Source organism: Mesorhizobium australicum (assembly GCF_900177325.1).
GTDB classification, from domain to species: domain Bacteria; phylum Pseudomonadota; class Alphaproteobacteria; order Rhizobiales; family Rhizobiaceae; genus Mesorhizobium_A; species Mesorhizobium_A australicum_A.
On the sequence record NZ_FXBL01000004.1, the window covers coordinates 2,780,323 to 2,891,456 of the forward strand.

General features: G+C 65.7%; 106 protein-coding genes, 1 tRNA gene and 1 other RNA gene (1 of these 108 running past the window's edge). 59 read left to right on the forward strand and 49 right to left on the reverse strand.

The genetic code is table 11. The features are described from left to right. From B9Z03_RS16210 to B9Z03_RS16225, 4 genes are all read left to right on the forward strand, one after another. Window positions 1-2,099, forward strand: partial view of a xanthine dehydrogenase family protein molybdopterin-binding subunit gene (locus tag B9Z03_RS16210; protein WP_085465155.1) — the 3' portion only. It extends 256 nt beyond the left edge of the window; 2,099 of the gene's 2,355 nt are visible here — the last part of the coding sequence; its start codon lies beyond the left edge, outside the window; its stop codon occupies window positions 2,097-2,099. A 127-nt stretch (window positions 2,100-2,226) separates the two neighbouring features. Beyond that, window positions 2,227-3,027, forward strand: coding sequence for an FAD binding domain-containing protein (locus tag B9Z03_RS16215; protein ID WP_085465156.1), 801 nt, complete (start codon window positions 2,227-2,229; stop codon window positions 3,025-3,027). 284 nt (window positions 3,028-3,311) lie between these two features. Beyond that, the gene (locus B9Z03_RS16220) at window positions 3,312-4,682 is read left to right on the forward strand and encodes an MFS transporter (RefSeq protein WP_244561759.1); all 1,371 of its coding nucleotides are present in this window, start codon (window positions 3,312-3,314) and stop codon (window positions 4,680-4,682) included. Between the two features lie 210 nt (window positions 4,683-4,892). Further along, the gene (locus B9Z03_RS16225; protein WP_085465158.1) at window positions 4,893-5,660 is read left to right on the forward strand and encodes a L,D-transpeptidase; all 768 of its coding nucleotides are present in this window, start codon (window positions 4,893-4,895) and stop codon (window positions 5,658-5,660) included. Between the two features lie 148 nt (window positions 5,661-5,808). On the opposite strand, the gene B9Z03_RS16230 is transcribed toward B9Z03_RS16225, so the two are convergent. Then, on the reverse strand, window positions 5,809-6,657 hold the full coding sequence (locus tag B9Z03_RS16230; protein ID WP_085465159.1) for an SDR family NAD(P)-dependent oxidoreductase: 849 nt from the start codon (window positions 6,655-6,657) through the stop codon (window positions 5,809-5,811). A gap of 172 nt (window positions 6,658-6,829) precedes the next feature. Beyond that, window positions 6,830-7,246 carry an NAD(+)--rifampin ADP-ribosyltransferase gene (gene arr, locus B9Z03_RS16235; protein WP_085465160.1) on the reverse strand — a complete coding sequence of 139 codons (417 nt, stop codon included), beginning with the start codon at window positions 7,244-7,246 and terminating at the stop codon, window positions 6,830-6,832. Between the two features lie 334 nt (window positions 7,247-7,580). On the opposite strand from arr, the gene B9Z03_RS16240 reads away from it, so the two are divergent. After that, on the forward strand, window positions 7,581-7,943 hold the full coding sequence (locus B9Z03_RS16240) for an endonuclease domain-containing protein (protein WP_085465161.1): 363 nt from the start codon (window positions 7,581-7,583) through the stop codon (window positions 7,941-7,943). Window positions 7,944-8,348: 405 nt separating this feature from the next. Continuing rightward, entirely contained in the window at window positions 8,349-9,131 is a 783-nt protein-coding gene (locus B9Z03_RS16245) for a hypothetical protein (RefSeq protein WP_085465162.1), read from the forward strand. Window positions 9,132-9,173: 42 nt separating this feature from the next. On the opposite strand, the gene B9Z03_RS16250 is transcribed toward B9Z03_RS16245, so the two are convergent. Further along, the gene (locus B9Z03_RS16250) at window positions 9,174-11,900 is read right to left on the reverse strand and encodes an ATP-dependent helicase (RefSeq protein WP_085465163.1); all 2,727 of its coding nucleotides are present in this window, start codon (window positions 11,898-11,900) and stop codon (window positions 9,174-9,176) included. Window positions 11,901-12,082: 182 nt separating this feature from the next. Here B9Z03_RS16250 and B9Z03_RS16255 point away from each other — a divergent pair, with 182 nt between their 5' ends. From B9Z03_RS16255 to B9Z03_RS16265, 3 genes are read left to right on the forward strand one after another with little or no spacing between them, the layout of a single operon-like run. Continuing rightward, window positions 12,083-12,634 (forward strand): Spy/CpxP family protein refolding chaperone, encoded by a 552-nt coding sequence (locus B9Z03_RS16255; protein ID WP_085465164.1) that lies wholly within the window; start codon window positions 12,083-12,085, stop codon window positions 12,632-12,634. A 24-nt stretch (window positions 12,635-12,658) separates the two neighbouring features. After that, on the forward strand, window positions 12,659-13,351 hold the full coding sequence (locus tag B9Z03_RS16260) for a response regulator (RefSeq protein ID WP_085465165.1): 693 nt from the start codon (window positions 12,659-12,661) through the stop codon (window positions 13,349-13,351). Between the two features lies 1 nt (window position 13,352). Then, the gene (locus tag B9Z03_RS16265) at window positions 13,353-14,672 is read left to right on the forward strand and encodes a sensor histidine kinase (RefSeq protein WP_085465166.1); all 1,320 of its coding nucleotides are present in this window, start codon (window positions 13,353-13,355) and stop codon (window positions 14,670-14,672) included. Between the two features lie 172 nt (window positions 14,673-14,844). On the opposite strand, the gene B9Z03_RS16270 is transcribed toward B9Z03_RS16265, so the two are convergent. Together B9Z03_RS16270 and B9Z03_RS29455 are read right to left on the reverse strand one after the other, a co-directional pair. Beyond that, window positions 14,845-15,162 carry a hypothetical protein gene (locus B9Z03_RS16270; protein ID WP_085465167.1) on the reverse strand — a complete coding sequence of 106 codons (318 nt, stop codon included), beginning with the start codon at window positions 15,160-15,162 and terminating at the stop codon, window positions 14,845-14,847. Between the two features lie 10 nt (window positions 15,163-15,172). Beyond that, on the reverse strand, window positions 15,173-15,556 hold the full coding sequence (locus B9Z03_RS29455) for a hypothetical protein (RefSeq protein WP_139832291.1): 384 nt from the start codon (window positions 15,554-15,556) through the stop codon (window positions 15,173-15,175). A gap of 189 nt (window positions 15,557-15,745) precedes the next feature. On the opposite strand from B9Z03_RS29455, the gene B9Z03_RS16285 reads away from it, so the two are divergent. Next, entirely contained in the window at window positions 15,746-16,033 is a 288-nt protein-coding gene (locus B9Z03_RS16285; RefSeq protein WP_085465170.1) for a DUF2218 domain-containing protein, read from the forward strand. 77 nt (window positions 16,034-16,110) lie between these two features. On the opposite strand, the gene B9Z03_RS16290 is transcribed toward B9Z03_RS16285, so the two are convergent. From B9Z03_RS16290 to B9Z03_RS16300, 3 genes are all read right to left on the reverse strand, one after another. Continuing rightward, window positions 16,111-16,557 (reverse strand): response regulator, encoded by a 447-nt coding sequence (locus B9Z03_RS16290; protein WP_085465171.1) that lies wholly within the window; start codon window positions 16,555-16,557, stop codon window positions 16,111-16,113. Window positions 16,558-16,562: 5 nt separating this feature from the next. Beyond that, window positions 16,563-17,687, reverse strand: coding sequence for a histidine kinase dimerization/phosphoacceptor domain -containing protein (locus tag B9Z03_RS16295; protein WP_085465172.1), 1,125 nt, complete (start codon window positions 17,685-17,687; stop codon window positions 16,563-16,565). 181 nt (window positions 17,688-17,868) lie between these two features. Further along, complete coding sequence (locus tag B9Z03_RS16300) at window positions 17,869-18,345, reverse strand: thioesterase family protein (RefSeq protein WP_244561760.1); 477 nt, start codon at window positions 18,343-18,345, stop codon at window positions 17,869-17,871. Window positions 18,346-18,461: 116 nt separating this feature from the next. Between B9Z03_RS16300 and B9Z03_RS16305 the strand changes: the two genes are divergently transcribed. Then, window positions 18,462-19,874: an FAD-binding oxidoreductase gene (locus B9Z03_RS16305; RefSeq protein ID WP_085465173.1), complete on the forward strand. Its 1,413-nt coding sequence runs from the start codon at window positions 18,462-18,464 to the stop codon at window positions 19,872-19,874. A gap of 48 nt (window positions 19,875-19,922) precedes the next feature. Then, window positions 19,923-23,963, forward strand: coding sequence for an AsmA family protein (locus B9Z03_RS16310; RefSeq protein WP_244561761.1), 4,041 nt, complete (start codon window positions 19,923-19,925; stop codon window positions 23,961-23,963). Here the strand turns inward: B9Z03_RS16310 and B9Z03_RS16315 are convergent. The 6 genes from B9Z03_RS16315 to ssrA all read right to left on the reverse strand — a co-directional run bounded on the left by B9Z03_RS16315 (window position 23,938) and on the right by ssrA (window position 27,202). After that, window positions 23,938-25,056, reverse strand: a complete 1,119-nt coding sequence (locus tag B9Z03_RS16315) for an AI-2E family transporter (RefSeq protein ID WP_244561762.1) — start codon at window positions 25,054-25,056, stop codon at window positions 23,938-23,940. The genes B9Z03_RS16310 and B9Z03_RS16315 overlap by 26 nt on opposite strands. Before the next feature lie 67 nt (window positions 25,057-25,123). After that, a complete protein-coding gene (locus tag B9Z03_RS16320) occupies window positions 25,124-25,372 on the reverse strand; it encodes a ribbon-helix-helix domain-containing protein (protein ID WP_085465175.1) in 249 nt (82 codons plus the stop codon). After that, a complete protein-coding gene (locus B9Z03_RS16325; RefSeq protein WP_085465176.1) occupies window positions 25,369-25,566 on the reverse strand; it encodes a DUF4169 family protein in 198 nt (65 codons plus the stop codon). The genes B9Z03_RS16320 and B9Z03_RS16325 overlap by 4 nt, the downstream gene beginning before the upstream one ends. Before the next feature lie 8 nt (window positions 25,567-25,574). Continuing rightward, window positions 25,575-26,135 carry an SspB family protein gene (locus B9Z03_RS16330; RefSeq protein WP_085465177.1) on the reverse strand — a complete coding sequence of 187 codons (561 nt, stop codon included), beginning with the start codon at window positions 26,133-26,135 and terminating at the stop codon, window positions 25,575-25,577. A gap of 101 nt (window positions 26,136-26,236) precedes the next feature. After that, window positions 26,237-26,779 (reverse strand): AAA family ATPase, encoded by a 543-nt coding sequence (locus B9Z03_RS16335; protein WP_085465178.1) that lies wholly within the window; start codon window positions 26,777-26,779, stop codon window positions 26,237-26,239. Between the two features lie 68 nt (window positions 26,780-26,847). Continuing rightward, window positions 26,848-27,202, reverse strand: a transfer-messenger RNA (tmRNA) gene (ssrA, locus tag B9Z03_RS16340). Window positions 27,203-27,295: 93 nt separating this feature from the next. Between ssrA and B9Z03_RS16345 the strand changes: the two genes are divergently transcribed. The 10 genes from B9Z03_RS16345 (at window position 27,296) to B9Z03_RS16390 (ending at window position 35,888) form a co-directional block, all read left to right on the forward strand. Then, the gene (locus tag B9Z03_RS16345) at window positions 27,296-28,261 is read left to right on the forward strand and encodes a glycerophosphodiester phosphodiesterase family protein (RefSeq protein WP_085465179.1); all 966 of its coding nucleotides are present in this window, start codon (window positions 27,296-27,298) and stop codon (window positions 28,259-28,261) included. Between the two features lie 84 nt (window positions 28,262-28,345). Then, window positions 28,346-29,140: a thymidylate synthase gene (locus B9Z03_RS16350; protein ID WP_085467700.1), complete on the forward strand. Its 795-nt coding sequence runs from the start codon at window positions 28,346-28,348 to the stop codon at window positions 29,138-29,140. 123 nt (window positions 29,141-29,263) lie between these two features. Beyond that, a complete protein-coding gene (locus B9Z03_RS16355) occupies window positions 29,264-30,268 on the forward strand; it encodes a DUF4424 domain-containing protein (protein WP_085465180.1) in 1,005 nt (334 codons plus the stop codon). A 2-nt stretch (window positions 30,269-30,270) separates the two neighbouring features. After that, window positions 30,271-30,783: a dihydrofolate reductase gene (locus tag B9Z03_RS16360; RefSeq protein ID WP_085465181.1), complete on the forward strand. Its 513-nt coding sequence runs from the start codon at window positions 30,271-30,273 to the stop codon at window positions 30,781-30,783. A 192-nt stretch (window positions 30,784-30,975) separates the two neighbouring features. Further along, complete coding sequence (hflK, locus tag B9Z03_RS16365; protein WP_085465182.1) at window positions 30,976-32,067, forward strand: FtsH protease activity modulator HflK; 1,092 nt, start codon at window positions 30,976-30,978, stop codon at window positions 32,065-32,067. Next, window positions 32,067-33,014, forward strand: coding sequence for a protease modulator HflC (gene hflC, locus B9Z03_RS16370; protein ID WP_085465183.1), 948 nt, complete (start codon window positions 32,067-32,069; stop codon window positions 33,012-33,014). The genes hflK and hflC overlap by 1 nt, the downstream gene beginning before the upstream one ends. A 9-nt stretch (window positions 33,015-33,023) precedes the next feature. After that, window positions 33,024-33,209, forward strand: a complete 186-nt coding sequence (locus B9Z03_RS16375; RefSeq protein ID WP_085465184.1) for a DUF2065 domain-containing protein — start codon at window positions 33,024-33,026, stop codon at window positions 33,207-33,209. Window positions 33,210-33,375: 166 nt separating this feature from the next. Continuing rightward, a complete protein-coding gene (locus B9Z03_RS16380) occupies window positions 33,376-34,899 on the forward strand; it encodes a DegQ family serine endoprotease (protein WP_085465185.1) in 1,524 nt (507 codons plus the stop codon). A 168-nt stretch (window positions 34,900-35,067) separates the two neighbouring features. Beyond that, window positions 35,068-35,397: a nucleotidyltransferase family protein gene (locus tag B9Z03_RS16385; protein WP_176247540.1), complete on the forward strand. Its 330-nt coding sequence runs from the start codon at window positions 35,068-35,070 to the stop codon at window positions 35,395-35,397. Beyond that, a complete protein-coding gene (locus tag B9Z03_RS16390; RefSeq protein WP_085465187.1) occupies window positions 35,394-35,888 on the forward strand; it encodes a ribonuclease toxin HepT-like protein in 495 nt (164 codons plus the stop codon). The genes B9Z03_RS16385 and B9Z03_RS16390 overlap by 4 nt, the downstream gene beginning before the upstream one ends. Before the next feature lie 47 nt (window positions 35,889-35,935). On the opposite strand, the gene serB is transcribed toward B9Z03_RS16390, so the two are convergent. Next, window positions 35,936-36,826 (reverse strand): phosphoserine phosphatase SerB, encoded by an 891-nt coding sequence (gene serB / locus B9Z03_RS16395; protein WP_244561763.1) that lies wholly within the window; start codon window positions 36,824-36,826, stop codon window positions 35,936-35,938. On the opposite strand from serB, the gene miaA reads away from it, so the two are divergent. Then, complete coding sequence (gene miaA / locus B9Z03_RS16400) at window positions 36,825-37,775, forward strand: tRNA (adenosine(37)-N6)-dimethylallyltransferase MiaA (protein ID WP_244561914.1); 951 nt, start codon at window positions 36,825-36,827, stop codon at window positions 37,773-37,775. The genes serB and miaA overlap by 2 nt on opposite strands. Before the next feature lie 100 nt (window positions 37,776-37,875). After that, window positions 37,876-38,667 (forward strand): GGDEF domain-containing protein, encoded by a 792-nt coding sequence (locus B9Z03_RS16405; protein WP_085467702.1) that lies wholly within the window; start codon window positions 37,876-37,878, stop codon window positions 38,665-38,667. Between the two features lie 129 nt (window positions 38,668-38,796). Here the strand turns inward: B9Z03_RS16405 and B9Z03_RS16410 are convergent, their stop codons facing one another. Beyond that, on the reverse strand, window positions 38,797-40,611 hold the full coding sequence (locus tag B9Z03_RS16410; protein ID WP_085465189.1) for an ATP-binding protein: 1,815 nt from the start codon (window positions 40,609-40,611) through the stop codon (window positions 38,797-38,799). 174 nt (window positions 40,612-40,785) lie between these two features. Beyond that, window positions 40,786-42,585, reverse strand: coding sequence for an NAD(P)/FAD-dependent oxidoreductase (locus B9Z03_RS16415; RefSeq protein ID WP_085465190.1), 1,800 nt, complete (start codon window positions 42,583-42,585; stop codon window positions 40,786-40,788). Window positions 42,586-42,966: 381 nt separating this feature from the next. Between B9Z03_RS16415 and B9Z03_RS16420 the strand changes: the two genes are divergently transcribed. The 4 genes from B9Z03_RS16420 to B9Z03_RS16435 all read left to right on the forward strand — a co-directional run bounded on the left by B9Z03_RS16420 (window position 42,967) and on the right by B9Z03_RS16435 (window position 47,258). Then, window positions 42,967-44,754 (forward strand): acetolactate synthase 3 large subunit, encoded by a 1,788-nt coding sequence (locus B9Z03_RS16420; protein ID WP_085465191.1) that lies wholly within the window; start codon window positions 42,967-42,969, stop codon window positions 44,752-44,754. A 55-nt stretch (window positions 44,755-44,809) separates the two neighbouring features. After that, window positions 44,810-45,382: an acetolactate synthase small subunit gene (ilvN, locus tag B9Z03_RS16425; RefSeq protein WP_085465192.1), complete on the forward strand. Its 573-nt coding sequence runs from the start codon at window positions 44,810-44,812 to the stop codon at window positions 45,380-45,382. Between the two features lie 101 nt (window positions 45,383-45,483). Further along, complete coding sequence (locus B9Z03_RS16430) at window positions 45,484-46,077, forward strand: LysE family translocator (protein ID WP_085465193.1); 594 nt, start codon at window positions 45,484-45,486, stop codon at window positions 46,075-46,077. Between the two features lie 53 nt (window positions 46,078-46,130). Then, window positions 46,131-47,258 carry an ATP-dependent DNA helicase gene (locus B9Z03_RS16435; RefSeq protein ID WP_085465194.1) on the forward strand — a complete coding sequence of 376 codons (1,128 nt, stop codon included), beginning with the start codon at window positions 46,131-46,133 and terminating at the stop codon, window positions 47,256-47,258. Here B9Z03_RS16435 and B9Z03_RS16440 read toward each other — a convergent pair whose 3' ends face one another. Next, the gene (locus tag B9Z03_RS16440; protein WP_085465195.1) at window positions 47,259-47,666 is read right to left on the reverse strand and encodes a SpoIIAA family protein; all 408 of its coding nucleotides are present in this window, start codon (window positions 47,664-47,666) and stop codon (window positions 47,259-47,261) included. A 109-nt stretch (window positions 47,667-47,775) separates the two neighbouring features. On the opposite strand from B9Z03_RS16440, the gene B9Z03_RS16445 reads away from it, so the two are divergent. Together B9Z03_RS16445 and B9Z03_RS16450 are read left to right on the forward strand one after the other, a co-directional pair. Continuing rightward, entirely contained in the window at window positions 47,776-48,516 is a 741-nt protein-coding gene (locus B9Z03_RS16445; protein WP_085465196.1) for a pyridoxine 5'-phosphate synthase, read from the forward strand. 191 nt (window positions 48,517-48,707) lie between these two features. Next, entirely contained in the window at window positions 48,708-50,552 is a 1,845-nt protein-coding gene (locus B9Z03_RS16450; protein WP_139832483.1) for a potassium transporter Kup, read from the forward strand. 42 nt (window positions 50,553-50,594) lie between these two features. Here the strand turns inward: B9Z03_RS16450 and B9Z03_RS16455 are convergent, their stop codons facing one another. Then, a complete protein-coding gene (locus B9Z03_RS16455; protein ID WP_085465198.1) occupies window positions 50,595-51,482 on the reverse strand; it encodes an NmrA family NAD(P)-binding protein in 888 nt (295 codons plus the stop codon). Between the two features lie 113 nt (window positions 51,483-51,595). On the opposite strand from B9Z03_RS16455, the gene B9Z03_RS16460 reads away from it, so the two are divergent. From B9Z03_RS16460 to ilvC, 5 genes are all read left to right on the forward strand, one after another. Beyond that, complete coding sequence (locus B9Z03_RS16460; protein WP_085465199.1) at window positions 51,596-52,006, forward strand: winged helix-turn-helix transcriptional regulator; 411 nt, start codon at window positions 51,596-51,598, stop codon at window positions 52,004-52,006. 6 nt (window positions 52,007-52,012) lie between these two features. After that, the gene (locus tag B9Z03_RS16465) at window positions 52,013-53,044 is read left to right on the forward strand and encodes an SDR family oxidoreductase (RefSeq protein WP_085465200.1); all 1,032 of its coding nucleotides are present in this window, start codon (window positions 52,013-52,015) and stop codon (window positions 53,042-53,044) included. Between the two features lie 227 nt (window positions 53,045-53,271). Next, window positions 53,272-54,531 carry an FAD-dependent oxidoreductase gene (locus tag B9Z03_RS16470; protein WP_085465201.1) on the forward strand — a complete coding sequence of 420 codons (1,260 nt, stop codon included), beginning with the start codon at window positions 53,272-53,274 and terminating at the stop codon, window positions 54,529-54,531. A gap of 104 nt (window positions 54,532-54,635) precedes the next feature. Further along, on the forward strand, window positions 54,636-55,292 hold the full coding sequence (locus tag B9Z03_RS16475; protein ID WP_244561764.1) for a TetR/AcrR family transcriptional regulator C-terminal domain-containing protein: 657 nt from the start codon (window positions 54,636-54,638) through the stop codon (window positions 55,290-55,292). A gap of 29 nt (window positions 55,293-55,321) precedes the next feature. Further along, window positions 55,322-56,341: a ketol-acid reductoisomerase gene (gene ilvC, locus B9Z03_RS16480; RefSeq protein WP_085465202.1), complete on the forward strand. Its 1,020-nt coding sequence runs from the start codon at window positions 55,322-55,324 to the stop codon at window positions 56,339-56,341. 95 nt (window positions 56,342-56,436) lie between these two features. Here ilvC and B9Z03_RS16485 read toward each other — a convergent pair whose 3' ends face one another. Beyond that, entirely contained in the window at window positions 56,437-56,922 is a 486-nt protein-coding gene (locus B9Z03_RS16485) for a hypothetical protein (RefSeq protein WP_139832293.1), read from the reverse strand. Window positions 56,923-57,072: 150 nt separating this feature from the next. On the opposite strand from B9Z03_RS16485, the gene B9Z03_RS16490 reads away from it, so the two are divergent. Next, on the forward strand, window positions 57,073-57,357 hold the full coding sequence (locus tag B9Z03_RS16490; RefSeq protein WP_176247541.1) for a PilZ domain-containing protein: 285 nt from the start codon (window positions 57,073-57,075) through the stop codon (window positions 57,355-57,357). Window positions 57,358-57,399: 42 nt separating this feature from the next. On the opposite strand, the gene B9Z03_RS16495 is transcribed toward B9Z03_RS16490, so the two are convergent. Both B9Z03_RS16495 and B9Z03_RS16500 read right to left on the reverse strand, forming a co-directional pair. Continuing rightward, complete coding sequence (locus B9Z03_RS16495; protein ID WP_085465205.1) at window positions 57,400-57,693, reverse strand: PilZ domain-containing protein; 294 nt, start codon at window positions 57,691-57,693, stop codon at window positions 57,400-57,402. Between the two features lie 96 nt (window positions 57,694-57,789). After that, window positions 57,790-58,269: a BA14K family protein gene (locus tag B9Z03_RS16500; RefSeq protein WP_085465206.1), complete on the reverse strand. Its 480-nt coding sequence runs from the start codon at window positions 58,267-58,269 to the stop codon at window positions 57,790-57,792. Window positions 58,270-58,376: 107 nt separating this feature from the next. On the opposite strand from B9Z03_RS16500, the gene B9Z03_RS16505 reads away from it, so the two are divergent. Together B9Z03_RS16505 and B9Z03_RS16510 are read left to right on the forward strand one after the other, a co-directional pair. After that, on the forward strand, window positions 58,377-59,495 hold the full coding sequence (locus B9Z03_RS16505; RefSeq protein ID WP_085465207.1) for an endonuclease/exonuclease/phosphatase family protein: 1,119 nt from the start codon (window positions 58,377-58,379) through the stop codon (window positions 59,493-59,495). Continuing rightward, complete coding sequence (locus B9Z03_RS16510; protein WP_085465208.1) at window positions 59,492-60,202, forward strand: NUDIX hydrolase; 711 nt, start codon at window positions 59,492-59,494, stop codon at window positions 60,200-60,202. The genes B9Z03_RS16505 and B9Z03_RS16510 overlap by 4 nt, the downstream gene beginning before the upstream one ends. Before the next feature lie 65 nt (window positions 60,203-60,267). Here the strand turns inward: B9Z03_RS16510 and B9Z03_RS16515 are convergent, their stop codons facing one another. The 4 genes from B9Z03_RS16515 to B9Z03_RS16530 form a co-directional block, all read right to left on the reverse strand. Next, a complete protein-coding gene (locus tag B9Z03_RS16515; RefSeq protein ID WP_085465209.1) occupies window positions 60,268-61,128 on the reverse strand; it encodes a transglutaminase-like domain-containing protein in 861 nt (286 codons plus the stop codon). 123 nt (window positions 61,129-61,251) lie between these two features. After that, the gene (locus B9Z03_RS16520) at window positions 61,252-62,460 is read right to left on the reverse strand and encodes an ABC transporter permease (protein ID WP_085465210.1); all 1,209 of its coding nucleotides are present in this window, start codon (window positions 62,458-62,460) and stop codon (window positions 61,252-61,254) included. Between the two features lie 2 nt (window positions 62,461-62,462). Next, a complete protein-coding gene (locus B9Z03_RS16525; RefSeq protein WP_432417004.1) occupies window positions 62,463-63,164 on the reverse strand; it encodes an ABC transporter ATP-binding protein in 702 nt (233 codons plus the stop codon). A gap of 2 nt (window positions 63,165-63,166) precedes the next feature. Then, window positions 63,167-64,450 (reverse strand): efflux RND transporter periplasmic adaptor subunit, encoded by a 1,284-nt coding sequence (locus tag B9Z03_RS16530; RefSeq protein ID WP_085465212.1) that lies wholly within the window; start codon window positions 64,448-64,450, stop codon window positions 63,167-63,169. A 215-nt stretch (window positions 64,451-64,665) separates the two neighbouring features. On the opposite strand from B9Z03_RS16530, the gene B9Z03_RS16535 reads away from it, so the two are divergent. The 9 genes from B9Z03_RS16535 to ftsH all read left to right on the forward strand — a co-directional run bounded on the left by B9Z03_RS16535 (window position 64,666) and on the right by ftsH (window position 76,421). Next, entirely contained in the window at window positions 64,666-65,574 is a 909-nt protein-coding gene (locus tag B9Z03_RS16535) for a PhzF family phenazine biosynthesis protein (RefSeq protein WP_085465213.1), read from the forward strand. Window positions 65,575-65,682: 108 nt separating this feature from the next. Continuing rightward, window positions 65,683-65,758 (forward strand) — tRNA-Lys (locus B9Z03_RS16540). Window positions 65,759-66,228: 470 nt separating this feature from the next. After that, entirely contained in the window at window positions 66,229-67,698 is a 1,470-nt protein-coding gene (gene arcD / locus B9Z03_RS16545) for an arginine-ornithine antiporter (protein ID WP_244561765.1), read from the forward strand. A gap of 26 nt (window positions 67,699-67,724) precedes the next feature. Next, complete coding sequence (locus B9Z03_RS16550) at window positions 67,725-68,942, forward strand: arginine deiminase (protein ID WP_085465215.1); 1,218 nt, start codon at window positions 67,725-67,727, stop codon at window positions 68,940-68,942. Window positions 68,943-68,970: 28 nt separating this feature from the next. Then, entirely contained in the window at window positions 68,971-69,972 is a 1,002-nt protein-coding gene (argF, locus tag B9Z03_RS16555; protein WP_085465216.1) for an ornithine carbamoyltransferase, read from the forward strand. A gap of 1 nt (window position 69,973) precedes the next feature. Then, window positions 69,974-70,879: a carbamate kinase gene (gene arcC, locus B9Z03_RS16560; RefSeq protein ID WP_085465217.1), complete on the forward strand. Its 906-nt coding sequence runs from the start codon at window positions 69,974-69,976 to the stop codon at window positions 70,877-70,879. Continuing rightward, a complete protein-coding gene (locus B9Z03_RS16565) occupies window positions 70,827-71,798 on the forward strand; it encodes a universal stress protein (RefSeq protein WP_348529035.1) in 972 nt (323 codons plus the stop codon). The genes arcC and B9Z03_RS16565 overlap by 53 nt, the downstream gene beginning before the upstream one ends. Window positions 71,799-71,879: 81 nt before the next feature. Beyond that, window positions 71,880-74,465 carry a magnesium-translocating P-type ATPase gene (gene mgtA, locus B9Z03_RS16570; protein ID WP_085465219.1) on the forward strand — a complete coding sequence of 862 codons (2,586 nt, stop codon included), beginning with the start codon at window positions 71,880-71,882 and terminating at the stop codon, window positions 74,463-74,465. Between the two features lie 117 nt (window positions 74,466-74,582). After that, on the forward strand, window positions 74,583-76,421 hold the full coding sequence (ftsH, locus tag B9Z03_RS16575) for an ATP-dependent zinc metalloprotease FtsH (RefSeq protein WP_085467704.1): 1,839 nt from the start codon (window positions 74,583-74,585) through the stop codon (window positions 76,419-76,421). Window positions 76,422-76,528: 107 nt separating this feature from the next. On the opposite strand, the gene B9Z03_RS16580 is transcribed toward ftsH, so the two are convergent. The 4 genes from B9Z03_RS16580 to B9Z03_RS16595 all read right to left on the reverse strand — a co-directional run bounded on the left by B9Z03_RS16580 (window position 76,529) and on the right by B9Z03_RS16595 (window position 79,556). Next, window positions 76,529-77,329, reverse strand: coding sequence for an amino acid ABC transporter ATP-binding protein (locus B9Z03_RS16580; RefSeq protein WP_085465220.1), 801 nt, complete (start codon window positions 77,327-77,329; stop codon window positions 76,529-76,531). Continuing rightward, the gene (locus tag B9Z03_RS30305) at window positions 77,326-77,991 is read right to left on the reverse strand and encodes an amino acid ABC transporter permease (RefSeq protein WP_085465221.1); all 666 of its coding nucleotides are present in this window, start codon (window positions 77,989-77,991) and stop codon (window positions 77,326-77,328) included. Before B9Z03_RS30305 ends, B9Z03_RS16580 begins: the two co-directional genes overlap by 4 nt. Next, the gene (locus tag B9Z03_RS16590; protein ID WP_085465222.1) at window positions 77,988-78,629 is read right to left on the reverse strand and encodes an amino acid ABC transporter permease; all 642 of its coding nucleotides are present in this window, start codon (window positions 78,627-78,629) and stop codon (window positions 77,988-77,990) included. Before B9Z03_RS16590 ends, B9Z03_RS30305 begins: the two co-directional genes overlap by 4 nt. 96 nt (window positions 78,630-78,725) lie before the next feature. Then, the gene (locus B9Z03_RS16595) at window positions 78,726-79,556 is read right to left on the reverse strand and encodes a transporter substrate-binding domain-containing protein (RefSeq protein WP_085465223.1); all 831 of its coding nucleotides are present in this window, start codon (window positions 79,554-79,556) and stop codon (window positions 78,726-78,728) included. 189 nt (window positions 79,557-79,745) lie between these two features. Between B9Z03_RS16595 and speB the strand changes: the two genes are divergently transcribed. Continuing rightward, the gene (speB, locus tag B9Z03_RS16600) at window positions 79,746-80,714 is read left to right on the forward strand and encodes an agmatinase (RefSeq protein ID WP_085465224.1); all 969 of its coding nucleotides are present in this window, start codon (window positions 79,746-79,748) and stop codon (window positions 80,712-80,714) included. On the opposite strand, the gene B9Z03_RS16605 is transcribed toward speB, so the two are convergent. Both B9Z03_RS16605 and B9Z03_RS16610 read right to left on the reverse strand, forming a co-directional pair. Next, window positions 80,715-81,860 (reverse strand): aromatic ring-hydroxylating oxygenase subunit alpha, encoded by a 1,146-nt coding sequence (locus B9Z03_RS16605; RefSeq protein ID WP_085465225.1) that lies wholly within the window; start codon window positions 81,858-81,860, stop codon window positions 80,715-80,717. It lies immediately after the preceding gene. A gap of 245 nt (window positions 81,861-82,105) precedes the next feature. After that, window positions 82,106-83,080, reverse strand: a complete 975-nt coding sequence (locus B9Z03_RS16610) for a right-handed parallel beta-helix repeat-containing protein (protein ID WP_085465226.1) — start codon at window positions 83,078-83,080, stop codon at window positions 82,106-82,108. Window positions 83,081-83,350: 270 nt separating this feature from the next. Between B9Z03_RS16610 and B9Z03_RS16615 the strand changes: the two genes are divergently transcribed. Then, window positions 83,351-84,577 (forward strand): MFS transporter, encoded by a 1,227-nt coding sequence (locus B9Z03_RS16615; RefSeq protein ID WP_085465227.1) that lies wholly within the window; start codon window positions 83,351-83,353, stop codon window positions 84,575-84,577. Here the strand turns inward: B9Z03_RS16615 and araD1 are convergent. The 4 genes from araD1 to chvE form a co-directional block, all read right to left on the reverse strand. Then, complete coding sequence (gene araD1, locus B9Z03_RS16620) at window positions 84,574-85,563, reverse strand: AraD1 family protein (protein ID WP_085465228.1); 990 nt, start codon at window positions 85,561-85,563, stop codon at window positions 84,574-84,576. The two genes, B9Z03_RS16615 and araD1, sit on opposite strands and share 4 nt — an antisense overlap. Window positions 85,564-85,689: 126 nt before the next feature. Next, entirely contained in the window at window positions 85,690-86,946 is a 1,257-nt protein-coding gene (gene mmsB / locus B9Z03_RS16625) for a multiple monosaccharide ABC transporter permease (RefSeq protein WP_085465229.1), read from the reverse strand. After that, on the reverse strand, window positions 86,946-88,478 hold the full coding sequence (mmsA, locus tag B9Z03_RS16630; RefSeq protein WP_085467705.1) for a multiple monosaccharide ABC transporter ATP-binding protein: 1,533 nt from the start codon (window positions 88,476-88,478) through the stop codon (window positions 86,946-86,948). The genes mmsB and mmsA overlap by 1 nt, the downstream gene beginning before the upstream one ends. A 162-nt stretch (window positions 88,479-88,640) precedes the next feature. After that, on the reverse strand, window positions 88,641-89,708 hold the full coding sequence (chvE, locus tag B9Z03_RS16635; RefSeq protein WP_085465230.1) for a multiple monosaccharide ABC transporter substrate-binding protein: 1,068 nt from the start codon (window positions 89,706-89,708) through the stop codon (window positions 88,641-88,643). A gap of 264 nt (window positions 89,709-89,972) precedes the next feature. On the opposite strand from chvE, the gene B9Z03_RS16640 reads away from it, so the two are divergent. The 3 genes from B9Z03_RS16640 (at window position 89,973) to B9Z03_RS16650 (ending at window position 91,682) form a co-directional block, all read left to right on the forward strand. Continuing rightward, window positions 89,973-90,953 carry a LysR family transcriptional regulator gene (locus B9Z03_RS16640; RefSeq protein WP_085465231.1) on the forward strand — a complete coding sequence of 327 codons (981 nt, stop codon included), beginning with the start codon at window positions 89,973-89,975 and terminating at the stop codon, window positions 90,951-90,953. Between the two features lie 154 nt (window positions 90,954-91,107). Beyond that, window positions 91,108-91,476: a hypothetical protein gene (locus tag B9Z03_RS16645; RefSeq protein ID WP_085465232.1), complete on the forward strand. Its 369-nt coding sequence runs from the start codon at window positions 91,108-91,110 to the stop codon at window positions 91,474-91,476. Window positions 91,477-91,499: 23 nt separating this feature from the next. After that, on the forward strand, window positions 91,500-91,682 hold the full coding sequence (locus B9Z03_RS16650) for a hypothetical protein (RefSeq protein WP_085465233.1): 183 nt from the start codon (window positions 91,500-91,502) through the stop codon (window positions 91,680-91,682). A 49-nt stretch (window positions 91,683-91,731) separates the two neighbouring features. On the opposite strand, the gene B9Z03_RS16655 is transcribed toward B9Z03_RS16650, so the two are convergent. Next, window positions 91,732-93,756 carry a sensor histidine kinase gene (locus B9Z03_RS16655; protein WP_085467706.1) on the reverse strand — a complete coding sequence of 675 codons (2,025 nt, stop codon included), beginning with the start codon at window positions 93,754-93,756 and terminating at the stop codon, window positions 91,732-91,734. A 102-nt stretch (window positions 93,757-93,858) separates the two neighbouring features. After that, a complete protein-coding gene (locus tag B9Z03_RS16660) occupies window positions 93,859-94,596 on the reverse strand; it encodes a response regulator (protein WP_085465234.1) in 738 nt (245 codons plus the stop codon). 89 nt (window positions 94,597-94,685) lie between these two features. On the opposite strand from B9Z03_RS16660, the gene B9Z03_RS16665 reads away from it, so the two are divergent. After that, window positions 94,686-95,363, forward strand: coding sequence for a response regulator transcription factor (locus B9Z03_RS16665; RefSeq protein WP_085465235.1), 678 nt, complete (start codon window positions 94,686-94,688; stop codon window positions 95,361-95,363). Window positions 95,364-95,426: 63 nt separating this feature from the next. Here the strand turns inward: B9Z03_RS16665 and B9Z03_RS29880 are convergent, their stop codons facing one another. Then, complete coding sequence (locus B9Z03_RS29880; protein ID WP_176247543.1) at window positions 95,427-95,594, reverse strand: hypothetical protein; 168 nt, start codon at window positions 95,592-95,594, stop codon at window positions 95,427-95,429. Window positions 95,595-95,975: 381 nt separating this feature from the next. On the opposite strand from B9Z03_RS29880, the gene B9Z03_RS16670 reads away from it, so the two are divergent. After that, window positions 95,976-96,377, forward strand: a complete 402-nt coding sequence (locus tag B9Z03_RS16670; protein ID WP_244561916.1) for a L,D-transpeptidase — start codon at window positions 95,976-95,978, stop codon at window positions 96,375-96,377. Window positions 96,378-96,474: 97 nt separating this feature from the next. Here B9Z03_RS16670 and B9Z03_RS16675 read toward each other — a convergent pair whose 3' ends face one another. Beyond that, window positions 96,475-97,410 carry an AraC-like ligand-binding domain-containing protein gene (locus tag B9Z03_RS16675; RefSeq protein WP_176247544.1) on the reverse strand — a complete coding sequence of 312 codons (936 nt, stop codon included), beginning with the start codon at window positions 97,408-97,410 and terminating at the stop codon, window positions 96,475-96,477. Window positions 97,411-97,560: 150 nt separating this feature from the next. On the opposite strand from B9Z03_RS16675, the gene B9Z03_RS16680 reads away from it, so the two are divergent. Continuing rightward, window positions 97,561-98,454, forward strand: a complete 894-nt coding sequence (locus tag B9Z03_RS16680; protein WP_085465238.1) for an alpha/beta hydrolase — start codon at window positions 97,561-97,563, stop codon at window positions 98,452-98,454. 23 nt (window positions 98,455-98,477) lie between these two features. Here the strand turns inward: B9Z03_RS16680 and B9Z03_RS16685 are convergent, their stop codons facing one another. From B9Z03_RS16685 to B9Z03_RS16710, 6 genes are read right to left on the reverse strand one after another with little or no spacing between them, the layout of a single operon-like run. Further along, on the reverse strand, window positions 98,478-100,928 hold the full coding sequence (locus tag B9Z03_RS16685) for a GcvT family protein (protein ID WP_085465239.1): 2,451 nt from the start codon (window positions 100,926-100,928) through the stop codon (window positions 98,478-98,480). Further along, entirely contained in the window at window positions 100,925-101,374 is a 450-nt protein-coding gene (locus B9Z03_RS16690; protein WP_176247545.1) for a DUF2867 domain-containing protein, read from the reverse strand. The genes B9Z03_RS16685 and B9Z03_RS16690 overlap by 4 nt, the downstream gene beginning before the upstream one ends. Next, entirely contained in the window at window positions 101,367-102,557 is a 1,191-nt protein-coding gene (locus B9Z03_RS16695) for a pyridoxal phosphate-dependent aminotransferase (RefSeq protein ID WP_085465241.1), read from the reverse strand. The genes B9Z03_RS16690 and B9Z03_RS16695 overlap by 8 nt, the downstream gene beginning before the upstream one ends. Before the next feature lies 1 nt (window position 102,558). Further along, window positions 102,559-103,242: an HAD-IA family hydrolase gene (locus B9Z03_RS16700; protein WP_085465242.1), complete on the reverse strand. Its 684-nt coding sequence runs from the start codon at window positions 103,240-103,242 to the stop codon at window positions 102,559-102,561. Then, window positions 103,239-105,692 (reverse strand): GcvT family protein, encoded by a 2,454-nt coding sequence (locus B9Z03_RS16705; protein WP_085465243.1) that lies wholly within the window; start codon window positions 105,690-105,692, stop codon window positions 103,239-103,241. The genes B9Z03_RS16700 and B9Z03_RS16705 overlap by 4 nt, the downstream gene beginning before the upstream one ends. Before the next feature lie 11 nt (window positions 105,693-105,703). Then, window positions 105,704-106,288 (reverse strand): helix-turn-helix domain-containing protein, encoded by a 585-nt coding sequence (locus B9Z03_RS16710; RefSeq protein ID WP_085467707.1) that lies wholly within the window; start codon window positions 106,286-106,288, stop codon window positions 105,704-105,706. 142 nt (window positions 106,289-106,430) lie between these two features. On the opposite strand from B9Z03_RS16710, the gene B9Z03_RS16715 reads away from it, so the two are divergent. Further along, window positions 106,431-107,141 (forward strand): nitroreductase, encoded by a 711-nt coding sequence (locus tag B9Z03_RS16715; protein ID WP_085465244.1) that lies wholly within the window; start codon window positions 106,431-106,433, stop codon window positions 107,139-107,141. A 12-nt stretch (window positions 107,142-107,153) separates the two neighbouring features. Here B9Z03_RS16715 and B9Z03_RS16720 read toward each other — a convergent pair whose 3' ends face one another. Next, window positions 107,154-108,050 carry an AraC family transcriptional regulator gene (locus B9Z03_RS16720; RefSeq protein WP_244561766.1) on the reverse strand — a complete coding sequence of 299 codons (897 nt, stop codon included), beginning with the start codon at window positions 108,048-108,050 and terminating at the stop codon, window positions 107,154-107,156. Between the two features lie 459 nt (window positions 108,051-108,509). Between B9Z03_RS16720 and B9Z03_RS16725 the strand changes: the two genes are divergently transcribed. Further along, the gene (locus B9Z03_RS16725; RefSeq protein WP_085467708.1) at window positions 108,510-108,770 is read left to right on the forward strand and encodes an Atu4866 domain-containing protein; all 261 of its coding nucleotides are present in this window, start codon (window positions 108,510-108,512) and stop codon (window positions 108,768-108,770) included. An 11-nt stretch (window positions 108,771-108,781) separates the two neighbouring features. Here the strand turns inward: B9Z03_RS16725 and B9Z03_RS16730 are convergent, their stop codons facing one another. Then, the gene (locus tag B9Z03_RS16730) at window positions 108,782-109,204 is read right to left on the reverse strand and encodes a MarR family winged helix-turn-helix transcriptional regulator (protein WP_244561767.1); all 423 of its coding nucleotides are present in this window, start codon (window positions 109,202-109,204) and stop codon (window positions 108,782-108,784) included. 125 nt (window positions 109,205-109,329) lie between these two features. On the opposite strand from B9Z03_RS16730, the gene B9Z03_RS16735 reads away from it, so the two are divergent. Together B9Z03_RS16735 and B9Z03_RS16740 are read left to right on the forward strand one after the other, a co-directional pair. Further along, entirely contained in the window at window positions 109,330-110,406 is a 1,077-nt protein-coding gene (locus B9Z03_RS16735) for a WD40/YVTN/BNR-like repeat-containing protein (protein ID WP_085465247.1), read from the forward strand. Continuing rightward, window positions 110,406-110,693: a MoaD/ThiS family protein gene (locus B9Z03_RS16740; RefSeq protein WP_085465248.1), complete on the forward strand. Its 288-nt coding sequence runs from the start codon at window positions 110,406-110,408 to the stop codon at window positions 110,691-110,693. Before B9Z03_RS16735 ends, B9Z03_RS16740 begins: the two co-directional genes overlap by 1 nt. Before the next feature lie 46 nt (window positions 110,694-110,739). Here the strand turns inward: B9Z03_RS16740 and B9Z03_RS16745 are convergent, their stop codons facing one another. After that, a complete protein-coding gene (locus B9Z03_RS16745; RefSeq protein ID WP_085465249.1) occupies window positions 110,740-111,108 on the reverse strand; it encodes a COG4315 family predicted lipoprotein in 369 nt (122 codons plus the stop codon). Window positions 111,109-111,134: the final 26 nt, after the last annotated feature.

The following is a 111,134-nucleotide window of genomic DNA, read 5'->3' on the forward strand; positions in this document are numbered from 1 at the left end:
TCCATTCGAAAGACGGCACGCCGATGAAGATGGGCGCCTGGTCGCCGCTGGCCGTGGACCGCGTGCGTTATGTCGGCGATGCGGTCGCGATCGTGGTCGCCGACACCAAGGGCCAGGCCCGCGACGCGGCCGAGGCGGTCGAAGTGACCTACAAGGAACTGAAGGCGGTGACGGAGGCAGTCGACGCTCTGAAGAAGGGTGCGCCGCAGCTTCACCCGGAAGCCGAGGGCAACCTGATCTACGACTGGGAGCTCGGCGACGCCAAGGCGACGGACGAAGCCCTGTCCAAGGCGGCGCACATCACCAGGATGCACATCGTCAACAACCGCCTTGTGCCAAATGCGATGGAGCCGCGCGCCGCTCTCGGCCACTACGACCGCGCCGAGGACCACTATACCTGCTGGACAACCTCGCAGAACCCGCATGTCGCGCGGCTGGTGATGAGCGCGTTCTACAATGTCGCGCCCGAGAACAAGCTGCGGGTCATCGCGCCGGATGTCGGCGGCGGCTTCGGCTCGAAGATCTTCATCTATCCGGAGGAAATCGTCTGCCTGTGGGCGTCGAAGAAGACCAACGTTCCGGTCAAATGGGTGGCGGACCGCACCGAGAGCTTCCTGACCGACGCACACGGCCGAGACCATGTGTCCGAAGTGCAAATGGCGTTCGACAAGGACAACAGGATGATCGGCCTCAAGGTCGACACCATCGCCAATTTCGGCGCCTACATGTCGCTGTTCTCGTCGTCGGTGCCGACCTACCTCTACGCCACGCTGCTGTCGGGGCAGTACAACATCCCCGCCATCCATGCGAACGTCCGCGCCGTATATACGAACACCGCGCCCGTCGACGCCTATCGCGGGGCAGGGCGGCCCGAGGCGACCTACCTGCTCGAACGCACGGTGGAGACGGCGGCACGCGAACTTGGCGTCTCGCCGGCCGAACTTCGCCGCAAGAACTTCATCACCTCGTTCCCGCACCAGACGCCCGTGATCATGTGCTACGACGCGGGCGACTACGCGGCCTCGCTCGAGGCGGCGATGAAGGCGGCCGATTATGCCGGCTTCGAAAAGCGCCGCGCCGCGGCCGCGAAGAAGGGCAAGCTGCGCGGCATCGGCATGTCGAACTACATCGAGGCCTGCGGCATCGCGCCGTCGGCGGCGGTCGGCTCGCTCGGCGCGGGCGTCGGCCTGTGGGAATCCGCCGAGGTGCGCGTCAACGCGGTCGGCACAGTCGAGATCCTGACCGGTTCGCACAGCCACGGCCAGGGCCATGAGACGACCTTCGCCCAGCTTGTGTCCGACCGCTTCGGCCTGCCGATCGAGCAGGTTTCGGTCGTGCACGGCGACACCGACAAGGTGCAGATGGGCATGGGCACCTACGGCTCGCGCTCCGGCGCCGTCGGCATGTCGGCCATCGTCAAGGCGCTCGACAAGGTGGAGAAGAAGGCCAAGAAGATCGCCGCCCACCTGATGGAAGCAGACGAGGGCGACATCGTCATCGAGAACGGCGTCGCCAAGGTGGCCGGCACCGACAAGAACGTGCCGTGGTTCCAGGTGGCGCTGGCCGCCTACACCGCGCACAACCTGCCGGGCGGCATGGAGCCGGGCCTGAAGGAGGGCGCGTTCTACGATCCGTCCAACTTCACCTTCCCGGCCGGCTGCTACATCTGCGAGGTCGAGATCGATCCCGAGACGGGCGTGACAGAGATCGTCCAGTTCGTCGCGGCCGACGACTTCGGCAACATCATCAACCCGATGATCGTGGAGGGCCAGGTGCATGGCGGCATCGCGCAAGGCGTCGGCCAGGCGCTGCTCGAAGGCGCGTCCTATGACGGCACGTCGGGCCAGCTCGTCACCGCGAGCTACATGGACTACGCCATGCCGCGCGCCGACGACCTGCCGTCCTTCCAGGTCTCGCACCAGATCACGCCGTGCCCGGGCAACCCGCTTGGCATCAAGGGCTGCGGCGAGGCCGGCGCGATCGGCTCGCCGCCTGCGGTGATCAACGCGATCACCGACGCGATCGGCACCAACGACCTGACCATGCCGGCGACGCCCCAGAAGGTGTGGGCGGCGATCCGCGCGGCCAAGAAGCACTGAGGGCGGTGAATGGTGAATGGCAAAATGGTGAATGGTCCGGCCGCCGACTGATCCGGCCGACTTCTTCCCCAGAGATGTCCATTCACCGTTTACCATTCACCATTCACTCCTTGTCGGAGACACGACCATGTATTCACTCAACTACCACCGCGCCTCCTCCGTCGCCGACGCCGTGAAGCAGCAGAAGAAGGGCGAGGACGCGAAATACGTCTCGGGCGGTATGACGCTGATCCCGGCGATGAAGTCGCGCCTCGCGGCCCCTTCGGACCTCGTCGATCTCGCCCACATCACCGAGATGAAGGGGATCAAGGTCTCGGGCAAGACCGTGACCATCGGCGGAGCGACCACGCATGCAGAAGTGGCGACGGATGCCAAGCTCAAGGCGGTGTGCCCGGCGCTCAGCTATCTGGCGAGCCACATCGGCGACCCGCATGTGCGCCACAAGGGCACGATCGGCGGCTCGATCGCCAACAACGACCCGGCCGCCGACTATCCGGCCGCTATGCTGGCGCTCGGCGCCACGATCATCACCAACAAGCGCGAGGTGCCGGCGGACAAGTTCTTCACTGGCCTGTTCGAGACCGCGCTGAAGGACGGCGAGATCGTCACCGGCGTGTCGTTCACAGCACCCGCCAAGGCGGGCTACGAAAAATTCCGCAACCCGGCCTCGCGCTATGCGATCGTCGGCGTGTTCGTGGCCAAGGGCAAGGACGGCGTGCGCGTGGCGGTGACGGGTGCGGGCGACGACGGCGTCTTCCGCGCCAAGGGCATGGAGGCCGCACTTGCCAAGTCCTTCGACCCGGCCGCGCTCGACGGGCTGGCGATCCCGGCGTCGAGCCTGATGTCGGACATGCATGCATCGGCCGAATACCGCTCCAGCCTGGTCACCGTGATGGCCAAGCGCGCGGTCGCCAAGGCGAACGGGTAGGGGCTTTCCTGCCGCGACGTGCAAGGGGGCCGCTCGGCCCCCTTGTGCTTTTGGAAGCACGGCTTCCAGGGCAACTGGACCAAGCATATCCGTCGCGCGCCCCCTTTCCCGGGCCGGCCTGGCGCCCTATCCTGAAAAGAACTGGCCGGCTGCGCCTGATGACGCGGCGGCTTTTTTTCCTTCCGCGCTGTCGGCATCGGCGCCCGCCGAACCTTGCGACGGAACGGGCGTCCGCGGAGCCTTTCGCGGGCGATGGAATCCGGAGCAAGCCCTTGGACGCACGAGTGGACACAGCGCAGGCCGCCGACGGCCTGGAGGTGCCGAGGCGCTACTGGGCCTGGGCCGCGGTGCTGCTCACCGTCACGCTGGCCGTGCTCGACAGCACCATCGCCAATGTCGCGCTGCCGACCATCTCGGCCGACCTGAACACCAGTCCGGCGGTGACGATCTGGATCGTCAACGGCTACCAGCTGGCCATCGTCGTGACGCTGCTGCCCTTCGCCTCGCTCGGCGAGATCTATGGCTATCGTCGTGTCCAGTTTGCCGGCGTGGTCGTGTTCACGCTTGCCTCGCTCGCCTGCTGCTTCGCCGGCACGCTGGCCGAGCTGACCACCGCGCGGGTGGTGCAGGGCTTCGGCGCGTCCGCGATGATGAGCGTCAACGCGGCGCTGCTGCGCTACACCATGCCGAGCGCGAAGTTCGGCTCGGCGATCGGCCTGAACGCCCTCGTGGTGGCCGCCGCCGCGACGCTCGGACCGACGCTGGCGGGCTTCGTGCTGACCTTCGCGAGCTGGCCGTGGCTCTTCGCCATCAACGTGCCGCTGGGGATAGCCGGCGCGCTCATCGGCTTCTTCAGCCTGCCGGACAGCGACCGCACCGCGCGCCGCTTCGACTGGCTGAGCGCGCTGCTGAGCGCTGCGACCATCGCGCTGGCGATCCTGGTGATCGACAGTGTCGGCCACGAGCTGCCGCTCGGACTGGTGGCGGCAGAGAGCGTCGCGCTGGTGGTGCTCGGCATCCTGCTGGTGCGGCGCGAACTCGGCACGACCGACCCGCTGGTGCCGCTCGACCTGCTGCGCCTGCCGGTGTTCAGCCTGTCGATCGCGACCTCGATCGTCTCCTTCATGGCGCAGATGCTCGCCTTCGTGTCGCTGCCGTTCGTGCTGCAGTCGACCTTCGGCTTCTCGCCGCACGAGGTGGGGCTGCTGATGATGCCCTGGCCGCTGGCGCTCGCGGTGTCGGCGCCTGTGGCGGGCCGGCTGTCGGACCGCCACTCGCCGGCGATCCTCGGCGGCATCGGCCTCGTGCTGCTGGCAGGCGGGCTCGCGGCGCTTGCGCTGCTGCCTGAAAAGCCCGAGGCGCTGGACATCGCCTGGCGCATGGCGCTGTGCGGCGTCGGCTTCGGCATGTTCCAGTCGCCCAACAACAAGGTGCTGATCGGCGCCGCCCCGCGCCGGCGCTCGGGCGCCGCCAGCGGCATGCTTTCAACCGCGCGCCTCGCCGGCCAGACGGTGGGCGCCGCGCTCGTCGGGCTGATGATGGCGCAGGTCGGGATTGCGGGCGCGACGTGGGCGCTGGCGCTGGCGTCGGGGCTGGCGCTGCTGGCGGCGGTCGTTTCGCTGTCGCGGCTCGGCGCCTTCCGGGCGGCGAGGTGAGAGCCCGGTTCGCGTCGCGAATTCGTCATGCCGGTGGCATGACGAAAGGGCTCGAACGGGCGGGAGCTGCCGCAGGCAGCGGGCCCCGCCCAGGGGCGGTCGGTGATCGGCCATTCAACGCCGCCTTGTTCCTGCCGATTTCGGAATCTGTTATCGCAACGTAAGGTCGCCGGCGCGAGGCGCGGCGAGGTGATGGTTCGAGGGGGAACGATGGCAGATTTTCCGCTTGTTTCGGGGCGCATCAACCGGCGCGTCTTCCTGGGCGCCGCGACGGCGGGGGCGGCCGCGCTGTCGCCGACGCTGCGGGCGATGGCGCAGACCGCGGCACTGCCGGAGTTCGGCAGCCCGGCGCAGATGTATGCTGCGCGGGTGGATGCCGGCCACAGGCTGCCGGCGATCCCGGTCGAAAAACTCAACAAGCGTTTTATCCGCCAGATCGTCATCGACCCGACCTTCGAGAAGCCGGGCACGATCGTCGTCGATACCTCGACGCACTTCCTCTATTTCGTCCTGCCGGACCGCAAGGCGATCCGCTACGGGGTCAGCCTCGGCAAGGCGGGGTTCGACTGGACCGGCACGGCGACCGTGCAGTTCAAGAAGGCCTGGCCGGTGTGGACGCCGCCGCCCGAGATGATCAAGCGCCGGCCGGAACTGGCCAAATATGCCGACGGCATGCCGCCCGGCCCGCAGAGCCCGCTGGGCGCGAGGGCGCTCTATCTGTTCAAGAACGGCCAGGACACGATGTACCGCCTGCACGGCTCGCCGGAATGGGACTCGATCGGCAAGAACGCGTCCTCGGGCTGCGTGCGCTTCATCAACCAGGACATCATCGACCTCTTCGCCCGTGTCAGCGGCCCGACGACGGTGCATGTGCGGCACTCGATGTATCTCGGCGCGAACGCCGGCAGCGCGGGTTCGTCGAAACCCACGACCGAGGCGATCGATTCCGGCGTGCCGGAAGGCGCGGAGGCGTTGTAGCGGCGCTTGCTTCTCCCGGTTCACGGGAAGAAGGACAGGCGCGCTTCCTACGACGTGTCGCGAAATTCGACCGGCGAAACAGATGGTGACAAAAGCGGCCGGACTGCAACCACCCCAGCCCGCGTCGCAGGCTGCGGCCGGGTGCCGGCTACTGCTTCATGAAGCGCTCGAACGCGTCCTTGAAGTCCGGGTGCCAGCGCGACAGGGCGGGGCGGTTCTCGATGATGTCGCCGATCGCCCAGGCCATGCGGCGCTCGTCGGTCGCGCGCGTGACGTCGTTGTCGGGGCACAGGATGTAGAAGTCGCCACGCGCGAGACTTTCCAGCATGAAGTCGACCACCTGCTCGCCCGTCCAGGCGGCGGCCGGCTTGGTCGGCGCGCCCTGCGTGATGCCGGTGAAGGTGAAGCCGGGGATCAGGAGATGGGCGCTGAGGCGCTCGCCCACCTCCTCGCGCAGCGCATGCTGCAGGCCCTCGGTGTAGGTTTTGAGCGCCGATTTCGAGACGTTGTAGGCGAGATTGCCGGGCGGCGTGGTGATGCCCTGCTTCGAGCCGGTGTTGACGATCATGCCGGGCTTTGCCGAGGCGATCATGCGCGGCGCAAACGCCTGGACGCCATGGACGACGCCCCAGAAGTTGACGTCGATCAGCGTGCGCCACGCTGCGAGGTTCTCCCACGGCTGGCCGGGATTGGCGCCGATGCCGGCATTGTTCATCAGCAGGGAAACCTCGCCGAACGCATCGTAGGCGAGGTCGGACAGGGCACCGAGCTCGGCCGGGCTCGCGACATCGACCGTCGCCCCGCGAACGGCCGCCGCCCCGCGCGGGGCGAGTGCCGCGACGGCCTCCACCGCCGTGTCGACATTGGCGCGGTCGGCCAGCACGACGTTCATGCCGCGCGCCGCGAAGGCCTTCGCGGCGGCCAGCCCAATGCCGCTGGCGGCGCCCGTGATGACGGCGGTGCGGTCGGCGGCGAAGATGTCAGCGGCCTTGGGCATGGGGTGGGTCCTTGTGGGAGGGGCGGGACGTATATTGCTCCGACGCGGGACGGTCTCGCAAGAGTCTCGGTCTCTGGGGAACAGGTCCCGGGCCGGCGCGGATGCCGGGGCGGCTCGGAACCCTTCTCTGCCGATCGGGCACTCGTCGTCCGGCCCTGAGCAGCGACGTGCGTCAGTCGATGATCTCGCCGCCGCCCTCGGCCTTCATGCGGGCGAGGCCCTCCTTCATCTCGCGAAGCCGCTCGGGCGGATGGCCCTGCCACTTCGTCACTTCGCCAACGATGCGCAGCGGCTCGCGCGAGCGGTAGGACATGGTCGGATTGCCGGGAAATTTCTTGTCGGTCAGGTTGGGATCGTCCTCGACCGGGCCGGTCGGCTCCACGACATAGATCCGCTCCGGCCGGTCTCCCGCCGCAAGCTCGGCGCCCCAGACCGCGGCGTCCAGCGTCGCCGAAAAATACACCCAGGACAGCGGCCCGACTTCGGTGAAGTTCGATCCGTGGCCGACGACGATCAGCCCTCCCGGCTCCAGGTCGGCCTTGGTGCCGTGGAAGAACGACTGCGCAAACATGCTGGGCGTGGCTGACATCGGTACTCCGCTGGTTGAAATGAAAGGATGCCGGGAGGCCGGCGTGACGCCGGGGAGGTGTGGAGTTAGGTGGGGTGGGGGAGAAGTCAAGTGGGGCGGTGGGGAAGCGCGCGCAATCTCTCCCCTTGAGGGAGAGAAAGCAATTTCAACATCTTAGCGAAGCTAAGTGTTAGAAATTGCAAGTGAGGGGGTTCTGTGCGCGACGTCCCCCTCTCTTGCAAATTCCAAGGACTTGGCTTTGCCAAGCCCAGGAATTTGCTTTCTCCCCCTCCAGGGGGGAGATAGACGCGCCGGACCGCCTTCGCTAACTTTCGCGATGGGAGAGGGACCGGAGATGGGGCAGCGGGTTCCGAGACGCCATCTGGAGTTCGCGCGGCAGATGCGCGCCGAGGCGACCAAGGCCGAGAACATCCTGTGGCAGGCGGTGCGCAACCGCCAGCTCGAAGGGCTGAAGTTCAAGCGGCAGCAGGTTATCGCCGGCGTCATCGTCGATTTCGTCTGCTTCGAGGCGCGGCTGATCGTCGAAGTGGACGGCGGTCAGCATTCCGGCTCGACGCGCGACGTGGTGCGGGACGACCGCTTTGCGGCCGCCGGCTATCTGACGCTGCGGTTCTGGAACGACGAGGTCGAGCGCAACATCGACGGCGTCTGCGCCACCATCCTGGCGGAGGCGCTGCCGAGAAGGCACGACGGCTGAGCGCCTATCTCCCCCCTTGAGGGGGAGAAAGCGAAATCAGCATCTTAGCGAAGCTAAGTGCTAGATTTCGCAAGAGAGGGGGAGTCTGGGGCCGCAATCCTTCCAGCGACGCGCCCCCTCTCTTGGATTTTCTACGACTTAGCCTCCGCACCCCTGCGGGCTGCTCCGGCTAAGACCGTGAAAATCCATTCTCCCCCTCCAGGGGGGAGATAGCGGGCGGCGGCTTGCGCGAACCCTGCAGCCGCAGTGCCTTTCTGCGGAAAGTAAGTGGACTGTTTTCGGAGTCTCAATCAGGCTGGAAAAGCGGTTGATTGCTGCGGACTCGTGACTTGCTCTTGTTGAAAAGCCTATTCAAACCTTAGAAGGCAAATGCGGATTTAAGTGAATCTTTTTAGTGGGGGGAGAATGGCAGGCTTTGAGCGGTATGAGAAGGACATTGAGCGGTTAGCAAAGCAGGGCGGGAAGCTGGTGCTTGCAATGCAGCGTATGTACACCCCCGAGTCGGTAGCTAAGAGTGATCTGCCAGAAGAAGATTTCAAAAGTCTTCCGGATTTCCATTCGACCTATCAACAATGGTACTCCGAGGCTTTTGCTCTTGTCAAACAGCTAATCCCAGAAAGGGAAGAGGATTTTCGTGGATACTACATTCCAAAGGGAGTCAGAAAAGAAATACTATTTTCTAATTACACAATAAGTGATGCATTACGAGGCACGACAATTAGGCATTATGGAGACATTATCGCTGGTCCGGCTTCAGCTGTTCAGCCCATGTACCAGCAATTCAATATAATCGCCGGGTTATTGAATCGATTTCGGTCTACGCTCTACGATATCAAAACATTAGTTCACGCGGATATTTTAGATGATGAAATACAAGCAGCTGAAGAGTTGAATAAAAAGGGCTTTCAGCGAGGGGCGGGGGCGATTGCTGGTGTTGTTCTTGAAGGTCATTTAACTGCCGTATGCGAGCGTCATAATGTTTCGCTGCGCAAGAAAGAGCCCGCCATTTCCGATTTGAACGATGCCTTAAAATCTGCCGACGTGATAGAAACTGCGACCTGGCGGTTTATCCAGCATCTCGGAGACCTAAGGAATAAGTGCGATCATAAAAAGCAAACGGACCCCACAAAAGCTGAAGTGGACGAATTGATTGAAGGAGTCCGTAAAATCACCAAGACGGTCTTATGAAGGAGCAAAATACCTATCTAAAGGGCGATGGCATCTAACCCTTCACACCTCGCTCACAAACCCGTCCAGCACCCGTTTCTGCCCGGCCTTGTCAAAATCGATCGTCAGCTTGTTCCCGTCGATCGCAGCAATGTTCCCGTTCCCGAACTTCTGGTGGAACACCCGGTCGCCGACGTGGAACTTTGACGGTTCCGTCGCCACCGACTTCGCCACCAGCTCGCCTTCGATCGTCCGGCCTTTGACGCTGCCGCGGCCGGCGCCGTAGCCGGAGTCGGTTTCGCCGTAGCCGATGCGTTCGACGGCGTGGCCGGAGCGGGTGCCCCAGTTGCGGTCGGTGGCTTCGGTGCGGTTCTGTTGCGCGCGGGCCCAGCCGGGGGTGGCGTAGGTGTTGGAGAAGGCGCCGGAGCCGCCGGTGCCGCCACCCGCGCCGGAGCCGCCGCCGACATTGTCGAAGCGGGAGGCGCCGTAGGGGTTCTGCCGGCCGGCGAAGCCGCCACCCTGATTGCCGCCGCCGCGGCCCGACGCGAAGCCGCCGCCGCCATAGGGGGCGGAGTAGCCGCCGTAGGAGTTGCCGGCATCCGCAACCTCGACATGGGCTTCCGGCAGCTCGTCGAGGAAGCGCGACGGGATGGTGGATTGCCACAGGCCGTGGATGCGGCGGTTGGAGACGAACCAGATGTGCAGGTTCTTCTTGGCGCGGGTCAGCCCGACATAGGCCAGCCGGCGCTCCTCCTCCAGGCCGGTGCGGCCGCCTTCGTCCAGCGCGCGCTGGTGGGGGAAGAGGCCTTCCTCCCAGCCGGGCAGGAAGACGGTCTCGAATTCGAGGCCCTTGGCCGAGTGCAGCGTCATGATCGAGACGGCGTCGAGCTCGGCATTCTGCTCCGCGTCCATGACCAGCGCGACATGCTCGAGGAACGAGCGCAGCGACTCGTAGTCCTCCATCGAGCGGATAAGTTCCTTCAGGTTTTCGAGCCGGCCGGGCGCCTCGGCCGACTTGTCGGCCTTCCACATGTCGATATAGCCGCTCTCCTCAAGAATCTGCTCGGCGAGTTCGGTGTGGGCGGTGGTCTCGATCGCCTCCTGCCAGCGGCCGAAATTGGCGCAGATCTCGCGAAGTGCCGCGCGCGGCTTCGGCTTCATCTCGTCGCTCTCGGCGAGCTTGCCGGCGGCCTCCAGCATCGGGACGCGCAGAGCGCGCGCGGTGTCGTGGATCTGGCGGATGGCGCTCTCGCCCAGGCCGCGCTTCGGCACATTGACGATGCGCTCGAAGGCGAGGTCGTCGGCGCCTTGGGCGACGACGCGAAAATAGGCCATCGCATCGCGGATCTCCTGCCGCTCGTAGAAGCGCGGGCCGCCGATGACGCGGTAGTTGAGGCCGAGCGTGACGAAGCGGTCCTCGAACTCGCGCATCTGGAAGGAGGCGCGGACGAGGATCGCCATGTCGTTCAACGCGTGGCCGCGGCGCTGCGCCTGCTCGATCTCCTCGCCGACGGCGCGGGCCTCTTCCTCGGAATCCCAGGCGGCGTGGACCTGGACGCGGGCGTCGTCCGGGTCGGCATGGTCGGTGAACAGCGTTTTTCCCAGCCGCCCCTCGTTGTGGGCGATGAGATGCGAGGCGGCGCCCAGGATGTGGGCGGTGGAACGGTAGTTCCGCTCCAGCCGGATGATGGTGGCGCCGGGAAAATCCTTGTCGAAGCGCAGGATGTTGTCGACCTCCGCCCCGCGCCAGCCGTAGATGGACTGGTCGTCGTCGCCGACGCAGCAAATGTTGACGGTGGGCCTTTCCTTCTCCCCGTTCACGGGGAGAAGGTGGTCCGAAGGACCGGATGAGGGGCCGGCGCCAGGCTCGGCAGGGTTTGCGCCGCCCCTCATCGGCCTACCGGCATCTTCTCCCCGTGAACGGGGAGAAGAACGCTCTCCGCCCGGCCGCTGCGCCAGGAGCCTGAGCCACATGTACTGCGCGGTGTTGGTGTCCTGGTATTCGTCGACGAGGATGTATCTGAACCGCCGGTGGTAGTCGGCCAGCACGTCCGGGTGGTCGCGGAAGATGCGGATGGGGTGGAGGAGGAGGTCGCCGAAGTCGCAGGCATTCAGGCTCTTCAGCCGCTCCTGGTATGCGGCGTAGAGCTCGCGGCCCTTGCCGTTGGCAAAGGCGCGGGCGTCGCCCTCGGGGATGTCCTTCGGCGAAAGCCCCTTGTTCTTCCAGCCGTCGATCATCTGCGCGAACTGGCGGGCGGGCCAGCGCTTGTCGTCGAGGTTCTCGGCCTGGATGAGCTGCTTCAGGAGACGGATGACGTCGTCGGTGTCCAAAATGGTGAAGCCGGATTTCAGGCCGGCGAGCTCGGCGTGGCGGCGCAGGATTTTCACGCCGATCGAGTGGAAGGTGCCGAGCCAGGGCATGCCCTCGGCCGAGCCTTCGCCGATCAGCACCGCGATGCGCTGCTTCATCTCGCGCGCGGCCTTGTTGGTGAAGGTGACGGCGAGGATCTGCGACGGAAAGGCGAGGCCCAGCGACAGGATGTGGGCGATGCGGGTGGTGAGCACGCGCGTCTTGCCGGTGCCGGCGCCCGCGAGCACCAGCACGGGCCCCTCGGTGGTCTCGACGGCCAGCCGCTGCTCCGGGTTCAGTCCCTTGAGATAGGCCGGCTCGGCCGCGTGGCCGCCGCGCGCAGCCATGGCGCGGGCCGCAAGCCCGCCGGCAGGCTTCGCCGGAGCGCCGCCTCTCGGCGCGTCGAAGAAGGGCATGTCGTCGTCAGGGTAGTCCACCATTTGTTCCGAATGTAGTGATTCGGGACCGAAAGGCCAGAACAGGGGCGTGCGAGGCCGTGCGACGCACGCGCTGGCGCCACTTTACACTTCTTTACATTCGGCGCGAACGGCGGAAATGTCCGGACCCTAATGTGCCCCCATGCCAGCAGCGTCGCTGGACGAGATTCAAGAGGAGCACGGACATGAGCAACCAGGACAATTCGAACGCCGGCTATGAAGGCCCGGTGATCGACCACGATCCGAACGAGCCGAAGCGCAGCGGGCCGTCCGGCCTGACCTTCGTCGTCGGCGTCGGCCTCGCGGCACTGATCGCCATCGGCGCGGGCGCTGCGATCGCGCAGGGGATCGGCAAGGGGCCGATGGGCGGATTTGGCGGCCACATGGGCATGCGTTTCGCCGAGCATCGCTTCGAAAGCATCATGGACGAGATCGACGCCACCGACGAGCAGCAGGACAAGATCTGGGCGATCGTCGACCGGACCCGCGCCGAGATGCGGCCGATGGGCCGCGAGTTCCGCGGCATGCGCGAGGAGGTGGCGACGCTGCTTTCGGCGCCGACCATCGACAAGGCGGCGGTCGAGGCGCTGCGCGCCAAGCGGATCGCCGAGGTGGACGAGGCCTCGAAGAAGGCGGTGGCCGCGATCATCGAGGCGGCCGAGGTGCTGACGCCGGAGCAGCGCGCCAAGCTTGCCGAGGAAATGAAGGACAGGCATGAGGGTCGCGGCCGCTGGTGAGCGGCCGGGACGAGAGGATGAGACATGGCGGACGAGGTTCTGATCGTCGACGATGATGCGCGCCTCGCCGCCATGCTTTGCGAATATCTGTCCGGAAACGGGTTTTCCGTCGCGACCGCGGGCAGCGGCCGCGCGGGCGTCGAGGCGCTGCGGCGGCGACCTCCGGCCGCGGTGATCCTCGACGTCATGCTGCCCGATATCGACGGCTTCGAGGCCTGCCGGCAGATCCGCGCCTTTTCCGACGTGCCGGTGCTCATGCTGACCGCCAAGGGCGAGGAGACGGACCGGATCGTCGGCCTGGAGCTGGGCGCGGACGACTACCTGCCGAAGCCGTTCAATCCGCGCGAGCTGCTGGCGCGGCTGAAGGCGATCCTGCGCCGGCGTTCCGCGCCCGAGGACCGGCGCATCCTGCGTTTCGGCCGGCTGGAGATCGATCCTGGCTCGCGCGCCGTGCGCATCGACGGGGCGGACCGGCCGCTGACCAGCCACCAGTTCGACCTGCTCGTGGCGCTGGCCGAGAATGCCGGCCGCACGCTGTCGCGCGAACAGCTGATGGACAGGGTGAAGGGCGAGGAGCTGGAGGCGTTCGACCGCTCGATCGACGTGCACGTCTCGCGCATCCGCGCCGCGATCGAGACCGACCCGAAGAATCCGCGCCGGCTGATCACCGTGCGCGGCGCGGGCTACGTCTTTGCGCGCTACCAGGACGATGCGTGAGATGAGGATCTTCCGCATCCTGCGCGGCCGCCTCTTTGTCCGTATCTACCTGACGGTGCTTCTGTCGCTGGCGGCCGTCGCGGTGGCGAGCGGGCTCTACTGGGTCTCCGCGATCGATCGCGAGGAGGTGGGCTGGACGCAACGCCGCGACCGGTTCATCGCCGAGATGCTGCCGACGGGCGAGGACCCGGTGCTGACGCAGGCGACGGTCGAGCGTTTCGCCAGAGCCTTCCACGCCGACATCGCGCTCTATTCCGCCGACCGCCGGCTGCTCGCCGCGGCCGGCGACCAGCTTCCGCCGCCGCCGCGCCGGGGCTGGTTCGACGATAAGGACGACGATGACGACGGCGGCTGGTTCGACGACGCCGAGCGCAGGAAGCCGTTCGTGCTCGACCTGCCGGACGGGCGGGCGCTGGTGGCGCGCATCGACGCGCCGTGGGACGGACCCAAGCGCGGCGCGCTCGGCTATCTGGCGCTGATCGCGGCGGTGATCGCGCTTGTGGCCTACCCGTTCGTACGGCAGTTGACGCGGCGGCTGGAGAGCCTGCGCGCCGGCGTGGAGGCGTTCGGCAAGGGCGACCTCGTCACACGCGTGCCGGTGAAGGGCAGGGACGAGGTGGCGGCCGTGGCAAAGAGTTTCAATGCCGCTGCCGAGCGGATCGAACGGCTGGTCGGCGCCCACCGCGCGTTGCTGGCCAACGCCAGCCACGAGCTGAGGTCGCCGGTGACGCGGCTGAGGATGGCGATGGACCTCTACGAGAACCCGCAGGACGGAGTCTCGATGGACGGCCGGGCGCGCGACGAGATGCTGCGCAATCTCGGCGAGATCGACCAGCTGGTGGACGAGATCCTGCTCGCAAGCCGCCTCGACCACGTGAAGGGGCTGGAGCGGGCGGAGCCGCTCGACCTGTTCGCGCTGGTGGCGGAGGAATGCGCCCGGCACGGCATCGAGGCGACGGGCGCGCCGGCGGAGGTGAAGGGCGATGCGCGGCTTTTGACGCGGCTGACGCGCAACCTCGTGGTCAATGCGCTGCGGCATGGACGCCCGCCGGTGGAGGTCGAGGTGAGGGCGCGGGGAACGCGTGTCGAGCTCTCCGTCCGCGATCATGGCGACGGCCTGCCGAAGGGCGAGGAAACGCGCGTGTTCGAGCCGTTCTACCGTCCGGCTGGACGCAGCGAGGCGGCTGGCGGCTGGGGACTGGGCCTCGCGCTGGTGCGCCAGATCGCGGAACACCATGGCGGGACCGTGGGGGTGGAGGCGGCGGAGGGCGGCGGAGCGCGCTTCGTCGTAGACCTGCCGCTTGCGACCGCGCGAAGGTGAAGCAAGGACACGTGCGGCCTGTGCGCGCCGTCATCCTCGGGCTTGTTCCGAAGATCTACAACTTCTTCCGGCAATGCTCTGAAATTACGTGACAATTTTCAAAGCCGGCAGATCCTCGGGACAAGCCCGAGGATGACGACCACGCAGAGTGCCGCCGCGCCAAGGCTCTTTCTCAGAGCGTGTCGATCCTGACCATCCGGCAGGCGTCGGCGCCGTTCTCCAGCGTCAGCTTGACGCTTGAGCCCTTGAGCGTGCCGAACACGACCATCCGGTCATTGGCGACCTGCTCGACGCGGCCTTGCCGGATGCCGTGGGCTGCCGCCAGGCTGAGGGATGCGTAACGCGTGCACCATTCAGCCTGGCGGTCCCGACCGCCGGCGCCGCCCAGGCCGCCGGCCGTCTGTGCGAAGGCCACGGTGGCCGTGGCGCCCGCCGCGACGAGCGCCAGGGTGGCCAGGCCTCTCCAACGCTTGCGTCGCGTGCGCGCCATGGCTGCGCCCTCAGAGATAGTTGAAGGAGCGGACGGCGCAGCCGTCGCTGTGGCGATACATCGTCACCTTGACCGGCTTGCCCTTGTGGCTGCCGCGCACCGAGATGCGGTTCTCGGACACGCCGGAGACGTAGCGCTTCTTCACGCCCATCGAGGCGGCGCGGCCGAGGGCCTCGCCCTTCGAGCAGTAGCCGGCATAGTCGCCGTAATAGCCGTAGCCGTGATAGGCCGGGCCGACGCCGATACCGACGCCCACACCCACGCCGACACCGCCGATGCCGACACCGACGCCGGGGCCGAACCAGATCGAGTCGGCCTTGGCCGGAGCGAGCGAGCCGGCGAGCGCGGCGATGGCGATCGAGGCGGCGGCGAGGGAGGTCTTGAGAGAGGTCATTGGGAAGTCCTTTCGAAACTTTGTTGCTGATGGAGCGTCTTATCTGGCAACAATGTTTCGTCATCTTGCCGCTGCGAACGGCGCTGCGTTTCAGGACCGTCTCGATGATGTTGCACGACCTCACGCAACCGTGAACGTGCGCGGTCGTGGCTGGATCGCTATCTAGCGCGCGAAGAGAAGGAGAAGACCATGGCGAGATCGACCGTCCTCGTGCCCACCGAACATGCCTCGAAATATCTGCAGCAGCTCTGCAAGCACTGGACCCACCGCCTCGACGTCACGTTCGACACTCAGCATGGGACGGTGAAGTTCGAGGGTTCCGTCGCGACGCTGGATGCCAGGGACAGTGGCCTCGAAGTGACCCTGGAAGCCACCGACGCCGAGACGCTGGAGCGGATCAAGGGCGCGGTGTCGTCCCATCTCGACCGCTTCGCGTTCCGAGAGGCGCCGCTGAAGTTCGAATGGGTCGATGGATAACGCTCCCTCGCGCAGCCGGAGGCCGTCAAAGCTCGCGTTGTTTCGTTTGGGTTTGGGTCTCGCGGTTCAATCCGGGCCTATTCGGCCCAGGCCGAACGGTAGCTGGGCGACAGGGTGAAACCCACGGGGAGCGCCGATACGGGCGGCGGACGGCGCACCCCCTCGTGCAGATAGCGCAACGCCGCCGTCACGCCGTGCATGGTGTACGGCTTAACGATCACGCCGATCGCGCCGGCGAAATTGTCCGGAATGCGCTTCGGATTGGCGGTCATGAATACCACCATCGAACTCTTCTTTTCGGCGATGTATCGGGCCACGTCCACTCCGGTCGGACCGTCGGTCAGATGAACGTCGACGAAGGCAATGTCCGCCGTCAGACCATCGACCATCTCGCGAGCCTGACTGGAGGAGGTGGCCCACCCGACGACAGCGTGGCCCGCATCCTCAACCAGCGCCTCGAGTTCCATGGCAAGAAGGGCCTCGTCCTCGACGATCAGCACCTTCAGCGGTTCGTTTTCGCTCATTTGACCTATTCCTTCGGTGCGGGGATGGAGACGACGACGCGCGTGCCTGGCGCGCCGTCGCGCCATTCGATCGTGGCGTCGAGCTGGCGGGTGAGGGACCTGACGAGCCGCGTCCCGAAGGTCCCGCCGCCGAGTGCCGTAATTCCCCTGCCGTTGTCTGATATCTCGATCGTGTAGCGGTCGCCTCGATGCTCGATTGCAGTACGGATCAGGTGTTCCGCGCCATTTCTTCGGCCGTCGAAGGCGTGCTTGATGGCATTCGTGACGAGCTCGTTGACCATCAGCGCAACCGGCGTTGCCCACTGGGCCGGGATCGCGATCTTCTCGAGGTCGAACTCGGTGCGGATATCTCCCCGCCCGGACGCGTCAACCAGGTCGGTGACCAGGTCACGGGCGAACTCTGCCAGATCGAAACTCCGCACGTCGTCCGACTGATAGAGCCGGCGGTGAACGGTACTGACCGCCTCGATGCGCTCCAGCATGTTGGAGAGCGACTTGCGAATGTTCTCGTCCGGGATCGAACGGGACTGCATGACGATCAGCGAGGAAATCATCTGCAGATTGTTCTTCACCCGGTGATCGACCTCGTGAACCAGCATCTTCTGGGCATCGAGGGCCGCCTGCAGCTCGGCGGTGCGTTCGCGAACGGCTCGCTCGAAGCGGTCCTTGTCGGCGACAAGGGCATGCTCCGACTCCTTGCGGTCGGTCACGTCGAGCTGGGATGCAAAGAAGAACTGCAGGTCGCCGTCCTCGTTGGAGACCGGGCTGACGAACAGCGCATTCCAGAACGGCGAGCCGTCTCGCTTGTAGTTGAGAATATCGATGGCGATGTCGCTGCGGGTGGCGACGGCGTCGCGGATCTTGTCAATCGCCAGCGAATCCGTCTCGGGGCCTTGCAGAAAGCGGCAATTCCGTCCCAGCACCTCTTCGCGAGCGTATCCGGTGAGCCTCAGGAAGGCGTCGTTCGCAAACACGATTGGATTGTCGAACTGGCGCGGATCGGTGATCAGCATCGGCATGCGTGTGGCGCGGATCGCCGCGGCGAAAGGGTCGCCCTTGCCGTGTTCCGCATGCAAGCTGTCGGTCATGCGCCAAGCATCGACCGGCTCCCTGGTCGGCTTCGTATCCATTCAATCATCTCTCACTCGTCGGCGTTGGGGCATTAACGGGCGGGATCGGCAAAAGGTTCAAATGCCGTCGATCCGGTCGCCGGACGGAGAGATGCGCGAGATACGGATTTTTGCCGATATTGCCGCGCGTTGCACTCGGGGAATTATCGCCTAGAGGCTGATCCCGAGAGCTTTCGCGCAGTTATTTCCGCTTGATGCCGATCGAGCGGCCGGCGCGCGCCGGCATCGGCAGGCTCTCATGCGCGGCGCGCATCGCCTTGACCTTGTCGAAGACGTCGGGCGGGAAGGGGGCGACTTTCGGGCCTGACATATCGATGTGGAGCGTCAGCGTCTCCGACGTGGCAGCCAGCCAGCCGTCGATGTGGTGGAGCTCCTGGTAGGAACGCAGCCGCTTCTCGTCGTGATCGAGGAGATGGAAGGTCGCGCGCACCGCGTCGCCCAGATGCAGCTCGCGGACGTAGCAGATATGCGCCTCGGCCGTGTAGACGGTGAGCTTGCGCTCCTTCGCATAGGCCGGCCCCATGCCCAGCAGCTCGAAGGCATCGTCCGAGCACTTGTCGAACAGGACATTGTAATAGGCCATGTTGAGATGGCCGTTGTAGTCGATCCAGTCCTTCTGAATGTCCATGACCTTGGAGACGAAAGGGGCGGCGATCATAGTTCCTCCGGAAGGGTGGTTGCAGGCTGGAATGGCCGGTTCTAAAAGCCGAGGCACTCTACAGTCGCAACGGGCATTCACAAGGGCCGCCCAACGGTCCAGACCGGGAGGAAAGCATGGCTCTGACCGATCTCGTCGCCGTGAGGCGCAACGAGGAGGGGATCGCGGCGGTGGTCGGCATCCTCAAGCAGCGTTTCGGCGAGCGGTTCCAGACCAATGCCGACGTGCGCGCGGTGCACAGTCACACCACGACCTACATCCCGGCGCAGCTTCCCGACGGCGTGGCCTTTCCGGACAGCCGGGAGGAGGTGGAGGAGATCGTGCGCACCTGCGCCGCGCACCGGGTGCCGGTGATCCCGTTCGGCATCGGCTCCTCGCTCGAAGGCCATGTGAATGCGCCCGGCGGCGGCATCTCGATCGACACGTCGCGGATGAACCGCATCCTTGACGTGCATGCCGATGATCTCGACTGCACGGTGGAAGCCGGCGTGACGCGCGAGCAGTTGAACAGCTATCTGCGCGACACCGGCCTGTTCTTCCCGATCGATCCCGGCGCCAACGCGACGCTGGGCGGCATGGCGGCAACGCGCGCTTCGGGCACGAACGCGGTGCGGTATCTGACGATGCGCGAGAACGTGCTGTCGTTGACGGCCGTGATGGCCGACGGGCGCTCCATCACCACGGCGAGCCGGGCGAGGAAGAGCTCGGCCGGATACGACCTGACCCGGCTTTTGGTGGGCTCGGAGGGGACGCTCGGCGTCATCACCTCGCTGACGCTGAAGCTGCAGGGCATCCCGCAGGCGATCTCGGGCGGCGTGTGTCCGTTTCCAAGCCTTGAGGCGGCGTGCCGCGCGGTGATCGCGACGATCCAGATGGGCATCCCGGTGGCGCGGATCGAGCTGGTGAATGCGCTGCAGATGCGGGCGATGATCAATTATTCCAAGCTCGACTATCCGGAGAGCCCGTGCCTCTTCGTCGAGTTCCACGGCTCGGAGGCGGGCGTGGTGGAGCAGGCGGAACTGTTCGGCGAGATCACGGCCGAATATGGCGGCGGGCCGTTCCTGTGGACCAAGGTGGCGGAGGAGCGCGCCAAGCTGTGGAAGGCACGGCACGAGGCCTACTGGTCGTCGCTGACGCTGCGGCCGGGCGCGAAGGGCCTGTCGACCGACGTTTGCGTGCCGATCTCGCGGCTGGCCGACTGCATCGCCGAGACCGAGGCCGACATCGCCGAGATGGGGCTGATCGCGCCGATCGTCGGCCATGCCGGCGACGGCAATTTCCATGTTCTGGTGCTGCTCGACCCGGACGTGCCGGCCGAGATCGCGAGGACGGAGGAATTCGTCGGTCGGCTGAACCGGCGGGCGATCAGCATGGAGGGCACCTGCACCGGCGAGCACGGCATCGGCCAGGGCAAGATGGGCTTCCTCCGACTGGAGCACGGCGACGGCGTCGACTACATGCGCATGATCAAGCAGGCGCTCGACCCGCAGGACATCATGAATCCGGGCAAGATCATTCCCTTGTCCTGAACGGAATGAGCCGGACCGCCACTTTATCGACAGACTGCACCTGTTAGATTGGGCGTCCTCGAAAGGCGGAGCGGGACACTGGCGAGACTGTTTGTCATCTTCGGCGGGCTTGTCGTCCTGGTGCTGACGGCAGCGCTGGTCGGACCCTACTTTGTCGACTGGACGAGCTATCGCGGCGATTTCGAGCGCGAGGCGAGCCGCATCCTCGGCCGCGAGGTCAAGGTGGCGGGCAGCGCGACAGCGCGCATCCTGCCGTTCCCCTCCGTGACCTTCACCGACGTGCGCGTGGCCGGCACCGGATCCGAGCCGGCGCTGACGGCGGAAAAATTCTCGATGGACGCAGAGCTGGCGCCCTTCCTGCGCGGCGAGGTGCTGATCTTCGACATGCGGCTGGAGCGACCGAAGGCGGTGATCCATGTCGGCAATGACGGCGCGGTCGACTGGGCGGTGCGGCCGGACGCGCCGTTCGATCCCGGCAATGTCACGATCGAGAAACTGACGGTGACGGAAGGCTCCGTGCGCATCGAGCACGCCGCGAGCGGACGCACCCACATGCTCTCCGAGATCAATACGGACGTCGCCGCCACCACGCTCGCCGGCCCCTGGCGGCTGACCGGCTCGATGCGGCTCGACGGGGCGCTGACCGATTTCGACTTGTCGACTGGCCGCGTCGAGGACACTGGCGGCATGCGGGTGAGGGTGCGCGCCAAGCCGCGGCGCTATCCGTTCTCGGTCGAGACCGACGGCATGGCCCGGCTCGACCTCGGCGCGCCGAAATACCAGGCCGGCTTCAAGCTGTCGGCCTACGATGCCGAACCTTCGCTGCGCGGCGTGGACGGCGCGACCTTCGCGCTGAACGGCACGGCCGATGCGTCGAAGGGACCGCCCGACTATCGCATGAGCGGAAAACTGGAGCTTGACCACCGGCGGCTGGCGGCAACCGAATTCCTGTTCGAGACCGGGCCGCTCGCCGATCCGTATACGGCGGAAGGCAGGGCCGACATCGACCTTGGCGGCGAGCCGCGATTCTCGGTCGAGGCGACCGGGGCGCAGTTCCGCTTCGACGACCGCATCGGCGACGAGGCGGCCGGCGGTGTCACGCTGGAGCGACGGATCGCGGCGCTGAAATCCTTCGTGGTGGCGCTGCCGAGACCGTCGATCCCGGGTTCCGTCGAGGTGAACCTTCCGGCCGTGGTTGCCGGAGACACGACCTTCCGCGACGTGCGCCTCTCGGCCGAGCCGGCCGAAGGTGGCTGGAAGGTCGCGGACTTCGCCGTCTCGATGCCCGGCCGCGCGACGCTGGAGGCGGACGGGTTCGTCGCGACCAGCGAGGAAGATGCGCGCTTTGCCGGCGACATGGTGCTGGCGGTCGGCCAGCCATCGGGCTTCGCCTCCTGGCTGTCGAAAGATGTCGACGACGCGATCAGGCGGCTGCCGCGCGCGGGTTTTTCGGCCAAGGTGGATCTTGCCAGCGACCGGCAGACCTTCGGAGGGCTGCAGTTGCAGCTCGGGAACGCCCGTTTCGCCGGCCGGCTGGAGAGCATGACGCCGGACGATGCCAAGCCGTCGCTGCTGCTGGCGCTCGACGGCGGCGCCCTCGACGTCGAAGGGTTGGCCGCCTTTGCTTCACTGTTCGTGACCGATGCCGGCCAGACGCGGATCGAGGGGCGCGACCTCGACCTGAAGGTTTCGGCCGGCCCGGTGAGCGCCGGCGGCCTGACGGCCGGGCGGCTGGAGACGGCGTTCCGGCTGAAGGACGGCAAGCTCGACATCGACAGGCTGACGCTGACTGACGTGTCGGGCGCCAATGTCAGCGCCACCGGCACGATCGACGGTTTCCCGGCGGCTCCGTCCGGCAGCCTCGACGCGGCGATCGTCTCGGACGATCTGGCCCCGCTCGTCGCGGAACTGGGCGAACGCTATCCGGACAACCGCGTGGCAGCCGCGTTCGCCCGGCGCTTTTCCGGCCTGTCCGGGCTCGGCCGCGACGCCCGCATCAACCTGGTGGCAAATGCGACCGCGACCGGCGGCGCGCCCCACTACGCGATCAGCGCGGGCGGGACGATGGGCGGCGGCGAATTCACCCTGGCCTATTCCGCGACCGGCTCGCCCTTTGCGCCCGAGACGCTGGATGTCGACCTGACCGCCAGCAATGAGGATGGCTCAGCGCTGCTCGCGCTCTACGGGGTGCCGACATTGCCGCTGGTTGGGGCGGGACCGGCGACGACCGAGCTGACGTTGAAGGGCGCGCCGGCCAAAGGGCTGGAGACGCATGGCACGCTGACCGGCGACACCGCGACGGCGCGCTTCGACGGCACCGTGACCGTATTGGCCGACGCGGTGACGGCGAGCGGCAAGGGCAGGATCGAGGGCGCGGACCTGGAGCCGTGGCTGGGCGCCGCGGGCGTAACGCTGCCGGGCATGGGCCTCGGCATGCCGGCCGAGCTCGCCGCCGACCTGACCCTGTCGCCGCAGGACCTGAAGATCGCAAAGCTGGACGGATCGATCGGCGAGGTGGCGCTGTCGGGCGACCTGACCGCGACGCTTGCCGACGGCGTCCCGCATCTGGCAGGCGCGATGAGCACGGATTTCCTGCCGCTCGACTATGCGCTGGCGCTGGTGCTGGGCGAGGGGGCTTTGCAGGGCGACGCGGACGGATGGGCGAATGCGGCCTTCCCGCCGCGCGCCAACGCGCCGTTCAGCGCCGAACTGGAGTTGAAGGCCGGTGCGGTGGGCTGGGGCACGGAGACGGTGGCAACGGATGCGACGATGCAGGCGCGGCTCAGCCGCGAGGGCCTGTCGGTGGCGAACCTGTCGGCCGAGGTCGACGATGGCAAACTCGCCGGCCTGTTCGACGTCAAGAACAATGACGGCACCGGCGTGGTGACCGGCCAGGCGACGCTCACTGGAATGGATATCGCAACGCTGCCGGGTGCCGCCGCGCTGTCGGGCAGGGCGAACCTGTCGGCGAGCCTCAACGGCAGCGGCAAGTCGGTAGAGGCACTCGTCGCCTCGCTGTCCGGCACGGGTACCGCGGCGCTGTCCGACCTCGGCATACGCGGCATCAATCCCAATGCGCTGCCGGCGTTGATCGCGGAGGCTGATCGGGTCGGACGCGACATCAAGGAGGCGGCGGTGGCCGCGTTCGCGCCGGCGATTGCGGGCGAGGGCAGCTTTATGGGCGGGGCGGCGGAGCTGTCCTTCACGGTGGCGGGCGGCGTGCTGCGCACCTCGCCGGTGACATTGGCCGACGGCTCGACGCGGCTGACGGGCGAGCTTCGCGCCGACCTGCCGGCCTGGACCTTCGAGACCAAGGGCGAGATCGCCTACGATCCGGGCAACGAGGCTCTCGTCGGCTCGCAGCCCTCGATCAGCTTCTCCGCGGCCGGCGCGCCGGGGGAGGCGCAACTCGTCTTCGACGCGCAGCCGATGGCGCAGTTCCTCACCCAGCGCGCGCTGGAGATCGAACAGGCGCGGGTGGAGGCGATGCAGGCCTTGCTGCTCGAAAAGCAGCGCCTGCGGCGCGAGGTGCGCTATTACGCGGCCGTGCAGGAAGAGCGCGCCGAGCGCCTGCGGCTGGAGGAGGAGGCGCGGCTGAAAGCCGAGGAGGAGGCCCGTCGGAAGGCGGAGGAAGAAGCGAAGGCCCGCGCGGAAGAAGAGGCGCGCATCAGGGCCGAGGAAGAGGCGAAGCGGAAGGCCGAGGAAGAGGCGAAGGCCAAAGCGGATGCCGAGGCGAAGCGCCAGGCGGACGAGGCCGCACGTCTCGAGGCCGAAGCGGCGGCGAAGGCGGAGCGCGAGGCGCAGGCGAAGGCCGAGGAGGAGCGCCGCGCCCGGCTTGAGGCGGACGCCAAGCTGAAGGCGGCGCAGGATGCCCAGGCGGCGGAGGCGGAAGCGCGCCGGCAGACGCAAAGCGAGACTGCGGCGCCCTCTCTTGCGAAGCCTGACCCGCTCGTCGACATGGCCGGACGGCCGCAGGTGAACGGCGATGCGCCGCGCCCCCAGGCCATCGTGCCGAGCGATCCGCCGTCTCAGAAACAGGACGGCTTCACGCTCGACCGCCTGCTCAAGACCCTGGGAGGTGGGGGCTGACGGCCTCTTCGGCCTGCTCTATGGGAGTGGGCTGCTCTAGGTTCGGAAAAGGCGTGTCGTTCAGCCGGGCCGACCAGATCTCCATGACGAGCATCGTCACCGTCACCGCGAGCGGGCCGAGGATGACGCCCGGCGCGCCGAAAAGCGTGAGACCGCCGATCATCGAGATGAAGGCCGGCACGGTGTGCAGCCGCAGCCGGTTGCCGACGAGGATTGGCCGCAGGACGTTGTCGATGCTGCCGACGACGATCGCGCCCCAGAGCGCCAGGATGATCGCCTTGCCATAGCTTCCGTTGAGGGCGAGGATGAGCGAGGCCGGAATCCACACCACGAAGGCGCCGAGGACCGGCACGACCGACAGGAGGCCCATGACGAGCCCCCACAGCAGCGGTGCCGGCAGGCCGAGCGCCCAGAACATCAGCCCGCCGAGCGTTCCCTGCACGGCGGCGACGGCGAGCGTGCCGTAGACGGTGGCGTGCACCGTGTCGAACACGCGGGCGAACAGGCGCTCGTCCTCGGCCGGGGTCAGCGGCAGCCATGAACGGATGATCGTCTTCGCGGCCTGCCTGTCCCTGAGGAAATAGAACAGCAGGTAGAAGGTGAGCGCCACTTCCACCACCTGCAGCACCGAGCCGCGGACGAAGGTGGCGCCGATGTTGCTGAGCCAGGTGGCGAGGCTCGCCGCCAGTGCCGGCAGGTCGAGCTGGTGCTCGATCCACGCCCCGATGGGCGCGAGCCGCGGATAGGAATCGAGCATTGTCCTGAGTTCGCCCGCGGCAACCCGCCGCTGAAGAGACGTTGCGCCCGAGGCCGCCTCGCTCATCAGCCGCTCGATGACGAAGACGGCCGGCACTGCAACGACGATGACGAGGATCGCCACGGAAATCAGCGCTGCGACGGTGGGATTGCCGATCCGCCGCTCGATCCGGACATGCACGGGCACGAAGAGGATCGCCAGCGCCAGCGCCCAGGTGATCGCGCCGACGAACGGCCAGATCATGAGGATGCAGAGCGCGGCCCCGGCGATCGCGGTCGCGGCAAGCACGATCGGGCCGAGGCGGCCACCGGGCGGCACGTCGGGCTTGGCGTTCAAGGTGGCATCCTCGCAGGTGGATCTGGCGGCAAGGGGAGCATGTTTTGCCTGCCGGCGGCAACGGGGATTACTCGACAAGCCCATCATCGACAGCGGCCGGATGACCCGCCTGTGCCTGCCTCAGCGCATAAACGCGCAGGGCGGAGGAGAGGTTGGCGTCGCGCGGGCGCGCTGCGTCCACCTCCGCCACCAGCGCTGCGAAGCTGATGCCGCGGGCGGATGCGATTTCCTCGAGCGCGTCGAAGAATTCCTGTTCGACCGAGAAGGAGGTGCGGTGGCCGCGGATCGACACGGAGCGCTTGCGCACCGAACTCATCGCTGCCCGTCGGTATCGGGTTTGCCGAGACGATGGCCGTCGAGGAGGGTCTTGTCGCGCTCGCGGCTGGATTTCTGCTCCGCCTTCTCGGCTTTGCTGCGGCCGTGAAGCGCGCGGCTGGCGGCGGCGGCAGCGTCGTGCTCGGCGCGCGCCTTGCGCTTGCGGGCGAGACGGAGGTTGACGACCTCGCCCATCGCGGCGGCTACTTCTTGCGGAAGGCGTCGAGCGAGACCACGTCCGCGCCCTTGCCTTCGCCCTCGGCGGGCTTGTCGGCGTCGGCGGGCGCCTTTTCCAGCGCGGGCTCCGGCTTCTTGGCCGACGGCTTCGGCGTGGAGCGGGGCGCGGCCTGCGGCTTCGGCGTCTCGGCCTTCGGCAGCGGTGTCACGTCGCCCGCGACCGGCTCGTCGGTGCGCACGTCGAATTCGAGCTCGAAATTGACCGACGGATCGTAGAAGCCGCGCACGGCGGCGAACGGCACTTCGAGCTTTTCCGGCACGTCGGAGAAGGACAGGCCGACCTCGAAGCCGACATCGGTGACCTTCAGGTCCCAGTACTGGTACTGGAGGACGATGGTCATCTGCTCCGGATAACGCTCCTTCAGCCGCGTCGAGACGCGCACGCCGGGCGCGCCGGTCAGGAAGGTGATGAAGAAGTGGTGGTTGCCGGGCAGGCCGGTCCGCTGCACTTCCTGCAGCACCTTGCGCATGACGCCGCGCAGGGCTTCCTGCGCGAGGATGTCATAGCGGATGTGGTCTTCGGCCATCAGCCGTCATTCCCCGATTCAATTCCGGTACCTTTAATGAACAGCCTGCCGGACGTAAACGGGATATGAGGCTTGCGACCACGAAGCAAGGCGTTGCGCGGTCACGTTGCGAGGATCCGGGCGAGGATGAAGTCGACGCGGCGCTCGACCGTGTCTGTCGGCACCTCGCACAGGTCGTAGCCGAAGCCGGCATAGGTTTGTCGCATCGTCTCGCAGGTGGCCCTGGCTTCCGCAGGAGACTGTTTGCGTTCCGCGTCCGCATGGAAGATGTCGGCCCAGAAGGGCAGGACGAACACGCGCGGCGCGTAGCGAACCGTTTCGGCTGCCCGGATTACATGGCCGGGGATGGCGAGGCCGGACAGGCGCAGATAGCCGGCGACGTCCGGCACGCCGCGGTCGAACCAGATCGGGCCCGCGGTCAAGGCAGCCTCGGCGTGCGAGCGCAGCTCCCAGCCGAGCATCAGTTCGGCGAAGAGGGCGCGGTCGGCCCAAGGCAATGCCTGGCCGCCGATGGCGATCTGCTGGCGGATGATGGCGCGGCCCGCCTCCGGCATGACCGGGAAGCCACGCCGGGCGAGCGCGTCGAGAAGCGTGGTCTTGCCGGCGCCGGGGCCGCCGGTGACGATATGGAATCGATCTGACATGGAAAAGCTCCGCCGCCGGCGAAGAACTCGCGCGGACGCATCGAAGTTGGAGTGCAAGGGGGAGGGAAGGTGGAGGTTTCTGTTGCCAGGTACCTCCGAACCCCGCCTGAAGGTGCTAACCCACAGGGCTTGATTCGAGACTATCGCACTGCTTACGCAGCGAGACGTGCCTCAGCATAGTTGTCGTTGGCAACTATAGGTTTGACCCGATAACGGCGGTATCATGCCGGGCAAAAGCGCGATCTTTACACCCTCGTCGATCCTATTTCGCCCCCATCAGAAGATGCCGTGGCCGGCAGCTTGTGGTGGAGGCGCCGGGTACCGCCCCCGGGTCCGAATGGCTTATTTCATCGGCCGTTTATCGCCATAGCCGGACAAGCCGGCACGCCGAATATAGGTAGAGCGAAGGAGAAAGGGAAGGCCGTTCGGGTCGACGTTTCTGTGGAGAGGCCTGAGACGTCATATTCGCGCCGCGCCACACTTCTAGCCGTGCGGGCTCATGGAGAAACCTGCCTCATGCGATATCTCGTCGGCCTGCTCGCACTGGCTCTGGCTGCGCTCTATCTTGGGAACGCGTCGTGGCGCGCATCACTGCCGCAGGACAATCTCAGGCTGATCGCGCATCGCGGCGTCCACCAGACGTTCAACCGCGACAACCTCGAGAACGACACGTGCACGGCCGAGCGGATGGATCCGCCGACGCACGAATTCCTCGAGAACACGATCCCGTCGATGAAGGCGGCCTTCGCGGCCGGCGCCGACATCGTCGAGCTGGACGTGCATCCCACCACGGATGGCCGCTTCGCCGTGCTGCACGACTGGACGGTCGATTGCCGCACCGAGGGCAAGGGCGTGACGCGCGAGCAGAGCCTCGCCGCGCTCAAGGCGCTCGACATCGGCTACGGCTATACGGCCGACGGCGGCAGAACGTTTCCGTTCCGAGGCAAGGGCGTCGGCCTGATGCCGTCGCTGGAAGAGGTGTTCGAGGCGGTTCCCGAAGGTCGTTTCCTCGTCAACTTCAAGAGCAAGGAGGAGCGGGAAGGGCGCATGCTGGCGGACCTGATCGCGGCGCGGCCGGCGTGGCGGGCCGCGGTGTGGGGCGTCTATGGCGGCGATCCGCCGACCCGGGCGGCCGCGCAGCTGATGCCGCAGGCGAAGAGCTGGACGCGGAGCAGCCTGGTCGACTGCCTCGGCCGCTATATTGCGCTCGGCTGGAGCGGATACATGCCGCCAGCGTGCCGCGATACCACGGTGATGCTGCCCGTCAACGTCGCGCCCTGGCTGTGGGGCTGGCCGAACCTGTTCCAGGAACGGATGCGCGCGGCCGGCACCGGCATTATTCTCCTCGGCCCATATTCATCGGGCGACATGGGCACCGCGGGCATCGACACGGCCGAGGACGCGGAGCGCATCCCCGCGCCGTTCGACGGCTATGTCTGGACGAACCGGATCGAGACGATCGGCCCGATGCTGCGGCGGTGACGCCGCGCTGGGGAAAGCCGAGGATCGGACGTGCCTCCGGAGCCGCCTTGCTGTAGGATGGCGCGACAAGAATCGGCGGCCCTCATGAAGCAGTATCTCGACCTTCTCAGCCATGTGCTCGACAACGGCCTCGACCGGGGCGACCGGACCGGAACCGGCACGCGCGGCGTGTTCGGCTACCAGATGCGCTTCGACCTCGCGGACGGCTTTCCGGTCACGACGACCAAGAAGCTGCACCTGAAGTCGATCATCCACGAACTGTTGTGGTTCCTGAAGGGCGAGACCAATGTCGGCTACCTGCGCGACAACGGCGTCACGATCTGGGACGAATGGGCCGACGAGAACGGCGACCTGGGCCCGGTCTATGGCGCGCAGTGGCGGTCTTGGCCGGACGGCAAGGGCGGCACGATCGACCAGATCGCCAACGTGGTCGAGCAGATCCGCAACAACCCGAATTCACGCCGGCTGATCGTGTCGGCCTGGAACCCGGCCGAGGTGGACGAGATGGCGCTGCCGCCGTGCCACTGCCTGTTCCAGTTCTACGTGTCCGACGGCAAGCTCTCCTGCCAGCTCTACCAGCGCTCGGCCGACATCTTCCTCGGTGTGCCGTTCAACATCGCCTCCTATGCGCTGCTGACCATGATGGTGGCGCAGGTGACGGATCTGAAGCCCGGCGAATTCGTCCATACGCTGGGCGACGCGCACATCTACCAGAATCATTTCATGCAGGCGCGGCTTCAGCTGACCCGCACGCCGAAGCCGCTGCCGACGATGTGGATCAATCCGGCAAGGACGGACCTCTTCGACTTCGTCTACGACGACTTCCGGCTGGAAGGGTACGAGGCGGAGCCGAACATCAAGGCGCCGATCGCGGTGTAACCGTCCGGGGCGGCGCGTTTCCGCGCCGAAACCTGCATGCTCCGTCATGAAAGCGAAGCGTCTGTCGGCGAAGCGATTTCAGGTCTATCGTCGCTTCGGACCCAACCATCGGGACACATATTCATGCGCAAGCTTCTCGCCGCCGCTTTCCTGTCCGTCGTGCTTCCAGCATCGGCCCTCGCCAACGACACCAGCGCGCATTTCGCGGCCGGCGGGCTGATCTTCGTCCGCACAGATTCGATCTCGATGGAGAGCGAGGATCTCTACATCTCGCCCAGCGAGGTGCGCGTGGCCTACAAGTTCCGCAACATTTCGGACGTCGACGTGGAAAGCGTGGTGGCGTTCCCGATGCCGGACATCGCCGCCGATCCGCATTCGGAAGTCTCGATCCCTGACATGGCTTCGGACAATTTCCTCGACTTCACCGTGACGGTCGACGGCAAGGCGGTCGAGCCGACGCTCGACCAGCGCGTCTTCGCGGCCGAGGTCGACGTCACGGACGAGCTCAAGGCGGCCGGCATCCCGCTTTTTCCCTATGGCGACGCGGCCGAGCAGGCTCTGGCCAAGGTAGAGCAGGACAAGCTGGACGACTGGGTCGCGCGCGGCGTCGTGATGATCGACACCTATGACGTTGGCGAGGGGATGAAGGACCATTACGTTCCCTCCTGGACGCTGAAGTCGACCTATTGGTGGAAGATGAACTTTCCGAAGGGGCAGCAAATCGACGTGCGCCACAGCTACAAGCCGAGCGTCGGCGGGACGGTCGGGCTGACCTTTGTGACCGATGGTGCGGTCCAAGGCGAGCAGCGCGACCTCTACCGGCAGAAATACTGCATGGACGCTGCCTTTGAGAAAGCGGTGCAGAAGGCAGTCAACGCGGCGGAGGAGAACGTCACGCCCTATTACGAGAACTGGATCTCCTACGTGCTGACCACGGGCGGGAACTGGGCGACCAATATCGGCACGTTCAAGCTCACCATCGACAAGGGCAAGCCGGATTCGCTGGTCAGCTTCTGCGGCGAGGGCGTGAAAAAGACCGGCCCGACCACCTTCGAGATGACCGCGGAGGATTTCTATCCGGAGAAGGACATCGAGATCCTGATCCTCGACAAGCCGGCGGCGCAGTAGGCATGGACGTCGTCATCCATGCAGCGGTTGCCGAAAACGGCGTGATCGGTGCCGACGGCGGCCTGCCGTGGCGGCTGTCCAGCGATCTCAAGCGCTTCAAGGCCGGCACGATGGGCCGTCCGGTGATCATGGGTCGCAAGACGTTCGAGGGAATCGGCAAGCCGTTGCCGGGCCGCCTGAACATCGTTGTCACGCGCGACCGCGGCTGGTCGCATGAAGGCGTCGAGACGGCGGGATCGCTGGACGAGGCGATCCGCCTGGCGACGGCGCGCGCCCGCTGCATGACAGGCGTCGACGAGATCGCGGTGATCGGCGGCGGCGAGATCTATGCCCAGGCGCTGCCGCTCGCCGACCGGCTGCACATCACGCACGTGCTCGCCGAGCCCGCCGGAGACACGCGCTTTCCGGCGATCGACGCTTCAGTATGGACGGCGAAAACCTGTGAGGACGTTCCCGCCGGGGAGCGCGACAGCCATGCGACGCGGTATTGCGTCTACGAACGCAAACAGGGGTGAGTGGGGGCGGGAAACCGCCCGTCTGGCCCGTTGTATTAACTTCGCAATCGCTTTTAGCGAAGTGTCGCACCGGAAATCCGCCGTAATTGGCCGGCTCGCGTTGAAAGCCAGGCACCGCATCCCTATAACCGTGCCAACAGAACTAGCTGCGGAACCAACCGCTGCGCGTGGTTTCGCAACAAGAGGAATTTCATGCCCTGGAACAATCAGAGCGGTGGCGGCGGCGGCCCATGGGGCGGCGGCGGTAACGGCGGTGGCCCGTGGGGCCAGGGTCCGCGTGGACCCGGGGGACCACAGAACACGCCGCCCGATCTCGAGGAGATCATCCGGCGCGGCCAGGACCGCCTGAAGAACGCGCTTCCGGGCGGAGGCGGCTTCAATCCGGCCTTCATCGCGCTGGGTATCGCCGCGCTGGTGGCGCTCTGGGGCTTCCAGTCGATCTACACTGTCCAGCCCGACGAGGTGGCCGTCGAACTCCGATTCGGCAAGCCGAAGGAAGAGCTGTCGCGGCCGGGCCTGCATTTTCACTGGTGGCCGATCGAAACGGTCGAGATTGCCAAGACGGCTGAGCGGCTGGTGAACATCGGCGAGGATCGCGGCAACAATGCCTCCGGCCTGATGCTTTCGGGCGACCAGAACATCGTCAACGTCAAGTTCTCGGTTGCCTACCAGGTGGCCGATCCGCGCCAGTTCCTGTTCAACGTCGCCGAGCCCGAGGAAATGATCCGGCAGGTGGCCGAGAGCGCGATGCGCGAGGCCGTCGGCCGCCGCCCGGCGCAGGACATTTTCCGCGACGACCGCCAGGGCATCGCCGATTCCGTGCGCACCATCATTCAGGGGACGCTCGACCAGTATCAGTCGGGCCTGGTGGTCAACGCCATCTCGATCGAGGACGCCGCACCTCCGCGCGAGGTTGCCGACGCGTTCGACGAGGTGCAGCGCGCCGAACAGGACGAGGACCGCTTCGTCGAGGAATCGAACCAGTATTCCAACCAGAAGCTCGGCCAGGCACGCGGCGAGGCGGCGCAGGTCCGCGAAGAGGCAGCCGCCTACAAGAACCGGGTCGTCCAGGAGGCCGAGGGTGAGGCGCAGCGCTTCATCTCCGTCTACGACGAATACGCCAAGGCGCCCGACGTGACGCGCAAGCGCCTCTTCCTCGAGACGATGGAGAAGGTCTATGGCGGCGCGAACAAGGTGATCGTCGAGCAGGGCAGCGGGCAGGGCGTCGTGCCCTATCTGCCGTTGCCTGAGCTGCAGAAGCGCGCGACGGGAGGAAACAACTGATGGCCAACCGTCTCACGATAATCGCGGTCGCAGCCGTCATCGTGCTGCTCATCGCGTTTTCCTCCTTCTTCATCGTCAACGAGCGCCAGCAGGCGATCGTGCTGCGCTTCGGCGAGATCGTCGACGTCAAGCGGGAGCCGGGCATCTACTTCAAGGCGCCGTTCGGCTTCCTCGACGCCGATACGGTGCAGATCATCGACGACCGGCTGCTGCGCTTCGACCTCGACGACATCCGCGTCCAGGTCTCGGGCGGCAAGTTCTACGAGGTCGACGCCTTCGTCGCGTTCCGCATCCAGGATCCGAGGGTGTTCCGTCAGGCCGTGTCCGGCGACGTGCAGCTGGCCGAACAGCGGCTGCGCACGCGTCTCGACGCGGCGCTGCGTCGGGTCTACGGTTTGCGCGGCTTCGAATCGGCGCTTTCGGAAGAGCGCGCCTCGATGATGCGCGAGGTGCGCGACCAGCTTCGTCCCGACGCCACGTCGCTCGGCCTCGCGATCGAGGACGTGCGCATCCGCCGGACCGACCTCACCCAGGAAGTCTCGCAGCAGACCTACGACCGCATGAAGGCCGAGCGTCTGGCCGAGGCCGAGCGGTTGCGGGCTCGCGGCCGCGAGGCGGCGCAGCGCATCCGCGCCCGCGCCGACCGTGAGGTGGTCGAGATCGTCGCCGAGGCCAACAAGGAATCCGAGATCCTGCGCGGCGAGGGCGAAGCCCAGCGCAACGCGGTCTTCGCGGACGCCTTCCAGCGCGATCCGGCCTTCTTCGAGTTCTACCGCTCGATGTCGGCCTACTCGGCGGCCCTGCAGAATTCCGGCACGACGATGGTGCTGTCGCCGGACTCGGAATTCTTCAAATACTTCCAGGATTCGAACGGCGGTCCCGCCGCCCCGGCGCCGGCTCCCGCACCGGGCGCCACGAGCGCCATCCCCGCGCCGGCCGCCCAGTAAGCGGCCGACGTGCAGGATTTCCTGGCAGCCGTCGGGCTTGTGCTCGTCATAGAAGGCCTCCTTTACGGAGGCTTTCCTGCTTTTGCGAAGCGGGTGGCCGCGGAGGCCACCCAGGCGCCGGAGAATCTGCTACGGATCACCGGTCTTCTCGCGATCGCCGCCGGTGTCTTCATCGTCTGGCTGGTGCGCGGGTAACGCAGGATTTACGGCAAGCGGGCGGCTCCGCCGCCGTGGACGGGTGACCGAGCCGCAAACGCGCCGTATTTCTTACGGACAACATGCCCTATTTCTCATCGACGACATGCCGGCCCGTCCCCGGTCAGATCCTTGCCCCGAACGGAAGCCCACGGAAGGCACCCAGATGAACGCAGCCACCTCCTTCATCCGCATCCGTCGCGCCGTCGGCGCTTCGCTGATGGCGGGCGCCCTCGGCCTCGCAGCGCTTCCGGCCGCGGTGGCACCTGCCGAAGCGCAGCAGCTCGCCGCCCAGCCGCAGGGGCCAGCCTCGGTCGCCGACCTTGCCGAGCGGCTGCTCGAATCGGTCGTGAATATCTCGACCTCGCAGACGGTGGCCGGCAGCGACGAGCCGGGCGTGAAGCCGCCGGAACTGCCCGAAGGCTCTCCGTTCCAGGATTTCTTCGACGACTATTTCAAGAACCGCCGCGGCGAGGGCGGCGGCAGCCAGAAGGTGCAGTCGCTCGGCTCCGGCTTCGTGCTCGATGCCGAGGCCGGCATCATCGTGACCAACAACCACGTCATCGCGGATGCCGACGAGATCGAGGTCAATTTCTCCGACGGTTCGAAACTCAAGGCAACGCTGAAGGGCCGCGACACCAAGACCGACCTCGCGGTGCTGGAGGTGGACCCGAAGCTGAAGAAGCTCAAGGCCGTGAGCTTCGGCGATTCCGACAAGGTGCGCGTCGGCGACTGGGTGATGGCGATCGGCAATCCGTTCGGCCTCGGCGGCACGGTGACCGTCGGCATCGTCTCGGCGCGCAACCGCGACATCAATGCCGGCCCCTATGACGACTTCATCCAGACGGACGCGGCGATCAACCGCGGCAATTCCGGCGGCCCGCTGTTCAACATGCAGGGCGAGGTCATCGGCATCAACACCGCGATCATCTCGCCGTCGGGCGGCTCGATCGGCATCGGCTTCTCGATCCCTGCGAAAATGGCGTCGGGCGTGGTGAGCCAGCTGCGCGAGTTCGGCCAGACTTCCCGCGGCTGGCTGGGCGTGCGCATCCAGGAAGTGTCGGACGAGATCGCCGAGAGCCTCGGCATGGACAGCGCCAAGGGCGCGCTGGTCTCCGGCGTGATCAAGGGTGGGCCGGTCGACAACGGCTCGGTCCAGGCCGGCGACGTGATCGTGAAGTTCGACGGCCGTGACATCAAGGCGATGAACGACCTGCCGCGCGCCGTGGCCGAAAGCCCGGTCGGCAAGACGGTCGAGATCGTCATCGTCCGCGAGGGCAAGGAGCAGACCGTCCAGGTGACGCTCGGCCGGCTCGAGGACGGCGAGAAGCTCGCCTCGAACGACGAGAGCGCCGGCAAGCTGGAGCAGGGCGAGGACGCGCCCGTGTCCACCGCAAGCGTGCTCGGCATGACGGTGGGCGAGCTGGACGACGAGCTGCGCGCGAAGTTCGGCATTTCGGAAGACGTGACCGGCGTGGTGGTGACCGAGGTGAACCCGAATTCGCCGGCGGCCGAGAAGGGTGTGATGGCCGGCGACGTGATCGCCGAGATCGCGCAGGAATCGGTGTCGACGCCGAAGGACGTGCTCGACCGGATCAACACGCTGAAGGGCCAGGGCCGCAAGAGCGCGCTTCTGATGCTGGCGTCGAAATCAGGCGAACTGCGCTTCGTGCCGGTGCCGATGAACTGAGCGGGGACGCGTTTCGCACGTTGAGGGCGGCCGCGGCCCATGACCGGGGGCGTGTCCGTCAGGAAGGTTGCCTCTCGCGGGCGATCAATGGATACATGTGTGGTCTTGGGCTACCCTGAACCATGCCGAAGGCAGGGAACAGGGAATGCCCGATCCAGGTGTATTCCGATGAGAGTTACGACCTTAACCGAGAGAAAGGCCGCCGAGGCGGCACGCCGCAAGCGTGCTGCCGACGATGTGGTCCGCGAACTTGACGAATACGCCCGGAAGCATGGCGGCCGGTTCGTCATTTTCGGCTCGTACGCGACGGACACGATGCGCTTCGACAGCGACCTGGATGTGCTGATCGATTTTCCCGCCGACCGCACAGCGGATGCCTGGCGGTTTGTGGAGGATGCCTGCGCGAGGCTTGCAGTCCCTCTGGACGTCCATGATGCCCGTACCACGAAGGCGAGCTTCGTCGAACGTGTTCATGCGCAGGGGCTTGTCCTGTCATGACGGACGCCCGGTGGATCGAAGTCGAGGATGACCTCAATTCCGCCTGCCGCCACTTCGGCAATGCGGCGCAGCTCTACGATGAGGGCGGGTTCGATGCCGATGACATCACGGGATATCGAGCCACCATGGCGTTCCTCCATGCCATGCAATCCGCCCACAATTCCCTCGAAGGCGCTTTAAGGCGAATACTGGAGATACTGGGGGAGGAAGTGCCCGTCGGCGAGAATTCACATGCGGATCTCGTTAGACGGGTCTCCAGGGAGGTCAAGACACCCGGCCATGTTCGTCCGGCAATCCTTCCGCCTGAAGTTGCCCGAGACGTCGACGAGACCAGGCGGTTCAGGCACCGGGCAACCCACAACTACGACAACTTCGACCCTGCTCTCGCCGTCGCGTCGATCGAGGCCGCCCGCCGGCTGGCGGCAGAGTTGAAACCGTGCGTTCTGGTTTTCCGGGACAAGGTCGACCCACCGGCTGGAACTCCCGGTTAGCGGCGGACGCAAGGAAGAGCCCGCCAGCGCATTGTGCGTCGGCGAGATCAATCGCGGAAATCGGAGCGGCGGTAGCCTTGCAGGTAGAGCAGGGCGGTAAGGTCGCCGTGGTCGATGCGGATTTTCGCCTGCGCGGCGACCGCGGGCTTGGCGTGCAGCGCGACGCCGGTGCCGGCCAGCTGGAGCATGTCGAGATCGTTGGCGCCGTCGCCGACGGCGATGGCCTCGGCCGGTGTGATGCCCAGGCGCGCCGAGATCGACGTCAGGGCCTCGGCCTTGGCAGCACGGCCGAGGATCGGCTCGGCGACGGTGCCGGCGAGCTTGCCGTCGGCCTCGTGCAATATGTTGGCGATGTTCTCGTCGAAGCCGATCATCGCGGCGACCGGACCGGTAAAGACGGTGAAGCCGCCAGAGACGAGCGCGGTCCATGCGCCGTGGGCGCGCATGGTTCGAACCAGCGCGGTGCCGCCCGAGGCGAGCGTGATGCGCTTTTCGATCACATCGCCGACGACGCTCGCCGGCAGGCCTTTCAGAAGCGCGACGCGCTCGCGCAGCGCCGGCTCGAAGGCGATCTCGCCATTCATCGACCGGGCGGTGATGGCCGCTACATGCTCTTTCACGCCGACAAGGTCGGCGAGCTCGTCAATGCACTCCTGGTCGATCATGGTCGAATCCATGTCGGCAATCAGAAGTTGCTTGCGGCGATTGTGCACCTCCTGCACCGCGATATCGATACCGGCGCCGGACAGAGCGTTTGCCAGGGCTGCGGTTGCATCAGCGGCGGAAAGGCCTTCGGGAAGCGGGATATCGCAGGCGACGCCATCGGCCAGCCAGTCGGCCGCGCTTGCGCCGACGGCGCGACAGGCGCTATTCGCGAGGTCCGCTGTGAGCGCGGGCCGCGAGGGATGCGAGATCAAGGTGGCAACGAGAGAGGTCATGGAGGATTCCGGCGCGTCGGGCGGCGGACTGCCGCTCAGGGGCGCGGTCCTGATAGCGGGACCGACGGCGAGCGGCAAGTCGGCGCTGGCGCTCGAGGTGGCCCGGCGGATCGGCGGCGCGATCGTCAATGCGGATTCCATGCAGGTTTACGACGTGCTGCGGGTGCTGACCGCGCGACCGGACGCGGCGGACCTGACCGCTGCTCCCCATCACCTCTATGGCCATGTCGACCCCGCCACGTCCTATTCGACGGGGGAATGGACCCGCGATGTCGAGGGGCTCGCCGCAAGCGGCGCGCTGGAAGGACGCCGGCCGATTTTCGTTGGCGGGACCGGGCTTTATTTCCGCGCGCTGCTCGGCGGCCTGTCCGAGATGCCGCAAATTCCCGCCGCGATCAGGGAAGGCTGGCGCGAGCGTCTGGTGCGCGAGGGGCCCGGGCGGTTGCATGAGATTCTCACGGAGCGGGATGCTGAGGCAGCAGCGGGCCTGCGCCCGACGGACGGCCAGCGGATCGCCCGTGCGCTGGAAGTGCTGGACGCGTCGGGCCGTTCGATCCGGCACTGGCAGTCGCAGACGGCACCGCCGTTGGTCGATCCCGCTAGCGTCACACGCATCGTGCTCGACATCGACCGGGCGGTGCTGCACCGGCGGATCGACGCGCGGGTCGAGCGGATGGTCGAGGAGGGCGCAGTGGAGGAGGTGCGGCGTTTGCGCAGGCTCAGGCTCGATCCGGCCCTGCCGGCCATGAAGGCGATCGGCGTGCCGGAGTTCGCGGACGTGCTGGACGATACGTGCGGGCTTGCCGACGCCATTCCGCGGGTCCAGGCGGCGACGCGGCAATATGCCAAGCGACAGCTGACCTGGTTCCGCAACCAGCTAGGCCCCGAATGGAGGCGGCTCGCGGCCCTCGATGGCGACTGTTTTGCGGCCGATTTCGCCGCGGGATAAAGCTTTGTTGACCTAAGGGCCGTATTCAAGTGGAGGTTGTGGCGATAGGTGTTGCGATCATCCGGGTTTGAACTAGAAGGGGCGGCAACCTGAGGGGATGATGCGCTTCCACAAATCGGAATCGGCGTTCTTCGTGTTCATCGTGCTGGTGCTCGCCGCCGGCGCGTGCCTTGCTTATGCCAATTCCGTGCTCGGCTATACGGGCGAATCGCGCGACCCGGGGGAACTGGCCGGCAATCTGGGCCTGCTTGCGCAGCTGATCTTCGGCACTGGCGTGCTGCTCGCGACGGCGAGCATCTTCGGCGTCTTCTTCATCTATCCGCTGATCCGCAAGCAGGTGCGCGAGGAGGGCAAGCTGAGGGCGATGACCGAATCGCTCAGCGCCCGCTCCGAGACGCTGGAGCACGCGGCTCTGACGGACGGCCTGACGGGCATGCAGAACCGGCGCTATTTCGACGACGCGCTGCGCGAATATCTGGGCGAGTTCCGCCGCATCGGCAAGCCCGTGGGGCTGTTGATCCTCGACCTCGATCATTTCAAGACGGTCAACGACACGCACGGCCACGATGTCGGCGACGAGGTGCTGCGGGTCGTGGCTGGGTGCCTGCGCGAGTTCACCCGCTATCACGACGTGGTCGCGCGGCTGGGCGGCGAGGAATTCGCCGTCGTCGCGCCCAACATGGACACCGACATGCTGATCAAGCTCGCCGAGCGCATCCGCAAGGCGATCGCGGCACTGACGGTCACGACCGGCAACATCCGGCTCAGGGTGACGACCAGCATCGGCATCGCGATCTGGGACGGCAAGGAAAGCGCCGAGCAGTTCTACCGCCGGGCAGACCGCATGCTCTACGAGGCCAAGCGCCTGGGGCGGAACAGGGTCTGTGCGTGAGGTGAGGCAGTAGTGAGTAGGCAGTAGGCAGTAGGGAACAGGCTTGTCGACGTGCGACGGCCGGACAATCCTCCTACTGCCTACTGCCTACTGCCTACTGCCTACTGCCTACTGCCTACTGCCTACTGCCTACCCAAACAGCCTCCCGTCCGGCCGCCGCTCCTGGCGGATCGGCTCGTCGACATAGGGCGAGAGCCTGGCGAGGCTGGGGCGCTGTTCGGGGCCGCCGGCTGCCGGCGCGCCGGGGACGCTTGCGTTGGACCAGACCTCGTCGCTGATGCTGTCGCGGCCGCCGCTGCGCATGCGCTCGACGATGGTGTTGAGATCGATGTCCTGCACCACCGCATCCTCTGTGTGGTCGCGCACGGCGGAGCCGGGGATGTAGCGGCGGTCGAGGACCTCGAACTTCATCCGCATCGTCGCCGCGACGCCGTCGCCGAAGGCGATGCACTCCCGCTGGCCCATCGAGGACAGGAAGGCGAGCGCCGAGGCGGAGGCATCCGAGATTGCCGAGCGGATGATCGCCTGGTCCTGCTCGTTCGGCAGGCGCATGGCGAAGACGGTCGAGCACTGCGAGAAGATGGTCGGGTCGAGTTCGCCTGGCCGCTGGGTGACGATGCCGAGGTAGCAGCCATATTTACGGCCTTCCTTGGCGATGCGCGCCAGCGCGTGGCGGGTCGGCGCGAAGCCCATGCGCGGATCGACCGGCATGTAGCGGTGCGCCTCCTCGCACAGCAGGAGCAACTCAATCTTGCCGTCGCCCCACAGCGTCAGGTCGAAGGCGAGCCGCGCGAGCACGGAGCAGACCGCGTTGACCACCTCGGAGGGCATGCCCGCCATCTGGAAGCAGGTCACCGGCTTGCCTTGCGCCGGGATGCGGAAGATCCGGCCGATCGCGGCGGTGATGTTGTCCTCGATGATGCGCGAGCCGAACATGAAGCGGAAGCGGGGATCGCGCATGCCGGCATCGAGGCGCTGCCGCAGGGCGCGGTAGATCGGCCTGAGGTCCTTGCTGTCGAGCATGCCCATGCGGTCATCGAGGATGCGCATCAGGTCGGCCATGCGGTAGGGCACCGGCGTGTCGGCCGTGATGCCGCCGGGCTCGGAGCTCCGGCGCAGCGACACGTTGCCCGCGCCGCGATTTTCTTGCTTCGCCGCCGGGATCAGGTCGCGCAGCAGCTCGACCTCCTCGACGATCGGATCGCGGCCGAGATAGAGCACCTCGACCAGTTCCTCGAGGCGGAACATCCAGAACGGCAGGTCGAGCGTCTCGGAATCGAGCGTGATCGACACGTCGGGAAAGGCGCTTGCGAATTCGTTGTGCGGGTCGAGGATCAGGACGCGCAGGTTCGGCCGCGCCTCGATCGCCTTGTGCAGCAGCAGCGATACCGCGCTGGACTTGCCGACGCCCGTCGAGCCGACGACGGCGAAGTGGCGGTTGAGCGTGCGCCCCATCGCGACGTTCGCCGACACGCTTTCGTCCTGCGAAAGATTGCCGACCGGGACCGCGTCATCGCCGCCGATCTCGTAGATCGCGGCAAGGTCGCGCTGGCGGATGCGGTGAGCGATCGCTCCGATATGCGGATATTTCGCGATGCCGCGGTCGAAGACCGGGCGCGCGCCGTCCTGGCCGTCGCGCACCTCGCCGATCAGATCGACATGCACCAGCATGCGGTTGTCGGCCTCCTCGTGCCACGGTCCGTCGACATGGACGTCGTGGACGAGGCCGACGGTGCGGGTGTTCGGCAGGCTGATGGAAATGAACTTGCCGACCGACCACTGGCCGGCCTCCTGGCTCTTGTTGCCGGCGGCGGTGGTTGCGATGGTTGCATGCGCGCCGTCGCACTGGATGACATGGCCGAGGATGCGGGCGGCCTCCTGCGCCGCGTCGCGCACCGGCGGCGCATTCCGCTCGGTCAAATCGCCCTCGTGTTCCTTGAACATCGCTCGTCTCCGGCCCCAACCGGGATTTCTAGCGCGTCGCGGTTAAGGCGGCGTGTGACGGGATGGTTGACGGTGGGTTTATGGAAAAGGCGGCATTTGAAACAACGCGAAAAAAGGAGACGGGCCTGCAAAGGCTCCCATTGTGGGAGCCTTTGGTCCGTGTGCCGTCTTGCCTCAGCGCAGGTGATGCACCTTCTGCAGCCCGTAGACCGGCGTCGGGATCCCTTCCATACGGGCTTTGAGCTGTAGCGCCAGGAACTGCGAGTAGTGGCGCGACTGGTGCAGGTTGCCACCGTGGAACCAGAGCGCCTCCTGCTGCGTCGGCTTCCACATGTTGCGCTGCTCGCCTTCCCACGGGCCGGGGTCTTTGGTGGTGGCAGAGCCCAGGCCCCAGCATTTTCCCACCTTGTCGGCGACCTCCTGTGAGATCAACTCGGCGGCCCAGCCGTTCATGGAGCCGTAGCCGGTGGCGTAGACGATGACGTCCGCCGGGATCTTCGTGCCGTCCTCCAGGACGACCGCGTCCTCGGTGATTTCGGCGACCTGGCCGCTCTTCAGCTTGATCTCGCCGTCGATGATCAGCTGCGAGGCGCCGATGTCGATGTAGTAGCCCGAGCCGCGCCTGAGGTATTTCATGAACAGGCCCGAGCCGTCGTCGCCCCAGTCGAGCTTGAAGCCGGCCTTCTCCAGGCCCTTGTAGAACTCCGCGTCACGCTCCTTCATCTGCTGATAGAGCGGAATCTGGAACTCGTGCAGGATCTTGTAGGGCAGGGAGGCGAAGATCAGGTCGGCCTTGGCGGTCGTGATGCCCGACCGTACCGCCTGTTCGGAATAGAGCGCACCGAGGCCGATCTCCATCAGCGTGTCGGAGCGCACGATGTGGGTGGAGGAGCGCTGCACCATCGTCACGTCGACGCCGGCCTCCCAAAGTGCTGCGCAGATGTCGTGGGCGGAGTTGTTGGAGCCGATCACGACCACCTTCTTGCCCTTATAGGCGTCGGGTCCCGGATGCTTGGACGAATGGTGCTGTTCGCCCTTGAATGTCTCCATGCCCTTGAATTTCGGGATGTTCGGCTTGGCGGACATGCCTGTGGCGAGCACGAGCTGCTTCGGACGTAGTGTGATCTCCTTGCCGTCGCGGGTGACGACGACGGTCCATTCCTTCTTCTTCTCGTCGTAGGATGCGCTCTTGGCCTCGGTCGAGGTCCAGTAGTTGAGCTCCATCACCTTGGCGTACATTTCGAGCCAGTCGCCAATCTTGTCCTTGGGCGAGAAGATCGGCCAGTTTTTCGGGAAGTCGATATAGGGGAGGTGATCGTACCAGACCGGATCGTGCAGGCAGAGCGACTTGTAGCGCTTGCGCCATGAATCGCCGGGGCGCTCGTTCTTCTCGACGATGATCGTCGGGACGCCGAGCTGCCTGAGGCGGGCGCCAAGCGCGATACCGCCCTGGCCGCCGCCGATGATGAGGCAATAGGGCTGGCGCGTGTAGCCGAGTTCGGCGGCCTCTGCCTCGCGCTCTTCCTTCCAGGTCGGGCGGTTCCTCGCAGCCCCGTGCTTCGCGCCCAACGGTCGGTCGAAGCCGGCGGGCTCCTCGAAGCCCTTCAGCTCGACCATCGTGGTCAAAAGCGTCCAGATCAGGCCGTTCCTGACACGGATCTGACCAAAGCCGCGTGCGACCTTGGTCTCGAACTGGATCCAGCCTTCAAGCAGCCCGTCCGTCTCGGTCGCATCCTCGCCGTCGGCGATCCGCCAGCCGGAGGGGCCGGTGAGCGCGAGCTGGCTCTCCAGCATGTCGCGGACCTGGTCGCGGCCTTCCATGGTCTTGATGTTCCAGGTGAAGGCGACGAGGTCGCGCCAGTAGCAATCTTCCTGAAAGCAGGCGACGGCCGCCTCGACATCGCCGGACGACAGGGCGCCGCCGAACCTGTCCAGAAGATCGGCGAGCCGTTTGTTGGGTGCCTTGTCGAGCATGTGCATCTCCTCCCTGAGAACGCGTAGATCTTCCGCCCGCGCCTCCCAGGCGGACGGCGAGAGGAGTATGCGGGTGCTGGCAGGGGGCGTCACGCCGTACTAAAGACAGTCGCCGCATCAAGCGTTTAGCGCGTTCCGGCGCTCGCCCGCCGATGCGCGGGAATTGCGGTTGACGCCGCGGGATGAGCGCACTATGGTCCCGCACCATGAAGACGGTTCTCATTCTCGTAGTAGGAAGGCGCATGGGCAAGGCGGTGTAACCGCCGGGCGAGAGCACCCCATGCGCCAGACAGGCTCCCTTCCGGGGGCCTTTTTTATTGCCTTCGATACCGATAAACGACCCACGCGCCGCATGAGACGGCAAACAGACGGAAGACGACGATGAACAAGGCGACGCAGGAAACCGGCCGGCGGGAGATGACGGGCGCGGAGATGGTGGTCCAGGCGCTGAAGGACAATGGCGTCGAGCACATGTTCGGCTATCCGGGCGGCGCGGTCCTTCCGATCTATGACGAGCTCTTCCAGCAGGACGCGGTCCAGCACATTCTGGTGCGCCACGAGCAGGGGGCAGGCCATGCCGCCGAGGGCTATGCGCGCTCGACCGGCAAGCCCGGGGTGATGCTGGTGACCTCCGGCCCGGGCGCGACCAATGCGGTGACGCCGCTGCAGGACGCGCTTATGGATTCCATTCCGCTGGTCTGCATCACCGGCCAGGTTCCGACCACGCTGATCGGCTCCGACGCCTTCCAGGAATGCGACACCGTGGGCATCACGCGGCCTTGCACCAAGCACAACTGGCTGGTGAAGGACGTGAACGAGCTGGCCGGGATCCTGCACGAGGCCTTCCACGTCGCGACAACCGGTCGTCCGGGGCCGGTCGTGGTCGACGTGCCGAAGGACGTGCAGTTCGCGAAAGGCATCTACACGCCGCCGCAGACCGCACCGCGCACATCGTATCAGCCGAAGCTGCAGGGCGACCTGGAGAAGATCAAGGCGGCGGTCGCGCTGATGGCGGGTGCGAAGAAGCCGATCATCTATTCGGGCGGCGGCGTGATCAATTCAGGCCCGGAAGCGAGCCATCTGCTGCGCGAACTGGTCGACCTGACCGGCTTCCCGATCACCTCGACGCTGATGGGGCTGGGCGCCTATCCGGCCTCGGGCAAGAACTGGCTCGGCATGCTGGGCATGCACGGCTCGTACGAAGCGAACATGGCGATGCACGACTGCGACGTGATGCTGTGCATCGGCGCGCGCTTCGACGATCGCATCACCGGCCGGCTGAACGCCTTCTCGCCCAACTCGCGCAAAATCCACATCGACATCGATCCGTCGTCGATCAACAAGAACGTGCCGGCGGACATCGGCATCCTCGGCGATGTCGGCCGCGTGCTGGAGGACATGGTTCGGCTGTGGCGGGCGAGCGCCAGGACGGACAAGAAGGAGCTCTATCCCTGGTGGGAGCAGATCGCCCGCTGGCGCGCGCGCGACAGTTTCGCGTTCAAGAACAGCAACGACGTGATCATGCCGCAATTTGCGATCCAGCGGCTCTACGAGCTGACCAAGGGCCGCGACACCTACATCACCACCGAGGTCGGCCAGCACCAGATGTGGGCGGCGCAGCACTTCCACTTCGACAAGCCGAACCGCTGGATGACGTCGGGTGGGCTCGGCACCATGGGCTACGGCCTGCCGGCCGCACTCGGCGTGCAGATCGCGCACCCCGACGCGCTGGTGATCGACATCGCCGGCGACGCCTCGGTGCAGATGACCATGCAGGAGATGTCGACTGCGGTGCAATATAACGCGCCAATCAAGATCTTCATCCTGAACAACCACTACATGGGCATGGTGCGCCAGTGGCAGCAGCTCTTGCACGGCAACCGCATGTCGCACTCCTATACCGAGGCGATGCCCGACTTCGTGCTGATGGCGAAGGCCTTCGGCGCGCACGGCATCCGCTGCGAGAAGCCGGGCGACCTCGACGACGCGATCAAGGAGATGATCGACGTGAAGCAGCCGGTGCTGTTCGACTGCTGCGTGGCCAACCTCGCCAACTGCTTCCCGATGATCCCCTCCGGCAAGGCGCATAACGAGATGCTGCTGCCGGACGAAGCGACGGACGAGGCGGTTGCGAATGCCATCGATGCGAAGGGCCGGGAGCTGGTGTGATCACCAGCTTCCACCGCCAACCCGACCAGAACGCAGCAAATTCGAGTAGCCAGACATGAACGCTCAGCTTCAGCCCACCGGCTCCGCCTACTTCATCGCCAAGGACACCGCGCTGCCGGAGAGCCATACGCTGTCTGTGCTCGTCGACAACGAGCCGGGCGTGCTCGCGCGGGTGATCGGCCTGTTCTCGGGCCGCGCCTACAACATCGACAGCCTGACCGTGTCGGAGACCGAACACGAGCAGCACCTGTCGCGCATCACCATCCAGACGCGCGGCACGCCGCATGTGCTGGAGCAGATCAAGCACCAGCTCGAGCGGATCGTGCCGGTGCATCGCGTGGTCGACCTCACGGTGGTGGCGCGCGAGCGCGGCCACGAGCGGCCGCTGGAGCGCGAGCTGGCGCTGGTGAAGGTCGCGGGCAAGGGCGAGGAGCGGGTCGAGGCGCTGCGGCTCGCCGAAGCCTTTCACGCCAAGGTGTCGGACGCGACCACCGAGCATTTCATCTTCGAGATCACCGGCAAGAGCACGAAGATCGACCAGTTCATCGCCATCATGAAACCGCTCGGCCTGATCGAGATCTGCCGCACCGGCATCGCCGCAATGAACCGCGGACCGGAGGGGATGTGATCCCCTTCTTCTGAGCCAACCGCAGGACGGTACTGGATCAGGGAGGTTGCGCCAATAAATGTCAGCATTGCTGACATAATAATCATACCGGGAAACGCCCCATGTCCGCCGACCTTTTCCTCGCGCTCGTCGTCTTTGCCTTCGTCACGTCGATCACGCCGGGCCCGAACAATTTCATGCTGCTGGCCTCGGGCGTGAACTTCGGCTTCTGGCGCACGGTGCCGCACATGTGCGGCATCGGCGTCGGCTTCTTCACGCTGCTGGTCGGCGTGGGGTTCGGGCTTGGCGCGATGCTGACCGCCTATCCGCAGCTTCACCTCGCGCTGAAGGTCGCGGGCGGCGCCTATCTTCTCTACCTCGCCTGGAAGATCGCGATGTCTCGGTCGCTCGGCGAAAAGGAGGGCGGCACGCGGCCGATGACCTTCCTGGAGGCGGCCGCGTTCCAGTGGGTCAATCCGAAGGCTTGGGTGATGGCAGTGACGGCGATGGCGGTCTACACCGATCCGGCGCGTCCGTTCCTGACCATGCTGCTCGTCGCAACCGCCTTCGCGCTGGTCAATTTCCCGAGCGTCTCATGCTGGGCCGGTTTCGGCGTCGCCCTGCGCGGCTTCCTCGCCGACCCGGTGCGGCTGAAATGGTTCAATGTCGCAATGGGCGTTCTGCTCGCGGCGACGCTGGTGCCGATGCTGCGGTAGGGCTGGAGCTCTCCATCCTTGCCCCGAGAGCCCGAATCCTGCCAGTCAGGGGCATGGACCTCTCACCCCAACAGGATGCCGCGCTGAAGGCTGTCGACCGCTGGCTGAAGGCCGGCAGGCCGCAGGTGTTCCGGCTGTTCGGTTATGCCGGCACGGGCAAGACGACGCTTGCGCGATATTTCGCCGAGCATGTCGAGGGCCAGGTACAGTTCGCCGCCTTCACCGGCAAGGCGGCGCAGGTGCTGCGGTCGAAGGGCGCGACCAATGCGCGGACGATCCATTCGCTAATCTACCGGCCGAAGGGCGAGGAAGCGGTGGAGGACGAGACGACCGGCAAGACCTCGATGTCGCCGACCTTCTCGCTCAACCGCCAGAGCCCGATCGCCAAGGCCAAACTCGTCATCATCGACGAATGCTCGATGGTCGACGAGCAACTGGGGCGCGACCTGTTGTCCTTCGGCACGCCCGTGCTGGTGCTGGGCGACCCGGCGCAGCTGCCGCCGATCTCGGGCGGCGGCTTCTTCACCGAGCACGAACCGGATCACCTGCTGACCGAGATCCACCGGCAGGCGCAGGACAATCCGATCATTCGCCTCGCGCTCGACGTGCGCGAGGGACGCGAGTTCATGCATGGCGACTACGGCACGGCGCAAGTGATCGGCAAGGATCAGGTGACGCAGGACCTGGTGCTCGAGGCGGACCAGGTTCTGGTGGGGACAAACCGCACGCGGCGCCGCTACAATGCGCGGCTGCGCGAGTTGAAAGGTTTCACCGCCGACTATCCGCAGGCGGGCGACAAGCTGGTGTGCCTGCGCAATGACCCGGCCAAGGGTTTGCTCAACGGCTCGCTGTGGAAGGTGATGACCTCGTCGCGCGAGACGGTGAAACCGGGCATCAATCTGCTCGTCTCGCCGGAGGAGGACGATCCCGACCGGGGCGTGGCCAAGATCAAGCTGCTCAAGGCCGCGTTCGAAAGCCCGGAAGAGGAAATTCCCTGGCAGCAGAAGAAGCGCTTCGACGACTTCGACTACGGCTATGCGCTGACCGTGCACAAGGCGCAGGGCTCGCAGTGGGACAATGTCGTGCTGTTCGACGAAAGCTGGGCGTTCAAGGATACGCGCCAGCGCTGGCTCTACACCGCGATCACGCGCGCGGCGAAGACGCTGACTATCGTGCGCTGATCACAGGCGCTGGCGGATCTCGCGCGCGTCGAGCCAGGACCATGCGTCCTGCTCCCGCTCCGGCGGGAAATAGCGCAGCTCGACCGGGATGTCGGCCGAGAAGAAACCTCCGATGCGGGTGGTCCAGTCCGGTCCGCCGACGACGGCACAGCGGCGCACATGTTCTTCCGCATGTCTGCGGCCCTCTGCCACGGTGCGTTGGCTGATCTCGCCCCAGTCCGCGCCTTCATAATCCGTCGCGCGCACCAGGATGTCGATGCGATCGTGAAGCGCATAGGCGCCTTCGAGCAAGCCGAAGAGATTTTCCGCGTCGGCCGACGTCGTGCGGCCGTAAATCTCGATCGCGAAGACCTGGTCATTGTCGGTCTCCAGCCGGCGGACGGTCGGGATGGGGTCGAGCGCGTGCATCCATGAGCTCCTTCGGATGGTCATGTCGCAACTGGAACACTCGAATGGCCCTGTCTGTTCCGTCGAAAGGCTCTATAAGGCTGCGTCGAATTCGCGATGTGGACCTGCCATGCCGTCCAAGCTTTCTGTCAATCTCAACGCCATCGCCATGCTGCGCAACCGGCGCGACCTGCCGTGGCCGAGCGTCACCGGGCTCGGCCGCATCGCGCTCGCCGCCGGCGCGCACGGATTGACGGTGCATCCGCGCCCGGACGAGCGACACATCCGCTTCTCCGACCTGGCTCCGATCCGGGCGCTGATCGACGACGAGTTCCCGCAGGCGGAGTTCAACATCGAAGGCTATCCGAGCGAGGATTTCCTCGAACTGGTGGAAAAGCACCAGCCGGAGCAGGTGACGCTGGTGCCGGACGATCCGTCGCAGGCGACGTCCGATCACGGCTGGGACTTTGTCGGCAAGTGTGAGATGCTGAAGCCGATCGTGGCGCGGCTAAAGAAGGGCGGCATGCGCGTGTCGCTGTTCGCGGATGCGGATCCGGCGCAGATCGCGGCCGCGAAGGCGACCGGAGCGGACCGCATCGAGCTCTACACCGGCCCGTATGGCGGTTCATACGACGATCCGAAAAAGGCAGGCAAGTGCCTGGAACTGCTTGGAAAGACGGCCGACGCGGCTCTCGCCGCCGGGCTTGGAGTCAATGGCGGGCACGACCTGACCGTGGCCAACCTGCCGCCGCTGGCGAAACGAATTCCGAAGCTGGCGGAGGTGTCGATCGGGCACGGGCTGACGGCGGATGCGCTGGAATTCGGTATGGAACAGACCGTCAAGCGCTTCCTCGCCTCTTGCGGGTGGTGAACCGCGCGCCATCTCTCCGCAGGCGGGCGTTCGGTTCGAACGTGGCCATTGATGCTGCGATGCAACAGGAGTAAAAGCCCCGCCGCTCCCAAGGAGGGGCTGTCATGGTTGTTGCGAATGACGAGGGCGGCGTGAAGCCGTCCCATGGCGGCCCTGCCGTTGCGGATGCAGCCCCTCAAGTCGATCACGGAATGCTGGCGCTGACGCTCGGCGCGCTGGGTGTCGTCTATGGCGATATCGGCACCAGCCCGATCTATGCCTTCCGCGAGGCGCTCGTCGCCTCGTCCGGCGGCAATGTCGCCGAGCGCGAAGATATCCTTGGCGTCCTGTCGCTGATCATCTGGGCGCTGACGATCATCGTCACGATCAAATACATCCTGTTCGTGCTGCGCGCCGACAACAAGGGCGAGGGCGGAACGCTGTCGTTGATGGCGCTGGCGCGCGGCGCCTTCGCTCACCGTCCGCGCTGGATATTGTTGCTGGGCATGCTGGGCGCGTCGCTGTTCTATGGCGACGCGGTGATCACGCCGGCGATCTCGGTGCTGTCGGCCGTCGAGGGACTGAATGTCGTCACGCCGACGTTCGAGCCGTACGTGGTGCCGCTGACGCTCGTGATCCTTGCGGCGGTCTTTGCCGTCCAGAGGTTCGGAACGGCGAGCGTCGCATCGGTCTTCGGTCCGGTCACCGCCCTGTGGTTCCTCTCGATCGGGGCATCGGGCGTGGTGCATATCGTCGACGATCCCGAAATCCTGCTCGCGATCAACCCGGTCTATATCGTCTATTTCCTCGCCAACTCGCCTGAGGTGGCGTTCGTGACCATCGGAGCGATCTTCCTGGCGGTCACCGGGGCTGAAGCGCTCTATGCGGACCTCGGCCATTTCGGCCGGCGGCCGATCGTGCTGGCCTGGCTTGCCATCGTCTTCCCCTGCCTGCTCCTGAACTATGTCGGGCAGGGCGCTTTCGTCCTGTCGCATGGCGGCATCGTCGGCCATCCGTTCTTCGAGATGAACGAGGGCTGGGCGCTGCTGCCGATGGTGGCGCTCGCGACCGCGGCCACCGTCATCGCCAGCCAGGCGGTGATCTCCGGCGCCTTCTCGCTGACGCGGCAGGCTGTGCAGCTCAACCTCCTGCCGCGGCTGGAGATCCTGCACACGTCCGAGACGCAGTCGGGTCAGATTTATATGCCGCGCGTCAATATGCTGCTCGGCATCGTCGTGTTCATGCTGGTTATCGGTTTCCAGGAATCGACCAACCTCGCCGCCGCCTACGGCATTTCGGTCACCGGCAACATGCTGATGACGACGCTGCTGTTGGCGGTGGTTATGCTGAAAATCTGGAAATGGCCGCTCGTCGCGGTCGTGGCGCTGACGTCGATGTTCGCGGTGATCGACATCGGCTTCTTTGTCTCGAATATCGTCAAGGTTCTGGACGGCGGCTGGGCGTCGCTGGCCATTGCGTTCACGATGGCGCTGATCATCTCCACCTGGATGCGCGGCAGCCGCTATCTGTTCGAGAAGACGCGCAAGAACGAGATGCCGCTCGGCTTCCTGACCGAACAGCTGGCGAAGAAGAAGCCGCAGCTCGTCCCGGGCACGGCCGTCTTCCTGACCGGCGACCCGCTGAGCGCGCCGACGGCGCTGCTGCACAGTCTGAAGCACTACAAGGTGCTGCACGAGCAGAACGTCATCCTGTCGGTGGTGACGGCGCAGCAGCCGAAGGTGCCGGACCAAGAGCGGGCGCGTATCGAGAAGCTGAACGACCTCTTCATGCGCGTGACGGTGACATTCGGCTACATGGAGCAGCCGAACATTCCGCGTGCGCTGGCGATCTGCCGCAAGCAGGGCTGGAAGTTCGACATCATGACGACGTCGTTCTTCCTGTCGCGGCGCTCGCTCAAGGCCTCGCCGACATCGGGCATGCCGCTCTGGCAGGACAAGCTGTTCATCGCCCTGGCGAAGAGCGCGTCCGACGCCACGGAATACTTCCAGATTCCCACCGGCCGCGTGGTCGAGATCGGCACGCAGGTGGCAATCTGAGGAACGCCGGCGCGGCCGGCGTTCCTGCGCTGTCGGAGAGTGTCAGCCGGCGAGCGCGGCTTTGTTGGCGGCGAGGAAGTCGCGCAGCGTCTGCAGCTTGCGGCCGGAGAGCTTCGCGGTGTCGCCGGTGACGGCGCCGAGGCCGCCGGTGCGGGTGGCGGTGTCGAAGGAGACCAGGGTCGGGATGATGGCCTCCGGCACGCCCGCCGCCTTCATGCCGCCTGCGAGTTGCTCGTCGGTGAGGTGCACGACCTGGAGCGGCTTGCCGGTGATCTCGGAAACGAGCGCGGCGATCTGGTCATTGGTGTAGGCTTCGTCGCCGGTGAGCGTGTAGGTGGCGTTGCCGGCCGGCGGATTGGCGAGGGCGCCGGCGATCGCGGCCGCGATATCGTCACGCGCGACGAAGGAGGTCTTGCCGTCGGCGGCGGAGGTGTACCACTGGCCGGACTTCAGCGCGTTCGGCAGGCTCATGAACAGGTTTTCAAGATACCAGCTGTCGCGGAAGAGCAGGTAGGGAATGCCGGTGGCCTTGATCGTTTCCTCGGTTCCGAGATGGTCGGGCGCGAAGCTGACCTTCGAGGTCTCGGGCACGGGAAGCGAGGTGTAGGCGAGGCGCGCAACGCCGGCCTTCTTGGCGGCGGCGACGGCGGCCTTGTGCTGGCGCAGGCGCGTGCCGGCGCCGTCGAGCGCGTCGGTCGAGACGATCAGCACCGTGCCGACGCCGGCGAAGGCTTTTTCGAGCCCGGCGGCGTCGTCGAAATCGACCTTGCGGAGCGCGACACCTTTGGCGGCGAGGGCGGACAGCTTGTCGGTATTACGCGTGCCGGCGATGATGCGCGACGGCGCGACGCCCTGGCTGTCGAGGAGATGGGTGATGACGGCCTGGCCGAGATGGCCGGAGGCGCCGGTGATGAGAATCGTGTCGGACATTGCTGGCTCCTGTGAAACATGCTCTCTTTTCGAGACCAGCTCTAAATTGTATATATTGGATGCTGCGTAAAGAAGGCAGTTTGAACTACCCTGGTTACCTGAAAGGAACCACCATGGACGCACGCATCGCCTCCGCCCGTCAGAAGATCGAGATCTATCGTGCCGGCGTCGCCACGGGCGGGCTCGCGAACTGCCCGATCCGCAACGTCGTGCAGAACATCTTCGGCAAGTGGAGTTCGCTGCTGCTGATGGCGCTGGCCGAGAAGCCGTATCGCTTCGGCGAGCTGCGACGGCTGGTGCCGGACATCTCGCAGCGGATGCTGACCGAGACGCTGCGCGACCTGCAGCGGGACGGCTATGTGCACCGCGAGGTGTTTCCGACCAAGCCGCCCAGCGTCGAGTACAGCCTGACCGATCTCGGCCTGTCGATGTACGATTCGCTTCAGCACCTGCTGATGTGGGCGGAGACCAATTTCGAACGCGTGCGAGTGGCGCGCGAAAAGTTCGACGCCGAAGATGCGTGAGGCAGGATGAGCGGGCTTGTCCTCGTCACCGGCGGCTCCGGCTTCATCGGCGCGCATTGCATCGTGAGGCTGATCGCCGCGGGATACCGGGTGCGCACGACGGTGCGCTCGCTGGCGCGTGAAGGCGACGTGCGGGCGATGCTGAGGGAGGGCGGCTGCGAGGCGGGCGACCGGCTGGCGTTCGCCGAAGCTGATCTCACGCGCGACGCGGGATGGCCTGAGGCTGCGGCCGGCTGCGACTACGTGCTGCATGTCGCCTCGCCACTACCGGTCGCGCAGCCGAAGGACGCGGACGAACTGATGCGGCCGGCGCGCGACGGCGCGCTGAGGGTGCTGCGGGCGGCGCGCGACGCCGGCGTGAAGCGCGTGGTGATGACCTCGTCCTTCGCGGCGATCGGCTACGGCAACACGCCCTTGGACGGCGTCTATACGGAGAAGGACTGGACCGACACCGACAGGCCGATCGGCGCCTATGTGAAGTCGAAGGCACTGGCCGAACGCGCCGCCTGGGAGTTCGTCGCGCGCGAGGGCAACGGGCTGGAACTGGCGACGGTCAATCCGGTGGTCGTGTTCGGCCCGGTGCTGGGAAGGGACTATTCCGCCTCTGTCGTCCTCATCGAGACGCTGCTCAAGGGCGGTGCGCCGGCGGTGCCGAAGCTGATGTTCGGCGTCGTGGACGTGCGCGACGTGGCCGAGCTGCACCTCCTGGCGATGACGCGCCCGGAGGCGAAGGGCGAGCGGTTCCTGGCGGTGGCGGGCGATTTCCTCAGCGTGCGGGAGATTGCGCTGGCGCTGAAGGCCGGCATGGGGCCGGCAGCCGCGAAAGTGCCGACGCGAGTGGCGCCGAACTGGGTGATCCGGCTCGGCGCGCTGTTCAGCCCGACATTGAGGACGGTTGCAGGCCCCGAGCTCGGCAGGGTGAAGAACGCGTCGAGCGCCAAGGCCCGGCAGATGCTGGGCTGGTCGCCGCGCCCGCCGCAGGAGGCGATCGTCGCCACGGGCGAGAGCCTGGTGCGGCTAGGGCTGATCAAGGCGTGAGATTCGCGCTGATTTTTCTCTCATGCCCCCCTCATCCGGCCGCTTCGCGGCCACCTTCCCCGAGGGGGGAAGGGGAGCGTCGCCGATGACCTCCTCTCCCTTGGGGAGAGCGTGGCGAGGTGGCGCCGAGCCGGGTGAGGGGGCTTCCAAAATCGGTCTGCTGCGCGCCGATGTCCGGTTGATTTGGCGGCCGGCAGCGCCGATGGTCGCCGCCGAAAGGGCAGAGCATGGCACAACTTCTTCGCATCGCGATCGTGGGCGCGGGGCCGGCAGGGTTGGCCGCGGCACTTCTGCTCACGCGCGACGGGCATCGGGTGGAGATCCTCGAGCGCTACGAGGCGCCGAAGCCGCTGGGCTCGGGCCTGATTCTGCAGCCGACGGGACTGTGCGTGCTGTCCTCGCTCGGCCTGATGCCGGCGATGCTGGCGCAGGGCGCGCGGATCGAGCGGCTCTTCGGCGCCGATGCCAGGACCGGCCGTACCGTTCTGGACGTGCGGTACAACGCGCTGCCGGGCGGGCGGTTCGGCCTCGCCGTCCATCGCGCGGCGCTCTTCAACGTGCTGCATGATGCCGTCGTTGCCGCAGGCATTGCGATCCGCACCTCGACCGAGGCGGCGACGATCGAGGTCTCGGCGCCGGGCGCGACGCTGTTCGGCGACAAGGGTGGATCGCTCGGCACCTGGGATCTGGTGGTCGATGCGAGCGGCTCGAAATCGCGGCTCAAGGCGTCGTCCTACAGGCCGGCCGAGCCGAAGCCGCTCGCCTATGGCGCGTTCTGGGCCTCGCTCGGCTGGCATGGCGACGGCTTCGACCGCAACGCGCTGCAGCAGCGCTACGATAGGGCGCGGGTGATGATCGGCGTGCTGCCGATCGGCCGCATCGCGCCGGCCGGCGACGAGATGGCCGCCTTCTTCTGGAGCCTGAAGCCGGCGCAGGTGGAGGAGGTGAGGGCGCGCGGAATCGACGCCTGGAAGGACGAGGTGGCGCGGCACTGGCCGCAATGCGCGCCCTATCTCGACCAGATCGCGTCCTTCGACGACCTGACGCTGGCGCGCTACGGCCACCACACGCTGAAGATGCCGGCCGGCCGAAACCTTGCCGTCATCGGCGACGCGGCGCATTCGACCAGCCCGCAGCTGGGGCAGGGCGCGAACATGGCGCTGCTGGATGCGGCGGCGCTCGCGCATGCGCTGCGCGCCTATTCCGACATCCCGAATGCGCTGTCGGCCTATGCGGCGACGCGGCGCTTTCATGTGCGGCTGTTCCAGGCGCTGTCCTATTTCCTCACGCCATTCTACCAGTCGGACTCCGTCCTGGTGCCCTATCTGCGCGACACGCTGGTCTCGACCGTGGCCAAGGTGCCGCCCGCGCCTCGCATCCTGGCGCTGATGGTGTCCGGCATGCTGGCGCGTCCGCTCGCATCGACCGGTCTGATCGAGGCTGATTGGGCGAAGTTCTCCTCGGCCGGCGAGCCGCGGCTGGGATGATGCGCCGGGATTGCGCATTTCCGGCGATTTGCCGCTTGCTTCGGTTGCGCCGATGGATTATCCGCTCCGAACCGTAACGTTCGTTACGCCTTCGGAGCGTGTGCTTGAACCTGTCAACCGTCCAGCCCGGCGCAGAGCCGACGCCGCGCCAGCGCGAGGTGCTGGACGCCGTGCTCGCGCTGCTCGTGGAAGACGGCGACAAGGTGACGATGAGCGCGGTGTCGCGCCGCGCGTCCTGTTCGAAGGAAACGCTCTACAAGTGGTTTGGCGACCGCGATGGGCTGCTGACGGCCACCGTGCGCTGGCAGGCGTCGAAGGTGAGGGCGGGCAACTGGGACCGGCAGCATCTCGACGCAGCCGCCCTTTCCGAGAGCCTCGAGGATTTCGCGGCGAACTGGCTGACGGTGATCTCGTCGCAGACCTCGATCGCGCTGAACCGGGTCGCGGTGGCGCATGCCGGCTCCGGCAAGAGCGATCTCGGGCGCATCGTTTTGGAGAACGGCCGCTTCGCCATCGGCGGGCGGCTGAAACCGCTGCTGGAGGCGGCGCGCGAGGCGGGACTTCTCGCCTTCGACGACACGGAGAGCGCCTTCCGCACCTTCTTCGGCCTGGTCGGGCGCGACGTGCAGATCAGGCTGCTCCTGGGCGATAGGCTCGTCCTGACAAAATCGGAGATCGCGCGCGACGCTGCGCGGACGGTCGAACAGTTTCTCACCCTCTTCGGCACGGATCGCACCGCGCCGCAGTCCACAACCAACTGACAGCGCAACCAACGGGAAGGAACGTATCCATGCGTGTCTATTACGATCGCGATGCCGATCTCAATCTGATCAAGGGCAAGAAAGTGGCCGTCATCGGCTACGGTTCGCAGGGCCGCGCGCATGCGCTGAACCTGAAGGACTCCGGTGTGAAGGACATTGCCATCGGCCTGAAGGCCGGCTCGCCGACTGCCAAGAAGGTCGAGGCGGACGGGCTGAAGGTGATGACGGTCGCCGAGGCCGCCAAGTGGGCCGATCTGATGATGATGGCGACGCCCGACGAACTGCAGGCCGACATCTACAAGAACGAGATCGCCCCCAACATCCGCGACGGCGCCGCGATCGCGTTCGCGCACGGCCTGAACGTCCATTTCGGCCTGATCGAGCCGAAGTCGACCATCGACGTGGTGATGATCGCGCCGAAGGGCCCCGGCCACACGGTGCGCGGCGAATACCAGAAGGGCGGCGGCGTGCCGTGCCTGGTCGCGGTCAACCAGGACCCGTCGGGCAACGCGCTCGACCTCGCGCTCTCCTATGCGTGCGGCGTCGGCGGCGGCCGTTCGGGCATCATCGAGACCAACTTCCGCGAGGAATGCGAGACCGACCTGTTCGGCGAGCAGGTGGTGCTGTGCGGCGGCCTGGTGGAACTCATCCGCGCCGGCTTCGAGACGCTGGTCGAGGGCGGCTACGCGCCCGAGATGGCCTATTTCGAATGCCTGCACGAAGTGAAGCTGATCGTCGACCTGATCTATGAGGGCGGCATCGCCAACATGAACTACTCGATCTCGAACACGGCCGAGTGGGGCGAATACGTGTCGGGCCCGCGCATCATCACCGCCGAGACCAAGGCCGAGATGAAGCGCGTGCTGACCGACATCCAGACCGGCCGCTTCACCTCGGAGTGGATGCAGGAGTATCGCTCCGGCATGGCCCGCTTCAAGGCGACCCGCCGCCTGAACGACGAGCATCCGATCGAGGAGGTCGGCTCCAAGCTCCGCGCGATGATGCCGTGGATCTCGAAGAACAAGCTGGTCGACAAGGCCCGCAACTAAGATCGCACGTCTACCCGGATCGTTTCTCGGGCTCTGTGAATCGAAAAGGGCGCCAGTGGGCGCCCTTTTCATGTCTCCCGTCGGTGTCGGCAGCCTTACTGGTAGCTGTCCTTGACGTAGACCCCGATGAACGTCGCGATGCAGGCGAGGCCGCCGGGGTCGTCAAAGGGGCGCCTGATCTGGCCGCGGATGGTCACGATTTCCGTGGCTGCCGTTATCGCGGTGATCGCCGGAGCGTAGCTGACGATGCGGATCTGCGATTCGGCCGTCGTCGGCCGCATATAGGGATCGCCCCAGCCGACACCGCCGGTTTTGACGGTGCGGAACGTCGCGTCGAAGTTCGCGCCGTACAGGCCGTGTCCGCGCGAATTGCCGGGCCACACCCATGACAGGCCGGCGACGCGGGAGTTCGATCCGACGATCGGATGAAACGAGGAGTCGGCGAAGTCCTTCACACGGACGTTGCGACACTGCGACGTGACAGCCGTGAACTTGATCTTGCCCGAGAAGACAATCTCCGCGCCGGCGCTCTGCGCCCCGGCAGCGAGCAGGATTGCCGAAAATATCGTTCGCCGCAGCATCTCGACCTCCAATAAACGTGTCCGCCCGCGGGCATTCGACCATTACACGCGAGGATGTCGATCGGCAAATCGCCGAAAGCAGCTGTGCCATGACGACACACCTTCGCTGGTATGGCGCTTGCTACTCGACCTCCGGAAGGAGGCTCGGCCATGACACATGCACTCCCTGACGTTTCACACGACACCCAGGAACGACGCCTTGCGCAGCGCCGTCGCGCCTACAAGGGCATCGTCATCAACTTCAACGGCGGCACCAGCACGTTCGAAGGCGTGGCGCGCAATTTGTCGGAGACGGGCGCACGGCTCTCGTTCTGCGAGACCTTCGCGATTCCGCCCGAGTTCCTCGTCCGGTTCAGCGGCGACATGGCATGGCGGCCGGCGGTCGTGCGATGGCGGTCGATGTCCGACATCGGCGTGGCCTTCCACAGGCCCTGAGCCGTATCCGACCGTGGAGATGAGCGGCTGTCGCCGGCCGGCTCAGCCATAATGCCAGTGAGGCTTGGGTTCGGTGCCGCCGAAGCGCACGCCGACGCGTTCGCCCGCGCGCCAGACGAGCGTCGCCCTGTAGGCGACGCCATCCACCGGGACGTAGAGCAGGAATTCCTCCGGCACGCGCGATTCCATGGCGACGCGCAACTCCGCGCCGCCCTTGTTCATGTTGCGCACCATGCAGGCGACTTCGGAATTGTTGATGCCGTTGAGGATCGACGCGCCCTTGAGCACGCGCTGGCGATGCTCCCTGCGGCTCTCTGCCTCTGCCGGAATGGCCATCCCCGTCTCCCCGGCGTGCTCGACAGCCCGCCAAATAGATACGCGGGAGAGTAGTCCCGGCAGCTTAACGGCTGCTTAACTCTTGCGGCGAGTGGTTCAGAACGGCGAGACGCAGGGCTGGCGCGGTCCGTCGAAGGGCTGGAACGTGTTGTCCGACGCACGGTAGGAGCGGTAGCGCGTCGAGCACCATTCGGAATGGCTGGATGCCTCGCCCAGCCGGCTCGACCCGCCGATCGCCGGGTTGCCGCCGACGCGGCGCTGGCCGGAATAGCGCGGGGTCGGCACGTCGAAATAGTTGTCGTAGTAGCGGCGATGGGCCGGACGGTTCTGGTAATTGCCCGGCGCGCAGTTGACGACGGTGCGGCAGCCGTCCTGTGGGCGGACCACGACTCCGGTGTCGAAGCCGGGCCCGTAGGGCGGGGTATTGCCGCTGATGACGGGGCTCGGGATGACGACGTAGTTGTCCGCCGCGGCCGGAGCCGCGCCGGCCATGATTGCGAACAGCGAAAGTGCCGCGGCGATCCTGCGGGCTGCGTGGTTCGTCTTGCCGTCGATGCTGGCGGTTCTCGGGTTCATGGTTCGAATATAGTGCAGCGTGGCCGGGTCGTCATTGGCATTGCTCGGCGATTTCGAAACATGCCGCGGCCTTGTGTTTCGGGCGGCCTGCGGGCAAACGTTCTGCCATGTCGCTTCGCCTTGCAACGTTCAATGTCGAGAACCTGATGAGCAGGTTCGATTTCTCCGGCTTCCGGAACGAACTGTGGAAGGACCGTGCGCTCGCCCTCTACGAGATCAAGACCGAGGCAGAATACCAGTCGCTGGAGCGCGCTCGCGCCATCGCGCACACCGACGACACCCGCCAGCTCAGCGCGCTGGCGATCGCGGCGACGCGGGCCGACATCATCGTCATGCAGGAGGTCGACAACCTCGAGGCGCTGAAGGCGTTCGAATACGGCTATCTGTTCAAGATGATCGGCGAGGGCTATCGCAACAAATATTCAAGCACCGGCAATGACACGCGCGGCATCGACGTGGCGGTGATGATGCGGCCGGAGACGGCCGACGGCGAGCCGATCGAGTTCGTGCGCATGACGAGCCACGCGCATGTGACCTTCGACGAGCTCGGCCTGTGGGACCCGTTGCTGGCGCAGGTCGGCATCGAGCGCCACGAGCGCATCTTCCGGCGCGACTGCCTGGAGATCGACGTGCGGATCGGCGGCAGGCCTCTGACCATCTACGGCGTGCATTTCAAGTCGATGGGTAGCCCCCGCAACGGCCAGGACGGCCGCACCTCGACCATGCCGCTGAGGATAGCCGAGGCGCGCGCCGTGCGGGCGATCATCGAGCAGCGGTTCGGCCGCGATCATGCCGGCTCGAAGCGCTGGGCGATCTGCGGCGACATGAACGACTATGCCGAGCGCGTCGTGATCGGCGGCGACCAATGGTCCGGCTTCACCTTTCAGCCGGTGAAGGAGGAGCATTCGGCCCTGGACGTGCTGACGGGGGACGGCTTCGCCTTCAACCCGATGTCGCTGCGGCCCGAGCTCGACCGCTGGACGCTGTTCCACACGCGTGGGCCGCAGGAGCGGCACCTGTGCCAGCTAGACTACATCCTGTTGTCTCCCGCGCTGCAACGGGAGAACCCGCGCGCGGTGCCCGACGTGATCAGAAACGGGCAGCCATGGCGCACGCCGTTTCCGCCCGGCCTGGAGGTCGAGCGCTTTCCCCGCGCGGGCTGGGACCGGCCGAAGGCCTCCGATCATTGTCCTGTCGTGATCCCGCTGCATATCTCCGCCGCATGAGCTTCGATATCCCCCGCAACCGCATCTTGCCGATCGCCGAAGCCGAGCTGGTGGTCGATCCCGCGCCGCATCCCTACGAGCTTGCCCATCGCGAGGCGATTGTCGCGAACTGGGATCTGGAGAAGGCGGAAAAGCCGGCGCTGTTCAACGGCAAGGTGATGCTCTTCTCGTCCATCCGCTGGGCGGACGGGCGGCTGGATGCGCGCTGCCACGTGGCAAACTACGCAACCTTCATGCACTGGCGCAGGATGCGGCCCGACACGTCGGCGGAACATCTTTACGCGCATGCGATGCCGGTCTCGTCCGACGGCGCGCTGATCGCGATCCGCATGGCCGGGCATACGGTCAATGCCGGCCGGGTCTATTTCGCCGCCGGCTCGCTGGAGCCGGAAGACATAACAGGCGACCGTATCGATCTCGCGGCGAACATGGCGCGCGAGGTCCGTGAGGAGACGGGGCTCGACCTCGGCGCCGCCCGGGCGGAGGCGGGCTATCACGGCTGGTCGTCCGACAGTGGCACCGTGCTGGTGCGGCGCTATTTCCTCGACCGGAGCGCCGATGAACTGGTCGAGGATATACGCCGGCACATCGCGACTGACCCTGATCCCGAGATCGACGAGGCGATCGTCATTCGCAACGCCGACGACTTGCCCGAGGGGCTCATGGCGCACATGCCGCCGCTGGTGAAGTGGCATTTCGGGGGATGAGGCGGGCAGGGTTCGCGGAGAGGCCTTGATGTTGAACGGCGAAATCCTGCCGATTTCGTCGAATGTCAGGAGTTGCGCAGCACGACGTCGACAGGCTCGCCTTGCGGGAAGCTGACAATCCGCGTTGGCAAAGGCCAGTCCGCCAAAGCTTCAGGCTCGCCGTCCGCGTCGAGATCAGCGTTCTCAAGCCGTGAAGCGAGTTGTTCGAACGTTGTCCGCGCCTGCTGCGACAACTCGGTCGAAACGGGGGAAAGGTCCTTTGATAGTCCCCAGTAGTCCCACGGCTTAAGCTCAAGCCTCCGCAGGGCCGCGATTTCTCGCAGCAGGCTGCCCGCCACGAACCACTCCCCACCAAGGCCGAGGCTCGAAACGCCAAATCGCTTGGCGATCTCCGGTTCGTCTTTGATCCGATACCATGCCTCGCCTACTGTCAGGAACCGCTCGCGCGGCACATCCAATGTATCGAAGGAAACTCCGCCGATAGCCGCGAACTCCACATCAAGCCGTTTCCAACGTCCGCCGTCACGCCATTCGCAAAGCCAATGATCTTCCCAACAGCCAGGCACCAGATAGTCGGCAAACCCGACGCGCAGGCGAGCCGGGATGCCGCGCTGACGAAATCGGCTGACCGCCAGCAGAGCGAAATCCCGGCATACGCCGCCGACCTTGGGCTGGGCGGAATGCCCCTCAAGCAGATCGCGTTGTACGACGACAGACAGAATTTCTTCCACCGAGCGAAGCCCCAGATCGGCGACCTGTTCAGGTCTGAAGCCTCGTTCTTTCGACTCGGCCCCGCGAGGATGCTGCATGAATGAGCTGACCCAACGGGCGGTCGACCTAGGCTCGACGCCGCCACGCATCAATATTTCGCGATACGGCCCAGGTTCGGAATAGATACTTTGGAAAGCATAGAAGGATTTGCGCATTGCTGTCTCTTTCTTTTCAGATTGAGACAGGACACGAAGGGCAAATTTTCAAAAATTGTCAATCGGGCGCTTGCCGGACGCATTGCCGCCGTTTCCGACAGGCGATTTGCGCCTCCAGCCCGCCTATTCGTGCCTCAACGCATCGATCGGGTCGAGACGGGCGGCGCGCAGCGCCGGGAAGAAGCCGAACACCATGCCGATCGCACCCGAGAAGCCGACGGCGAGCGCGATCACCGGGATGCTGGGACTGAAGGGGATGCTCATCGTCGATGAGGCGATGCCCGCGAGCGCCATGCCGATGGCGATGCCGATCAGGCCGCCCAGCAACGACAGCACCGTCGCCTCGACCATGAACTGGATCAGGATGTCGCGCTCCTGCGCGCCGATGGCGAGCCGGATGCCGATCTCGCGGGTTCGCTCGGTGACGGAGACGAGCATGATGTTCATGATGCCGATGCCGCCGACGAGCAGGCTGACGCCCGCGACCGCACCGAGCATGCCGGTCATCACAGTGGTGGCGCTCGCCATCGTCTCTGCGACCTGCGTCATGTCGCGCACCGAGAAATCGTCCTCCTTGTCGGCGGTGACGCGGCGGGTCTCGCGCAGGATGTCCTCGACCTTCTCCTGCAGCTCGGACATCACCGCGCCTTCCGCGCCGGCGACGTAGATCGTCTCGACGTCGCGATTTCCCGCGATCCGGCGCTGGAAGGTGCTGAGCGGCATCAGCACCGTGGCGTCCTGGTCCTGGCCGAAGCCCGAAAAGCCCTTCGATTCGAGCACGCCGATGATCGTGCACGACATGCGTCCGACGCGGATCGCCAGCCCGTCCGGATCGCCGCCGCCGAAGAGCTGGGTGCGCACGGTCTGGCCGACGAGACAGACATTGGAATTGCCGCGTATTTCCTGCTCGGTGAATTCGCGGCCGAGCACGACATTCCAGTCGCGGGCGGCGAAATAGCCGGTGTCGGAACCGGTCACCAGAACCGACAGGCTGTCGGTGCCGGAGATGATGCGCACCTGCTTCTGCGAGGCGGCCGAGACGGCGCGGGCCTCCGGCACGCCTTCGACAATCGCCTGCACGTCCTTGTCGCGCAGTTCCTTGGCCTGGATGCGCGGCCCGCCGGGCTGGGGCGGCCCTCCCGCGCGCACGACGAGCAGGTTCGAGCCAAGCTTGGAGATGTCGGCCTTCACCTTCTCGGTGGTGCCGGAGCCGATGGTGATCATCGCGATGACGGCGGCGACGCCGATGACGATGCCGAGCAGCGTCAGCACCGAGCGCAGCGCGTTGCGGCGGATGGAAAGAAGGGCGAGGCGGATGGTTTCCCAGATCATTGTCAGGCCGCTTCCAGGTTGAGTTCGTCGGAGGCGATGTGGCCGTCGACGAAGGTCAGGATGCGCCCGGCATGCGCCGCGATGTCGGCCTCATGCGTTACCATGGCGATGGTCAGTCCCTGGTCGCGGTTGAGGCCGGTCAGCAGATCCATGATCTCGTGGCTGCGCGCGGTGTCGAGATTGCCGGTCGGCTCGTCGGCGACGAGCAGGGTGGGGTTGGTCACGATGGCGCGCGCGATCGCCACACGCTGCTGCTGGCCGCCGGAAAGCTCGGCGGGCGTGTGGCCCTCGCGCCCGGCGAGGCCGACCTTGGCGAGCGCTTCGAGCGCAAGGCGCCGGCGCTCCCGCGACGGCACGCCGCGATAGATCAGCGGCAGCTCGACGTTTTCCGCCGCCGTGGTGCGGGCGAGTAGGTTGTAACCCTGGAAGACGAAGCCGATGTAGAGGTTGCGCAGCAGCGCGCGCCGCGACCTGTCGAGCCCGCCGGCATCGACATCCCCGAACAAGTAGCGGCCGCGCGTCGGCGTATCGAGGCAGCCGATGATGTTCATCGCGGTCGACTTGCCGGAGCCCGACGGTCCCATGATCGCGACGAACTCGCCTGTCTCGATCGTGAGGTCCACACCCGCGAGCGCATCGACGCGGGCCTCGCCCGAGCCGTAGGTCTTCCAGACCTGTTCGAAGGTGACGAGCGGCTGTGCCACGCTCAGGACCTCCGCTGCCTGGTCGAGACGATCACCTGGTCGCCTTCCTCGAGGCCCGAGACGATCTCCGTCTTGCGGCCGTCCGTCGAACCCGTCCGGACCCGCACCTCGGCCGGCGCGCCGTCGCGCAGGACATAGAGCGTGCGGCTGCCGTCGGCCGGCTGCGCCGTCTGGGGCGCGCGGTTGCGCGGCGGCCGCGGCATGAACATGGTCTGCAGGTTGAAGCCGCGCGAGGTCTCGACCGCCGGCGGGCGGAAGCGGAACGCTTCGGAGGGCACGGTGAGCACGCCCTTCGCCTCTCTGGTGACGACCGAGACCGTGGCGGTCATGCCCGGCCGCAGGATCAGGTCGTCGTTGGCGACGGCGAGCTTCGCCTCATAGGTGACAACGCCGTCGGTGGTGACGGAGGCATAGGCGAGGTCGCTGATCGCCGCGTCGAAGGTTCTGCCGGGAAAGGCGTCGACGGTGAAGCTCGCCTTCTGGCCCTTCTCGACCGTGCCGATGTCGGCCTCGTCGATGGCGGCTTCAAGCTCCATGTGGGCGAGGTCGGCGGCGATGACGAACAGGACCGGGGCCGACAGCGACGAGGCGACCGTCTGGCCAGGATCGACGTCGCGCGTCAGCACGACGCCGTCGATCGGCGCATAGATGGTGCTCTGCGCGAGATCGGCCTGCTGCAGCTTGAGATCCGCCTCGGCAATCGAAAGGTTAGCCTGAGCCGACGAGACGGCGCTCGCTGCGCGGTCGCGCGCCGCGGTCGCGGTCTCCAGCGCCTGGTCGGCGACCATGCCGCGCCGCGACAGGCTGAGCGTGCGGTCGTAGGTGAGCTCGGTTTCCTTCAGCGTCACGCGCGCATCGTCGACCTTGGCGCGCGCCGCCTCCACTGAGGCTTCCGCGCGCTCGACCTGGGCGACGCGGCGCGTCGTGTCGAGGGTAAGTAGCACGTCGCCCTTGGCGATCGTCTGGTTCTCGCTCACCTCGACGGTGCGCACGACGCCGGACAGCTCGCTCGACACGTCGACCTGGGTGACAGGCTGGAGGGTGCCGGTGGCCGTGATCGTGGTGGTGATGTCGCCGCGCTCCGCCGCGGAAGTGACATAGACAGGTGCCGTCGACGAGCTGGAGGACGACCAGTACCACAAGCCGCCCGCCGCGACGGCGGCAAGAACCAGCACGGCGACGATCCAGCGCCCGGGCCCGCGGCGCGGCGCCTGCTTGCCGAGAGCCAGCGATGTCGCGACCTGCGGTGTCTGGTCTGCCTTGGGGCGGCTGACGATCTGATCCATGTCGGGCGCTCTTCCTGCTTCCGCGATGCGTCCCAATGTCTGTCTTTGTATGTCTTTTCGACACAGATCAGCCCTGACGCGGCGCAATACAAATTAATTCTCGTTCATATTGCCCTGTCGCTGGGCGGCAAAGCGCGGGATTGTTGCTGTGCACAGCCATTGAGACGAGGGCCGGGCGTGCGCTATGCCTTGTCGTCCGGATCAGGGAGACCATCATGGCCGCACGCCGCTATCTCTTGCTCGACGTCTTTGCCGGCACGGCGCTGGAAGGCAATCCGCTGGCTGTCGTGCTCGACGCCGAGGGGCTGGATGCGGCGCGGATGCAGGCGATCACCCGCGAGTTCAACCTGTCGGAGACGGTTTTCGTGCTGCGGCCGGAGAATGCCGCGCACGCGGCGCGGATCCGGATCTTCTGCCCGGAATACGAGATGCCCTTCGCCGGGCACCCGACGGTCGGCACGGCAGTGGCGCTGTGGCGCGAGCGCGGCCATGGCGACGGCGAGATCCTGGTGCTCGAAGAAAACATCGGCCCGGTGCGCTGCATCGTCAGCGGCGGGGAGGGGGCGGCCTTCGCCGAGTTCGACGTGCCGCAACTGTCCGCCGCCCTGCCGTTCACGCCCGATCCCGCCCGAATCGCGGCAGCCCTTGGGCTCGACGCCTCGGATATCGGCTTCGACGCGCATGCGCCCGGAGCCTGGTCGGCGGGCGTGCCCTATGTGACGGTGCCGGTGAAGGGGCTCGACGCGATCGGGCGCGTGCGCTTCGATCCGCACGCATGGAGCGCATTCGCGCCGGCCAAGGGCGACAACGCAAGGGCGTCGGCCTATGTCTATTGCCGCGAGACGGCCCTGAGCGGCAGCTCCTTCCATGCCCGCATGTTCGTCGCAGCAAGCCCTTCCTACGAAGACCCGGCGACGGGCTCGGCGGCGGCCGCCTTCGTCGGAGCCGTCGTCGCCAATGAGCGGCCGGGCGACGGCAGCCGGGAGATCTGGATCGAGCAGGGCATGGAGATGGGCCGGCCCTCGCGCATCCGGCTCGAGATCGACGTCGAGGGCGGCAAGGCCACCGCCGCGCGCATCGGCGGCGAGGCGGTGATCGTCGGGCGCGGCGAGATTTATGTGTGAATCCACAGCCCGCCGGCGCACGACAAATTTCGCTCGATTGTGGGTGGACACCCGGGGTCCGGTTGGCTATAGAGCCGCACCTGACGCGGTTGCCGCGTCATCTGGCCCGGGTGCGTAGCTCAGTTGGTAGAGCAGCTGACTCTTAATCAGCGGGTCACAGGTTCGATCCCTGTCGCACCCACCAGCCACTTCCTACGCTATTGAAATCAAAAAAACTCTTTGATTTTCAACGGCTCCCGCGCTTATCGTGCTACACAACGGTGCTACACAAGCGGAGAACCCGTGTCTCGTCGACAGCTCTATGTCAGCCTTCGCGATCGCTGTCACCAGCAACTCACCCTTGCGCGAGCGGGCGCTTGGGCTGCGGTTGAGCTAGGCATGGAAGCCCGAACGAGAGACATCCAGCGCCGGCCAATGTACGGATTGAAGGGGCATCCTCGGCGATAAGCAACAACTCGTCAGTTGGCTGGCAAGAGCTGCAAATTCAGCTAACCGAGTTGTTCCGGTCCTCATCCGGCATAGATCGAATGACTCTCATGGTGCCGACGCTCTGATCTAGGCTCCGTCTCGCGCCCGTGTTTGATGCGCATCAAAGCCGCGCGGTCAGATCCGGCTCACTGTGTTCGCAATTGGCCGAACTCTGGGAGACGCATCGTGGCCGCTACGGATATCTCTTCTGCACCCTCGACATCTGTTTCAAATCCAAGCGGAACCAGGCTGCGACTGGGCGCACTCACTGCCCTTGTCATCGGCTCGATGGTCGGTTCGGGCGTCTTCAGCCTGCCGCAGAACATGGCTGCAGGGGCCGGTCCGCTCGCCATCATCATCGGCTGGGGCATCACGGCGGTCGGCATGCTTGCGCTGGTCTTCGTCTACCAGTCGCTGGCCACCCGCAAGCCGGAACTTGACGCCGGACCTTATGCCTACGCCAAGGCCGGCTTCGGCCCCTTCGTCGGCTTCAACGCCGCCTGGGGCTACTGGATCAGTGCCTGGGTTGGCAACGTCTCATACGCGGTGATCGTCTTCAGCGCGCTGTCCTACTTCTTTCCTGCCTTCGGCGACGGCAACACCTGGCAGGCCGTGCTCGGCGCTTCCGTCCTGCTCTGGGTCATTCATTTCCTGGTCATGGCAGGCGTCCGTCAGGCGGCGATCGTGAATATGATCGTCACGATCGCCAAGATCGCACCTATCGTCCTCTTTATCGGCATCGTGGTCGTGGCGTTCAAGGTGGACGTCTTCAGCGCGGACTTCACCGGTCTCGGCAATGCCAGCCTCGGTTCGATCATGAACCAGGTGAAGAGCACCATGCTGGTGACCTTGTGGGTGTTCATCGGCATCGAAGGCGCCAGCGTGTTCTCGGCACGGGCCGAACGGCGCAAAGACATCGCCACGGCAACCGTGCTCGGCTTCTTCACCTGCCTTGCGCTCTATGCGCTTGTGTCGCTGCTGTCACTCGGCATCATCAGCCAGCCCGAACTGGCCGCGTTGAAGAACCCGTCGATGGCAGGCGTGCTTGAGGCCGTCGTCGGGCCGTGGGGCGCCATCCTGATCAACCTGGCGCTCGTCGTTTCCGTCGTCGGCGCGTTCCTCAGCTGGACCCTGCTGGCTGCCGAAGTTCCCCATGTGTCCGGCAAGGACGGCACCATGCCTGCCTTCTTCGGCTTCGAGAACGAGCGAGGCGTGCCCTCGACCTCGCTCCTGATCACGAACATACTGGTCCAGATCTTCCTGATCATCACGCTGTTCGCACAGAGCACCTATCAGGCGCTGTTCTTCATCGCCTCCACGGCCATCCTGGTGCCTTACATCTTCTCCGGCGCCTACGCGGCCAAGCTGGCGATCACCGGCGAAAGCTATGGCGGAGGGCAGAATCGCGCTGTCCCGATGCTCACCGGATTGGTCGCGACCATCTACGGCCTGTGGCTCGTCTACGCCGCCGGCCTGTCATATCTGTTCATGTGCGCCATCCTCTACGCACCGGGCATCATCTTCTATGTCTGGGCACGCCGCGAGAATGGCCAGCGCCTCTTCCACCCGGTGGAGGCAGTGCTGGCCATCGCCCTCGTCGCGGTCGGCCTCTACGCCGGCTACGAGATGTGGACCGGCGCGGTCAGCGCGCTCTGAACCCGCAAGTCTTGAAAGGATCCGTCATGGCTGCCCTCGGCGTCCATTCCGAAGTCGGCCGGTTGCACGAAGTGATCGTGCACCGGCCTGATCTCAGCCTTCGTCGGCTGACGCCCGACAACTGCAAGGCGCTGCTGTTCGACGACGTGCTGTGGGTGAAGCGCGCACGCCAGGAACACGACGTCTTCGTCGATGCGCTTCGCGAGCGCGGCGTCGTCGTACACCTGTTCGGCGAACTGCTTGCCGAAACCATGGCGAACGCCGAAGCGCGCGACTGGCTGCTCGACCGGAGGGTCGATGCCTCGGTCGTCGGCTATGACATGGTCGGCGAGTTGCGCGGCTGGCTCGATGAAATGCCGGCTGACCAGCTTTCGGCGCTTCTCGTCGGCGGCATCGCCCGCGCGGAGTTGCCCTTTCAGCCGGCCGGCCTCACGGGCAAGACGCTGCTGCCCCAGGACTTTGTGCTGCCGCCGCTGCCCAACCAGCTCTTCACCCGCGACTCGTCGTGCTGGATCTATCGTTCCGTGTCGGTCAACGCCATGTACTGGCCGGCCCGTAAGCCGGAGGCTGCCAATGTGGAAGCGGTATACCGTTTTCATCCGCGGTTCCGGGAAGCCGGACTGCCGTTCGTCTCGCCGGACAATCCAGGCCCCGGCGTTAGCCTGGAAGGTGGCGACGTCATGCCGGTCGGCGGCGGGGTCGTGCTGGTCGGCATGGGCGAACGCACGACGCCGCAGGCTGTCGGTGGTCTTGCCCGCAGCCTGTTTGCGGCCGGCGAGGCAACCAGGGTCATCGCCGCCCTGATGCCGCGCGACCGTTCTTTCATGCATCTCGATACGATCTTCACCTTCTGCAACCGCGATCTGGCGACGATGTATCCGCCAGTGGTCGAGCGACTACGCACCTTTTCGCTGAGGCCTGGCGAAGGAGAAGCTCCCGTTGACGTCGTGGAAGAGACGAAGCCCTTCATCGAGGTCGTGAAGGAAGCGCTCGGATTGAAGACGCTGCGCATCGTCGCGACGGGTGGCGATTCCTATGAATCCGAACGGGAGCAGTGGGACGACGGCAACAACGTCATCGCCGTCGAGCCGGGCGTGGTCATCGGCTACGACCGCAACGTCTACACCAATACGCTCCTGCGGCGCGCTGGCGTCGAGGTCATTACGGTCGAAGGCGCAGAGCTCAGCCGCGGCCGGGGCGGCGGCCATTGCATGACCTGCCCGATCGCCCGCGATCCAGTTTGAACCGACCTGGCGAATGAGGAGTATGGATATGCCTGTCAATCTTCACGGCCGCGACGTGCTGACGCTCGACGATTTCTCCGGATCGGAGATCCGCTACCTGCTGCGCCTTGCCGGTGACCTGAAGGCCGCGAAGCAGGCGGGCACAGAGGTGCCGCGGCTGATCCGCAAGAACATCGCCCTCATCTTCGAGAAGGATTCCACCCGCACCCGTTCCGGTTTCGAGGTGGCTGCCTACGACCAGGGCGCACACGTGACCTATATTGGCCCGTCGGGCAGCCATATCGGTCACAAGGAATCGATGAAGGATACCGCCCGCGTGCTCGGGCGCATGTATGACGCGATCGAGTATCGGGGCTTCGGCCAGCGCCAGGCCGAGTTGTTGGCGACCTATGCCGGCGTGCCGGTCTACAACGGGCTGACCAATGAGGCGCATCCCACTCAGATTCTCGCGGATTTCATGACGATGCGCGAGTTTACGCACAAGCATCTGTCGGACATGACGGTCACCTTCGTCGGCGAAGGGCGGGATAATGTCGCCCAGTCGCTCGCCATCGGTGCGGCCAAGCTTGGCATGGATATGCGCATAGCCTCGCCGCGCGAACTTTGGCCGGAAGACCAGTTCGTCGCCCACGTCAGGGGACTTGCGGAGCGCAGCGGTGGCCGCTTCAGGCTCGACGAGGACGTGAAGGCAAGCGTCGAGGGCGCCGACTTCATCTATACGGACGTGTGGCTCTCCATGGGAGAGGATGAGAGCGGCTGGGGCGAGCGCATCAAGCTGCTCACGCCCTATCGCGTCACGCGCGAACTGATGGCGGCCACCGGAAATCCGTTCACCAAATTCATGCACTGCCTGCCCGCCTTCCATGACACCGAGACGGAGGTCGGACAGCACATCGCGAGCAAGTACGGCATCGATTGCATGGAGGTGGAAGACGCGGTCTTCGAGTCGGAGGCCTCGATCGTCTTCGATCAGGCCGAAAACCGCATGCACACGATCAAGGCGATCCTCGTCGCCACGATCGGCGGCTGAGATGCGCATCGTCGCGGCGCTCGGTGGCAATGCCCTGCTCAAGCGGGGCGAGCCAATGACAGCCGAAAGACAGCGCGCCAACATCAGGAAGGCTGCGTCGGTGCTCGCCGAACTTGTCGGCCTTGGCCACTCGTTGGTGATCACACACGGCAACGGCCCGCAGGTGGGTCTGCTTGCCCTCCAGGCGGCGGCTTCCCCCGAACCAGCCTTTCCGCTCGACGTGCTCGATGCCGAAAGCGCCGGAATGATCGGCTACGTCCTTCAGCAGGAGCTTGCCAATGTCATCAAGGACCGGCTCTTCGCCACACTGCTGACGCAGGTGAAGGTCGACCCGCACGATCCAGCGTTCGGCAGGCCGACGAAGCCCATCGGGCCCGTCTATGACGAAGCCACGGCACGGAAGCTCGCGGCCGAACGAGGCTGGCAGATCGCGCCGGACAACGACAAATGGCGCCGTGTCGTCGCTTCGCCGAAGCCGGAGACGATCCTCGAGGCCCAGGTGCTCACCTTCCTGATCGACCACCGCGTGATTGTCATCTGTGCGGGCGGCGGCGGCATCCCCGTCGTCGAGCTGGACAATGGCAGCATCACCGGGGTCGAGGCAGTCATCGATAAGGATCTCGCCTCGTCGCTCCTGGCGCGGCAGATCGAAGCGGACTTTCTCCTCATGCTGACCGATGTGGACGCTGTCTATATCGATTGGGGTAAGCCGAACGCCCACGCGCTTGGTCATGTGAAGGCCTCCGATCTGTCGGTAGTCGAATTCGCGGCCGGCTCCATGCGGCCGAAGATCGAAGCGGCGGTCGAGTTCGCAAGCATGGCCGGCAAGCCCGCTGCCATCGGAAGGCTCGAAGATGCCGTGGCGATCGTCGCCGGGACGCAAGGCACCCGAATTGAAGCGGGTTGAGCCTGCCCAATCGCGGCAAGCCATTTTTGATCGGCGTCAAGGTGCTTTTGTCGGCACCTTCTATCGTTTTCACAGCGTGTGCATTGAGGGCATTCACATGACCTACAGATCCATTCTCGTGAACATCGATATTGACGGTCCAGTCGCGCCGATCGTGAGGGCGGCAACAGACCTGGCGAAGCGCTCGAACGCTACTCTGATCGGCTTCTGTGCTGCCGACGCGCCCTTGCCGATATCCGGACCGGGAGGCGAAGGACTGGTGATGGAAGCGTGGCAGCAGATGAGGGACGAGATCGAGAGCAGTTTCAAGGAGCTGCGCGAGGAATTCGAGGCTCTTGTTGCCGGCGCGATCAAAACGGAATGGCGCAACGCCCTCGAAAGCCCGACGCGCGCCTTGGCCCGTTGGTCGCGAATGGCCGACCTCGTCGTCATGGCGGCGCAAGAGGGAGCGGCCACGGGCAATACATATCGTGTGTCCGACCCCGGAAGCGTCGTCCTGCAGGCGGGACGTCCACTGCTGGTCGTGGCCGGAGGTGCCGAACAGATAGCGGCCAGAAAGATCGTCGTTGCCTGGAAGGACACACGGGAAGCGCGTCGCGCGGTCGCGGATGCGGTGCCGCTGCTTCTGTCAGCTGACGAAGTGACCGTGGTCACTGTGGCCGCCGAGGGCATCGAGTGGGCTCGCGATGGGGTGGCGGACGTGGTCGCCTTCCTCGCGCGACATGGCATAAAGGCACGGTGCGAAGTGATCGTGGGTTCCGATGACAGCGGAAAGTTGCTCGAGTTCTTCGGCTCCTGCCAGGCAGATCTGGTCGTATCCGGCGCCTTTGGGCACAGCCGGCTGCGGGAATGGGCATTCGGAGGGGTGACACGGTCGCTGCTCGACGAAGTCGGACGCAATCGTTTCATGTCGAGCTGACGACAGCCTCGGACTTTTCTTCCGGATGTGTGCGGATAGGTTGCGGAAGAAGACCACGAAAGTCCGCCCTGAGAGAGGCCGATGCAGTCCGGACTTTCATCGCGACAGACAGGACATGCCGGGTCGTCCTACTGGTCGATACCGTCGAAGAAGCTCCTGACGGATCTGCGATCTCAGCCCAAAGGGCTTTCTGCCGACGAGGCAGGCCTCCGATTGCGGGAAGCGGGCCTGAACAGGATCGGCACCAGAGGCGCCGGCACGGCGGTCGGCACGTTCATACGGCAGTTCCGCAGCCCGCTTGTCCTGATCCTGATCTTCGCGGCGGTCGTCTCCGCTTTCGTCGGCGAAGGCAGCGAAGCCGCCATCATCGGGGTGATCGTGCTGGCGAGCTGCATTCTCTCCTTCACCCAGGAGCATGGGGCCTCGCGCGCCATGGAGGCGCTGAAGGCTCGGATCGGGCGCAAGGCCCTTGTGCTTCGCGACGGACACGAGACGCAGGTCGCAGCCGAGGAGATCGTGCCCGGCGACGTGGTCAGGCTTTCCGCAGGCAATCTCGTGCCTGCCGACGGCATCCTGCTCGAAGCGCGCGATTTCAACGTCAGCGAGTCGGCGCTCACGGGCGAGACGTTCCCGGTCGTCAAGGCGCCGGGGGTCTCTGCGCCGGACGCGCAGATCGGCCAGCGCAGCAATGCGGTCTTCACCGGCACGTCGGTGCGCAGTGGTACCGCTACGATGCTCGCAGTGGCCACCGGATCGAATACGGAATTCGCCGGCATCGCCGCCACGATCGCCCATACGGCGCCCGAGACCGAATTCGCGCGGGGCATCCGCCGGTTCGGCTATTTGATGACCGAGATCATGCTGGCGATCGTGATCCTGGTCTTCTTCGCCAACCTCCTGCTCGACCGGCCGGCAGTGGACTCGCTTCTGTTTTCGCTCGCCCTCGCCGTCGGCCTGACCCCCGAACTGCTGCCCGCGATCATCAGCGTCACGCTGGCGCGGGGCGCCCGCACCATGGCGGCGAACGGCGTCATCGTGCGGCGGCTCGACGCGATCGAGAACCTCGGCAGCATGGACCTTCTGTGCACCGACAAGACCGGCACGCTGACCGAGGGCGTCATCCGGCTCGACGGCTGCATGGACGCCGACGGGGCGAACTCGGCGCAGGTCCGGCTCTGGGCGCTGCTCAATGCGACGCTGCAGGCGGGAATGGCCAACCCGCTGGACGAAGCCATCTCCTCCGGCAAGACGGACGGCGACCGCTTGGGCGACTACGTCAAGGTCGACGAGATTCCCTACGATTTCGTCCGCAAGCGGTTGTCTATCATAGTGCGCGAACCTTCGTCGCCGGAGGTGTTGATGATCTGCAAGGGCGCTGTGTCAAACGTTCTAGAGGTCTGCTCGTCCGTGGTCGGAGAGGGTGGAACCCGGCCTTTGGACGAGACACGGGCCAAGGCGATCGACGATCGGATGCGCAGCTGGAGCACGCAAGGCTACCGCGTGCTTGGGCTCGCGATCCGCCATCTGTCGGCGAAAAGCTCCTACGGCCGCGACGACGAGCGCGAGCTTTCGTTCGCGGGTTTCCTCCTCTTCCTCGATCCGCCGAAGACCGGCATGGCCGAGACGCTTAAGGCGCTCGACGCACGGGGCATCAAGGTGAAGATGATCACCGGCGACAACTGCTACGTCGCCGCGCACCTGGCAGAGACCATCGGCCTGCCGCATCACAACCTTCTAACAGGCGACGAGCTTGCGAAGCTCACCAAGGAAGGCCTGTTCGGCCGCGCCGCGCGAACCGACATCTTCGCGGAGATCGACCCGAACCAGAAGGAACGGATCATCGCGGCGCTGCGGCGGCGAGGCCATGTCGTCGGCTATCTCGGCGACGGCATCAACGACGCGCCGGCGCTGCATGAGGCCGACATCGGAATTTCCGTCGACGGCGCGGTGGATGTGGCGCGCGAGGCCGCCGACATGATCCTGCTCAAGCGCGACCTCGACGTCGTGTTGCGCGGTGTGGACGACGGCCGCGCCACCTTTGCCAACACGATGAAATACATCGCCATCACCACCAGCGCCAATTTCGGCAACATGATCTCGATGGCCCTCGCCTCGCTGGCACTGCCCTTCCTGCCGCTGCTCGCGCCGCAGATCCTGCTCAACAACTTCCTGTCTGACGTGCCATCGCTGGCGATCGCGACGGACAGGGTCGATCCCGACCAGACCCGGACCCCGCAGCACTGGAACATCGGCTATGTCCGCCGGTTCATGGTCGCGTTCGGGCTCGTCAGCTCCGCGTTCGATTTCGTGACGTTCGGCTTCCTGATCCTCGTCGCGAGCGCCACCGAGGAGATGTTCCAGACGGGATGGTTCGTGGAATCGCTGATCACGGAACTCGCGATCGTGCTTATCGTGCGCACCCGCAAGGCGTTCTGGCGCAGCCGCCCAAGCGCGACGCTGTCATGGCTGACGTTGGCGGTCGGGCTCTTCGCCATCGCCATTCCCTACTTGCCGGGCGCGGACTGGTTCGGCTTCGTGCCCCTGCCGGCCTCCATCACGGCCGGCCTTGTGGTAATCACTCTCGCCTATCTCGTCGCCTCGGAAGCAACGAAGCACTGGTTCTTCGCCCGCGAGCGCCGACATGCGACGAGGAGGAGACGTCCTTGAACGCCAGCGGCGGTCACCGCGCCGTGGCCGAGGCTTATTGATCGGCATCAAGGCTGCTGCGAACGCCGGATGGAAGATACGGCCGGGTTTCCGACAGCCAACCAGACAGGCGGAATGATGAACAAGAAGCACACATTCAACATCGGCTACATTGTCGTCGCGCTATTTCTGTTCAGCCTCTTCCAGCTGTGGCTCGGCTATCGCGACATCGCCCAGCTTTCCTACAGCGACCTGATGCATGCAGTGGAGCAAGGCAAGGTCGCATCCGTCACCATCACTGAGACGATGATCCAGGGCCAGTTCAAGGAGCCGCAGGACGGCAAGACCGTCTTCGTTTCCGCACGGGTCGATCCCAATGCCGCGGTGGCCTTCGAGAAGGCCGGCGTGAAGGTGACGGGCGGCACGGACAGCAACTGGCTGACCACGATCCTGTCCTGGATCCTGCCGGCGCTGATCTTCTTCGGCCTCTGGATGTTCCTGTTTCGCGGCATCGCCGACCGGCAGGGCATGGGCGGGCTGATCAATATCGGCAAGTCGAAGGCCAAGGTCTATGTCGAGCGCGAAACCGGCGTGACGTTCAATGACGTGGCCGGCGTCGACGAGGCCAAGGTCGAATTAATGGAGATCGTGTCCTTCCTGAAGGACAAGGACAAATACGGCCGCCTCGGCGCGCGGATTCCCAAAGGTATCCTGCTGGTCGGGCCTCCTGGCACCGGCAAGACTCTGATGGCCCGTGCGGTCGCGGGAGAGGCGAAGGTGCCTTTCTTCTCCATTTCCGGGTCAGAGTTCGTCGAAATGTTCGTCGGCGTCGGAGCTGCCCGCGTGCGCGATCTGTTCGAACAGGCGCGCAAGGCCGCGCCCTGCATCATCTTCATCGATGAACTGGACGCGCTAGGCCGGGCACGCACCCCATTCTCGGGCTATGGCGGAGGCGATGAGAAGGAACAGACGCTCAACCAGCTTCTGTCGGAACTCGACGGTTTCGACCCACGCGTCGGCATCGTGCTCCTGGCCGCAACCAACCGACCGGAGATACTCGATCCGGCGCTGACCCGCGCCGGTCGCTTCGACCGGCAGGTGGTGCTGGACCGCCCCGACCGCAAGGGACGCGAGGCGATCCTCAAGGTGCACATGAAGGCCGTAAAGACGGCTCCCGGGATGAATGTCGGCGATATCGCCGGCATAACGCCCGGCTTCACCGGCGCCGATCTCGCCAACCTCGTCAACGAGGCCGCGATCTTCGCGACAAGACGCAACGCAGACCAGGTGACGATGGACGATTTCACCAATGCGGTAGAGCGCATCGTCGCGGGAACGGAAAGACGCGGCCGGCTGCTCAAGCCCGACGAGCGGGAGCGCGTCGCCTATCATGAGATGGGCCATGCCCTCGCGGCCGCCACTCTGACGAAGACCGATCCCGTGCACAAGGTCTCGATCATCCCCCACTCGATCGGCGCGCTCGGCTATACGCTGCAACGGCCGACCGACGACCGCTTCCTCATCACCACCAGCGAACTGAAGGAACGCATGACAGCGCTGCTCGCGGGACGCGCAGCCGAGGAGATTATCTATGGCGAGGTTTCGACCGGTGCAGCTGACGATCTCGCCAAGGCGACGGACGTCGCTCGCCAGAGCGTGACGCGCTTCGGCATGAGCGAGAAGATCGGCCAGGCCGTGCTTGAGGAGGAGCGGCAGCAGTGGCTGGGCGACGGCGGCCGCCTGCACCCGAAGGACTATTCGGAAGCGACCGCGCGCGAGGTCGACCTGGCCATACGCGAGATGATCGACGAGGCCTACCGCGCCGCCAAGGATCTGCTGCGATCCCGCATCGACGACCTGAAAGCCGGCGCACGCCTTCTGCTTGAGCGGGAGACCATCACTCCGGACAATTTCCCGCCGCTTCAACGCGGGGGCGGGACCGCCGCCGCTCCGGAGACGGCCAACGAAGCGGGATGACCGAGGGGAGAGTTGGACTGTAAGACACGGTGTGACGGTGGAGCGGGAGAGCCGAAAGACAAGAAAGCACAAGAAGAGCCGGAGCACCCACCAGCCATTTTAAAGGTTTAGTCGCTGTGTTGGCCCAGATGGGCGATTCCGCGGTCATATGTCTGCAGGAATTGTAACAGCCGCGGGTGTCGCTGACCGCCGAAGACTTCTTGCGGCGAGCCATGCAGCAGAAGTTGGCCATGGTCGAGGAACGCGATCAGCTTTCCGACGCCTGCCGCGAAACCGATCTCGTGTGTCACGACGATCATGGTCATGCCTTCCTCCGCAAGCTTGCGCATGACGTTCAACACCTCTCCGGTCAGTTCCGGATCCAAGGCCGAGGTTGGTTCATCGAACAGGAGAATGCTGGGCTCCATGGCGAGCGCGCGGGCGATCGCCACGCGCTGCTGTTGTCCGCCCGAAAGCTCGGACGGATAGTATTTCGCGCGGTCCTCCAGGCCCACATGGCGAAGCTGGGCCCTGGCGCGCTCTTCCGCCTCCGAACGCTTCAACCCGCGCACCGTGACAAGCGCTTCGGAAACATTGCCCAGCGCCGTCATATGCGGCCAAAGATTGAACTGCTGGAAGACCATGCCCACCTGCGAGCGCACCTGATGGATGCTTTGCGGGCTTAGCCGTCGGCGGCCGTTGCCGTCGTCGGCGAAACCAAGCGGCTGGCCGTTGATCAGGATCGTGCCCGCGCTGGCCTCCTCCAGAAAGGCGACGCAGCGCAACAGCGTCGACTTGCCCGAGCCGGACGGTCCGATCAGGCATGTCGTGGCGCCGGGCGGGACCTCCAGTGAGATATCCTTCAGCACCTCGCTGTCGCCGAACCGTTTCGACACATGGCGGATGCTGACTGCGGACGCAGACGTCATACCGCGAACCTGTATTTGGAAAGGCGCTTCTCGCCATATTGGCCGAGCCGGCCGCAGAGTTCGACCAGCACCCAGTAGAACACCGCAAGCAGGAACAGGGCTTCGACAAAGGCATATTGCTGCGAGCCGAGCGTGCTGATGACCGCCGTCATCTCGGGCACCGCAATCACGGACAGGACCGCGGTCTCCTTCATCAGGAGGATCGCCCAGTTTACGCATTGCGGCAGCACCAGCACCGTCATTTCCGGCACGAAGATGCGCCGCACGATCTGCGACTGCGTCAGCCCCAGGCATTCGGCCGCCTCGATATGTCCTTTCGGAACCGCGTTGAATCCTGCCCGGAAAATCTCGCTGAAATAGGCGGACGCATAGATGGTGAGGCCGATCAGACCGGCCGGTATGGGCTCGAGCCTGATGCCGACGAAAGGTCCGCCGAAATAGAGCAGGAATATCTGCACCAGGAACGGCGTGCCGCGCAGCACTTCCGCGATGGCGCGCAGTGCCAGGGCGAGGGGCCTTGGCCCGAACCGACGGCCGGCCGCAATCGCGAAGCCGAGAGCGAAGCCGAGCAGCGTCGACGCGATCCAGATCAGCAAGGTTATGCGCAATCCGGCCAGGATGGCGGGCATCTGCGCTGCCATCAGCCCGAAATCGAGGCTCATATGCGGCCGACCTTCATGAAGCGCTCCGCGACCGTGCCGCCACCGGCCACGGCCCAGTTGATGACGAGGTAGAGTCCGCCGGCGACCGAGTAGAACAGGAGCGGCTTGTAAGTGGACGCAGACAGGTTCTGCGCCATTCGGGTCAGTTCGATGACGCCGACGACGGAGATCAGCGACGAAGCCTTGAGGATCAGGATCGCCTCATTGACCAGCGCGGGAACGGTCAGCCGCAGCGCGATTGGCGCGCGGATGCGCAGGAACTGCTGCCACGGCGTCATGCCCAGCATGTCGCCCGCCTCCACCAGCCCCTTGGGAACGCTCAGGAAGCCCCCGCGCAAATTTTCGGCCTGGTAGGAGGCAGTGCATAGCGACAGGCCGATCACCGCCGCGATCACGCTCGGCACGAACAGCCCGAGTTGCGGAAGCAGATTGTAGATCAGCAGCAGTTGCACGATCAGCGGCACGCCGCGGAAGAAGCTGATGAATATGCCGGCCGGGACCGACAGAAGGCGGCGGGTGGACAATTTCGCCGCGCACACGCAAAGCCCGATGAGCAGGCCGAGCATGATCGATATGGCGCTGATGACGATGGTGCGCCCGGCGGCCACCAGCATCAGCTCGAATAGCCGCATCGTCATGGGCCATGCTCAGACATCGAGTTACGCCGTCCGCCCGCGACCGGGGCGAGCGGCCAGGCGATCAAGGGAAGCCGAAAGGGATCTGGCATCCTATCGTCAGAAGTTCGGCTCCGGAACTTCATCCGGCGTGTCGAAGCTGGTGCCGAACCACTTCTTCTGAAGCTCGGCCATGCGGCCGTCCCCCTTCATCTTCACCAGGGCGGCCTGCACCGCATCGAGCAACGGCTGGTCATCGGGCTTCTTGGTGCCGATAAAGCCGAAATAGGATTTCTTGCCGAAGGGCGGCAGGACGACTTCGAACACGTCGGGTTGCTTCGATGCGACGAAGGCGATGTTCGGCAGCGAATTTCCGACGGCTGCGATGCGGCCGGCAGCCAAGTCGGCATACGCCTCGTTAAAACTGACATATTCCCGCGTTTCGATCGGGGTCGAGAGCGTCTTGCTGTACTCCTGGATCTGGGCGAGCTGCGCGGTCGCCTTGCCGGCGCCAACCGTCTTGCCCGCCAGATCCTCGGGCTTGGTGATATCGACTTCGCTTTTGCCCTTCAGGAAGGCGACCGTTGCCTCGGCGACGGGGGAAAGGAACCGATAGCGCTCGAGGCGCGCTTTGGTGATGGTGGCCGGGCCCGCGACCATGTCGAACTGGCCAGCCTCCAGCGCGGGCAGAACGCCGTCCCACGGCAGCTCGACCCACTCGATCTTCACGCCCAGTTCCTTGCCGACTTCCGCGAAAACATCGACGTTGAGGCCGGTATGCTCGCCGGCTTCATCGATGAAGTCGAAAGGCGCGAAAGCCGTTTCCGTGCCGACCTTCAGGACGCCAGCGGCCTTGACCCGATCCAGCGCGCTTTCTGCCAGCGCGGGCAGCGATGCGGCGGACAGGATGGCCAGCCCAAGCACTGCTTTGAGGAAGAAACGCTTATGCATGGAACTTCTCCGTGATCGGGTTCGTCGGGCCGCCTCCGGCACTTTGCCTAACTGATGCGATCAAGATCGAGCTGTCAATCCTTGAGCATTTTCCAGCAATGCAAAAAAACTAGGCAGTGCCGATGCGACATCACACGGGTTGCAAGGCCGGGCAACCCGGTTAAGCTGTTCTGAAGCTCGGAGATCCGCATGAACGAACGCAGGTTCGCGCCAATCGATTCCATCGCCGTTCCGCGCTTCGCCGGGCCGGCAACGTTCATGCGCCTGCCGGTGATAGAAGATCCAGCGCTCGTGGATATCGCGATCTTCGGCGTGCCGTGGGACGGAGGCACGACCAATCGTCCCGGTCCGCGCCACGGACCGCGCCAGGTGCGGGACATGTCGGGGATGATCCGGCGCGTCCATGGCGTCTCCAAGCGCTCGCCCTACGACCTTTGCAAGGTCGCCGATCTCGGCGATGCGCCGACAAACCCTATCGACCTCCACCGCTCGCTGGAGAGCATCGCGGCGTTCGCCGACAGGATCGTCAAGGCAGGCGCCGTGCCGCTCGCCATCGGCGGCGACCACCTGTCCTCGCTGGCGCTGCTGCGCGCCGCGGCTCGGAGCGGCCCGGTCGGCATGATCCACTTCGACGCGCACCAGGACATGGCCGACAGCTATTTCGGCGGCTTGAAATATACGCATGGAACCCCGTTCCGTCGCGCGATCGAGGAAGGGCTGCTCGATCCCCGCCGCGTGGTCCAGATCGGAATCCGTGGTTCGATCTATTCGACCGACGACGAGCAATGGACGGCGTCGCAGGGAATTCGCGTCATCCCGATCGAGGAGGCGGACGCGCTCGGACCGGACGGTGTCGCCGCGGAAGCGCGGCGCGTGGCGGGCAGCGGCCCGACCTATCTGTCCTTCGACATAGACAGCGTCGATCCGGCCTTCGCCCCGGGAACCGGCACGCCGGAGGTCGCCGGTCTTCTTCCGCGCGAGGTGAATGCGATCCTGCGCGGCCTCAAGGATGTCGATCTGGTCGCGGCCGACGTGGTGGAAGTCTCGCCGCCGTTCGACGCCGGCGGCGGCACCGCGCTGCTGGCGGCGAACATCGCCTTCGAAATCCTGTGTCTGCTGGCCGAATGCGTGGCGCTCCGGCGTGCCGCCGGCCGCTGATCAGCCAGCCTGCCCGTTCACGCGGCGCGAGATATATTGCGCGAACTCGAAATTGGGCCGCTCGAGATGCGACAGCGGTCCCGGCCCGGCCAGCCGCGCATTGAGGCCCTTGAAGACCTTCTCCGTGCAGCCACGATCTTCCTCGTTCACGTGGTCGAGCATCTTCTTGACCGCCGCGAGCTGGCTCGGCGCATCGGGATCGGCCATATAGTCGGGCGACATGCCGCCGCCGAAGATGATGTCGACCTGGCCCGGCCCATGCGGGTGCAGGCTCAGGTACCAGAAATATCCCGGCGTCAGCGTGATCAGCAGCGAAGGATAGATGGCAAGCAGCCACGTGGTGCGCCGCTCGTCGCCGGTAAGCGCGGTGTTGTCCGGATGCGCGAGACAGAGCTTGACCTGATCGTTGCGCAGGATCGTGTGATAGTTGAACGTATCCGTGCCTTCGGGGCAGACCATCGTGTTCAGGTCGGTCGAACCGCCGATGGTCCCGGCGTGGCAGACCGGCAGATGGTAGCTCTCCATGAAGTTTTCCGCGAGCACCTTCCAGTTGGTATCCCAGCGGTGGGTTTCCCGGAAGGTTTCGGTGTAGGCGCGCATGTCGAGATATCCGACCAGGTCCTCGACGGCTTTCAACCGTTCCGAAGGCGGCGGCGCATCGGAGTTGAGCGTCACCATGATCCAGCCGAGCCACTCCTCGCAACGCACCGGCGGGAGGCGGATTTCGTCTCGATGGAACGTCTCGTTCTTTCCCATGGCCGGCGCGCCGCGCAGCGTGCCGTCGAGATTGTACGTCCAGGCGTGGTAGGGGCAGACGATGGCGCGCACCGTCCCCGTTCCCTGCAACAGCGTCGACATGCGATGGCGGCAGACATTCGACATCGCACGCAGTTTGCCGTCACGGTCGCGCAGGACGACGATAGGCTCGCCGGCAATCTCCATCGTCAGATAGTCGCCGGGTCCTTTCAGCGCGTCGGCGCGCCCGGCGCAAAGCCATTCGCCGGCGAAGATGGTCTCGAGTTCCAGTGCCGCGAAATCTTCCGCGGTGTAGACCGATTTCGGCATGGCCTTGGCCTGTTCGAACGGTGCGGCGGTGTTCTGCGCAAGTTCGGCGGCCGCGGGCACAATCGTGCGATGAATGGACATCTATGGACGCTCACAAAGGGGAATTGGCGACCGCTGCCGGTGAAGCGGCGCAATTTCATCCATACAGAAAACGACCTTTTGGCCGTGGATGCAAGCGAGGCCGGCTCGCGTCGGCGGGAACGCCGCAGGCAAGCTGCGGATGTGTCCGAGGGACACAGCAACGTGGTGCGCGACATGGGCGCGCCGATTTTCTCGGCGGCTGAGGCGCAACCGTGGCGATGCGGCTGCGCCATGATCGTGTCGGGCTATTGCAGCGCGACGGTGCCTGTGAAGGCGCCGTCGGTGCCGTTTCCGTTCAGTGCGTTGTTGCCATAGGTGCGGAGGCTGCCGCCGTTCGCGCTCAGCAGACCGACCAGGTTGCCGGTGATCATCGAGTTTTTCACGCGAATGATGGAGTTCGCGTCGACGGAGCGTATGCCGTGACTGAGGTTGCCGACGATCTGGGTGTTGTCGATCATGATCTTTGTCGAACCCTGCTCCGACTGGGCAACAACGCCATGAAAGGTGTTGCCGCCGATCAGGGAATTGCTGATCGAGATTTCCACGCTGCCGGTCGTGGCGTTGGCGAAGCCGCGCACGCCCATCGTGTTGGCGAAGATCTTGGTGTTGGAGATCGACATGAGGACGCTGCCGCTGCCGGTCGGCTCGACCTGGATAGCGCCACCGGTCGATGCAGTGCCGTTGTTCGAGATGTTGCTGTCGTTGATGTTGACCAATATCTTGCCGGTGGTTGGAGCAACGAAGACGCCGTAGCCGTACGGGTTCGCGCCGAGGCTGTTGCGGATCATGCAGTTGTCGATGTTGACCTTGCCGGCATTCACGATGCGCACGCCGTTGAGGCCGGGCGAACTGGGGGTGCCGCCATTGATGTCCAGCCCGCGCAGATTGATCACGTCCGTCGACGCAGCGTTGATGATGATGCCGCTCGACAGCGAATGTAGGACACCGGCGGTCACGCCCTCGCACGAGAGGTTGATCGACTTGGTGATCGTCACGGTGCCGTAGGCGCCATGGTCGATGCAGTTGATTTCCCCGCCGGCCGCCGTCTTCGAGATGGCGCCGGCGAATGTCTTGCAAGGCGCCGTGCGGCTGCACGGATTAACGTCGTCGCCGACACCTGATACCCAGGTGCGGGGTGCTTGGGCGGACGAGGTCTGCACCGCACCGAGCAGGGCGCCGGCAGCCAAAGCCGCCGCCGCGAGAATTGCGGAAATTTTCATTATATCCCTCCATCAGAGGCGAAGCTCTGGTTTATTCGCGCGTCTCTATTAGAGGGGAAAGTATATCCAAGCTATCGTTTTGGGGTGTCTTTCCCGCCAATCTCCAAACTTGCGGGCTCGCAGTTGTTCTTCGTGGCGTGAGTCAGCCGGCCGGCATCGAAGTGGGCATTCGGCTGGCGCTGCGATTCTCCGATGGTGGCGCTGCTCGGATCCGATCACAGCGCATAGGGTCCGGCAGCCGGCGGGACGTCCGCACGGCGGGAGGATGGCATGCGAACGAACTATGGACCGGATCGCTATGCGCCGGACGGAGCCTATGCGTGGCTCAGGCTCGGCATTTCGCTGGCGCTCGCCACGATCGGCGGCGTCGGCATGTGGGCGATCGTGGTGGTGCTGCCAGCGGCGCAGGCCGAATTCGGCGCGGGCAGGGGCGAGGCCTCGCTTGCCTATACGGCCACGATGCTCGGTTTCGCGCTCGGCAATGTCGTGGTCGGGCGCCTCATCGACCGCATAGGCTTCATGTGGCCGGCGCTGGTCTCGGCGACGCTTTCCGGCGCGGGCTTCATCCTCGCCTCCTACGCGCCGTCGATCGGTACGCTGGCGCTGGCGCAAGGGCTGCTGATCGGCGCGGGTTCGTCCGCGACCTTCGGGCCGCTGATCGCCGACATCTCGCACTGGTTCGACCGGCGGCGCGGCATCGCGGTGGCGGTCGCCGCCTGCGGCAACTACCTCGCCGGCGCGCTCTGGCCGATGGCGATGCAGCCGCTGCTGGTGGCGCAGGGATGGCGCGAGACCTATCTCATCATCGGCATCGTCTGCCTGGTGACGATGCTGCCGCTTGCGGCGATGCTGGGCAGGAGGCCGGCGCACCATTCGGGCTCTGGCGCGGCGGGCGCGGCTCCGGTCAAGGACATCGGCCTGTCGCCAGGCGCGATCCAGGCGCTTCTGGTCGTGGCGGGGCTTGCCTGCTGCGTGGCGATGTCGATGCCGCAGGTGCACATCGTCGCCTATTGCGCCGACCTCGGCTATGGCGTGGCGCGGGGCGCGGAGATGCTGTCGCTGATGCTGGGGGCCGGCATCATCAGCCGGCTCGCCTCGGGCTTCCTCGCCGACCGGATCGGCGGCATCCCGACGCTGCTGATCGGTTCGGTGCTGCAGGGACTGTCGCTGTTGTTCTACATCCCGTTCGACGGGCTCGCCTCGCTCTATGTCGTCTCGGCGATGTTCGGCCTGGCGCAGGGCGGTATCGTGCCGAGCTACGCCATCGTCGTGCGCGAATACATGCCGGCCAGGGAAGCGGGGCAGAGGGTTGGTATCGTCATCATGGCGACGATCCTCGGCATGGCGCTGGGCGGCTGGATGTCTGGCTTTATCTACGACCAGACAGGTTCGTATGCGGCCGCGTTCCTCAACGGCATCGCGTGGAACCTGCTCAATGTCAGCGTCATGACGCTGCTGCTCTGGCGCTCGACACGCGGCAGGCGGGTCGCCGCCTAAAGAGCGCGCACGCTCACCTTCGCCGGCTTCTCGATCGCCAGCGGATTGCGCAAGGGCAGGCCGAAGCCGTCGGCCTCGATCTCGAACACGTCGCCCGGATCGGTGCGGATGCCGTCGGCGAAGGAGAGCGTCGCTGTGCCGAACATGTGTACGTGCACGTCTCCCGGCTGGCGGAACAGGCCGTATTTGAAGTGGTGGTGCTCGAGATTCGCGATCGTGTGGGACATGTTGTCCTCGCCCGACAGGAACGGTTTTTCCCAGATCGTTAAGCCCTTGCGCCGGATGCGCGAGCGGCCGCGCACGTCGGCGGGCAGGGGGCCGACCAGGATCTCGGGCCCGAAGGCGGCGTTCCTGAGCTTCGAATGAGCAAGGTAGAGATAGTTCACGCGCTCGGTGACGTGGTCGGAGAATTCGTTGGCGAGCGCGAAGCCGACGCGGAAGGGGGTGCCGTCGTCGCCGATGACATAGATGCCAGCGATCTCGGGCTCCTCGCCGGCATCCTCGGCAAAGGCCGGGGACAGCAGTGCCGCGCCGGGGGCGGCCACCATCGTGCCGTTGCCCTTGTAGAACCATTCCGGCTGGACGCCTGGCCCGCCATTTACCGGCTTGCCGCCCTCGATCCCCATGCGGAACATCTTCATCGAATCCGTCAGCGCCTCGTCGCCGGCGTCGAGTTTCTTGTGCATGGCATCGCGCGCCGCGGCCGAGCCGAGATGGGTGAGGCCTGTGCCGGTCAGGTGCAGATGCGCGGGATCGGGATGGTGGATCGGCGGGCGCACGCGGCCCTGCCGATAGGCGAGTTCGAGATCGACGTCGGCACCGAAGCCGCGCTGCAGCACGAGGTCGCCGAGGCCCTTGTTGGTGCGCGCGGCTTCGAGCGCCAGCGCATAGACGGACGCCGCGCCTTCGACGGCCCGGACCCGCTCCTCGTGGCGCGCCAGCACCCGGATCCGTCCCGTCTCGTCGACGATCTGCGACAGAAGCATGTCTCGTTCCTTCCCGATGCGCCGTGCCTTGCGGCATGGCTCCGCCTTTCGTGGGCGCCTAAGGCACTCCCGCGCGACCAGTCGGCAATGATATCTGCGAGGCTGGTTCCCTTGTTTCCCGGAAGCTTATGCCTTCTTCTTGTTGTAGAGATCGAAGGCAACGGCACCGAGCAGCACCAGGCCCTTGATGACCTGTTGCCAGTCGATGTTGATGCCCATGATGCCCATTCCGTTGTTCATCACGCCCATGATGAAGGCGCCGATGACCGCCCCCGCCACCTCGCCGACGCCTCCCATGGCCGAGGCGCCGCCGACGAAGACGGCCGCGATGACGTCGAGCTCCATGCCGGCACCTGCCTTGGGCGTCGCCTGGTTGAGCCGCGCGGCGTAGATCAGGCCGGCGAGCGCGGCCAGCATGCCCATGATGACGAAGATGTAGAAGGTGAGCCGCTCGGTCTTGATGCCGGAGAGCGCGGCCGCCTTGACGTTGCCGCCCATGGCGAAGATGCGCCGGCCGAAGGTCATGCGCTTGGTGATGAACACGAACAGCGCGATCAGGACGCCCATCACGATGAGAACGTTGGGCAGGCCGCGATAGGACGCGAATTTGTACATCAGGAACAGGATGATGCCGCCGATCACCAGGTTCTTGACCACGAACAGGCCGAACGGCTCGGCCTCGTAGCCGTGGCTTTCGCGGTTGCGGCGGCTTTTGAGCGCAAAATAGAGCATCGCGGCAACGATCAGGACGCCGATGAGCAGCGTTGTCGAATGCAGCACCCAGCCGGTGTTTGGCACCGGCCGGCCCGATGCATTGAGCGTCGGCTCGGCCAGCACCAGCGGGCCGATGATGTCGGGAATGAAGCCGGCGCTGAGGAGCTGGAATTCGGGCGGGAAGGGGCCGACTGAGCGGCCGCCGAGCAGCCAGAGCAGCAGGCCCTTGAAGACCAGCATGCCAGCCAGCGTCACGATGAAGGCGGGGATCTTCATATAGGCGATGAAGTAGCCCTGTGCGCCGCCGATGACCGCGCCGACGGCGATGCAGGCGATCGCCCCGAGGAGCGGATGCCAGCCGTAGTCGACCATGAGCACGGCGGCGACGGCGCCGACAAACCCTGCGACGGAGCCCACCGACAGGTCGATATGTCCGGCGACGATGACCAGCAGCATGCCGAGCGCCATCACGACGATATAGGAGTTCTGCAGGACGATGTTGGTCAGGTTGACCGGGTAGAACAGCACGCCGCTGGTCATGATCTGGAAGAAGATCATGATGGCGATGAGCGCGATGACCAGGCCGTACTGGCGCAGGTTCTCCTTCAGCGCCATCTGCGCTGTGGCGCGCGCCGTGTTGGCGATGGGTGCGGACGTTTCCGTGCTCATCAGGCTGCCCTTTCCTCCCCACGGACGATCGCCCGCATGATCTTTTCCTGGCTGGCGTCGGCCGCCGCCATTTCGCCGACGATGCGGCCTTCGTTCAAGACGTAGATGCGGTCGCAGATGCCGAGCAGTTCAGGCATCTCGGAGGAGATGACCAGAATGCCTTTGCCCTCGTCGGCGAGCTTGTTGATGATCGTGTAGATCTCGTATTTCGCGCCGACATCGATGCCGCGGGTCGGCTCGTCGAGGATCAGCACGTCGGGATCGGAGAACAGCCACTTCGAGAGCACCACCTTCTGCTGGTTGCCGCCCGAGAGGTTGCCGGCAATCTGGTAGACGCTGGACGAACGGATATTGGTCTTGCGACGGTATTCGTTGGCGACCTTCAGTTCGCCCATGTCGTCAATGACGCCGCCGCTCGAGACGCCGGGCAGATTGGCAATGGTGACGTTGTGCTTGATGTGGTCGATGAGGTTTAGGCCGTAGGTCTTGCGGTCCTCCGTCGCATAGGCGAGGCCGGCGTCGACGGCGCGGCCGACCGTCGAGGTGTCCGCCGGCTTGCCGTGCATGAACACCTCGCCGGTGATCTTCGTCCCGTAGGTGCGGCCGAAGACGCTCATGGCGAATTCTGTGCGCCCGGCGCCCATGAGGCCGGCGATGCCGACGACCTCGCCCTTGCGGACGCTGAGGCTGATGTTCTTGATGACCTGACGGTCCGGGTGGAGCGGGTGATAGACGCTCCAGTTGCGCACCTCGAAAATGGTCTCGCCGATCTTCGGCGTGCGCGCAGGGTAGCGGTTCTCCAGCGAGCGACCGACCATCGAGGTGACGATGCGGTCCTCGGTGATGTCGGCCTTGTCCATCGTCTCGATCGACAGCCCGTCGCGGATGACGGTGATCTGGTCGGCGATGCGTTTGATCTCGTTCAGCTTGTGGCTGATCATGATCGAGGTCATTCCCTGCGCCTTGAACTCCAGCAGCAGGTCGAGGAGTGCCTGGCTGTCCTTCTCGGACAGCGACGCGGTCGGCTCGTCGAGGATCAGGAGCTTGACGTCCTTGGCGAGCGCCTTGGCGATCTCGACGAGCTGCTGCTTGCCGGTGCCGATGTTGGTGATGAGCGTGTTGGGGTCTTCGCGCAGGCCAACCTTGCGCAACAGGTCGGAGGCCCGGCGCTCGGCCTTGTTCCAGTCGATGATACCGAACTTCGCCTGCTCGTTGCCGAGGAACAGGTTCTCGGTGATCGACAGGAGGGGAACGAGCGCCAGCTCCTGGTGGATGATGACGATGCCTTCGCGCTCGGAATCGTGGATGCCGTTGAAGCGGCATTCCTTGCCCTCGTAGAAGATCTCGCCCGAATAGCTGCCGAACGGATAGACGCCGGAAAGAACCTTCATCAGCGTCGACTTGCCGGCGCCGTTCTCGCCGCAGATGGCGTGGATGTCGCCGCGCCGGACCTTGAGATTGACGTTCTCCAGCGCCTTCACGCCCGGGAAGGTCTTGGTGATGTCGCGCATCTCGAGGATGTAGTCGTCCATCATGCTGTTCCCTTCGATCTGCCTTCTTCTCCCCGTTCACAGGGAGAAGATGCCGGCAGGCAGATGAGGGGCGGCGCGAAACCTCGCGGGTTCGGCTCACCCCCTCATCCGTCACTTCGTGACACCTTCTCCCCGCAAGCGGGGAGAAGGAGAGGCTCAAGCCTACTTCAGGTCCTCGGCCTTGATGTAGCCCGACTTGACCACGATCTCCTCGTAGTTCGACTTGTCGACCGACACCGGCACCAGGAGGTAGGACGGGACGACCTTGACGCCGTTGTCATAGGTCTTGGTGTCGTTGATCTCCGGCTCCTTGCCCGCAAGCACGTCGTCGACCAGCTTGGCGGTCACCTTGGCGAGTTCGCGGGTGTCCTTGAACACCGTCGAATACTGTTCGCCGGCGATGATCGCCTTGATCGACGGCGTCTCGGCGTCCTGGCCCGAGATGATCGGCCAGGGCTGGTCGGCGGTGCCGTAGCCGACGCCGCGCAGCGACGAGATGATGCCGCGGGACAGGCCGTCATACGGGGCGAGGACCGCGTCGACGCGGCTGCCGTCGGAGTAGTTGGCGGACAGGATGTTATCCATGCGAGCCTGCGCGACAGCTGCGTCCCAGCGCAGCGTGCCGACCTTCTCCATGCCCATCTGGCCGGACTTGACGACCAGGTCGCCCTTGTCGATCAGCGGCTGCAGCACGCTCATGGCGCCGTCGTAGAAGAAGAAGGCGTTGTTGTCGTCCGGCGAGCCGCCGAACAGCTCGATGTTGAACGGGCCCTTGTTCTCGGGATAGCCGAGGCCCTTGAGGATCGACTCGGCCTGCAGGACGCCGACCTTGAAGTTGTCGAAGGTGGTGTAATAGTCGACATTGCCGCTCTGGCGGATCAGGCGGTCATAGGCGACGACCTTGGCGCCGCCGTCATGCGCCTTCTGCAGCACGTCCGACAGCGTGGTGCCGTCGATCGAGGCGACGATCAGCACCTTGGCGCCCTTGGTCACCATGTTCTCGATCTGCGCGAGCTGGTTCGGGATGTCGTCCTCGGCATATTGCAGGTCGACGGTGTAGCCATTGCCTTCGAGCGCGGCCTTCAGGCTGTCGCCGTCGCTGATCCAGCGCAGCGAGGATTTGGTCGGCATGGCTATGCCGACGAGGCCCTTTTCCTGGGAGAAGGCCTGCGGGGCCATGGCCAGGATGGAGACGGCAGCCGCCGCCACGATTGTCTTCAGGAATTTCACGTCGTTCCTCCCTTTGGGGTGGTGTCGGGGCTGCCGGCAGAGGCTGCATCGGTGTCTGGACGGCAGGGCGAATGAGGGCGCGGCGCATGCCGCGATTGGCGGAGCGCGGCCTGAAAGCTCCTCCCGTCGCCCGGCGTCTTTTTATCGATGATCGCCGGGACCGCGCTGGATGACGAACGTGTCGGTGAAAGATATAACTGTCAAATGCAAAGACGGGCGATTGGTATATCAAGCCCGGTATGTCTTTCCGGAGGAGGGAACAGGATGTCGGACCGTCAGGGATGGACAAACCCGGCCTGGGCGGGACAGCGCGACGGCGAGGCGCTGGCACGCGGCGGCCTCAAGGTCGGCCACCTGCGCATGGTCGCCGCACTCGACGAACATGGCCAGGTGAGTGCGGCTGCCTCCGTGCTCAACATCTCGCAGCCGGCTGCCTCGCGCATGATCGCGGAGATCGAGGCGTTCGTCGGCGCGCCGATCTGTGAGAGGCTGCCGCGCGGCGTGGCGCTGACCCCTTACGGGACGGCGCTGGCGCGGCGTGCGAGATCAGTGCTGCTCGAATTGCGCGAGGTCGACCGCGAGATCGCCGACCTGCGCAGCGGCAAAGGCGGCTCGGTCTATCTCGGCGCTGTGACGGCGCCCGCCATCGACCTTGTCATCCCGGCGATCAAGATCGTGCGCGAGACCTATCCGAAGGTCGAGATCAACATGCAGGTCGAGACCAGCGCGGTGCTTGCCAAGGAACTGCTCGCCTCGCGGCACGACTTCATCGTCGCCCGCATCCCCGACGACCTCAATCCACGTCTCTTCGAAGCGCGCGTGATCGGCGTCGAGAAGGCCTGCCTCATCGTCCGGCGCGGCCATCCGCTGCTCGGCCATGGCGCGGTGAGGCTGGACGAGCTGCACAAGTTCGACTGGGTGCTGCAGCCGGGCGGGTCGCTGCTGCGGCGCACCCTGGAGGGCATCTTCGTTTCGCACGGCGCGCCGCTGCCCGACCGTGTCCTGAACACCTCGTCCCTGCTTCTGACGCTGGTGATGGTGGCGCAGTCGGACGCGATCGCCGCGGTGTCGATCGAGGTCGCCAACTTCCTGCGGGGCAGGGGCGATCTCGACGGATCGGTCGAAATCCTGCCGACGGAGTTCGAAATCGTCGTTCAGCCCTACAGCCTGATCACGGTTCGCAGCCGCTCGCTCTCGCCTGCGGCGCAAATCCTCTACGACCAGATCCGCAACCAGCTCCGGTAAGCAAGTTTCGTTGGCGCACCAAAACGAGCAATAAACGAAAGGAATTCGAAACAGCCCCGTTACAAAGAAGTTAACGCTGCGGCACTGCGGAGATACGGCTCTTCCCTAAAAAAGGCGTCATCAGGGAACCAATTCAAACGAAAGACCCAACGCCATGTCCGCTCTCGCCGCCCCCGCCGCCCGCCGCTCCGTTCTCGCTGCGCTTCCGCGCATCGCCGTGCGTACCCGCACCTCGGAAAACCAGATGGCGATGTTTTCCGTCGTCTCGGTCGGTGCGATCGCCTTCATGATGCTCCTGCCGTCGCCGCGCGCTGCCTTTGCCGCGGTCGAGCCCGAGACGCCGACGGTCCAGGTCGTCGCGACGACCGAAAAGGCGCCGCGCCTCGTCGTCGCCAGCGAGACCGACAAGGCCTGCGCCGGCCAGGCCTGGGGCTCCGAAACGCTCGACTGCATCCTGGCGATTGCCAAGGACAGCGGCGTGACGCGCACGGTCCGCCTTGCCGATGCCGGCATCCGACACTGAGACGACACCGACAGGAGACGAGCATGCACATCGCCCGCCGCAACCCGCATGTCAGCCGCGCCTGCTCCAGGCATTTCTCACAGGAGACGGTATGGCTCCGCCTGAGGACGAAGGACTGGGATTTCTTCGTCGCCGACGAGGTGGAAGCCTTCGCGGTCATCGCACGGCACGATGTGCTCGACGTCGAGGCGATGAGGCAGCGCTGAGAGCCACTATCCGCCCGCCGGGTCGGATTTCGACACAATCTCCGAGCGGTCAGCTCCGTTCCGCGCCGATCTGGTCGGTGACCGCGGCAAGTGCGCCGCGCACGTCGAGCGTGGAAAAGGGTTTTTCCATCAGGAGCGGTCTGAGCTTGGGCGCGATCTCCTCGAATTCGGCCCGCGCGCCGAGGCTGTCGCCGGTGACGAGCACGAAGCGGCGGGCGAGATGCGGCCGCTTCTGCGTCAGTTCGCGGTAGATATCGAGCCCGCTCGCGCCGGGCATGCGAAGGTCCGAAAAGACGATGTCGATTTCCATGTCGAGCCGGTCGACGCCCTCGCGCGCTTCGGTCCATCCAGTATGAATGACGGACTTTATCCCCATCAGTTCCAGGATGTCGGCCAGCGATGCGGCCACGTCGGGCTCGTCGTCGATGATGAGTGCCGTGCGAATGTTGGTCGACTTCGGCGCCGTCCCTGCGATTTCGCCGAGCGAACGCGCCACCAGCGGAAGCTCGACCACGAAGCGCGCCCCGCCGGTGTCGCCTTCTTCGTACCAGACCGTGCCGTTGTGGCGCTCGACGATCGACTTGGAGATCGACAGTCCGATGCCGGTGCCGACGCCCACCGGCTTGGTGGTGAAGTAGGATTCGAAGATCCGCTCGCGGATATCCTTCGGGATGCCGGGACCATTGTCCTCGACCGTGAAGCGGGCAAGCCCGGACGGCGTCTGCTCTGTGCGGACCTTGATGCGCCGCTCTCCGTTGACCGAGGCGAGCGCGTGCTGGCTGTTGACGAGGAAGTTTGCCGCCACCTGGGTCAGGTGGTCGGCGTCGCCCAGCACGGGGAGGGCCGCGGGCGACAGCGACGTCTCGACGACGATGCCCGACGAGCGCGCGCCGTAGGCGCTGATCTCCAGCGCGGAGCGGATCACCTGGTTGAGGTCGGTCTCGGCCTGCGCGGTCGGATGCAGCCGCACCATGCCGAGGAAGCTCTTGACGATGCGGCCGCAGCGCTCGGCGGCGGCGCGCACCTTTTCCGCGCGCGTCTTGGTCGAGGCGTCCGGCGCGAACTCGTGCAGCAGCGTCGATTGGGCGACCACCACCGCGAGCGGGTTGTTCAACTCATGCGACACGCCGGCCAGCAGCGAGCCCATCGCCGCCATCTTCTCGTTCTGGTGCAGCCGGTCGCGCTGCCGGTTGATCTCCTCCTCGGCGCGCCGCCGCTCGCGCAGGTCGCGCACCGCCCCGATGAACAGCTTACGCCCGGCCGCGTTCACCTCGGAGATGGTGAGCTCAACCGGGAAGATCTCGCCCTTGGCGTTGGTGCCGTTCATCTCGAAACGCTTGCCGATCATGCGGCCGGCGTCGCTCTCGAGATAGGAGCGCAGGCCGTTGATCAGCATGGGGCGGTATTCGAGCGGGATGAGCGTCGTGACGATGTTGCGGCCGAGCACGTCGTGCTTCTTCCAGCCGAACATGCGCTCAGCGGCCGGGTTGAACTCGATGATACCCCCGCTCTCGTCGATGATCACCATGCCGTCGAGGGCGGCGTTGAGCATCGTGGTGCGAAACGTCTCTGCGATGTGCGCCTCGGTCTGCGAGCGCTCGATCGCATCGCCGATGATCAGCGCCACCATGCTGAGCGCAGAATGCTCCTCGTCGGTCCAGTTGCGCTCGGTGACGCAGTCGTTGACGGCCAGCGTTCCCCACACATAGCCGTGCGCGAAGACGGGGAAGGATATGAACGACTTGATACGCTGGCGCTCGAAATCCTCGCGCAGGAAACCGCTCAGCTCGCGGGTGTGGCCGGCGAAGACGGTGCCGCGCCGGGCTTCCTCGGAGAGTTGCTGAAGGAGGGAGTCGGATTCGATCATCGACTTCACGATGGTCGTCGGTCTGCCTTCCTGCCCGAGCACGGTCCGGTCGATCCAGTAGGAGAAGATCGTCTGGGAGAAGCCCTGGCCGGAGATGTCGCGCATGCGGAACAGCACAGAGCGATGGCAGTCGAACGCCATGCCGAGGATGGCGAGCGCGTCGTCGATTTCCTGCTGCCAGTCGATCGACTGGCGCAGACGCCGCATGAGGTCCGCCACCACCACCGTCAGCCCGCGCGACTGGTACTCCTGCCGGGCTTGGGAGATGTCTTCAATGGCGGCCAGAGTAATGTCCCGCACGCAGCCTCCCTAGGCGGTCTTTCCGGCATCGGACAGCGAGAAGATATAACCTTCGCCGCGCACCGTGCGCAGGAAACGGGGGTTGGAGGGATCCGCCTCGATCTTCTTTCGCAGACGCATGATGCGGATGTCGAGCGCACGCGAATCGTCGGTTTCCTCGACGAGTCCGATCGCCTCGGCGATCGCGGAGCGGCTGAGCAACCGGTTGGCGCGGGTGAGAAAGACCTCCAGCACGTCGAATTCGCTCTTGGCCATCTCGACCATGCCGCCGCTCGGTCCCGTCACCATGCGGCCGTCGAGGTCTGCCGAAAAGCCGCCGAAGGTGACGACGCGGCGGGCAGGGCGCAGGGGACCGTCGTCGTCGGACACTGTTCCCGTAGGCGCCGGCACGCGCCGCAGGACCGAGCGCACGCGGGCCAGAAGCTCGCGCAACTCGTAGGGCTTGACGATGTAGTCGTCGGCGCCGAGCTCGAGGCCGACGATGCGGTCGATCGAGGTGCCGGAGGCAGTGGCGAAGATGATGCCGACCGGCATCTTGGAGCGCAGCCAGCGGCCGAGGGAGAGTCCGTCCTCGCCGGGCATGGAGATGTCGAGGATCGCCAGGTGGAAGGTCTGTTCCCGGGCGATCTCGCGCATGGCGGCGGCGTCGCCGACGGCCGTTACGTCATAGCCGCTCGCCGTCAGATATTCCGCGACCGCATCGCGAAGATCCGGCTCGTCGTCCACCACAACGATTTTCGATCGCACGGCGCTGTCTTCCCCGCTGGTTCCGGAAAGCAGATTGGGTGTAAACATGATGCCCGAGTCTCTCTTTATCTCTTTTTTTCGGAAGGTCCATGTCCGCCAGAGCGGTGATTGCGGTTGTCTCGGCGAGCAAGGAGACCGGCGTCCAGCTCGGCGAATACCTGCGCCGTCGCGGACACGACGTGACGATGGCGCACGAGATCTGGTCGGCGCGGCCGCTCTTTGCCGGCAAGCCTGATCTCGCTGTCGTCGATCTGCAGCTTCCCGGCGGGTCCGGCCTCGACCTCCTGCGCGACTATGGCGGGGAGGAGGGACCGTCCTTCGTCGTCGTCTCGGTCGGGCCGGCGCTGATCGAGAAGGTGATCGCCCTCGAACTCGGCGCGTCCGACGTCATCGAGGCGCCGTTCAACCTGCGCGAGGCGGCGACCCGTATCGGCGGCATCCTGACCCGGCGCGGCTTTCCAGCGCCCGACCTGCTGCCGCTCGAGAACTCGACCGTCGACCTGCGGGCGGCACTCGTCATGCACCATTCCGGCGAGGAGGAGCAGCTTTCCGCCGGCCAGGTGGCGATGCTGAAACTGTTCGCCGCCCGTCCGCATACGGTCATCAACCGCGACGACATCATCGCGGCGGCTCCGGCCGAAAGCTACGACGCCTTCGACCGGTCGATCGATTCCCGCATCGTGCGGCTGCGCCGCAAGCTCGATTCCGAGGCGATCGTCACCGTGCGCGGGGCCGGATACCGGTTCGATCCGCCGAAAGGCGCATAGGAGCGCGAAGCGGGTCTCGCCCGCAAGACGCCTTTCAGCCGATCTGCGTGCCCCGGGTTGCACCTAGCGGACCGCCGCCGTCATCGCGGAAGCAATTTCGACCGTTGGGGTGGCGAGCGCCTGCGCGCCGGAGTGATCCTTCATGAGAACGGCGCCGACGGCCACGAGGCCGAGTGCCGCCTGTCCATAGAGCAGTCCGATCAGGACCGTCGATCCGAGTTTCGAACGCATGAGCGTTTCTCCTCAAGGCCCGGCTGCGCGTGCCGCGCGAGGGCCGTTGTCTTTCATGCTCGCAGGATGCTTTGACCGTGTATCGGGACTGTGCCGCTCGAAATCGCGGTTTGTTGCCATAAGTTGCTGGGAATCCGGCTATTTCGCGCGATGAGACACAATGCTGCCGGATCGGCGCGGCGACGTTTCGAAAATGTCCGAAACGGAAACCAATTCGAAACAAAGATGAACGCGGTGTGAAATTCGCGGGATACACAGCCGCTGCAAATTCCCTCCATCCAAGCGCAGCAGACGCTAACAAGACAGATGGAGGCTCCAGTGACCGCTCTTACCGCCCGTTTCATCAACATCGCCGCGATCGCAGCAACCGGCTTCAGCCTGATGCTCGCCGCCGGCAACGCCCCAGCCGAGGCTTCGGTTTCGAACGAAGTCGTCGCCCGTGTCCAGCTCTCGACGCAGACCATGCAGGTCAGCGTCGGCGGCCGCCCCACCTATGAATGGAAGGTCTCGACCGCCGGCAAGGGCTACGTGACGCCGACCGGCTCGTGGAAGCCCTACCGCATGCACGAGATGTGGTATTCGAAGAAATACGACAACGCACCGATGCCGCATTCGGTGTTCTTCACCGGCGGCTATGCGGTGCACGCCACGCCGCACGTGAAGAATCTCGGCCGCCCGGCCTCGCATGGCTGCATCCGGCTGCACCCGACGAATGCCGAGGCGTTCTACACGCTGGTCAAGACGTTCGGCCAGCAGAACACCCGCATCGTCATCGTCCAGTAGTTTCCCCCAAGCGTGGCGCCGACGTTCCCCGGCGCCACCGCTTCGTTACCCCGGCAGGAGGCTGACCTCCACCTGCCGGGGCTTTGTCCGTCCGCGGCTACTGGCGCCGGCTCGAGCGGTAGGCGCTAGGCGAGCGGCCGAACGCGGCGCTGAAGGCGCGGCTGGCGTGAGCAGCGTCGGAGAAGCCCCAGGCGAGTGCGATGTCCGTGATCGAGCGGTGCGAGAGGCGGGGGTCGGCGAGGTCCCGCCGCATGGCGTCGAGCCGGCGCGAGCGGATATGCGTGGACACTGTGCCGCCGCTGCCTGACCACAGCATGTGCAGGTAGCGCGGCGAGATGCCGAACCGGGCGGCGATGCGCGACGGCGTGAGCTCCGGGTCGTCGAGGTTGTCCTCGATATGCCGCAGGAGACGCCTGAACAGGTCGCCGCCGGCGGGAGAGGGCGCGACGGGATCGAGCATCCGGCCGAGCAGGTCGACGAGGATGTCGGCGGCGAGTGGCGCATGCCCGACTGGAATGTCGGCGACGACTTTGGAGAGGGAGGCCAGGTGGCCGGCTGCCAGCGCCCCGAGCCCGCCGCGGCTTTCGAGCTGCCTCGCCCCGCGCGGCTCCGCAGAGGCTGCGCGGGCAAGCCGTTCGCGCGGCACGATGAGCGTGACCTTGTGCAGCGTGTCGACGATCTCGAACCGGATCGGGCGGGAGCTGTTCCACAAGAGCATGTCGCCGGGGCCGAGCGTGGCGACGACATCTGCCTGCCGCACGCGCTCGCGGCCGGAAAGCACGAGGAGAAGGCCGAAATGATCGCCCTCGGTGCGACGGATGTCCGGCGCCTCGCGAAAGCCCGACAGCGGCGCGCTGCGGCACTCGACGATGGTGCAGCCACCAAGCCCATGCCAATCAAGCCGGCAGTCGTGCGGGATACGGTCGGGCAGGTCGAGCGACCAGGGCAGGTGGACGTCGCTCAGCATGGCGCGCGTCGCTTCCGCGCGCAGCGCCTGCGGCACGTCGGTGGACCTCCAGGTACCGGCCGTCATCAAGATCCTCCCGCGCCATCCTCCCGAGGCGCGGGCGAAGATTATCGCACAACCACTTCCCTGTCGAACAAGCCGCTTCCCTCCCATGCAAGCGCGGCCGGCGCCGGCGTTGCATCAAGGCGGTCTCGAAACCTGTCACGGGAGGACACTATGCGACGCGACATCGAATTCAGGACTGAGGACGGCGTGACCCTGCGGGGCTGGCACTACAAGGCGAAGGGAGTGGATGGGCCGGCGCCGACCGTTGTCATGGCGCACGGCTTCACCGCGACGCGCGAAATCTACCTCGACAGCTTCGCCGAGGTGTTTTCGGCGGCGGGGCTTGGCGTCATCGTCTACGATCACCGCAACTTCGGCGTCAGCGACGGCAGCCCGCGCGGCCATGCCGATCCCTGGGCGCAGATCAACGGCTATCGCGACGCGATCACCTGGGCGCAGACCCAGAGCGATGTCGACCCGAATCGGATCGGCGTGTGGGGATCGAGCTATGCCGGCGGGCATGTGCTTGTCGTCGCCGCCCTCGACCGGCGGGTGAAGTGCGTCGTTTCGCAGGTGCCGCTGACCTGGGGCTTCGAAACGGCCCGGCGGCTGATCCGCGGCGACCATTGGGCCGGGCTGCGCGCCGCCTTCGACGGCGACCGCGCCGCACGCGCCCGCGGCGAGGCGGGTGCGATGATGCCGGTGACGGCGCCCGAGGGGCAACCCTGCGCGCTGCCGACGGCCGACACCTACGAGTTCTTCATCCGCTTCGCGGAGGAGCACGAGACCAACTGGAAGAACGAGGTGACGCTGCACTCGATCGAGATGTTCACCGAATACGAGCCCGCAACCTACATCGCCCGCATCGCGCCGACCCCGCTGATGGTCGTCGTCGCGTCGGGAGACCATCTGACGCCCTTCGACATGACCGCGCGGGCCTATGAGCAGGCGCTGGAACCGAAGAAGCTGGTCGTGCTGCCGGGCGGGCATTTCGAGGCCTATACGGGCGAGCCGTTCAAGATCTCGTCGGCCGCGCAGCGCGACTGGTTCAAGCAGAATCTGTGAGAGGAGAGGCCCGGGCGGGTGAGCTACATTCTCACCCGCTCTGCCTTGGGATCATAGAGCGGCCTGAGCGACGCTTCCGCCGCGAAGCGCTCGCCGGCGATTTCGATCTCGTAGGACGAGGCGAGGACGTCCGCCTCGCTCTCGCCGGCGCAGGGGACATAGCCCATGCCGATCGCGCCACCGAGGAAATGGCCGTAACTTCCCGACGTGACGGTGCCGACGATTTTGCCGTCGCGCACCAGCGCCTCGTTGTGGAAGAGGAGAGGGGCGGGATCCTTTAGGCGAAACTGGACCAAGCGGCGGTTCAATCCGGCCTCCTTTTTCCGCAGCACCGCGTCGCGGCCTAGGAAATCGCCTTTCGCCGTTTTCACCGCGAAGCCGAGGCCCGCCTCCAGCACGTGGTCTTCGTCGGTGATGTCGTGGCCGAAATGGCGGAAGGCCTTTTCGATGCGGCAGGAATCGAGCGCGTGCAGGCCGCAGAGCTTCAGCCCCAGATCCGCGCCGGCTTCTTCGATCGCCTCGAAGACGTGGGCCGCCTGGTCTGTCGAGACGTAGAGCTCCCAGCCGAGCTCGCCGACATAGGTGACGCGGTGGGCGCGGGCGAGGCCCATGCCGATCTCGATCTCCTGCCAGGTGCCGAAGGGATTTGTTCCGTTTGAGAAGTCGTTCGGGCTTATCTTCGTGATCAGGTCACGCGACTTTGGCCCCATGAGACACAGGACGCTCTCGCCCGCGGTGACGTCCGTGACGACGGCAAAGTCGTCGCCGACATGTTTTCTGAGCCAGGCGAGGTCGCGCTGCAGCGTCGCGCCGGGGACGACGAGGAAGAAGGCCGTCTCCGACAGCCTCGACACCGTTAAGTCGCTCTCGATGCCGCCCTTCGCATTCAGCATCTGGGTGTAGACGATCTTTCCCGGCGCCACGTCCATGTCGTTGGCGCAGACGCGCTGCAGGAAGGACAGCGCATCTCGACCCTCGACACGAATTTTGCCGAAGGAGGTCATGTCGAACAGGCCGACGCCGGTGCGCACCGCCATGTGCTCGTCGCGGCTGTTGTCGAACCAGTTCTGCCGCTTCCAGGAGTAGCGGTATTCGCGCTCCTGGCCGGGCTTCGCGAACCAGTTGGCGCGCTCCCAGCCGGCGACCTCGCCAAACACCGCGCCGCGCGCCTTCAAGTGTTCGTGCAGAGGGGAGCGGCGAATGCCACGGGCGGAGGCCATCTGGCGGTAGGGGAAATGGTCGGCGTAAAGCAGGCCGAGCGTTTCGGTGACGCGGTTGCGCAGGTAGGTCCGGCTCTTCTGGAACGGCTGCATCCGGCGGATATCTACCTCCCATAGGTCGAACGGCGCCTCGCCGTCGTTGATCCACTGCGCCAGCGCCATACCGGCGCCGCCGGACGAGACGATGCCGATCGAATTGTAACCCGCCGCGACCCAGTAGCCGCCAAGCTCCGGCGCCTCGCCGAGGTAGTAGCGGTCGTCGGGGGTAAAGCTCTCGGGACCGTTGAAGAAGGTGTGGATGCCGGCCGTCTCCAGCATCGGCATGCGGTTGACGCCCATGTCGAGGATCGGGGCGAAATGGTCCATATCCTCAGGCAACTGGTCGAAACAGAAGTCGTCGCGGATGCGCTGGCCGGCCGGCGGCCACGGCTTTGCAACCGGCTCGAAGGCGCCGAGCATCATCTTGCCGGCGTCCTCCTTGTAGTAGGCACACTCGTCGGGGACCCGCAGCACCGGCAGGCGGGTGAGTCCAGGGATCGGTTCCGTCACGAGATAAAAATGCTCGCAGGCGTGGAGCGGGACTGAGACGCCATTCTGGGCGCCGAGGTCGCGCGCCCACATGCCGGCGCAGTTGATCACGATGTCGGCCTCGATTGTGCCGTGTTCCTCGCCCTTCGTCCACGAAACGCCGGACACGTGGCCGTTCTTGGCGTGGACCTTGGTAACTTTGGTATTCTCCGAAATCAGTGCGCCGCGCTGGCGGGCGCCCTTGGCCAGCGCCATCGCGATGTTGGCAGGGTCGCACTGCCCATCCAGCGGCAGGTGCACCGCGCCGATGACGTCAGAGACGTTGAGATGCGGGTACATCTCCTTGACCTCGGCAGGCGAAATCTCGCGCACGTCGACGTCGAAGGCGCGTGCCACCGTCGCCTGCCGGTAGAGCTCGTGCTTGCGCTCCTCGGTCAGCGCCACCGAGATCGAGCCGACCTGGCGCATGCCGGTGGCGACACCCGTCTCGGCCTCCAGCCTGACGTAGAGGTCGGCGGAGTATTTCGCGAGCCGGGTCATGTTCTGCGAGCCGCGCAACTGGCCGATCAGGCCTGCGGCATGCCAGGTGGTGCCGGAGGTCAGTTGCTTGCGCTCAAGAAGCACCACGTCGGTCCAGCCGAGTTTCGTCAGGTGGTACGCGACCGAGCAGCCGGAGACGCCGCCGCCGATGATCACCGCGCGGGCTTTTGCGGGGAGAGCGGTCATGCAAGCCCTTTCAGGGAATGGCGCAGGATCAGCTTGTGCGGAAGCAGGACGGCGGCGAGATAGAGCCGGCCGGACCAGTGGTTGAACCAGATCCGGGTAGTGACAGCGGCGCGACCGCCCGAGAGCACGGTTTCGATCGTGAACGTGAGGTGCTTGTCGGCAAGGCCGACCTCAAGGCGGTCGGCGCTTTCGTGAACCACCGGAAGCGTCGCCATCAGGTCGCCGCCCTCCGCGCCTTCCGTGCGCAATCCGAACGGGGCGACGATGCGGTTGCGCAAGCGCAGCGCCACCCGAGCCCATGCCGGAAAGCCGTGGATCGCCTTCAGATAGGCGCTGCGTGCGTCTCGTATCTCGGGATTGATTCTTGCCACGTGCCGGTCGCTCCAGTCCGGCGCGCGGTCAGGCCGTCTGAGTTGCGGACCGTTCATACGCACTGGCTCAGCCATGCCGCAGGGTCTCCCGGCCGTGACCGGCGATGTACCGCCGCAGGCGTCTGGCCGACTCGCGCAGGACATCTTCGGGTTGGCAGAGCGAGATGCGGATGCATCCGGCGGCGGCATCGCCGAAGGAGGAGCCGGGCATGACGGCGACCTTTTCGGCATCGAGCAGCCTCCAGGCGAAGGCCTCGTCGTCAGGTTCGACCGCGCGGATGTCGAGCATGACGTACATGCCGCCTTCCGAGCCACGCACGGTGACGCCATTGATGCCGCGGATGGCGTCTAAAAACGCGAGGCGGCGCGTGTCGTAGATGCGGGCGATTTCCTCGACGCCCCAATCGTTCTCCAGCGCCTCGATCGCTGCGCGCGACACGAAGTCGGGCAGGCCGTAGGTCGAGACGAGGTTGAGGCTGATCAGCAGCGAGACGATCGGTTCAGGCCCGGTCAGCCAGCCGATGCGCCAGCCGGTCATGCCGTGGCTCTTGGACATCGAATTGATGACCAGCGTCCGCTCCGCCATTCCCGGCAGACTGCGCGGCGAGATGTGCTCGCCATGCGCGATGGTCCAGTAGACCTCGTCGGAAAGCAGCCAGAGATCGTGGCGGCGGCAGATGTCGGCGATGGCTTCGCGGCTCTTGCGCGAATAGACCGCGCCCGTCGGGTTGTTCGGCGAGTTGATCAGCATCGCCCGCGTATTAGCCTGGACCGCCTTCTCGATTGCCGCGGGGTCGGGCTGGAAGCCGTCTTCGGCATGGGCCTCGACCACGGTGAAGCCGGCGCCGGCGGCGCGGAACGTGCCGGGATAGGTGGCATAGTAGGGCGCAACGACGATGGCGTGCTGGCCCGGGTCGAGGGTCGCCTGCACGGCGGCGAAGAGTGCCGCCTGGCCGCCGGGGGTGGCGAGGATCTCGGCTGCGCTTGTCGCCACGCCGGTGCACCGTGCTGACAGCTTCGACATCGCCTCGCGAAGACGCGGCAGGCCAGGAAGCTGGGTATAGTGGTGATGGCCGGAGCGGACATATTTCACCGCCGCCTCGACCGTTTCCGACGGGGTGTCGAAATCGTGGTCGCCCACCGACAGCATGATGATGTCCTCGCCGGCCTGCTTTCTCGACATGGCGTCGAAATGCACTTCCCAGCCGTCCTTGCCGGAGGGCGTGATGCCGGAAATGCGGGAGGAGGGGTGGGGCATGTCAGGGGCGCGCGATCGTGGCGATGCCGGCCATGGTCAGCCGCCCCTGCGCGTCGAGGCGCGGCGAGACATGGCCGTAGCTGGCGATCGTGGGATGCCGGGTTTCCGGCGTATGCGCGTGCGTGGCGGTGACGACCACCACCCGCGCACCAGCGGCCTCGGCCGCCGCGATGCCGGCAGCGGCGTCCTCGAAGACCAGGCAGTCCTGCGGCTGCTGGCCCAGCCGTTCCGCCGCGAGCAGGAAGCAGTCGGGCGCGGGCTTGCCGTGGGCTACGTCCTCGCCACTGATCATCAGCGCAGGCACCGGCAGGCCGGCGGCCTCAAGCCGGCGCAGCGCGAGGCGGCGCGGCGCTGAGGTGACGATCGCCCAGCGATTGGCGGGGAGCGCGGTAAGGAATGCTTCCGCGCCGGCGATCGAGACGACGCCCTCGACATCGTCGATTTCCGCCTGGGCAAGTGCAATCGCCTCGGCGGCCACATCCATTCCGGGGATGTTCAGCTGCCCGATCGTCTCTCGCGCACGCCGGCCATGGATGGTCGGAAGGAAGGTTTCCACGTCGACGTCGTGCCTGCGCGCCCAGGCGGCCCAGACGCGCTCCGCGGCGGCGATGGAGTTGAGGATCGTGCCGTCCATGTCGAACAAAAAGGCACCGAAGCTCTCGTCCGGGAAGGGCAGGTTCGTCATGCGCGCAATCTCTCGTTTGTCGGGTCCCAAAGGGGCTCGTCCTTCTGCACGATCGCCTGGAACCTGTCGCCGAATATCTCGACCTCGACCGCCGTGCCGGGCTCCGCGAGGTCGGCTCTGAGCATGCCCAGCGCCAGCGATTTGTCGACCCGGTGGCCCCAGCCTCCTGACAGCGTCTCGCCGACGATGGCGCCGTCATGCCAGAGCGTCGACATGTAAGGCGCGTCGCAGGGGCCGGGGTTCTCGATCACCAACGTGACGAAGCGCTTCGTCACGCCCCGTTGCTTCTCGTTCAGCAAGGCCGACTTGCCTTTGAAATTCGGTTTGTCCCACCTGACGAAGCGTTCGAGCCCGCCCTGGAGGACTGAATAGTCGGTCGACAGGTCCTGCTTCCAGGCGCGGTAGCCCTTTTCGAGCCGGAGCGAATCGAGCGCGAACATGCCAAAGGGTTTCAGGCCGTGTACCTGCCCGGCCTGCCAGACGGCGTCGAAGACGGCGGCGGTGTCCTCGACCTTGGTGTGCAGCTCCCAGCCGAGCTCGCCGGCGAAGGAGACGCGCACGAGCTGGAGCCAGCGGCCGGCGATCTGGCAGGACTGGTGGGTGAGCCAGGGTTTCGTCAGGTCTGCGTCGGTGACCTTCGAGAGGATGTCGCGTGTCCGGGGGCCGGTGAGGATCTGGCAGGTGAAATCCTCCGTCGCGTCTTTCAGAGCAATTTGAGTGCCTTCTGGCAGGTGGCTTGCAAGCCACTCAAAGTCGTGGAGCTGCGCCACGGCGGCGGTGATCAGGAAGAAGAAGTCTTCCGCCAGCGCCATGATCGACATTTCGGTGACGATGCGGCCCTTGTCGTCGGCGAAATAGCCGAGGCCTATGCGGCCGGGCTTCGGCACGACGCCGGTGATCAGGCCCGACAGCCATTCGCGCGCGCCTTCGCCCTGGACACGGAAGCGCGAGAAGCCCGGCAGGTCGAGGATGCCGGCGGCGTCGCGAACGGCGAGGCATTCCTCGCGGATGCGCTTCTGCCATGGGCCGTCGCGGTTGAAGGTCTGCGTTGCTTGTTCGGACGTGTCGTCGCCGGGCTTGGCATACCAGGTGGCGCGCTCCCAGCCGTTGTAGGGCGCGAACTGGGCGCCGAGGGCGGCAATGCGGTCGTGAATCGGCGACAGCTTGCGGTTACGGCCGTCCGGCCAGGCGTGGCGGGGGAAGGAGATCGCGTATTCATGGCCGTAGACCTCCAGCCCCTTGGCGACGGCGTAGTCGGGGGCTGCGGCAAACTTGGTGAAGCGGCGCGGGTCGCAGGACCACATGTCCCATTCGGTCGCGCCTTCTGTCACCCATTCGGCCAGCACCTTTCCGGCGCCGCCGGCCTGAGCGATGCCGAAGGTGAAGACGCAGGCTTCGTAAGCATTGGGCACGCCGGGCATCAGGCCGATCAGCGGATTGCCGTCGGGCGCATAGGGGATCGGGCCGTTGATGACCTTGGACAGGCCGGCCGTGCCGAGGATCGGCACGCGCGCGATGGCGTCGTTCAGGTACCATTCCAGCCGCTCCAGATCGTCCGGGAAAAGCTGGAAGGAGAAGTCGTCCGGCATCCGGTCATCGGGCGTGGCCCAGTGGGCGCGGCAGTTGCGCTCGTAGGGGCCCAGATTCATGCCGCTCTTTTCCTGCCGCAGGTAGTAGGACGTGTCGACGTCGCGCAGCAGCGGCAGCTTGTGGCCGACCTCCTTGGTCCAGGCGGCGAGCTCGGGGATTTCCTCGAACAGGATGTATTGATGGCTCATCACCATCATCGGGATGTCGCGGCCGAACAGCTTTCCGACCTCGGCGGCGCGGTAGCCGGCGGCGTTGACGATCTTCTCGCAGCGGATGTCGCCCTTGGGCGTCGAGACGATCCATTCGTCGCCGTCGCGGCGGACAGCCGTCACCGGGCAGAAGCGCTCGATCCGGGCCCCCATATCGCGCGCGCCTTTGGCCAGCGCTTGGGTGAGCTGTGCGGGGTCGATGTCGCCGTCATTCGGATCGTAGAGCGCGCCCTCGAGGTCGTGCAGTTCGATAAAGGGATATTTTGACTTGATCTCGTTCGGACCGATCAGGTCGATCGCCATGCCCTGGTAGCGGCCCATGCCCTTGGCACGCTGGAACTCGCGCATCCGTTCCTTGCTGTGGGCGAGCCGGATCGAGCCGGTGACGTGATAATTCATCGGATAGCCGACGGCCTCAGCCAGCCCGCGATAAAGCTCGGCCGAGTAGCGCTGCATGTTCATCAGCGACCAGGACGACGAGAAGGTCGGCACGTTTCCGGCGGCGTGCCAGGTCGAACCGGAGGTCAGCTCATTCTTTTCCAGAAGCACGCAGTCGGTCCAGCCGGCTTTGGCGAGGTGATAGAGCGAAGACACGCCCACCGCGCCGCCGCCGATGATGACCACGCGGGCCTGGGTGGGAAAATCAGCCAAGACGATCCTCCTCAATACACCGGCGGGCTTACCACCCAGATGACAACCGCGGGCGCCGTGCCCGGATTGCGCCATCGGAATGGCTTTTCGCGGAAGCGGAAGGAATCGCCCTCGCGCAGGGCGTGCCAGATGCCATCGATCTCGATCTCGAAGCGGCCCGACACCAGATAGCCGGCCTCCTCTGTGGCGCGCAGCGACGGCTTGTCGAGGGCGGCACCGGGCGCGAACTCCGAGCGCAGGATCTCGAAGCTGCCGCCGAGGTCGGGCGAGAGAAGCTCCTCGACCAGGCCGGTATCGGTCGAGCCCAGCCGGCGACGGCCGACCGCGCGCACGATGACCCCGCGCTCGGCCTCCGGCCCGTCGTCATTGGCGAAGAACAGGCTGAGCGGCACGCCGTAGACGGTGGCGAGTGCACGCAGATCGGCGATCGCGGGTGAAGAGATGCCGCGCTCGACCTGGCTGACCCAGCCGAGCGAGCGGCCGAGGCGGGCGGCGAGCTCCGCCAGCGTCATGCCGCGCGCCTTGCGCAGCGCCCTGAGGTCCGAGGCGAGATGCCTGATCCTCGGTGGCTCGGGAGGGCGTGAAATATGGTTCATGATTTTCATCATCGCCGATGGAGTGAAAATATCAAGGAAGATTTCACTGCTGGCACAGGGGTTGCGGTCGGCTGTGGCCCATGCGAATTGCAGGGCGTTCGCCCGCCGGAGGCGGGCCGGAATCGAGTCGAAGGGCCACCCGATGGCAGCACCGCAACTGAAACCGGAGATCGTCGACGAGAGTGCCATCGTCGACGCGGCGATCACGTCGCGCAAATCGGTGCGCGCCTTTCTGCCGGACATGGTGGACGAGCGAACGATCCGCGACATCCTCACCGTCGCCTCGCGCGCGCCCTCCGGCACCAACATGCAGCCGTGGAAGGTCTACGTCGTCACCGGCGAGAGGCTGAAAGCGGTGTCCGAGGCGGTGCTCAACTCCGGCATCCGCGCCGAGAAGATCGCATGGGACGAATACAAATACTATCCGGACAAGTTCTTCGAGCCGTATTACGCGCGCCGCCGCGCGGTAGGCTTCGCGCTCTATGACGCGCTCGGCATCCCCAAGCGCGACGTCAACCAGATGCGGGCGCAGCACGACCGCAACTTCGTCTTCTTCGACGCGCCGATGGGGCTGATCTTCACCATCGACCGGCGGCTGAACCAGGGCTCGTGGATCGACCACGGCATGTTCCTGCAGTCGATCATGATCGCGGCGCGGGGCAGGGGGCTGCACACCTGCCCGCAGGCGGCGTTTGCGCCCTATCACAAGCAGATCCGGCCGGTGCTTGGCATTCCGGACGAGGAGATCCTCACCTGCGGCATGGCGATCGGCTACGAGGACACCTCGAAGCCGGAGAACAATTTCAGCACCGAACGCGCCTTGCTGGACGAGTTCGTCACCTTCGTGAAGTGAGGACCGGAAGCCTCAGGCTTCCTCGAGAGGTCCCGGGCTGCGGCGCAGGCGCTCGATGTCGCGGCGCGGCGGGGCGCCGAATAGGCGGCTGTATTCGCGGCTGAACTGCGATGGGCTGTCATAGCCGACGCGGTGGCCGGCGGTCGCCGCATCGAGCCGATCCCCGAGGATCAGCCGCCGCGCCTCCTGCAACCGCAACTGCTTCTGGTAGTTCAGCGGGCTGACGCCGGTGACCTCCTTGAAATGGAAATGCAGCGAGGACAGGCTCATGCGCGCCTCCTGGGCCAGTGTCTCGGCGCTGAACGGGTCGGCGTAGTTGCTCCTCAACCAGGCGATGGCGCGGTTGATCTGGCGCATCCGGCTGTCGCCGATGGCGATCTGCCGCAATTTTGCCGACTGCGGCCCGCGCAGCAGGCGATACAGGATTTCGCGCTCCGCTAGCGGCGCGAGCATCGTAATGTCGTCCGGAGAAGCGAGCAGCGAAACCAGCCGCATGAAGGCGCCGGCCAGCTCCGGCGTGGTGCGGGCGAGCGCGATGCCGCATTCGCAGCGCCGCTCCTCGGTCTCGGGCAGGCGCATATCGAGGATAAGCTCCGTCAGCATCGCCGGATCGATGTCGAGCCGGACGCAGAGATAGGGCTCGTCTTCCGAGGCGCTGACCACTTGGCCGACGATGGGAACGTCGACCGAGACGGTGAGATAGTTGTCCGCATCGTAGACGAAAACCTGGTCGCCCATCATCACCCGCTTGCGCCCCTGCGCGATGACGCAGACCGACGGCTGGTGCACGCCATGCAGCGGCTCCGTCGGGGCGGACTTCCTGACAAGCGTGAGACGCGGGATGGCCGTCTGATGGATGCCATCCGTTGTGGCAAATCGGGCAATCTCGGAGGCAAGGGAATTTGACACGGGTTCGCCGCCTTTCCACGAAACAGGCATTTGTGCCCATAGATATAGCATCTGAACTGATATCCAGCTAGCTGCTTCGAACGAGATGGGGAAGGCTTGCCAGTTCAGACTTGGAGGATCGTGCAATCATTCGCGACGATCGGTCTACCACTTAGGAGCGCCGCCGATGCATCTTGCACTGGCCTGATCGGGGCAGACGCAAACGGAAGGAGCCTCCCATGCAGCAGATTTCCTCAAACGCATTCATCGGACGGTTCGTTGCTCCTTCCTGGGCGGTGGTTCGCGGGGCGCTGTCCAGCCTTCGCCGCAGGCGCGCTCCACGGAGGTCGATGAATGGATAGATCCGATCTCTTCCGGCTGCTGCCGGGATTAGCCGTCGCGGCTGCGATGTTCGCGGTCGCGGCACTTGCCACTCCAGATACGATCGACGTCGACAAAGCCAGTACAGGAAGCATTCTCATGCAGGCGGAGAAAACCACCGAAGCCACCCACTCCTATGCGGGTATGTGGGTCACGGCCAATCGCAACATCCGACACGAGCTTCTGCCGAACGGGCGCTATGTCGAGGCGCGCGGCAGCCGCGAAAAAGCATATCAGGGCCGCTACTGGATCGTCGGCGACCACATCGAATATGTCGACGACACCGGATTCACCGCCGATGGCGATTTTCGCGACGGCGTCCTGTACCACGCGGGAATGGTGATGACCCGCGAGCGGTAGACGGCACGCCCCTAGCGCATCGCTGCCGTCAGGGCATTCAGCCCGGCGCGCAGTTGCGCAGGGTCTTCCAGCAGTGTCTCGACCTCGCGATGGGTCTCGACCCAGATTGGCAGTGCCTCGGCAAGGCGATCCCGTCCGGCGTCGGTCAAGGCGAGCAGGCGGCCGCGGCGATCGTCCGGGTCGGCCTGCGTGGTGACCAGCCCGCGCTTCTCCAGCGTCTTCAGCGCCGATGTCAGCGTCGTGCGGTCCATGCCGAGCAGGGTGGCCACCTCGCGCATGCGCACCGGTCCCGGCCGGTTCATCGACATCAGCATCGAGAACTGACCGTTGGTGAGACTGGCCGGCCGCAGCGCCTCGTCGAAGCGTCGCGCGAGAACCCGAGCCGCGCGCTGTGCGTGCAGGCACAGGCATGTGTCGCGCACGTGCAGTGTCATGAAGATGTCAGGAGGGGCTGGGCTTGCAGTCGACATGACCCAATTACGTTGATACCAACATAATTGTCCAGCGCCTTCGAATAAGGCAGAATGTCCGGGCGCTGTGGATCTGGAGGAGATCGGTCATGTCGCGCGTGCTCGTTCTGGTCGGTACCAAGAAAGGCGCCTTCATCGCCGAGAGCGACGAAGAGCGCAGGCAGTGGAGCCTGCGCGGACCCTACTGCAACCACTGGCCGATCCATCATTTTATCGCCGATCCTGCAACGGGCGCGCTGCATGGCGCGGGCGGCAATGCGTGGTTCGGTCCGGCGGTCTGGACCACGCGCGACCTCGGCGAGACCTGGACGCATTCGAGCCAGGGGCTGGCCTACGAGGCCGGCAAGGACCCGGTCGCCGCTGTCTGGAGCATCGCGCCGCGCGAGGGCGAACTGTTCGCCGGCGTCGAGCCGGCCGGACTGTTCCGCAGTGCGGATGGCGGCGAGACATTCGAACATATCGAAGGGCTGCAGGAGCATCCGACACGGCCGGAATGGAACCCTGGCGGGGCAGGGCTGATCCTGCATTCGATCGTGCTCGACCAGGATCACCCGGAGCGGATCTGGATCGGCATCTCATCGGCCGGCGTGTTCTACACCGAGGACGGCGGCAGAACCTGGGAACCGCGCAACAAGGGCACGCGGGCTGATTTCTTTCCCGAGGGACAGAACTATCCCGAATTCGGCCAGTGTGTGCACAATCTCGTCAAGGCGCCGGGCGGCGGCGACCGGCTCTACCAGCAGAACCATTGCGGCATGTATCGCTCGGAGGATGGCGGCATCGTCTGGGAGAGCATCGAGGACGGCCTGCCGTCGAGCTTCGGCTTCCCGGCCGGCGCGCATCCGCGCGATCCCGACACATTGTTCCTGATCCCGCTCAACGGGGCGGAGGAGGGGCGCTATGTGCCCGACGCGAAGGCGGCTGTGTGGCGCACGCGAGACGGCGGGCGGACGTGGCAGGACCTGCGCGAGGGCCTGCCGCAGGAGAACGCCTATTTCGGCGTGCTGCGCCAGGCGATGGCGACCGACCGGCTGGAGCCGGCGGGCGTCTATTTCGGAACCGGTTCGGGAACCTTGTACGCCAGCGCCGACGAGGGCGAGAGCTGGACGGCAATCGCCGACCACCTGCCGACCATCTCGTCCGTCGAGACCTATGTGATCGACTGATGGGCGAAGGCTCTGCCGGCAATCCGGTCACGGTGCGCCTTCAAGGCGTGATGGTCGACCTCTTCCCCGGCTCGACACGGCGCGTCGAGATGTCGGCGCGGACGGTGGACGAGATGATCGACGAGCTCGACCGCCGCTGGCCCGGCATGGCCGACCGCATCCGTGACACACGGCCGGCGATCCGCAAACACATGAACGTGTTCGTGGACGGCGAGCGGGCAAAGCTGGACACGAAACTGCCGCCGGGAACGGAGGTCTTCGTGTTCACGGCGATCAGCGGGGGGTGAGACGCGTCGCGATGCGGCGCGCCTCGTTAGCTCCGAGCAGGTGTTCTCAGGGCTTCGCGAGTTCCCAGTTCCCGGCGACCCCGTCACCGGTGATGTCGCCCTTCTTCTCGTCCTTCACCCAATAATAGAGCGGCATGCCATCCTTCGCCCACTGCTTGGTTCCGTCGGTGCGATCGATGATGCTGTAGGCGCCGTCAGCCTTGTCCTCGGCGGTTGCGGCAAGGGGCGGCCAGTTGGCGGCGCATTTGTCGTAGCAGTTGGACTTGCCCTTCTCGTCCTTCTTGAACGTGTAGAGCGTCATCCCGTTCTCGCCGGCCAGGACGTCGCCCTTCGCGGTGCTGACCGTCTGTACCGGCGCAGCAAAAGCCGTACCCGCCGCGAGTGCCATCGCGGCAGCCAAAATAACCGTTCTCATCGTTGTGCTCCTTGAACGTGGCACGC

Excerpts from the sequence above, each read along its gene's own strand:
- B9Z03_RS16440 (WP_085465195.1), bottom strand. The coding sequence starts at position 47,666 with ATGCACGCGCTCGACCCCATCCCGACCGTCCGCCGGCTGGAGACCGAC.
- B9Z03_RS16650 (WP_085465233.1), top strand. The coding sequence starts at position 91,500 with ATGCACATCGCCCGCCGCAACCCGCATGTCAGCCGCGCCTGCTCCAGG.
- ftsH (WP_085467704.1), top strand. The coding sequence starts at position 74,583 with ATGAACAAGAAGCACACATTCAACATCGGCTACATTGTCGTCGCGCTA.
- hflK (WP_085465182.1), top strand. The coding sequence starts at position 30,976 with ATGCCCTGGAACAATCAGAGCGGTGGCGGCGGCGGCCCATGGGGCGGC.
- B9Z03_RS16445 (WP_085465196.1), top strand. The coding sequence starts at position 47,776 with ATGCCGTCCAAGCTTTCTGTCAATCTCAACGCCATCGCCATGCTGCGC.
- B9Z03_RS16390 (WP_085465187.1), top strand. The coding sequence starts at position 35,394 with ATGACGGACGCCCGGTGGATCGAAGTCGAGGATGACCTCAATTCCGCC.
- B9Z03_RS16270 (WP_085465167.1), bottom strand. The coding sequence starts at position 15,162 with ATGGCGCGCACGCGACGCAAGCGTTGGAGAGGCCTGGCCACCCTGGCG.
- B9Z03_RS16735 (WP_085465247.1), top strand. The coding sequence starts at position 109,330 with ATGTCGCGCGTGCTCGTTCTGGTCGGTACCAAGAAAGGCGCCTTCATC.
- B9Z03_RS16300 (WP_244561760.1), bottom strand. The coding sequence starts at position 18,345 with ATGATCGCCGCCCCTTTCGTCTCCAAGGTCATGGACATTCAGAAGGAC.
- B9Z03_RS16665 (WP_085465235.1), top strand. The coding sequence starts at position 94,686 with ATGTCCGCCAGAGCGGTGATTGCGGTTGTCTCGGCGAGCAAGGAGACC.
- B9Z03_RS16640 (WP_085465231.1), top strand. The coding sequence starts at position 89,973 with ATGTCGGACCGTCAGGGATGGACAAACCCGGCCTGGGCGGGACAGCGC.
- B9Z03_RS16590 (WP_085465222.1), bottom strand. The coding sequence starts at position 78,629 with ATGACGATGCGGCTATTCGAGCTGATGCTGGTGGCCGCCGGGCGCACC.
- B9Z03_RS16330 (WP_085465177.1), bottom strand. The coding sequence starts at position 26,135 with ATGGCCGAAGACCACATCCGCTATGACATCCTCGCGCAGGAAGCCCTG.
- B9Z03_RS16470 (WP_085465201.1), top strand. The coding sequence starts at position 53,272 with ATGGCACAACTTCTTCGCATCGCGATCGTGGGCGCGGGGCCGGCAGGG.
- B9Z03_RS16490 (WP_176247541.1), top strand. The coding sequence starts at position 57,073 with ATGACACATGCACTCCCTGACGTTTCACACGACACCCAGGAACGACGC.
- B9Z03_RS16265 (WP_085465166.1), top strand. The coding sequence starts at position 13,353 with ATGAGGATCTTCCGCATCCTGCGCGGCCGCCTCTTTGTCCGTATCTAC.
- arr (WP_085465160.1), bottom strand. The coding sequence starts at position 7,246 with ATGTCAGCCACGCCCAGCATGTTTGCGCAGTCGTTCTTCCACGGCACC.
- B9Z03_RS16355 (WP_085465180.1), top strand. The coding sequence starts at position 29,264 with ATGCGCAAGCTTCTCGCCGCCGCTTTCCTGTCCGTCGTGCTTCCAGCA.
- mgtA (WP_085465219.1), top strand. The coding sequence starts at position 71,880 with ATGCAGTCCGGACTTTCATCGCGACAGACAGGACATGCCGGGTCGTCC.
- B9Z03_RS16335 (WP_085465178.1), bottom strand. The coding sequence starts at position 26,779 with ATGTCAGATCGATTCCATATCGTCACCGGCGGCCCCGGCGCCGGCAAG.
- B9Z03_RS29880 (WP_176247543.1), bottom strand. The coding sequence starts at position 95,594 with ATGCGTTCGAAACTCGGATCGACGGTCCTGATCGGACTGCTCTATGGA.
- B9Z03_RS16380 (WP_085465185.1), top strand. The coding sequence starts at position 33,376 with ATGAACGCAGCCACCTCCTTCATCCGCATCCGTCGCGCCGTCGGCGCT.
- B9Z03_RS16605 (WP_085465225.1), bottom strand. The coding sequence starts at position 81,860 with ATGTCCATTCATCGCACGATTGTGCCCGCGGCCGCCGAACTTGCGCAG.
- B9Z03_RS16645 (WP_085465232.1), top strand. The coding sequence starts at position 91,108 with ATGTCCGCTCTCGCCGCCCCCGCCGCCCGCCGCTCCGTTCTCGCTGCG.
- B9Z03_RS16415 (WP_085465190.1), bottom strand. The coding sequence starts at position 42,585 with ATGCTCGACAAGGCACCCAACAAACGGCTCGCCGATCTTCTGGACAGG.
- hflC (WP_085465183.1), top strand. The coding sequence starts at position 32,067 with ATGGCCAACCGTCTCACGATAATCGCGGTCGCAGCCGTCATCGTGCTG.
- B9Z03_RS16410 (WP_085465189.1), bottom strand. The coding sequence starts at position 40,611 with ATGTTCAAGGAACACGAGGGCGATTTGACCGAGCGGAATGCGCCGCCG.
- B9Z03_RS16610 (WP_085465226.1), bottom strand. The coding sequence starts at position 83,080 with ATGAAAATTTCCGCAATTCTCGCGGCGGCGGCTTTGGCTGCCGGCGCC.
- B9Z03_RS16725 (WP_085467708.1), top strand. The coding sequence starts at position 108,510 with ATGCAGGCGGAGAAAACCACCGAAGCCACCCACTCCTATGCGGGTATG.
- B9Z03_RS16710 (WP_085467707.1), bottom strand. The coding sequence starts at position 106,288 with ATGAACCATATTTCACGCCCTCCCGAGCCACCGAGGATCAGGCATCTC.
- B9Z03_RS16465 (WP_085465200.1), top strand. The coding sequence starts at position 52,013 with ATGAGCGGGCTTGTCCTCGTCACCGGCGGCTCCGGCTTCATCGGCGCG.
- B9Z03_RS16715 (WP_085465244.1), top strand. The coding sequence starts at position 106,431 with ATGGCAGCACCGCAACTGAAACCGGAGATCGTCGACGAGAGTGCCATC.
- B9Z03_RS16730 (WP_244561767.1), bottom strand. The coding sequence starts at position 109,204 with ATGACACTGCACGTGCGCGACACATGCCTGTGCCTGCACGCACAGCGC.
- B9Z03_RS16260 (WP_085465165.1), top strand. The coding sequence starts at position 12,659 with ATGGCGGACGAGGTTCTGATCGTCGACGATGATGCGCGCCTCGCCGCC.
- B9Z03_RS16325 (WP_085465176.1), bottom strand. The coding sequence starts at position 25,566 with ATGGGCGAGGTCGTCAACCTCCGTCTCGCCCGCAAGCGCAAGGCGCGC.
- B9Z03_RS16700 (WP_085465242.1), bottom strand. The coding sequence starts at position 103,242 with ATGACGAACCTGCCCTTCCCGGACGAGAGCTTCGGTGCCTTTTTGTTC.
- speB (WP_085465224.1), top strand. The coding sequence starts at position 79,746 with ATGAACGAACGCAGGTTCGCGCCAATCGATTCCATCGCCGTTCCGCGC.
- B9Z03_RS16615 (WP_085465227.1), top strand. The coding sequence starts at position 83,351 with ATGCGAACGAACTATGGACCGGATCGCTATGCGCCGGACGGAGCCTAT.
- B9Z03_RS29455 (WP_139832291.1), bottom strand. The coding sequence starts at position 15,556 with ATGACCTCTCTCAAGACCTCCCTCGCCGCCGCCTCGATCGCCATCGCC.
- B9Z03_RS16535 (WP_085465213.1), top strand. The coding sequence starts at position 64,666 with ATGGCCGCACGCCGCTATCTCTTGCTCGACGTCTTTGCCGGCACGGCG.
- B9Z03_RS16385 (WP_176247540.1), top strand. The coding sequence starts at position 35,068 with ATGAGAGTTACGACCTTAACCGAGAGAAAGGCCGCCGAGGCGGCACGC.
- B9Z03_RS16360 (WP_085465181.1), top strand. The coding sequence starts at position 30,271 with ATGGACGTCGTCATCCATGCAGCGGTTGCCGAAAACGGCGTGATCGGT.
- B9Z03_RS16305 (WP_085465173.1), top strand. The coding sequence starts at position 18,462 with ATGGCTCTGACCGATCTCGTCGCCGTGAGGCGCAACGAGGAGGGGATC.
- B9Z03_RS16655 (WP_085467706.1), bottom strand. The coding sequence starts at position 93,756 with ATGCGGCGTCTGCGCCAGTCGATCGACTGGCAGCAGGAAATCGACGAC.
- B9Z03_RS16240 (WP_085465161.1), top strand. The coding sequence starts at position 7,581 with ATGGGGCAGCGGGTTCCGAGACGCCATCTGGAGTTCGCGCGGCAGATG.
- B9Z03_RS16690 (WP_176247545.1), bottom strand. The coding sequence starts at position 101,374 with ATGGCTGAGCCAGTGCGTATGAACGGTCCGCAACTCAGACGGCCTGAC.
- mmsB (WP_085465229.1), bottom strand. The coding sequence starts at position 86,946 with ATGAGCACGGAAACGTCCGCACCCATCGCCAACACGGCGCGCGCCACA.
- B9Z03_RS16500 (WP_085465206.1), bottom strand. The coding sequence starts at position 58,269 with ATGAACCCGAGAACCGCCAGCATCGACGGCAAGACGAACCACGCAGCC.
- B9Z03_RS16565 (WP_348529035.1), top strand. The coding sequence starts at position 70,827 with ATGCCGTGGCGATCGTCGCCGGGACGCAAGGCACCCGAATTGAAGCGG.
- B9Z03_RS16695 (WP_085465241.1), bottom strand. The coding sequence starts at position 102,557 with ATGCCCCACCCCTCCTCCCGCATTTCCGGCATCACGCCCTCCGGCAAG.
- B9Z03_RS16485 (WP_139832293.1), bottom strand. The coding sequence starts at position 56,922 with ATGCTGCGGCGAACGATATTTTCGGCAATCCTGCTCGCTGCCGGGGCG.
- B9Z03_RS16285 (WP_085465170.1), top strand. The coding sequence starts at position 15,746 with ATGGCGAGATCGACCGTCCTCGTGCCCACCGAACATGCCTCGAAATAT.
- B9Z03_RS16455 (WP_085465198.1), bottom strand. The coding sequence starts at position 51,482 with ATGTCCGACACGATTCTCATCACCGGCGCCTCCGGCCATCTCGGCCAG.
- B9Z03_RS16670 (WP_244561916.1), top strand. The coding sequence starts at position 95,976 with ATGCTCGCCGCCGGCAACGCCCCAGCCGAGGCTTCGGTTTCGAACGAA.
- B9Z03_RS30305 (WP_085465221.1), bottom strand. The coding sequence starts at position 77,991 with ATGAGCCTCGATTTCGGGCTGATGGCAGCGCAGATGCCCGCCATCCTG.
- B9Z03_RS16530 (WP_085465212.1), bottom strand. The coding sequence starts at position 64,450 with ATGGATCAGATCGTCAGCCGCCCCAAGGCAGACCAGACACCGCAGGTC.
- B9Z03_RS16580 (WP_085465220.1), bottom strand. The coding sequence starts at position 77,329 with ATGACGTCTGCGTCCGCAGTCAGCATCCGCCATGTGTCGAAACGGTTC.
- B9Z03_RS16745 (WP_085465249.1), bottom strand. The coding sequence starts at position 111,108 with ATGAGAACGGTTATTTTGGCTGCCGCGATGGCACTCGCGGCGGGTACG.
- B9Z03_RS16520 (WP_085465210.1), bottom strand. The coding sequence starts at position 62,460 with ATGATCTGGGAAACCATCCGCCTCGCCCTTCTTTCCATCCGCCGCAAC.
- B9Z03_RS16595 (WP_085465223.1), bottom strand. The coding sequence starts at position 79,556 with ATGCATAAGCGTTTCTTCCTCAAAGCAGTGCTTGGGCTGGCCATCCTG.
- B9Z03_RS16510 (WP_085465208.1), top strand. The coding sequence starts at position 59,492 with ATGAGCTTCGATATCCCCCGCAACCGCATCTTGCCGATCGCCGAAGCC.
- ilvC (WP_085465202.1), top strand. The coding sequence starts at position 55,322 with ATGCGTGTCTATTACGATCGCGATGCCGATCTCAATCTGATCAAGGGC.
- B9Z03_RS16495 (WP_085465205.1), bottom strand. The coding sequence starts at position 57,693 with ATGGCCATTCCGGCAGAGGCAGAGAGCCGCAGGGAGCATCGCCAGCGC.
- B9Z03_RS16680 (WP_085465238.1), top strand. The coding sequence starts at position 97,561 with ATGCGACGCGACATCGAATTCAGGACTGAGGACGGCGTGACCCTGCGG.
- mmsA (WP_085467705.1), bottom strand. The coding sequence starts at position 88,478 with ATGGACGACTACATCCTCGAGATGCGCGACATCACCAAGACCTTCCCG.
- serB (WP_244561763.1), bottom strand. The coding sequence starts at position 36,826 with ATGACCTCTCTCGTTGCCACCTTGATCTCGCATCCCTCGCGGCCCGCG.
- araD1 (WP_085465228.1), bottom strand. The coding sequence starts at position 85,563 with ATGCTTCTGTCGCAGATCGTCGACGAGACGGGACGGATCCGGGTGCTG.
- B9Z03_RS16450 (WP_139832483.1), top strand. The coding sequence starts at position 48,708 with ATGCTGGCGCTGACGCTCGGCGCGCTGGGTGTCGTCTATGGCGATATC.
- B9Z03_RS16435 (WP_085465194.1), top strand. The coding sequence starts at position 46,131 with ATGGACCTCTCACCCCAACAGGATGCCGCGCTGAAGGCTGTCGACCGC.
- B9Z03_RS16345 (WP_085465179.1), top strand. The coding sequence starts at position 27,296 with ATGCGATATCTCGTCGGCCTGCTCGCACTGGCTCTGGCTGCGCTCTAT.
- B9Z03_RS16250 (WP_085465163.1), bottom strand. The coding sequence starts at position 11,900 with ATGGTGGACTACCCTGACGACGACATGCCCTTCTTCGACGCGCCGAGA.
- B9Z03_RS16245 (WP_085465162.1), top strand. The coding sequence starts at position 8,349 with ATGGCAGGCTTTGAGCGGTATGAGAAGGACATTGAGCGGTTAGCAAAG.
- B9Z03_RS16225 (WP_085465158.1), top strand. The coding sequence starts at position 4,893 with ATGGCAGATTTTCCGCTTGTTTCGGGGCGCATCAACCGGCGCGTCTTC.
- B9Z03_RS16430 (WP_085465193.1), top strand. The coding sequence starts at position 45,484 with ATGTCCGCCGACCTTTTCCTCGCGCTCGTCGTCTTTGCCTTCGTCACG.
- B9Z03_RS16420 (WP_085465191.1), top strand. The coding sequence starts at position 42,967 with ATGAACAAGGCGACGCAGGAAACCGGCCGGCGGGAGATGACGGGCGCG.
- argF (WP_085465216.1), top strand. The coding sequence starts at position 68,971 with ATGCCTGTCAATCTTCACGGCCGCGACGTGCTGACGCTCGACGATTTC.
- B9Z03_RS16230 (WP_085465159.1), bottom strand. The coding sequence starts at position 6,657 with ATGCCCAAGGCCGCTGACATCTTCGCCGCCGACCGCACCGCCGTCATC.
- B9Z03_RS16685 (WP_085465239.1), bottom strand. The coding sequence starts at position 100,928 with ATGACCGCTCTCCCCGCAAAAGCCCGCGCGGTGATCATCGGCGGCGGC.
- B9Z03_RS16515 (WP_085465209.1), bottom strand. The coding sequence starts at position 61,128 with ATGCGCAAATCCTTCTATGCTTTCCAAAGTATCTATTCCGAACCTGGG.
- B9Z03_RS16550 (WP_085465215.1), top strand. The coding sequence starts at position 67,725 with ATGGCTGCCCTCGGCGTCCATTCCGAAGTCGGCCGGTTGCACGAAGTG.
- B9Z03_RS16675 (WP_176247544.1), bottom strand. The coding sequence starts at position 97,410 with ATGACGGCCGGTACCTGGAGGTCCACCGACGTGCCGCAGGCGCTGCGC.
- B9Z03_RS16295 (WP_085465172.1), bottom strand. The coding sequence starts at position 17,687 with ATGGATACGAAGCCGACCAGGGAGCCGGTCGATGCTTGGCGCATGACC.
- arcC (WP_085465217.1), top strand. The coding sequence starts at position 69,974 with ATGCGCATCGTCGCGGCGCTCGGTGGCAATGCCCTGCTCAAGCGGGGC.
- B9Z03_RS16290 (WP_085465171.1), bottom strand. The coding sequence starts at position 16,557 with ATGAGCGAAAACGAACCGCTGAAGGTGCTGATCGTCGAGGACGAGGCC.
- miaA (WP_244561914.1), top strand. The coding sequence starts at position 36,825 with ATGGAGGATTCCGGCGCGTCGGGCGGCGGACTGCCGCTCAGGGGCGCG.
- B9Z03_RS16215 (WP_085465156.1), top strand. The coding sequence starts at position 2,227 with ATGTATTCACTCAACTACCACCGCGCCTCCTCCGTCGCCGACGCCGTG.
- B9Z03_RS16505 (WP_085465207.1), top strand. The coding sequence starts at position 58,377 with ATGTCGCTTCGCCTTGCAACGTTCAATGTCGAGAACCTGATGAGCAGG.
- B9Z03_RS16320 (WP_085465175.1), bottom strand. The coding sequence starts at position 25,372 with ATGAGTTCGGTGCGCAAGCGCTCCGTGTCGATCCGCGGCCACCGCACC.
- B9Z03_RS16255 (WP_085465164.1), top strand. The coding sequence starts at position 12,083 with ATGAGCAACCAGGACAATTCGAACGCCGGCTATGAAGGCCCGGTGATC.
- ilvN (WP_085465192.1), top strand. The coding sequence starts at position 44,810 with ATGAACGCTCAGCTTCAGCCCACCGGCTCCGCCTACTTCATCGCCAAG.
- B9Z03_RS16460 (WP_085465199.1), top strand. The coding sequence starts at position 51,596 with ATGGACGCACGCATCGCCTCCGCCCGTCAGAAGATCGAGATCTATCGT.
- B9Z03_RS16740 (WP_085465248.1), top strand. The coding sequence starts at position 110,406 with ATGGGCGAAGGCTCTGCCGGCAATCCGGTCACGGTGCGCCTTCAAGGC.
- B9Z03_RS16405 (WP_085467702.1), top strand. The coding sequence starts at position 37,876 with ATGCGCTTCCACAAATCGGAATCGGCGTTCTTCGTGTTCATCGTGCTG.
- B9Z03_RS16350 (WP_085467700.1), top strand. The coding sequence starts at position 28,346 with ATGAAGCAGTATCTCGACCTTCTCAGCCATGTGCTCGACAACGGCCTC.